At 48.5% G+C, this 109,154-nt stretch carries 108 protein-coding genes, 1 other RNA gene and 1 pseudogene; 62 read left to right on the forward strand and 48 right to left on the reverse strand.

Annotated features, from left to right (window positions below):
- Positions 1-261 precede the first annotated feature (261 nt).
- Positions 262-789 carry a peptidylprolyl isomerase gene (locus O3C58_02520; GenBank protein ID MDA0690740.1) on the forward strand — a complete coding sequence of 176 codons (528 nt, stop codon included), beginning with the start codon at positions 262-264 and terminating at the stop codon, positions 787-789.
- 118 nt (positions 790-907) lie between these two features.
- Here the strand turns inward: O3C58_02520 and O3C58_02525 are convergent, their stop codons facing one another.
- The 3 genes from O3C58_02525 to recG form a co-directional block, all read right to left on the reverse strand.
- A complete protein-coding gene (locus tag O3C58_02525) occupies positions 908-3,133 on the reverse strand; it encodes a M1 family aminopeptidase (protein ID MDA0690741.1) in 2,226 nt (741 codons plus the stop codon).
- Positions 3,117-3,482: a NusG domain II-containing protein gene (locus O3C58_02530; protein MDA0690742.1), complete on the reverse strand. Its 366-nt coding sequence runs from the start codon at positions 3,480-3,482 to the stop codon at positions 3,117-3,119. Before O3C58_02530 ends, O3C58_02525 begins: the two co-directional genes overlap by 17 nt.
- Positions 3,483-3,544: 62 nt before the next feature.
- Complete coding sequence (gene recG, locus O3C58_02535; GenBank protein ID MDA0690743.1) at positions 3,545-5,689, reverse strand: ATP-dependent DNA helicase RecG; 2,145 nt, start codon at positions 5,687-5,689, stop codon at positions 3,545-3,547.
- A gap of 246 nt (positions 5,690-5,935) precedes the next feature.
- Here recG and O3C58_02540 point away from each other — a divergent pair, with 246 nt between their 5' ends.
- Entirely contained in the window at positions 5,936-8,167 is a 2,232-nt protein-coding gene (locus tag O3C58_02540; GenBank protein ID MDA0690744.1) for a bifunctional (p)ppGpp synthetase/guanosine-3',5'-bis(diphosphate) 3'-pyrophosphohydrolase, read from the forward strand.
- Positions 8,168-8,184: 17 nt separating this feature from the next.
- Here the strand turns inward: O3C58_02540 and rpmB are convergent, their stop codons facing one another.
- The gene (rpmB, locus tag O3C58_02545) at positions 8,185-8,376 is read right to left on the reverse strand and encodes a 50S ribosomal protein L28 (protein ID MDA0690745.1); all 192 of its coding nucleotides are present in this window, start codon (positions 8,374-8,376) and stop codon (positions 8,185-8,187) included.
- 86 nt (positions 8,377-8,462) lie between these two features.
- On the opposite strand from rpmB, the gene O3C58_02550 reads away from it, so the two are divergent.
- A complete protein-coding gene (locus O3C58_02550; protein ID MDA0690746.1) occupies positions 8,463-8,693 on the forward strand; it encodes a DUF1858 domain-containing protein in 231 nt (76 codons plus the stop codon).
- 195 nt (positions 8,694-8,888) lie between these two features.
- Here O3C58_02550 and flgM read toward each other — a convergent pair whose 3' ends face one another.
- Positions 8,889-9,212 carry a flagellar biosynthesis anti-sigma factor FlgM gene (gene flgM / locus O3C58_02555; protein MDA0690747.1) on the reverse strand — a complete coding sequence of 108 codons (324 nt, stop codon included), beginning with the start codon at positions 9,210-9,212 and terminating at the stop codon, positions 8,889-8,891.
- 354 nt (positions 9,213-9,566) lie between these two features.
- Between flgM and O3C58_02560 the strand changes: the two genes are divergently transcribed.
- Positions 9,567-10,010, forward strand: coding sequence for an NUDIX hydrolase (locus O3C58_02560; GenBank protein ID MDA0690748.1), 444 nt, complete (start codon positions 9,567-9,569; stop codon positions 10,008-10,010).
- A gap of 28 nt (positions 10,011-10,038) precedes the next feature.
- Entirely contained in the window at positions 10,039-10,962 is a 924-nt protein-coding gene (locus tag O3C58_02565) for a M28 family peptidase (protein ID MDA0690749.1), read from the forward strand.
- 11 nt (positions 10,963-10,973) lie between these two features.
- Here the strand turns inward: O3C58_02565 and O3C58_02570 are convergent, their stop codons facing one another.
- Both O3C58_02570 and O3C58_02575 read right to left on the reverse strand, forming a co-directional pair.
- Positions 10,974-12,338, reverse strand: coding sequence for a tetratricopeptide repeat protein (locus O3C58_02570; GenBank protein ID MDA0690750.1), 1,365 nt, complete (start codon positions 12,336-12,338; stop codon positions 10,974-10,976).
- Between the two features lie 284 nt (positions 12,339-12,622).
- Entirely contained in the window at positions 12,623-13,036 is a 414-nt protein-coding gene (locus O3C58_02575; protein ID MDA0690751.1) for a DUF4399 domain-containing protein, read from the reverse strand.
- A 596-nt stretch (positions 13,037-13,632) separates the two neighbouring features.
- On the opposite strand from O3C58_02575, the gene O3C58_02580 reads away from it, so the two are divergent.
- The 7 genes from O3C58_02580 (at position 13,633) to O3C58_02610 (ending at position 22,338) form a co-directional block, all read left to right on the forward strand.
- The gene (locus O3C58_02580; protein MDA0690752.1) at positions 13,633-14,538 is read left to right on the forward strand and encodes an Mrp/NBP35 family ATP-binding protein; all 906 of its coding nucleotides are present in this window, start codon (positions 13,633-13,635) and stop codon (positions 14,536-14,538) included.
- A gap of 763 nt (positions 14,539-15,301) precedes the next feature.
- Complete coding sequence (locus tag O3C58_02585; protein MDA0690753.1) at positions 15,302-16,234, forward strand: thioredoxin domain-containing protein; 933 nt, start codon at positions 15,302-15,304, stop codon at positions 16,232-16,234.
- A gap of 63 nt (positions 16,235-16,297) precedes the next feature.
- On the forward strand, positions 16,298-16,861 hold the full coding sequence (locus tag O3C58_02590; GenBank protein MDA0690754.1) for a protein-disulfide reductase DsbD family protein: 564 nt from the start codon (positions 16,298-16,300) through the stop codon (positions 16,859-16,861).
- 28 nt (positions 16,862-16,889) lie between these two features.
- Positions 16,890-19,520 carry a CBS domain-containing protein gene (locus tag O3C58_02595; GenBank protein MDA0690755.1) on the forward strand — a complete coding sequence of 877 codons (2,631 nt, stop codon included), beginning with the start codon at positions 16,890-16,892 and terminating at the stop codon, positions 19,518-19,520.
- A gap of 225 nt (positions 19,521-19,745) precedes the next feature.
- On the forward strand, positions 19,746-21,083 hold the full coding sequence (locus O3C58_02600; GenBank protein MDA0690756.1) for an NCS2 family permease: 1,338 nt from the start codon (positions 19,746-19,748) through the stop codon (positions 21,081-21,083).
- Between the two features lie 98 nt (positions 21,084-21,181).
- The gene (locus tag O3C58_02605) at positions 21,182-21,763 is read left to right on the forward strand and encodes a hypothetical protein (protein MDA0690757.1); all 582 of its coding nucleotides are present in this window, start codon (positions 21,182-21,184) and stop codon (positions 21,761-21,763) included.
- A 20-nt stretch (positions 21,764-21,783) separates the two neighbouring features.
- Positions 21,784-22,338, forward strand: coding sequence for a hypothetical protein (locus tag O3C58_02610; protein ID MDA0690758.1), 555 nt, complete (start codon positions 21,784-21,786; stop codon positions 22,336-22,338).
- Positions 22,339-22,465: 127 nt separating this feature from the next.
- Here O3C58_02610 and O3C58_02615 read toward each other — a convergent pair whose 3' ends face one another.
- From O3C58_02615 to O3C58_02630, 4 genes are all read right to left on the reverse strand, one after another.
- Positions 22,466-22,708 carry a hypothetical protein gene (locus O3C58_02615; protein MDA0690759.1) on the reverse strand — a complete coding sequence of 81 codons (243 nt, stop codon included), beginning with the start codon at positions 22,706-22,708 and terminating at the stop codon, positions 22,466-22,468.
- Between the two features lie 44 nt (positions 22,709-22,752).
- Positions 22,753-24,321: a S41 family peptidase gene (locus O3C58_02620; GenBank protein ID MDA0690760.1), complete on the reverse strand. Its 1,569-nt coding sequence runs from the start codon at positions 24,319-24,321 to the stop codon at positions 22,753-22,755.
- A gap of 84 nt (positions 24,322-24,405) precedes the next feature.
- Complete coding sequence (locus O3C58_02625; GenBank protein MDA0690761.1) at positions 24,406-25,032, reverse strand: thioredoxin domain-containing protein; 627 nt, start codon at positions 25,030-25,032, stop codon at positions 24,406-24,408.
- A 162-nt stretch (positions 25,033-25,194) separates the two neighbouring features.
- The gene (locus O3C58_02630) at positions 25,195-26,586 is read right to left on the reverse strand and encodes a multiheme c-type cytochrome (protein MDA0690762.1); all 1,392 of its coding nucleotides are present in this window, start codon (positions 26,584-26,586) and stop codon (positions 25,195-25,197) included.
- Between the two features lie 435 nt (positions 26,587-27,021).
- Here O3C58_02630 and O3C58_02635 point away from each other — a divergent pair, with 435 nt between their 5' ends.
- The 5 genes from O3C58_02635 (at position 27,022) to O3C58_02655 (ending at position 31,169) form a co-directional block, all read left to right on the forward strand.
- Positions 27,022-27,897, forward strand: a complete 876-nt coding sequence (locus tag O3C58_02635) for a PHP domain-containing protein (GenBank protein MDA0690763.1) — start codon at positions 27,022-27,024, stop codon at positions 27,895-27,897.
- A gap of 108 nt (positions 27,898-28,005) precedes the next feature.
- On the forward strand, positions 28,006-28,284 hold the full coding sequence (locus tag O3C58_02640) for a DUF2282 domain-containing protein (protein ID MDA0690764.1): 279 nt from the start codon (positions 28,006-28,008) through the stop codon (positions 28,282-28,284).
- On the forward strand, positions 28,281-29,135 hold the full coding sequence (locus O3C58_02645) for a DUF692 domain-containing protein (protein ID MDA0690765.1): 855 nt from the start codon (positions 28,281-28,283) through the stop codon (positions 29,133-29,135). Before O3C58_02640 ends, O3C58_02645 begins: the two co-directional genes overlap by 4 nt.
- Positions 29,119-29,889, forward strand: coding sequence for a DNA-binding domain-containing protein (locus tag O3C58_02650; GenBank protein ID MDA0690766.1), 771 nt, complete (start codon positions 29,119-29,121; stop codon positions 29,887-29,889). The genes O3C58_02645 and O3C58_02650 overlap by 17 nt, the downstream gene beginning before the upstream one ends.
- 461 nt (positions 29,890-30,350) lie before the next feature.
- The gene (locus O3C58_02655) at positions 30,351-31,169 is read left to right on the forward strand and encodes a mechanosensitive ion channel (GenBank protein MDA0690767.1); all 819 of its coding nucleotides are present in this window, start codon (positions 30,351-30,353) and stop codon (positions 31,167-31,169) included.
- A gap of 57 nt (positions 31,170-31,226) precedes the next feature.
- Here O3C58_02655 and O3C58_02660 read toward each other — a convergent pair whose 3' ends face one another.
- From O3C58_02660 to O3C58_02670, 3 genes are all read right to left on the reverse strand, one after another.
- Entirely contained in the window at positions 31,227-31,805 is a 579-nt protein-coding gene (locus O3C58_02660; protein MDA0690768.1) for a nuclease-related domain-containing protein, read from the reverse strand.
- A gap of 267 nt (positions 31,806-32,072) precedes the next feature.
- Positions 32,073-33,764: an FAD-binding protein gene (locus O3C58_02665; GenBank protein MDA0690769.1), complete on the reverse strand. Its 1,692-nt coding sequence runs from the start codon at positions 33,762-33,764 to the stop codon at positions 32,073-32,075.
- Positions 33,761-34,606 carry a 2Fe-2S iron-sulfur cluster-binding protein gene (locus O3C58_02670; GenBank protein MDA0690770.1) on the reverse strand — a complete coding sequence of 282 codons (846 nt, stop codon included), beginning with the start codon at positions 34,604-34,606 and terminating at the stop codon, positions 33,761-33,763. Before O3C58_02670 ends, O3C58_02665 begins: the two co-directional genes overlap by 4 nt.
- 153 nt (positions 34,607-34,759) lie before the next feature.
- Here O3C58_02670 and O3C58_02675 point away from each other — a divergent pair, with 153 nt between their 5' ends.
- The 5 genes from O3C58_02675 to O3C58_02695 all read left to right on the forward strand — a co-directional run bounded on the left by O3C58_02675 (position 34,760) and on the right by O3C58_02695 (position 38,502).
- Entirely contained in the window at positions 34,760-35,515 is a 756-nt protein-coding gene (locus tag O3C58_02675) for a YebC/PmpR family DNA-binding transcriptional regulator (GenBank protein ID MDA0690771.1), read from the forward strand.
- A 141-nt stretch (positions 35,516-35,656) separates the two neighbouring features.
- The gene (gene ruvC / locus O3C58_02680) at positions 35,657-36,160 is read left to right on the forward strand and encodes a crossover junction endodeoxyribonuclease RuvC (GenBank protein MDA0690772.1); all 504 of its coding nucleotides are present in this window, start codon (positions 35,657-35,659) and stop codon (positions 36,158-36,160) included.
- Positions 36,157-36,756 carry a Holliday junction branch migration protein RuvA gene (gene ruvA / locus O3C58_02685; protein ID MDA0690773.1) on the forward strand — a complete coding sequence of 200 codons (600 nt, stop codon included), beginning with the start codon at positions 36,157-36,159 and terminating at the stop codon, positions 36,754-36,756. The genes ruvC and ruvA overlap by 4 nt, the downstream gene beginning before the upstream one ends.
- Positions 36,757-36,772: 16 nt before the next feature.
- Positions 36,773-37,798, forward strand: coding sequence for a Holliday junction branch migration DNA helicase RuvB (ruvB, locus tag O3C58_02690; GenBank protein MDA0690774.1), 1,026 nt, complete (start codon positions 36,773-36,775; stop codon positions 37,796-37,798).
- A gap of 422 nt (positions 37,799-38,220) precedes the next feature.
- Positions 38,221-38,502 (forward strand): peptidylprolyl isomerase, encoded by a 282-nt coding sequence (locus O3C58_02695; GenBank protein MDA0690775.1) that lies wholly within the window; start codon positions 38,221-38,223, stop codon positions 38,500-38,502.
- 150 nt (positions 38,503-38,652) lie between these two features.
- Here O3C58_02695 and O3C58_02700 read toward each other — a convergent pair whose 3' ends face one another.
- A complete protein-coding gene (locus O3C58_02700) occupies positions 38,653-38,901 on the reverse strand; it encodes a hypothetical protein (protein ID MDA0690776.1) in 249 nt (82 codons plus the stop codon).
- Complete coding sequence (locus tag O3C58_02705; GenBank protein MDA0690777.1) at positions 38,889-41,570, reverse strand: spermine synthase; 2,682 nt, start codon at positions 41,568-41,570, stop codon at positions 38,889-38,891. The genes O3C58_02700 and O3C58_02705 overlap by 13 nt, the downstream gene beginning before the upstream one ends.
- A gap of 282 nt (positions 41,571-41,852) precedes the next feature.
- Here O3C58_02705 and O3C58_02710 point away from each other — a divergent pair, with 282 nt between their 5' ends.
- On the forward strand, positions 41,853-42,890 hold the full coding sequence (locus O3C58_02710; protein MDA0690778.1) for a peptidylprolyl isomerase: 1,038 nt from the start codon (positions 41,853-41,855) through the stop codon (positions 42,888-42,890).
- Between the two features lie 52 nt (positions 42,891-42,942).
- Positions 42,943-43,617 (forward strand): DUF3386 family protein, encoded by a 675-nt coding sequence (locus tag O3C58_02715; GenBank protein ID MDA0690779.1) that lies wholly within the window; start codon positions 42,943-42,945, stop codon positions 43,615-43,617.
- Positions 43,618-43,703: 86 nt separating this feature from the next.
- Here O3C58_02715 and O3C58_02720 read toward each other — a convergent pair whose 3' ends face one another.
- From O3C58_02720 to O3C58_02740, 5 genes are read right to left on the reverse strand one after another with little or no spacing between them, the layout of a single operon-like run.
- Complete coding sequence (locus O3C58_02720) at positions 43,704-44,726, reverse strand: NDP-sugar synthase (GenBank protein ID MDA0690780.1); 1,023 nt, start codon at positions 44,724-44,726, stop codon at positions 43,704-43,706.
- A gap of 42 nt (positions 44,727-44,768) precedes the next feature.
- Positions 44,769-45,809 (reverse strand): S-methyl-5-thioribose-1-phosphate isomerase, encoded by a 1,041-nt coding sequence (gene mtnA / locus O3C58_02725; protein MDA0690781.1) that lies wholly within the window; start codon positions 45,807-45,809, stop codon positions 44,769-44,771.
- A 24-nt stretch (positions 45,810-45,833) separates the two neighbouring features.
- Positions 45,834-46,133: a DUF167 domain-containing protein gene (locus O3C58_02730; protein ID MDA0690782.1), complete on the reverse strand. Its 300-nt coding sequence runs from the start codon at positions 46,131-46,133 to the stop codon at positions 45,834-45,836.
- A gap of 21 nt (positions 46,134-46,154) precedes the next feature.
- On the reverse strand, positions 46,155-46,559 hold the full coding sequence (locus tag O3C58_02735) for a DivIVA domain-containing protein (GenBank protein MDA0690783.1): 405 nt from the start codon (positions 46,557-46,559) through the stop codon (positions 46,155-46,157).
- A gap of 7 nt (positions 46,560-46,566) precedes the next feature.
- Positions 46,567-46,866 carry a YggT family protein gene (locus O3C58_02740; GenBank protein MDA0690784.1) on the reverse strand — a complete coding sequence of 100 codons (300 nt, stop codon included), beginning with the start codon at positions 46,864-46,866 and terminating at the stop codon, positions 46,567-46,569.
- Between the two features lie 204 nt (positions 46,867-47,070).
- Between O3C58_02740 and asnS the strand changes: the two genes are divergently transcribed.
- Positions 47,071-48,471 (forward strand): asparagine--tRNA ligase, encoded by a 1,401-nt coding sequence (gene asnS, locus O3C58_02745; GenBank protein MDA0690785.1) that lies wholly within the window; start codon positions 47,071-47,073, stop codon positions 48,469-48,471.
- 692 nt (positions 48,472-49,163) lie between these two features.
- On the opposite strand, the gene rlmD is transcribed toward asnS, so the two are convergent.
- Complete coding sequence (gene rlmD, locus O3C58_02750; GenBank protein MDA0690786.1) at positions 49,164-50,534, reverse strand: 23S rRNA (uracil(1939)-C(5))-methyltransferase RlmD; 1,371 nt, start codon at positions 50,532-50,534, stop codon at positions 49,164-49,166.
- A 207-nt stretch (positions 50,535-50,741) separates the two neighbouring features.
- On the opposite strand from rlmD, the gene O3C58_02755 reads away from it, so the two are divergent.
- The gene (locus O3C58_02755; GenBank protein ID MDA0690787.1) at positions 50,742-51,497 is read left to right on the forward strand and encodes a hypothetical protein; all 756 of its coding nucleotides are present in this window, start codon (positions 50,742-50,744) and stop codon (positions 51,495-51,497) included.
- A 14-nt stretch (positions 51,498-51,511) separates the two neighbouring features.
- Here the strand turns inward: O3C58_02755 and O3C58_02760 are convergent, their stop codons facing one another.
- Both O3C58_02760 and O3C58_02765 read right to left on the reverse strand, forming a co-directional pair.
- The gene (locus O3C58_02760; GenBank protein ID MDA0690788.1) at positions 51,512-52,021 is read right to left on the reverse strand and encodes a helix-turn-helix transcriptional regulator; all 510 of its coding nucleotides are present in this window, start codon (positions 52,019-52,021) and stop codon (positions 51,512-51,514) included.
- 26 nt (positions 52,022-52,047) lie between these two features.
- Positions 52,048-52,470, reverse strand: coding sequence for a hypothetical protein (locus tag O3C58_02765; protein ID MDA0690789.1), 423 nt, complete (start codon positions 52,468-52,470; stop codon positions 52,048-52,050).
- A 289-nt stretch (positions 52,471-52,759) separates the two neighbouring features.
- Here O3C58_02765 and O3C58_02770 point away from each other — a divergent pair, with 289 nt between their 5' ends.
- Entirely contained in the window at positions 52,760-53,617 is an 858-nt protein-coding gene (locus tag O3C58_02770; protein MDA0690790.1) for a DUF932 domain-containing protein, read from the forward strand.
- Between the two features lie 19 nt (positions 53,618-53,636).
- On the forward strand, positions 53,637-54,497 hold the full coding sequence (locus O3C58_02775) for a DUF932 domain-containing protein (protein ID MDA0690791.1): 861 nt from the start codon (positions 53,637-53,639) through the stop codon (positions 54,495-54,497).
- 517 nt (positions 54,498-55,014) lie between these two features.
- On the opposite strand, the gene kdsA is transcribed toward O3C58_02775, so the two are convergent.
- Both kdsA and O3C58_02785 read right to left on the reverse strand, forming a co-directional pair.
- A complete protein-coding gene (gene kdsA / locus O3C58_02780) occupies positions 55,015-55,872 on the reverse strand; it encodes a 3-deoxy-8-phosphooctulonate synthase (GenBank protein MDA0690792.1) in 858 nt (285 codons plus the stop codon).
- Entirely contained in the window at positions 55,872-56,312 is a 441-nt protein-coding gene (locus O3C58_02785; protein MDA0690793.1) for a hypothetical protein, read from the reverse strand. Before O3C58_02785 ends, kdsA begins: the two co-directional genes overlap by 1 nt.
- Before the next feature lie 166 nt (positions 56,313-56,478).
- Between O3C58_02785 and O3C58_02790 the strand changes: the two genes are divergently transcribed.
- The 11 genes from O3C58_02790 to O3C58_02840 all read left to right on the forward strand — a co-directional run bounded on the left by O3C58_02790 (position 56,479) and on the right by O3C58_02840 (position 67,281).
- The gene (locus O3C58_02790; GenBank protein ID MDA0690794.1) at positions 56,479-57,786 is read left to right on the forward strand and encodes a nodulation protein NfeD; all 1,308 of its coding nucleotides are present in this window, start codon (positions 56,479-56,481) and stop codon (positions 57,784-57,786) included.
- Between the two features lie 67 nt (positions 57,787-57,853).
- Positions 57,854-58,027, forward strand: coding sequence for a hypothetical protein (locus O3C58_02795; protein ID MDA0690795.1), 174 nt, complete (start codon positions 57,854-57,856; stop codon positions 58,025-58,027).
- 16 nt (positions 58,028-58,043) lie between these two features.
- Positions 58,044-58,259 (forward strand): alpha/beta hydrolase, encoded by a 216-nt coding sequence (locus O3C58_02800; GenBank protein MDA0690796.1) that lies wholly within the window; start codon positions 58,044-58,046, stop codon positions 58,257-58,259.
- Positions 58,260-58,495: 236 nt separating this feature from the next.
- On the forward strand, positions 58,496-59,668 hold the full coding sequence (gene proB, locus O3C58_02805) for a glutamate 5-kinase (protein ID MDA0690797.1): 1,173 nt from the start codon (positions 58,496-58,498) through the stop codon (positions 59,666-59,668).
- A 2-nt stretch (positions 59,669-59,670) separates the two neighbouring features.
- The gene (locus O3C58_02810) at positions 59,671-60,078 is read left to right on the forward strand and encodes a YkgJ family cysteine cluster protein (protein ID MDA0690798.1); all 408 of its coding nucleotides are present in this window, start codon (positions 59,671-59,673) and stop codon (positions 60,076-60,078) included.
- Between the two features lie 235 nt (positions 60,079-60,313).
- Positions 60,314-61,600, forward strand: coding sequence for an adenylosuccinate synthase (locus O3C58_02815; GenBank protein MDA0690799.1), 1,287 nt, complete (start codon positions 60,314-60,316; stop codon positions 61,598-61,600).
- Positions 61,601-62,003: 403 nt separating this feature from the next.
- Positions 62,004-62,753 carry a hypothetical protein gene (locus O3C58_02820; protein MDA0690800.1) on the forward strand — a complete coding sequence of 250 codons (750 nt, stop codon included), beginning with the start codon at positions 62,004-62,006 and terminating at the stop codon, positions 62,751-62,753.
- Complete coding sequence (locus O3C58_02825) at positions 62,750-63,910, forward strand: M48 family metalloprotease (GenBank protein MDA0690801.1); 1,161 nt, start codon at positions 62,750-62,752, stop codon at positions 63,908-63,910. Before O3C58_02820 ends, O3C58_02825 begins: the two co-directional genes overlap by 4 nt.
- Positions 63,911-63,918: 8 nt before the next feature.
- Positions 63,919-64,521 (forward strand): hypothetical protein, encoded by a 603-nt coding sequence (locus tag O3C58_02830; protein ID MDA0690802.1) that lies wholly within the window; start codon positions 63,919-63,921, stop codon positions 64,519-64,521.
- Positions 64,522-64,796: 275 nt separating this feature from the next.
- Positions 64,797-66,506, forward strand: a complete 1,710-nt coding sequence (locus tag O3C58_02835; GenBank protein MDA0690803.1) for a carbon starvation protein A — start codon at positions 64,797-64,799, stop codon at positions 66,504-66,506.
- A gap of 103 nt (positions 66,507-66,609) precedes the next feature.
- A complete protein-coding gene (locus O3C58_02840) occupies positions 66,610-67,281 on the forward strand; it encodes a NifU family protein (GenBank protein ID MDA0690804.1) in 672 nt (223 codons plus the stop codon).
- A 19-nt stretch (positions 67,282-67,300) separates the two neighbouring features.
- Here O3C58_02840 and O3C58_02845 read toward each other — a convergent pair whose 3' ends face one another.
- Positions 67,301-69,550: an AsmA-like C-terminal region-containing protein gene (locus O3C58_02845; GenBank protein ID MDA0690805.1), complete on the reverse strand. Its 2,250-nt coding sequence runs from the start codon at positions 69,548-69,550 to the stop codon at positions 67,301-67,303.
- Positions 69,551-69,709: 159 nt separating this feature from the next.
- On the opposite strand from O3C58_02845, the gene O3C58_02850 reads away from it, so the two are divergent.
- Genes O3C58_02850 through O3C58_02865 form a run of 4 tightly spaced genes read left to right on the forward strand, consistent with a single transcriptional unit; the run spans position 69,710 to position 74,126 of the window.
- Positions 69,710-70,999: an efflux RND transporter periplasmic adaptor subunit gene (locus O3C58_02850; GenBank protein MDA0690806.1), complete on the forward strand. Its 1,290-nt coding sequence runs from the start codon at positions 69,710-69,712 to the stop codon at positions 70,997-70,999.
- Entirely contained in the window at positions 70,996-71,727 is a 732-nt protein-coding gene (locus O3C58_02855) for an ABC transporter ATP-binding protein (protein MDA0690807.1), read from the forward strand. The genes O3C58_02850 and O3C58_02855 overlap by 4 nt, the downstream gene beginning before the upstream one ends.
- Complete coding sequence (locus O3C58_02860; GenBank protein ID MDA0690808.1) at positions 71,675-72,880, forward strand: ABC transporter permease; 1,206 nt, start codon at positions 71,675-71,677, stop codon at positions 72,878-72,880. The genes O3C58_02855 and O3C58_02860 overlap by 53 nt, the downstream gene beginning before the upstream one ends.
- 25 nt (positions 72,881-72,905) lie before the next feature.
- Positions 72,906-74,126 (forward strand): ABC transporter permease, encoded by a 1,221-nt coding sequence (locus O3C58_02865; GenBank protein MDA0690809.1) that lies wholly within the window; start codon positions 72,906-72,908, stop codon positions 74,124-74,126.
- A gap of 74 nt (positions 74,127-74,200) precedes the next feature.
- Here O3C58_02865 and O3C58_02870 read toward each other — a convergent pair whose 3' ends face one another.
- The 12 genes from O3C58_02870 to O3C58_02925 form a co-directional block, all read right to left on the reverse strand.
- A complete protein-coding gene (locus O3C58_02870; GenBank protein ID MDA0690810.1) occupies positions 74,201-74,665 on the reverse strand; it encodes a urate hydroxylase PuuD in 465 nt (154 codons plus the stop codon).
- A 241-nt stretch (positions 74,666-74,906) separates the two neighbouring features.
- Positions 74,907-75,224, reverse strand: coding sequence for a hypothetical protein (locus O3C58_02875; GenBank protein MDA0690811.1), 318 nt, complete (start codon positions 75,222-75,224; stop codon positions 74,907-74,909).
- Positions 75,221-76,147: an aldo/keto reductase gene (locus O3C58_02880; GenBank protein MDA0690812.1), complete on the reverse strand. Its 927-nt coding sequence runs from the start codon at positions 76,145-76,147 to the stop codon at positions 75,221-75,223. Before O3C58_02880 ends, O3C58_02875 begins: the two co-directional genes overlap by 4 nt.
- Position 76,148: 1 nt before the next feature.
- Entirely contained in the window at positions 76,149-76,463 is a 315-nt protein-coding gene (locus O3C58_02885) for a hypothetical protein (protein MDA0690813.1), read from the reverse strand.
- Positions 76,464-76,690: 227 nt separating this feature from the next.
- Positions 76,691-76,948 carry a hypothetical protein gene (locus tag O3C58_02890; GenBank protein MDA0690814.1) on the reverse strand — a complete coding sequence of 86 codons (258 nt, stop codon included), beginning with the start codon at positions 76,946-76,948 and terminating at the stop codon, positions 76,691-76,693.
- A gap of 87 nt (positions 76,949-77,035) precedes the next feature.
- On the reverse strand, positions 77,036-77,176 hold the full coding sequence (locus O3C58_02895) for a hypothetical protein (GenBank protein ID MDA0690815.1): 141 nt from the start codon (positions 77,174-77,176) through the stop codon (positions 77,036-77,038).
- 53 nt (positions 77,177-77,229) lie between these two features.
- Complete coding sequence (locus O3C58_02900; GenBank protein ID MDA0690816.1) at positions 77,230-77,637, reverse strand: hypothetical protein; 408 nt, start codon at positions 77,635-77,637, stop codon at positions 77,230-77,232.
- 101 nt (positions 77,638-77,738) lie between these two features.
- A complete protein-coding gene (locus O3C58_02905; GenBank protein MDA0690817.1) occupies positions 77,739-78,104 on the reverse strand; it encodes a hypothetical protein in 366 nt (121 codons plus the stop codon).
- 398 nt (positions 78,105-78,502) lie between these two features.
- A complete protein-coding gene (locus tag O3C58_02910) occupies positions 78,503-78,937 on the reverse strand; it encodes a DUF1566 domain-containing protein (GenBank protein MDA0690818.1) in 435 nt (144 codons plus the stop codon).
- Positions 78,938-78,947: 10 nt separating this feature from the next.
- Positions 78,948-80,060 (reverse strand): squalene/phytoene synthase family protein, encoded by a 1,113-nt coding sequence (locus O3C58_02915; protein ID MDA0690819.1) that lies wholly within the window; start codon positions 80,058-80,060, stop codon positions 78,948-78,950.
- A gap of 201 nt (positions 80,061-80,261) precedes the next feature.
- The gene (ispH, locus tag O3C58_02920; protein MDA0690820.1) at positions 80,262-81,152 is read right to left on the reverse strand and encodes a 4-hydroxy-3-methylbut-2-enyl diphosphate reductase; all 891 of its coding nucleotides are present in this window, start codon (positions 81,150-81,152) and stop codon (positions 80,262-80,264) included.
- A 229-nt stretch (positions 81,153-81,381) separates the two neighbouring features.
- Positions 81,382-81,765: an HU family DNA-binding protein gene (locus O3C58_02925; GenBank protein ID MDA0690821.1), complete on the reverse strand. Its 384-nt coding sequence runs from the start codon at positions 81,763-81,765 to the stop codon at positions 81,382-81,384.
- A 541-nt stretch (positions 81,766-82,306) separates the two neighbouring features.
- On the opposite strand from O3C58_02925, the gene O3C58_02930 reads away from it, so the two are divergent.
- The 4 genes from O3C58_02930 (at position 82,307) to O3C58_02945 (ending at position 84,559) form a co-directional block, all read left to right on the forward strand.
- Positions 82,307-83,251: a D-2-hydroxyacid dehydrogenase gene (locus O3C58_02930; GenBank protein ID MDA0690822.1), complete on the forward strand. Its 945-nt coding sequence runs from the start codon at positions 82,307-82,309 to the stop codon at positions 83,249-83,251.
- Between the two features lie 74 nt (positions 83,252-83,325).
- Positions 83,326-83,574 carry an AbrB/MazE/SpoVT family DNA-binding domain-containing protein gene (locus tag O3C58_02935; protein ID MDA0690823.1) on the forward strand — a complete coding sequence of 83 codons (249 nt, stop codon included), beginning with the start codon at positions 83,326-83,328 and terminating at the stop codon, positions 83,572-83,574.
- Positions 83,568-83,900, forward strand: a complete 333-nt coding sequence (locus tag O3C58_02940; protein ID MDA0690824.1) for a type II toxin-antitoxin system PemK/MazF family toxin — start codon at positions 83,568-83,570, stop codon at positions 83,898-83,900. The genes O3C58_02935 and O3C58_02940 overlap by 7 nt, the downstream gene beginning before the upstream one ends.
- A 68-nt stretch (positions 83,901-83,968) precedes the next feature.
- Entirely contained in the window at positions 83,969-84,559 is a 591-nt protein-coding gene (locus O3C58_02945) for a uracil-DNA glycosylase family protein (protein MDA0690825.1), read from the forward strand.
- 23 nt (positions 84,560-84,582) lie between these two features.
- Here the strand turns inward: O3C58_02945 and gatA are convergent, their stop codons facing one another.
- The 7 genes and pseudogenes from gatA to O3C58_02980 form a co-directional block, all read right to left on the reverse strand.
- A complete protein-coding gene (gatA, locus tag O3C58_02950; protein ID MDA0690826.1) occupies positions 84,583-86,034 on the reverse strand; it encodes an Asp-tRNA(Asn)/Glu-tRNA(Gln) amidotransferase subunit GatA in 1,452 nt (483 codons plus the stop codon).
- Positions 86,035-86,042: 8 nt separating this feature from the next.
- Positions 86,043-86,324, reverse strand: coding sequence for an Asp-tRNA(Asn)/Glu-tRNA(Gln) amidotransferase subunit GatC (gene gatC, locus O3C58_02955; protein ID MDA0690827.1), 282 nt, complete (start codon positions 86,322-86,324; stop codon positions 86,043-86,045).
- A 31-nt stretch (positions 86,325-86,355) separates the two neighbouring features.
- Entirely contained in the window at positions 86,356-86,577 is a 222-nt protein-coding gene (locus O3C58_02960) for a hypothetical protein (protein ID MDA0690828.1), read from the reverse strand.
- A gap of 163 nt (positions 86,578-86,740) precedes the next feature.
- Positions 86,741-87,913: a SpoIIE family protein phosphatase gene (locus O3C58_02965; protein MDA0690829.1), complete on the reverse strand. Its 1,173-nt coding sequence runs from the start codon at positions 87,911-87,913 to the stop codon at positions 86,741-86,743.
- Positions 87,914-88,038: 125 nt separating this feature from the next.
- Positions 88,039-90,624 carry a DNA internalization-related competence protein ComEC/Rec2 gene (locus O3C58_02970; GenBank protein MDA0690830.1) on the reverse strand — a complete coding sequence of 862 codons (2,586 nt, stop codon included), beginning with the start codon at positions 90,622-90,624 and terminating at the stop codon, positions 88,039-88,041.
- A 58-nt stretch (positions 90,625-90,682) separates the two neighbouring features.
- A complete protein-coding gene (gene rnr, locus O3C58_02975; protein MDA0690831.1) occupies positions 90,683-92,803 on the reverse strand; it encodes a ribonuclease R in 2,121 nt (706 codons plus the stop codon).
- A 97-nt stretch (positions 92,804-92,900) separates the two neighbouring features.
- Positions 92,901-93,542, reverse strand: a pseudogene (locus O3C58_02980) (nuclease-related domain-containing protein).
- A 307-nt stretch (positions 93,543-93,849) separates the two neighbouring features.
- Between O3C58_02980 and pheT the strand changes: the two are divergent.
- The 14 genes from pheT (at position 93,850) to O3C58_03050 (ending at position 107,517) form a co-directional block, all read left to right on the forward strand.
- Positions 93,850-95,943 carry a phenylalanine--tRNA ligase subunit beta gene (pheT, locus tag O3C58_02985; GenBank protein MDA0690832.1) on the forward strand — a complete coding sequence of 698 codons (2,094 nt, stop codon included), beginning with the start codon at positions 93,850-93,852 and terminating at the stop codon, positions 95,941-95,943.
- A gap of 57 nt (positions 95,944-96,000) precedes the next feature.
- On the forward strand, positions 96,001-96,279 hold the full coding sequence (locus O3C58_02990) for a hypothetical protein (GenBank protein MDA0690833.1): 279 nt from the start codon (positions 96,001-96,003) through the stop codon (positions 96,277-96,279).
- 6 nt (positions 96,280-96,285) lie between these two features.
- Positions 96,286-96,579 (forward strand): cell division protein ZapA, encoded by a 294-nt coding sequence (locus O3C58_02995; protein ID MDA0690834.1) that lies wholly within the window; start codon positions 96,286-96,288, stop codon positions 96,577-96,579.
- Between the two features lie 77 nt (positions 96,580-96,656).
- Positions 96,657-96,839: non-coding RNA, 6S RNA (ssrS, locus tag O3C58_03000), on the forward strand.
- A 32-nt stretch (positions 96,840-96,871) separates the two neighbouring features.
- Entirely contained in the window at positions 96,872-97,162 is a 291-nt protein-coding gene (locus tag O3C58_03005; GenBank protein ID MDA0690835.1) for a hypothetical protein, read from the forward strand.
- A gap of 222 nt (positions 97,163-97,384) precedes the next feature.
- Complete coding sequence (locus tag O3C58_03010) at positions 97,385-97,969, forward strand: 5-formyltetrahydrofolate cyclo-ligase (GenBank protein ID MDA0690836.1); 585 nt, start codon at positions 97,385-97,387, stop codon at positions 97,967-97,969.
- 49 nt (positions 97,970-98,018) lie between these two features.
- Positions 98,019-99,605, forward strand: a complete 1,587-nt coding sequence (gene rny, locus O3C58_03015) for a ribonuclease Y (protein MDA0690837.1) — start codon at positions 98,019-98,021, stop codon at positions 99,603-99,605.
- 157 nt (positions 99,606-99,762) lie between these two features.
- A complete protein-coding gene (lysS, locus tag O3C58_03020; GenBank protein MDA0690838.1) occupies positions 99,763-101,268 on the forward strand; it encodes a lysine--tRNA ligase in 1,506 nt (501 codons plus the stop codon).
- A 107-nt stretch (positions 101,269-101,375) separates the two neighbouring features.
- Entirely contained in the window at positions 101,376-102,656 is a 1,281-nt protein-coding gene (locus O3C58_03025; GenBank protein MDA0690839.1) for a lipoprotein-releasing ABC transporter permease subunit, read from the forward strand.
- Positions 102,649-103,368, forward strand: a complete 720-nt coding sequence (locus O3C58_03030; GenBank protein ID MDA0690840.1) for an ABC transporter ATP-binding protein — start codon at positions 102,649-102,651, stop codon at positions 103,366-103,368. Before O3C58_03025 ends, O3C58_03030 begins: the two co-directional genes overlap by 8 nt.
- Before the next feature lie 168 nt (positions 103,369-103,536).
- Complete coding sequence (gene lpxD / locus O3C58_03035; protein MDA0690841.1) at positions 103,537-104,553, forward strand: UDP-3-O-(3-hydroxymyristoyl)glucosamine N-acyltransferase; 1,017 nt, start codon at positions 103,537-103,539, stop codon at positions 104,551-104,553.
- A 69-nt stretch (positions 104,554-104,622) separates the two neighbouring features.
- Positions 104,623-105,693: a hypothetical protein gene (locus tag O3C58_03040; GenBank protein MDA0690842.1), complete on the forward strand. Its 1,071-nt coding sequence runs from the start codon at positions 104,623-104,625 to the stop codon at positions 105,691-105,693.
- 162 nt (positions 105,694-105,855) lie between these two features.
- The gene (locus O3C58_03045) at positions 105,856-106,821 is read left to right on the forward strand and encodes an acetyl-CoA carboxylase carboxyltransferase subunit alpha (protein ID MDA0690843.1); all 966 of its coding nucleotides are present in this window, start codon (positions 105,856-105,858) and stop codon (positions 106,819-106,821) included.
- Positions 106,822-106,911: 90 nt separating this feature from the next.
- Positions 106,912-107,517, forward strand: coding sequence for a DUF2238 domain-containing protein (locus O3C58_03050; GenBank protein ID MDA0690844.1), 606 nt, complete (start codon positions 106,912-106,914; stop codon positions 107,515-107,517).
- 145 nt (positions 107,518-107,662) lie between these two features.
- Here O3C58_03050 and O3C58_03055 read toward each other — a convergent pair whose 3' ends face one another.
- Together O3C58_03055 and O3C58_03060 are read right to left on the reverse strand one after the other, a co-directional pair.
- Entirely contained in the window at positions 107,663-107,962 is a 300-nt protein-coding gene (locus tag O3C58_03055) for a hypothetical protein (protein MDA0690845.1), read from the reverse strand.
- A gap of 235 nt (positions 107,963-108,197) precedes the next feature.
- A complete protein-coding gene (locus O3C58_03060) occupies positions 108,198-108,689 on the reverse strand; it encodes a hypothetical protein (protein ID MDA0690846.1) in 492 nt (163 codons plus the stop codon).
- On the opposite strand from O3C58_03060, the gene O3C58_03065 reads away from it, so the two are divergent.
- Complete coding sequence (locus O3C58_03065; protein ID MDA0690847.1) at positions 108,681-109,037, forward strand: CBS domain-containing protein; 357 nt, start codon at positions 108,681-108,683, stop codon at positions 109,035-109,037. The genes O3C58_03060 and O3C58_03065 overlap by 9 nt on opposite strands.
- Positions 109,038-109,154 lie beyond the last annotated feature (117 nt).

Below are 109,154 nucleotides of genomic sequence, written 5' to 3' on the forward strand. Positions count from 1 at the left end.
TGGCACGGGCTTTCCAGCCCGTGCGGACAGGCTGGAAAGGCGGAATTAAATTCCGCACTTCCGTATAACCTTTAAGGGCAGGTCGCCTGTCCCACTGAAACAAAGCCATCTCCTTAAGTTGACGACTAGGAGCGTTTAGTCAATTTAGAGATATCCTAAATTAATTTTAATCTCTACATAAAACGGATTGCGGTTTACGTCAAATAATGGTGTGATAGAGTAGACTGTATTCTATTAAAAATTCTTAAGAAAAGGCAAGTTATGCGAATTTACACAAAGTGGTTGTGCTTGGTCCAGGTGGCAGTATTTTTGTTCGCGGGTTTTGGTGGAAATTCCCAGGTGCTAGCAGACGGTGGTTCCGCCGCCAAAAAAGGGGACAAAGTCACTTTGGAATATACCGGTACACTTGATGATGGAACGGTATTCGATAGTTCGGAAAAACATGAAACCCCTTTGGAGTTTGAAGTAGGCTCTGGACAAGTGATTCCCGGATTCGACCAGGCCGTGACGGGCATGAAAAAAGGCGAGGAAAAGAAGTTCACTCTTCAGCCTTCCGAAGCCTATGGCGGCCGCAACCCTGAACTGACGCATGTCGTGCCACGAGACCAGCTTCCCAAGGATCATGAGCCGAAAACAGGAATGATGCTTGCTGTGGGTACACCGGATGGAAGACAGATTCCCGCCACCATCACTGAAGTGAAGGACGGAAATGTCACGCTTGACATGAACCACCCCTTAGCCGGCAAAGCTCTCACCTTCAAAATCAAAGTGGTTGGTATTGCAAATTAAATCCCACCAGTGGGTTTTATTCCCCCTGGCTGGCCGCGTCTTTAAAATAAAAATGCTTGTCGGAATCCCCTTCCGCTTGCGGCGCGGTCGTTCACTTTAGTCCCTGTTCATTCCGCGTTTAAAAATTGGGGTGAACAGGGGCATCGGTCTGGATGGGGGTGTAATTCACCAACGGCGGCTGAGGTGGCAGAGTGTAGTCCCCCGGATGAAAAACTTTCATCAAACCTGAAGGTTGAAACGGCCAGATGTTCTTGAGTTGGTTTTCAGGTTGCTTGCCTTTAAAAACCAGAGCCCCGTATTTTCCATAATGAGGCAGCTTACGGATCAATCCCGGAATGCTTTCGCCTGAACTGACGATCACCCAGGTGATGGAGCCCGCAATCTTACCGGGACTGCGAACGGTAAATACAAAACTGTGGTCCTCCCACGGAAACGATTCACCGGCAATGACTATCTTATCCTCAAAAAACTCCACACCATAATCTTCCAATTGCGGTTGCAGGTGTTTCGCGTATGCATTTTTCCGGCCAAAAATCCAGAGACCCCCTTTAGGGAGGGGAGTGGATTTTGCATCGTCCAGCAAATATCCCGATGATTTGTTGTCCTCAACAAGGGACAATGAAAACTGATGATAGCCCAAAAGGACATCTGGAAAATCTTCCTGGATCGGCAAAATCCGTGAGGGGAGGGGGTAGCCGTAGGTTTGCCCGATGGAGGGAGGAACTTCCTCGTGATCCAGTTTTCGAAAAATTTCCGTGTAAGGGTCGATCAGTACCTTGCCAGGTTCATCAGGCAAATGAAAGGAGTGCGTGAGAGTTTTCTGCGTCATGTCCAATTGTTTGATTTGTGGCGCCAGGGACCCTTTTGTCCAAACAGCTACCGGCAGGGTGAGAGGAAACGCCGGGCCGGACTGCTTTTGTTGAACTTCGATTTGCAGGCGATGTTGTCCGTCCTCGAAAGTATGTGTCGCGGATATCAGTTCCAACTCAGGCGCTTCTCTACGGTACGTCCAATGATCGAAAAAAAGTGACAGGTCTTTTCCCGAAGCGGATTCAAACGATTGTCTCAGATTCGACAATCCTGCATGTCGAAACTGGTTGTCGCGGTAGAATTCGCGCAGGGCTTGTAGAAAAGCCGCATCGCCCACCTGCAATCGCACCATGTGGAGCATCATCAACATCTTGCCATAACCTATCGCCTGAGAGGCCATGCTGGTGCGCGATTTAAAGCTGATCAAGGGAAAATCATTGGCCTTGTTTACGTAACTCAAAAAATTCATCAATTGTTGCAATCGGTACTGGTTGCCTTGTCCCTGCAATTCTGTCAGTAAATGGTCGGACAGGTATGCGGTCAACCCCTCCGCCCAGTTGCCGCTATCGGGGTCTATGTAGACACTGTTTCCCCACCAGTTGTGCAAGATTTCATGGGGGTAGGAGGTGTTCAGTATAAACGGAAAACGAATGACCTGGGAGCCGAGCAAAGTGAAAGAAGCCATTCCGTAACCGGTTTGCATTGCATTTTCAATCAAGGCAAATTTGGGATAGGGATAGGGGCCTATCAGCTTTGCATAGAAATCCAGATACTTTTTGGCGGCGGAAAAATAGGTTTCGGCCAGGTCGGGGTCCTCTTTTAAAAGATAAGCATAGAAGAGAATGCCGCCGTGTTGTCTCTCGTATTCTTTAAACCGATTGGCGATTAAAAAAATTTCTTCCATCGGGTCGGTGGTTTCCCAAACGACCTGATTGCCGTTTTTGGATTCCGATATTTTTCGTCCCTGGCTCACCACCTTCCACCCGTCGGGGTGGAGCACGGTGAGTTGAAAGGTCATGAGGTCCGGGGCCTCTTTTTGCCGCAGAGTTTGCGGATAAAAATAGCTGGCTCCGTTCAGGAATATTCCCTCCCCGGAGCTTTCAGTGTTTTCCGGGTTTTGTGGATCAAATATTCTGCCACCATACTGAAACTCAATTTTTAAATACTCGGGCCAGGGGTGATCGGTAATTTTTCGAATGGATATTTTTGTGAGCGGTGGGTCTTCCTCGGCATTCCGGGCCGGTGTGGTTTCAATTATAAAATCCTTGTTATCGGGAATTTTGATTTCAGCCAGCCCGAAATTGGCGTGCAGAAAAAGTTCCAGGACGAAATCATTTTCCTGCTTCAGATGGAGGATCAGGGTGTCCTTGATCTGAGCGGATTTTTGGACGGGGTCCAGATTCACCATGACATTGTGATGGTGAGGAATGGGATTGGCGAAGGAACTCCCGGACAATGTGATGACCAGCCAAAAAGCGCCTAAAGCAAGTCGGCAAATGGGTTTCAAAAATTTTATTTTATCCAACGATTGCATCAACCCCCCGTTGGCTTTTTCCGATCACGCGAACAACGACGCGGTTGGGAATGCAGGCGATCAACCGGTCGGCATATTGAATATCGCCCGACTTGATGCAGATTTTATTGGTGCAGGGGGAATGTCGAATGCGGGCTTTTCCCTTTTCAATCGCAACTTCCGTGATCCCCAGCCTGCCCTTGACCGGGATCACCCGGTCCTCTGAAAGGGGGTAGCGGGATATTTCCTTCTGATCGACTTCGATGGTCACCCAATCCCCTGTCGTACCGATCCCCATTTTAAGAAAAAGGACAGCATTCAGGAAAATAAATGCCACGATCAAAATTTTATCGCCCAGGGTCGTTCGCATCACGCGCTCCGATGACTCAATTTACGAGGGCATAAGATTATCATAACGAGAAAGCCAGCATATCAGATGATGTTTAAAAGATTCAGCTTGTCGCCAAGATACTGATGCATTGTTTGCTTGAGGTTTTGATGCTCGGGGTTTTCCAGATGCGGGTCCCGGTCGATCAGGGCAAAAGCTTCTTTTCTCGCCGCTTCGAGAATTTTAATATCGCGGATCAGATTTGCCACCCGCAGGATCGGTATGCCGGACTGGCGGGTTCCCATGAAATCTCCGGGGCCACGGATTTTGAGATCCTCCTCGGCGATCACGAACCCGTCATTGGATTTTTGGATGGCGTCCAGACGCGCCCTGCCATTTTCGGAACTGGAAGGGTAGGCGATCAGCAGGCATTGCGAGGCGTGTTCGCCCCGGCCCACCCGTCCCCGGAGCTGGTGCAACTGAGAAAGGCCGAAGCGTTCCGCATGCTCGATGATCATCAACGTGGCGTTTGGAACATCGATTCCCACTTCAATGACCGTGGTGGCGACCAGAACGTGGATCTCGCCTTTTAGAAATTCGACCATGATCTGTTGACGTTCCTCCTTTTTCATTTTTCCGTGGATCAGGCGAATCGTCAGATCGGGGAACTGTTCATTTTGCAGGGACTCCTGCACTTCCATCGCGGTTTTAAGGTCCAGGGTTTCAGATTCTTCAATGAGCGGGCAAACGACAAACGCCTGTCTGCCTTTATCGGCTTCCTGCCGTAAAACGGCATAAGCCTGACTCCGTTTGGACGCAAAAAAGAGCCGGGTGACGATGGGCTGTCTTCCGGGCGGGAATTCATCCAGAAAAGAAACATCCATCTCGCCATACAGGGTGAGGGCCAGTGACCGGGGGATGGGGGTGGCGGTCATGACCAGGATATGCGGGTGTCCGCCTTTCTTGCCGATGGCCTCCCTTTGCAAAACCCCAAACCGGTGTTGTTCGTCGATGACTGCCAGGCCCAGTTTGTGGAATTCGATGGTTTTCTGGATCAGGGCGTGGGTGCCAATGACGATCTGTATTTTCCCTTCCTGGATCTGTTGCTGGATGATTTTTTTTTCCTTGGCGGGCAGGGCGCTGGTCACCAATTCGATGGATATCCCCAATTGCTGGCAAAAGGGCTGGATATTCAGGAAATGTTGTTCGGCCAAAATTTCTGTCGGAACCATGAGCGCGGCCTGCGTATTGTTTTCTACCGCTGTGAGAAGGCAGATCAGAGCCACCACGGTTTTTCCGCTACCGACATCGCCCTGGATGAGGCGGTTCATGGGAGTGTCCTGTTCCAGATCATCCATGATCTCCCCCAAAATTCTTTTCTGCGCCTGGGTGAGTTCGAATTTCAAAAGTTTCATGAATTTTCGGATCAGCGGCCCGCGTGTGGCGAACGCCTTTGATATGCGAGCCGGTTTCCGCGCGACCTGTCTTTTATAGGCGAGTCCTATCTGGATGAGAAAAAATTCTTCAAAGATGAGCCGTTTTTGCGCCGGGGTGCGGAAATTGTCGAGATCCTTGACCGAAAAATCATTGGCAGGCAAATGGACCTGTTGAATCGCCTGGGCTCTGGTGGGGAATTTGTGTCGACTGAGGATTTCCTCGGGGAGGATTTCTTTTAGTAGTCCGGCATAGTTCTCAGTTACCCGGTTCAGGATAGCCCGCAGGGGTTTTACCGGCAGCCCATCCGTTGAATGGTAGATGGGGTTAATTTTCCCAAGTTCCAGCGATTCTTTGTTTTCTATATCGGCGGGTTCCTTGCCAGCATTTTCCATATCCGGGTGAATGAGTTCCAGCCCCCCCTGATAACGGCTCAACTCGGGTTTGCCGGACAGGATGACATGCGAGCCGACGGGGTATTTCCCCATCATGTAAGACTCGTTGCATCGAAACCATTTTACGGGGATGGTTCCGGTTTCGTCTTTTATGAGCGCCTCAAAAATCTTTTTCCGGTGACCGATGCGCTGAACGCCCGCAGTCACGATTTCCCCGAGGAAAGTGACTCTCTCGCCGGGAATCAGTTCCGAAATTTTTTTGACCAGAGTCCTGTCCTCGTAGCGGAAGGGAAGAAAAAACAGGCAGTCCTCAATCGTTTTCAGGCCCAGTTTTTCCAGCAGTAGGGCTCGTTTTGGGCCGACCCCCTTAATGTACTGGAGCGGATCGTCGAGTGAATGTTTTTTTTGTGGAGGTGCCATTGTTTGACAGAACCGAAGTTTATATGGGATTTTGGCTGCAAATAAGCGAGAGAAAATGATTAAAAGCACCATCATAATCAGGTTAACCATGGAAGCCAAGGAAAGATTATTGACAAGGGGATAGGGGGGGAAGTATTCTTGATAATGAGATAAACCGTCTATTTGCTAATATAGATTTCGGAAACATTTAATTTATAATCAGTTACGAAAATTCAGACCTAAACCATAAATGTTGATGGCTCAGTTATGTTAACTATTCAGGATCTTACAGATGCCGTATTGGAGTACCACGCCGATGCGGATGTGGATGTGATTCTGGATGCCTACCTGTATTCAGTGAAAGCTCATAGGGGGCAAAGCCGAAAATCCGGCGAAGCGTATATCTCGCATCCCATGCGAGTTGCTTTCAACCTGACGCTTCTGAAAATGGATGAGCAGACTGTTGCTGCCGGTTTACTGCACGACACGATTGAAGACACCCTCGCCACTCCTGAAGAAATTCAAGTTTTGTTCGGTGATGAAATCTATCAGCTGGTTGATGGCGTGACCAAGATCAGCAAGATGGAATTTTCCAGCCGCGAGGAAAGTCAGGCGGAGAATTATCGCAAGATGATCCTTGCTATGGCCCGGGACATCCGGGTTGTATTGATAAAACTGGCAGACCGGGCTCATAATCTTAAAACCTTAGGCTCTCTCTCTGAAGAGCGACAACGCCGAATCGCCCGTGAAACACTGGATATTTATGCTCCGCTGGCCAATCGACTGGGAATCGGCTGGTTGAGAGCTGAACTTGAGAATGGCGCTTTTCGTTATCTGCACCCGGAGGAATATAAGGCGATTCAAGAAAAGGTGGCCAAGGGACAGGAACAGCAAGACAATTATGTCGAAAATGTGTGCGACATCATTACGCGAGAGCTCAAAGAGGCAGAAGTTGCCGGAACGGTTGCCGGGCGGTCCAAGCATTACTACAGTATTTATAAAAAAATGGTGAGTCAGAATATCGCCTTTGAGGATGTTTATGATCTCATCGGAGTGCGTATTTTAACGGAGTCAGTTAAAGATTGTTATGCTGTTTTAGGCTTGATCCATTCCTTGTGGAAACCGATTCCAGGTCGGTTCAAGGATTATATCGCGATGCCCAAGCCGAATATGTACAAGTCTCTTCACACCACCGTCATCGGCCCCAAAGGCGAACGCGTGGAAGTCCAGATCCGCACTCGTGAAATGCACAAAGTTTGTGAAGAAGGCATTGCCGCTCACTGGCAATATAAGGAGGAAGGGAAAGCCAGAAGTAAAGAAACTAACAACCAACTGGTGTGGGTGCGTCACTTGCTCGAATATCAGAAAGAGCTTAAAAACCCCAAAGAATTTCTCAACGCTTTTAAAGTTAATCTGTTTCCAGATGAAGTGTATGTTTTCACTCCCGAGGGGGATGTGATCGCCCTTCCCTATGGCGCGACCCCTGTCGATTTCGCCTATTCCGTTCATACGGATATCGGCACGCATTGCACGACGGCGAAGGTGGACGGAAAAATTGTTCCCTTGAAATTCAAACTGCGAAACGGCAATCGGGTCGAAATATTAACTTCCAAACAGAAATACCCCAACCGCGACTGGTTGGCTTTTGTAAAGACATCCAAGGCCAGAAGCCGAATCTCAAATTATATTAACAGTCAGGAACGCGAGAAAAGCCTGCGCCTGGGTCAGGGGTTATTGGAAAAGGAAATCCGGGAATATGATCTGGCCCCTGATTTGGTCCTGAAGGGAAAGGCACTTGAGGAAGCGATTCATTCCTGTGGGTATAATAATTTAAATACGCTTTATATGGGGATTGGAGTCGGCAAGGTTTCTGTCCACTCCGTTATCGAGAAACTTTTACCGAAAGCGAAGCTGGAAGAAAAGCACCGGAAAGATGAATCAACCCATATTAAACTGAAGGAGAATAAGCCGCAAAGGACCCGTGAAAGCGCGATCAAAGTTAAATGCTTTAACGATGATATCCTTCTACGCGTAGGCAAATGCTGTAATCCTCTTCCTGGAGACCCCATTTGTGGATATATCACTCGCGGCCGGGGGGTAACGGTTCACCATATGGATTGCCCCGGTATCGGTCAATTGAGCGATGCCTCGGAGCGGTTGGTAGAGGTGGAATGGGATACCGGCCAGAAAACCATTTATTCTACAAAAATCCATATTGTCACCGAGGACAGGCCGGGACTTCTAGCCAGTATCAGCAGTGTGTTTGCCAAATGCGATATCAATATCATTCAGGCGAATGTTCAGCAGGGCGCCCATAAGAGGGCGTACTTCGATCTCTCAATTGAGATCGAAGACCTTGCACAACTAAACCAGACTTTGGAGAAAGTTCGGAAAGTGGATGGTATCATTCACCTGGAAAGGGTCAAGGAGTACAAAAAGAAGACAAAACCACTTCAAAGCCACGCTAAAAATACGGAAGGAGCCGGGAGCGCGGCGTAACCTGCACGCCAGTTAAATTAACTGGCTTTTGCGACTTTTCCTGCCTTCAAACAGCGAGTGCAAACCTTCATTGTTCGAATGGCGCCCAAATAAATAACACGCAGTTTTTTCAGATTAGGCTCCCAACGTCGCCGCGTCTTATTGTTGGCATGACTGACATTATTGCCAAACATCGGCCCTTTGTCGCAAACACCACATATCTTCGACATCAAATACTCCTCACAAAAAGCATTGTTTCAAGAAAATTTAGATGCTAACATACTCAATTATCCTGAGCAAGTAAATTAGGTGTCTTATGGTTATAAAAAAAGATACTAAAATCAATGAAATAATCAGTGCCTACCCTGAAGTGGTCAAGTTTTTTACGGACCTGAACATGAGTTGTGGTCAATGTTTTGCAGTGAATTTCGATACCATTGAAAACGGGGCTCTCATGCACGGTATGGATGTGAGTAAATTTATCGATCAGCTCAATCAATACCTTGCCACTCTCCCAACTCCCACCGTTTCGCCCCTCCAGAAATGATATATTGTAATTTCCTGGCAGTAACGCATCTAATGAGATTAGATTTGAAAACGTTTTGATTTTTCTGTGTAAATTTAAGGGAAAGTACGCGGGGACGAGTTCTAAGAGGCTCCAACAAGCAGTTTTTCGAAGGAAGTGCAACCAACTCATTGAGAGGAGGGTGCAGAGGGGCTGGAAATCAGGGGTGCTCTATCCTTACGACCCCAGGGAGATGGATTCGGTGATGATGTCTGTCAGTAGTTTTTCCGCCACTTTGTGGCTGTCTACCTGGAACCGACCTTCTTCGATTTCTTGTTTGATACGGGCGACTTTCTCCGATTGAGTTATGCTGGGCCCTTCTTTAACAGAAGAGATGGCATTTTGAATGGCAACCGCTTCTGCAGAAAAGGCGGTTTTGTCCGCTCTCTGAGCCGAGCTGGAAGTTGAAGAGGTGCCACTACCCCCTTTAGTTACCGGGGCTTTGTTGGCCACTTTGATATTATTTTGAATGGCTTTGTTCTTTATTTCAGGAATTTCCATCGCTTAGATCCTCACCCCATCGTATCAAAAAGATTAAACTTTTCAATAGGTTGCGCTATTTTACGCCCATTGTCACCCCAGGGAGGCAAAACTTCTTAATAATCAAGGCCTCCTTGCATTCCTATTTATCGGACAAATAAAGGGAAACTTAAGAGCCTCAATCACAATTTATGTGATTTTAAATTTTTGATTGTTATCTAAAATAACTATTAATTAAGGGTTTGTCAAGCCTTCAGCCCTCTTTTTAGGAGCAATATGAGGGGGATTAAAATAAGGTTTTTCTTGATAAAATTCTTTCCAGGCCTGCGATTGGGGTAGAATAAATGATTTTTTGGGCAAGGTTTGGAGTATCAAATGATGAAATTTCGCAATCCGGTTCCTACCGTCGATATCATTATACAATTGGCAGACGGTTCTATTGTATTGATTGAAAGGGCCAATCCTCCTTATGGATGGGCCTTGCCGGGGGGCTATGTGGACTATGGGGAATCTTTGGAAGATGCCGCGATTCGTGAAGCCAGGGAAGAAACTTCACTGGATATTGAATTGCTGGGCCAATTTCACACCTATTCGGACCCTAAGCGAGATTCGCGGCAACATAATATTTCCACGGTTTTCATCGCTCGGTCTTTCGGGGCCCCAAAAGGTGCCTCGGACGCTCGGCGGGCGGATGTGTTTTTTGAAAATTCCCTGCCCACGCCTTTAGTTTTTGACCACAGTCAGATCCTGAAAGACTATTTTCAAGCTATCCGCGACAATGCAGACGTAAAACTGCCCACGAAACAGGTCAAACCCTGATTCTCACCACTTGGATAGGACAAAATATATGCGAAAAATTTGGCAATTGGCTTTATTGACGGGGATACTGATTTGTCAGGGGGGCATCGACTCCAGGCCGGTTGGAGCGCAGGAATTGCAGGTCCATTCTGAGAGTGCCTGGAGCTATTTAAAGACGCTGACCGGGTTTGGACCTAGAAATCCTGGCAGTCCGGGTTATCTCAAAACGATGGAGTTGATCAAGCGGGTGGGCAGAAAATATGCGGATGAGATTGACGAACAGGTTTTCTTTTTCCCGGTAGGCAACGGAAAAAAGTTGAAGATGTCCAATTTTCGTTTGCAATTCAAGGGCAACCGCAAAGGTGCTCCCATTTTGATCGGAGCTCATTTTGACACCCGGCCCTATGCCGACGAAGAGTCCAGTCCCTCCCTGCAATCACGGCCGATTTTAGGGGCCAACGATGGCGGGTCCGGGACTGCGGTGTTGCTGGCTTTGGCAGAGTACCTGAAGCAAAACCGGGACCGCAGGTCGGTGGAGATGGTTTTTTTCGATGGTGAAGATTATGGCAGGAAGGGTTCCGGGGAAAATTTACTGGGGTCCACCCATTACGCCAGTCAATTGAGAGAATCCAGTCCCGATACCTGGCCCTATTGCGTGATCGTTATCGATATGATCGGCGACCGGGATCTGCAAATTTTTAGAGAAACGCATTCGGTGAAAAGCGCATCCTGGCTGGTGGATCTTATTCATGATAGCGCTGACGCAAAGAAAGTTTCGCAGTTCATCAATAAAAGTAAATACACCATCTTTGACGATCATTACCCGTTCATAGGTCTTGGAATTCCGTCCGTGGTGTTGATCGACTTTGATTACCCGCATTGGCACAAAATGACGGATACCCTGGACAAATGTTCTCCAGAGAGCCTGTTTTCGGTATTTTCGGTGGTGGTGGAAGCGTTGGGGAAAATTTAAGCGCGGCCCGGCTATCTGACGGCGGCGGGAGAGAGTTTCGCCAGCGCTTGCTGGGCTTCCTGATTTTCGGGGTCCATTTGTAAAATGATTTCGAGTTGTTTTTTGGCTTCCTGATTTTTTCCCAAACGGTGGGTGGTCTGGTACAGCTTCCAATGCAGGGAAAGAAAATCCAACCCCAGTTCCTCCGACTTGCCATAAGTTTTTTGCGCCTCTTCCAGCTGGTTCAGAGAGAAATAAGAATTCCCTAGATTATAATAGGCGATGGCAAATTCCGGATCGAGCCGGATGGTTTTTTGCAGGTGAGGAACCGCCTCGGCGGCCCGGTCGAGTTTATTGAGAGCGGCTCCCAGATTGGACAGGGCCTGGGTAAAATTGGGATAATTTTGAACGGCTTGCTCAAACATGGAAACGGCTTTTTCCAGTTTTCCGGCGCGGAAATAATAGCCTCCCAGGTTTGACAGAGCTTCCGGGAAATTGGGATTGATCTTGATAATTTTTTCATAGTCAGCAATGGTTTCATCGATCAAACCTTGATCCCGCTTTGCCGCCGCCAGGTCATAAAGAGCCAGCACAAAATTGGGATCTACTTTTAATACCTTTTGAAAGTTCAGGATGGCCTCGTCCAGGTCGCCCTTGCCATAAAGCGAAAAATTTCCCCGGTAATACATGGCTTCCTTGGAATCGCGATCTTCCTGCAAAAGCTGGTCAAGGGTCATACCTTTTTTTTGATCCAGGAAGGGCTCGACCTCATGAATGGGCAAGGCTAGGTTGATCCCCCGGCCTTCCAGGGTCGCAATGCCGATCACTTTATTTTCCTTATCCACAACCGGTCCGCCGCTGAAGCCGGGTCCAAAGGTGGTGGAGTTGTATATGTAAGAGAAATTCGGGTCCGCCTGCGGGTGGACGCCCAGAACAAAACCGAAGGTTTGCAGAAGGTCGCCTTTTAAACTGCCTTCATCCTCCCTTACGCTTTGAGACAAATACCCCAAGGCGCTGGAATAATCGTAGGCCTGGACTTGACGCGAATCCCCAATTTCCAGAGTGGAATAAAACCCTTCTCTAAGTTTCAATACCGCAAAGTCTTTGATGCGGTCTACTTTTAAAACCTGCCGAACGGGAACCTGGGACCCATTTGAGAAAACAGCGTTTACAGAAACCGCATCGACAAGAACATGGTAATTGGTGATGAGGGTTCCATCCGGTTTGACGATGAAACCGGTTCCCGTGCCAATCATCTCTCCTTTTTTATCCTTACAGGTCAACAGAACAATGGCGCTTTTGTTGACCTCGTGACCCAATGCCTGGGAATACAGACCCGCAACCAGCAGGGCGGCGATCAGAAATAGAACGATTTTCTTCAACAGTATCTTTTGCATAAATGGGCTGTCTCTGACGCAACCTGTTTGCTGGATTGGGCTCCAACACCCGCCCCAGACACCTTATTGAAAAAACTTTGGATAGAAATTATTTTATAAGTTAAAAATGGATATTACAACTCATTTCGGTTGAGAAATGGGATGCGATCTGCATGCAAAACAGAGGCTTAAAAGGGGGGGGCGTGCTTCCGGGCTTTGCTTGGATGAGGGTGGAGAAGTTGGTATGCAGGATAAAAAAATGCCGCCCCATATTGGAGCGGCATTTAATACGAAACTGTCAGACCTTATTTTACTGTGATTTCGATTTTAGTCGTGATCGCAGGGTCATAAGGAACATGGTTTCCCTTGGCGAACAAAGCGCTGATGCTGTGCTTGCCAGCGTCTAACGTAAGCTCTTTGCAGGTGGAACCATCGCCCATGTGAACATGCTGAGCATCTTTTCCAATGGGTTTGCTGAGGTCACTGGGAAGCTCAGTGTCAATCAGTAAATGATGGTGGCCTTTACCGTCATTGACGCCGTTTTTAGCCGGTTCAACCTCAACGCCATGAGTTTCCATGCAAACTTTAACAGGGCTTGAAACGACAGCGCCGTTAGGGGGTTCAGTGATTTTTACCGAATTGCCCGCAGAGGCCGCTGTAATGCCAAAAACGAAAAGAATTACCAGGATTGTGAAAAATTTAACTGAAAAATTACGCATAATGCCAAGACTCCTTAAAATCAATATTATTAGGACCTCCCAACGATACTAAGTCAAATGCAACTTCGTATTCAAAAAAGTACTTTAACTCATATTATAAAAAAAATTCAGAAAGTGAACCCATAAAACCCATCCTTTATCACGTTCATAAAAACAAAGAATTTCTTGCCGGGGAGCTTTGCGGACGAAGACAATTTTCTCTAAGATTAAAAAAACATACAAAAGATTCGAGAAAGTAAAAATATTTTGTGCATGTTAAAAATGACTTATTTCTATTGCAGAGGTTATTTCTGGAAAAAATATCGTTTTAACGATATGGGCGATCTGCAAGCATTGCCTTTTGAAGAGTTCGGGGTTATGTTTGAAATATCTAAGATAAGCAGGTGTGTCAGTTTGTTTGGCAAAGTACTCGGCGGTGGAAGGCAATAAACGGCAACCTGAAATTAAAAATTCTTCTATTTCCCTTGACATAAAAATAATTGTTAAATAACCTCGTTAATTAACCTATTAGTTTCGCTACATACAAAGAATAATCAAAAGGTTGGAAAACAAGATTGTTTGTTCCGGCTTGCGTATTGAACCCTTAGGAGGTCGTGATGGTAGTAACAGGAGAATGCAGGCTCCTTCACACATGCGAGATGTGTGAGTTTAATAATGATACCGATTGCAAAGCCGACAAAAATGAACACAACCGCTGGCTTGTTAATAAGCGGATGGGTGATATTAAGTTCAAATTGATTGTCGGCAGTAATAAAGGCGGCGTTGGGAAAAGCACGGTGACAACCAACCTCGCCATTGCCCTTCAGGAAAAAGGCTTCAAGGTGGGTCTTGCCGATGCCGATTTACACGGTCCCAACGTTCCCAAGTTATTAAACGCCGAAAATATCCGCCTGAAGTCTACCGAGGAAGGCATTGATCCTTACGAAACACGCAACGGCCTCAAAGTCGCCTCATTAGGTTTTCTGATTGAAGATCCCAATATGCACATCGCCTGGCGCGATGCTGTCAAATACGATTTTATTATAGAATTGCTGGGCAATATCAATTGGGGGACACTGGACTATTTGCTCTTCGACCTTCCGCCTGGAACCGGGAACGAACAGATCACCATCATCGATTTTATCGGAGACGTCGATGGGGCGGTCATCGTGACCACTCCACAGGATATGGCTCTGCTGGACGCCAGAAAGATGATCTCTTTCGCCAGAGACAGTAATGTCCCGATCGTGGGTGTGGTCGAAAATATGAGCACACTCATCTGTCCTCATTGTGAAAAAGATATTGACGTGTTTAAAAAGGGCGGGGGAGAAAGACTTGCGCAGGAGCTGGTGCTTCCCTATCTGGGGAAAATTCCGCTGGATTTGGAAATCACCAAATGCTCGGACAGCGGGGAACCGATTGTTCTATCGAAACCCGACTCTGTCGCCGCCAAAGCCTTCTTGCAACTGGCGGACAACTGCCATAAATTTCTTAACCCAGAGGCTTCAGTAACCGCAGGTTAATTTTCGCGACGAATGCAAATTAGCAGGTTGCTGAAAAAGTCCCAAACACGAGGGTTTCCACTGTTGTCATGCTGAGCTTGTCGAAGTATGACCTTGATGTAAGGGCTGTTTTCACATTTCGACATACCCCTCTGGGGCATGAAGGCAATTGTCGAATATCACAAGCTCAGTGTGACAGTTGTGGCTAGCAAGAATAGTTTTTCAGCGACCTGTTAGGGAGTTTCAATTTGTATGATGAACCAATCTTAAAGGCATCTCTAAAAATTGACTAAATGCTCCTAATCGTCAATTTAAGGAGATGGCTTTGTTTTAGTGGGACAGGCTTTCCAGCCTGTCCGCACGGGCTGGAAAGGCGGAATTAAATTCCGCACTTCCGCATAAACTTTAAGGATAGGTCGCCCGTGCCACTGATATATGAAATCCTTGTACAATGTTCAATTTCCTGTAATAAAATAATTTTTAGAGCCAACCTTAATTAAATTGGCGGTTGCAAAGGTTTAAACGTATCCTACATAGGAGGTCTCACTAAGTTATACAGGTGACCCCGGTAGGGAATTCATATTTAAAACTGACTCTAAGGTGATTTCTGATTGTGATCTTCAAAAATTATATTTTTTCTAAAAAAAGCAACAGACTTTTGACCCTTAGTTTACTCCTTGTTCTATTTGGAGTCTTCCCTGCAACAACACTGTATGCCGATCCTTCTCCGGTTCAGATCTATTCCAATAATCCCGTCGTGGCCACAGTCGACGGGGAGCCCCTTATGATGGATGATCTGAAAAATGCCCAGATCCATGACGCCATGTCCCAGCTTCACAGCATGCAATCCGTGGTATTGAAAGAGAAAATACTCGATCAGCTCGTTAAAAAGCACCCTGATTTTTTGGATGACGGCGCTGTAAAAGTTACGGATAAGCAGATCGCTGAATTTTATGAAAATACCCCTGGCGTCAAGCAACTGGGCAATCCTGAAAAAATGAAAGATGAGATTCGCGAGTATCTCGAAAGAGTTACCAGGGATTCTTATATTGAAAAAAAATATCAGTATGCTCTTAATAAGAAATGGGTCCAAATTTACTTAAAACCTCCCAGTGAGTTCAGGGTGGTCGCAGAGTTGGGAACCGCGTCTTTGTGGAACCGCTCGGATGTGAAAAAAGACAGAAAAGTTTTAATCCTGGAATATTCAGATTTTCAATGTCCTTTTTGCAAACGGGTGCAGAAGACTCTCGACGAGTTGCGTAAAAAATATTCCGAACAGGTTGAGTTTGGTTACCGTCATTTCCCACTGCCGTTTCATAAAGAAGCAACAACCCTTGCGGAAGCTGTAGAGTGCGCGAGGGATCAGGGACGATTTTGGGAGCTTCAGTCCATCTTGTATGAAAAAACCGATGATGCTCAAGCGCTGACCGAGACCGACATCATTCAATTAGCCCGGCAAGCAGGGGTCAAGGAATTAAAGGATTTTCAAACCTGTTGGAAGGAAAGAAAATATAAAACCCGGGTAACGGACGATATCCGCGATGGGGCTCAGCTGGGCATTCAGGGAACGCCAACGTTTGTTGTTGGGCTTTACGATTCGGAAAGCGGGACGGTTTCAGGGGAGATGTTTTCTGGAGCGGTTTCCCAGGATAAGTTTGTTCAAACCATCGAGAAATATCTCGCCTTATCTCGTGCCGAGGCAAAACTGGTTCGGTAACGATCTCAACCGATTCCACCCGCTTGCCTTCCCAGGGAAGCCGTGTTGAAGTGAGCGATCCACATGTTCTTGATCCGTCCTTTTCAGAGATCCGTTTTATATTTATTGACCGGGTTGAGTGTGCTGATCGTTGCCGCATTGATTTTCCCAGCCTCTTCAACTTTTGCTTTCCAGTCTTTTGAAGAGTTTTCCCGATCCAAGAACAATATTTCCAGCATCAATGTTACCCCTTCCACTGACCCTGTCGAGGCGAAACCGGGCGAGAATTTTGACCTGCATCTATGGGTGCAGTTGTCCGAGGGATGGCATATTTATTCCCTGGAATCCCAAGGCAAGGACGAAACCCTGGCCACGCAAATTCATTTCCGCGAAAATATTTTTCAGCCGAAAGATCATTGGATAGAACCTGAGCCCATCATTACCTTGGATGGGGCTTTAGACAAAGTGGTTAAAGTTCATCAAAACGCAGTCCGGTTCAGCCGCAGACTGAGGGTTCCGAGTCATCTCAAACCCGGAACGCATGCCATTTCCGGGACCATCGAGTTTCGAGCCTGCGATAATAAAATATGTTCCCTGCCCAGAGAAGTTGGTTTTCAAACAAAACTCCGGGTGCTGGGAGACGAATAAGTTTTTAAGCTAAAAAGATGAGTTGTCAATGCAAGTGATCACAACACATTTAAATGCCGATTTTGACTGCCTGGCTTCCATGGTGGCGGCGAAAAAACTATATCCTCAGGCGAAAATGGTTTTTTCCGGTTCCGCCGAGAAAATGGTGCATCGCTATTTGCAGGAGATGAATTCGGCGTTGGAGATTACGAAGATCAAAGAAATCGATCTTGATAAGGTCTCTTTATTGATTCTGGTGGATACTCAGAACCCCGCCCGCATTGGTGTATTTCAATCCCTGATCAATAAACCGGACGTGGAAGTTCACATCTACGATCATCATCCTGAAGTGGGGAAGGAAATTCAAGCCGCCAAGGCCGTCGTGAAAAAAAGGGGCGCCGCGACCACGATCCTGATGGAAATCCTGGCAGAAAATAAGATCACTTTAACCAGTCAAGAAAGCACGCTCATGGCTTTGGGGATTTACGAAGATACGCATTCCCTGATCTCCATTTCCACAACCCCGGAAGATTTTCATGCTGTGGCAAACCTAGTCCAAACGGGCGCTGATTTGAATGTGGTGGACGAGTATGTCCAGACGCGGTTGAACCGCGAACAGCTGGATGTGCTCAACGAGCTTATCCGCAATATTGAATCGTTGCATATTAATGGGGTGGAAATAACGCTGGCCACGGCAACGGTGGATTATTTTGTCGAGGATCTTGCTTACGTGGTAAGCCGAATGATGGACTTGGAAAATCTCTCCGCATTATTGATTCTTGTGCAAATGGATCGGCGCGTTTATTTTATCGGGCGTAGCCGCACCAAGGCCATTGATCTCGCTCAGGTTGCCCGAGAGTTTGATGGGGGAGGGCACGCCAATGCGGCGGCTGCGAGTATTCGCGAGATGACTCTGGTTCAGGCCAAGGAAGAGTTGTTTCGCGTTCTGGAGGAAAAAGTAGAACCGCTTTGTCGGGTCAGGGATATCATGCATTTTCCCGTTGTCTGTGTCCAAAAGGAAGATTCGATTCAAGCGGTTGAAAAAAAATTGACCTTATTCAATCTGAATACGCTTCCGGTTATGGTTAAAAATGTGCCTGTGGGGTTGATCACCCGGCAAATTGTGGAAAAAGCCCTGCACCATAAACTGGGAAAAACCAGTGCCGAGGATCTGATGATTCAGGAGTTTTCCGTAACATCCCCTGACTCCTATTTTAGAACCATCGTTCCCATGATTATTGAAGAGAAGCAAAAACTCATTCCCGTGGTCGATGTAAAAAGCGGCGAGTTGGAGGGTATCGTCAGCCGTGGAGACCTGCTCCGCGTTTTGCAAGGCGATTTGATTTCCGAAGAAGAATCAAGGAAAACAGGAGGTCTCGGGGGGAGGGGCGGGCATAAAAATGTCAAGAGTGTGATGAAAGAACGGCTCGATAAAAAAGTGATGGGTCTTTTTGAATGCATCACCAAAATGGCCGACGGGGATCATTGTTCCGTTTATGTCGTCGGCGGATTTGTCCGCGATTTACTGCTGGGTATTCCCAACCTCGACGTTGATATTGTGGTCGAAGGCGACGGGATTGACTTTGCCAGGAAGTTGGCGGCAGAGCTGAAGGGGAGGGTGAAAACTCATGCCAAATTTGGCACGTCTGTCATCATTCTGGAGGATGGGTTTCGTGTCGACGTGGCCACGGCGCGGATGGAATTTTACAAACATCCCGCCGCGCTGCCAACAGTTGAGAGAAGTTCTGTCAAGGCGGATCTGTTTCGCCGCGACTTTACAGTCAACAGCCTGGCCATTCAGTTGACTGGCAAAGACGCCTTCAAGCTCATGGACTATTTTAATGGAGAAAAGGACCTTAAGGACAAGATGATCCGGGTGCTCCATAATTTAAGTTTTATCGAAGATCCCTGCCGGATCTTCCGCGCCATTCGGTTTGAGCAACGGCACGGTTTTCAAATTGGCAAGCAAACGGAAGCGTTCATGAAGACCGCCGTTAAAAAGAGGCTGGTGGATAAATTGAGCGGTTCCCGGTTTTTGAACGAACTCTTCCTCATTTTGAAAGAGGACCAGCCGGTGCCCTGCATTCGGCGTATGATGGAGTTTTCCCTGTTGCAGTTCATTTCCCCTGGGATGCTTGCGGATGTTTCCGGCATGAAAACTCTGGAACGGGTGAGGGAAGTCTTATCCTGGGCAAAAATGGTTCCCTTTGTTAAAACGCCGGAGGCCTGGTTTATTTATTTTATGGGTTTGTTTTATGATCTGGATGACCAGGCGGTCCCGCAAGCGGTGGAACGATTACGTCTGCCGATGCGATTGCAAAAACGGCTGGAAACAGATCTGGAAAATTGCAAAGAAGCCATAGAGCATTTGGCCAGGAAAAAGGAGTTGGGGCCTGCTGAAATTTATGAAATTTTTTCTCCGCTATCCCCGGAAGCAATTGTTTTTATGCTGACGCTGTTGGACGACGATAGGGTCAATCACTATGCCACCCTTTACCTCACTCAGTATCACGATCTTGGTAAATTATTTCTTACGGGAGACGATCTGATACGCATGGGGGTGAAACCCGGTCCCATATTCCAAACCGTTTTCAAGACCTTGCGAGATGCCAGGGTCGATGGCAAGGTGAAAACCAGGCAGGATGAAATGGCGCTGGTGCAAAAACAGTTTCTGCAATAATTCTATTCGTCCCGCACCAGCTTTCGGGCTGGAGCGAGTTTGCGGCAAACGCTCGCTTCGCTCACGAACCGCTTTTGGCTGGCGATAAGCTAAAAATTAAGGGCATCTCTACAAATGATTCCGGGCCATGAGCGGGCCTTATGAAATAAGGGTCCGCGAGTTGCTTGACATAAAAATACCGGATTAGTAGAGATCCACTTAAATCACTTGCTGAAAGATAAGCACATGGCCCGTCTCATTGCCCTCCTCGATCGCTATTTCCAGCTGAGTGAAAATCAAACAGACATCGTGACGGAACTCAGGGCAGGGGTTGTCACTTTTTTCACCGCCTCCTACATCATTTTTGTGCAACCGGCGGTGTTGTCGCAAGCGGGCATGGATTTTGGGGCCGTCATGACAGCTACCTGCATTTCATCCGCCATTGGCTGTTTGATCATGGGGCTATGGGCCAATTACCCCATCGCTCTGGCGCCGGGGATGGGGCTCAATTTTTATTTCACCTTTACAGTGGTGGTGGGTCTTGGCATTTCCTGGCAGGTGGCGTTAGGGGCTATTTTCATTTCCGGCGTGGTTCTTGTCCTGCTCACCGTCACCAGGGTTCGCGAATCTCTCATCAATATCATCCCCGGCAATCTCAAAAGCGGGATTGCCGCGGGGATCGGTCTTTTCATCACCTTTATCGGCTTTGTCCAGGGAGGCCTTGTGACCGCCAATCCGGCTACTCTGGTGCAGTTGGGAGACCTTAAGAGCCTGCCAGCATTATTTTCGATTCTGGGTTTGATCCTCATCGGCGCCCTCCTGCAAAAAAAAGTCAATGGCGCCATACTGATCGGGATGCTGACTCTCAGTGTTCTTGCGATTCCCTTCGGCATGGCCGAGTTTCAGGGCGTTTTTTCCACCCCGCCCAGCTTGGCCCCTGTCTGGATGAAGCTGGATATTCCGGGGGCGCTGGACTTGGGAATATTGACCGTCGCAGCGGTTTTTGTGTTCGTCGATCTGTTCGATACTGCGGGAACCCTGGTGGGTGTGGGACAGCAAGGTGGGTTTTTAAGAGAGGGAAAATTGCCCAGGGCCACCCGGGCGTTGTTGCCCGATGCGGTGGCCACCACAGCCGGCTCCTTGCTCGGAACCTCCACGGTGACCTGTTATATTGAAAGCGCCGCAGGGGTGGCGGAAGGGGGGCGGACAGGGCTTACCAGCGTGGTCACGGCGATGCTTTTTCTGCTGGCGCTTTTGTTTTCTCCCATCGCGCAAATGATCGGAGGCGGGGTGGTTGTGGATGAAAAGACCACCCTCTATCCTATCACCGCACCTGTTTTGATTATTGTCGGATGCCTGATGGCCGGGAATCTGACCCAAATCAATTGGCGGCAATGGGATGAGTGCCTGCCCGCTTTTCTTATCCTTGTGGGAATGCCTCTGACCTACAGCATTGCCGATGGCATGGCGCTGGGGTTTATCGCTTATCCAATAATAAAAGTCTTGAGTGGCAAAGCTAAAGAGGTCCACTGGGGCATGTATATGATAGCCGTGCTTTTTATCGGGCGCTATTGGGGCTTATAAAGGATACGGGAAGGTTTTTTGATGAACCGCTCGTGTGATATACTTTTGAGTGATAGAGAGCGACCATTCTTTTTGGGATTTTTTTTAAAGGGGTTCTAGTGGCCAGTGTAGATTATTTGATCAAACAATTTTTGACTCCAGACCGAAAGCATCTCGATCTGAGCAATCAGAATATCGGGGACAAGGGAGCCGTTACCCTGTCCAAGTCTAAAATTCTCAGACGGCTCACCCGGCTCAGTCTGCCGAACAACAATATCAGTGACGAGGGAGCGATCGCGATTGCTGAGTCAGAGAATCTCAAGAACCTTACCGATCTTGATTTTTATGGCAACGTGATCGGGGATGAAGGAGTCAAGGTGATTGCTTCTTCCGAATATATGGCTAAATTAAAGAAGCTGAGCCTTTATGGAAATCTGGTGGAAGACGAAGGAGCCATTGCCCTTGCGGAGTCCAAGACCTTATCTAAGCTGAGGCATCTTTTTCTGACCTCGAACCGGATTCGCCGAATAGGTTTGGAGGCGTTGCAACAACATAAATCCCGGACCCGCTTGTGTCACCTGTACATTGATGATGTCGAAGACTTTATGTACCCGGAAGATTTTGAAGATGACGAGCCTTCTGGATGGGATGAACTGGAAGCGCAGAGCAATAAAGCCGGAAAGGACGACTCTGAAAATTGAGACTCAGAATTGGGGAGAGATTGAATTTTATATTCCTTCTATTTCTGTATTTTGTTCTGTCCTTGGCTTTGTCCCCGGCCAACGCCCAGCATCTGGATCAAAAAGAACCTCTCGATCTCGAAAAGGTTTTTAAGGAAGGCCTGAAAAGAGGAGGGAAATACCTCGATTTAAAAGGCAAAAAAATCGGGGATGTGGGGCTCAAAAAGTTGGGTCAGCAGGAGTGGTTAAAAAAAGTAACAAAGATCGAATTGAGGTACAACGACCTCACTGAAGAAGGCGCAAAAATTCTCTCCCAATTTCCTCTTCTGCCCAACCTGAAGGTTCTGATCTTAAGGCACAACTTCCTGAGCGACCCCGGAGCCGTCACTCTTTCGAAAAATAGTAATTTCCCCAACCTTACGGAAATGCAACTGGGATGGAACGAAATAAGGGATGCGGGGGCAGTCGCTTTCGCGGAGTCGAAAGCGTTTCCGAAATTGCAAAATCTGGATCTGAGGGGTAATTTTTTATCGGATCAAACTAAAGAAGAGTTGAAGAAAACTCTGGCTCATCTGAAATCTCTTCAACTATACTGACCAGCGTGCCGCTGGACCCAACCAGCCGAGGGCTGGACCCAATATCTACGTGCGATGGGTTTATGGCAGGCCGAACCTTCTTCTGCGCGGAATTTTTCTCTCCGTGGAGCGGATTTTCGAGCCATCCCTAAAAACCCATGACCCCGGATTCTTCATCGTAGAAAAACTTTTCTCCATTGGGTCCGTGATAAGAAATCTCTTTGACTTCCCAAAGGTGTTTCTTTTTGACGTCCGCCTCGGCGGCGCGAAACCTGCCATTATCCTCACGTTGCACCAATAGGAACTTATTCTGGTTGTTGGAAACGATGTTCCATACATAGAAATCGCTCTCGACGGTTCCTTTATCATAATCAATGTTAATTATATTCATAGATTGAACTCCAAAATAGCGACAAAAACTGTAACCGTATTTATTTAATAATGAATATTTGCCGCAATTTGCCTGGCTTTGTCAAGTGTTTGCTTTTTGTTAGCAATCGTCAAGTTTTTAAGAACTCTATGAGCGAATTGCAGGTTGACGTCATTATCAGCATTTTTCACTCCATTTTCCTTGAAATATTTTTTCAAATCCGATTCCTTGAGCTGGATGGAAGGGGTTTGAATGCCTTGCTTGTCGGGGATCAAGTTTTCCGGTCCCACTGCTTCCCTGGGGTCAATTTCCTTGACGATCTTGATTTCGGGGACGATGCCATGTTCGGTAATATCGATTCCCGAAGGCGTGAAGTATTTTGAAGTGGTGAGCCTGAGGCCGGACCCATCGCTGATCCGGAAAATAGTTTGCACCGACCCCTTGCCGTAAGAATTTTCCCCGATGATCAACGCCTTTCCGGAATCTCGCAAGGCTCCGGCAACGATCTCCGAAGCGCTGGCGCTGTGTCGGTTGACGAGGATAACGACCGGCATATGCAACAGACTGTCTTTGTATTCCGCCCGGTATTCTTTGTAGTCGCCCTTTCGTCGTCCCTGAGTATAGACGATCATGCGACCGCGATAAAGGAAATGGCTGGCTACCTTGACAGACTGATTCAGCAGACCGCCGGGATTGTCTCGCAAATCCAGGATGAAAGCTTTCACGCCGTCACTTTTTGCCTGGGCCAGGGCCTCTTTTAATTGGTCATCCGTTTGTTTGGAAAAACTTGATATTTTAATGTAACCGATCCCTTCATCAAGGGTTTCGTAATTTACGGTTTCAATGGAAATGATTTCCCGGGTCAGGGTATAAGTTTTTTCTTTATTTTCGCTGGGGCGAGTCAAAGAGAGGGTCACCTTGGTATTGGGATATCCCCGCAGCATTTCAGCCAGCTCATGGATTTGTATCCCGTTCACATCCTGACCATTGACCTTTATGAAAGTATCCTGGGGAAGAATTCCCGCCCGATGCGCCGGTCCATTTTTCATGGTTTTGATGACCCGGAGTTGCTCGTCCTTTTGAGTGACGATCATTCCCAGCCCACCATATTTACCTTCCGTATCGCGCATGGATTTGTCAAAAGCGCTTTCGTCCAGATACTGTGAGTAGGGATCGAGGGAATTCATAATTCCGACGACTGCGGCAGTTTCCAATGCCTGTTTGGAAAATTTTCCTTGCACCTCATCCTGGAGGAAGTAATAGACCTTTCTAAAAGAGGCCATGTCGTGTGACGGGTCATAATTCAGATCGTATTGGACTTGCAATTTACGACCCTGGATTTTTTGGCCATCGGAGGTTTTTTGCAAAACGAGGCTTCCCTGATCTGCAGTGGCCAGCATTTCATCAATGGCTACGGAGAATAATTTTTTGAAATTGGGCGGGTAGACATATTTGTCGGCTATCAAATCAATGACTTCATCAAATAACTCGAGATCGTCGTTGAAAAAGCCCGCATGCGCGTCCGGTACCATGAGTTTCCCCACCCTGGGGAGCCCCGACGGGAAAACGAACAGGACGGTCAAAAGAACGACAGCCAACCCACCTAAAAACCTCTTATTGATTGCTTTGGACATAAAAATGGATTCCCAATTCAGGCCTCAGGAGAGGACCCTGCGTGAGTGAATGAAACCACCAGCCAACCGGCTATTTTTGAAAGATTATTTATTATAACCCAAAACGTCTTGAAAAATAAGGTCTAAATTTTTAGTCATTACATCCACATCCCCTTTCGAGATACTGGGAGTCACTTTTAGAACATCGTTGATAATGAGAGTAGGGGTTTCATTGGCGTTGTACTTTTTGGCTAATTCCAGGCATTCCTGGGCTTTAGCCTTGATTTTTGGAGACAGCATGCCGGCTTCCATTTCCTTTTCGATGCCGTGGTCCTTGGCCAGAAACTTTATCACTTTTGACTGAAAAACATTGATATTCAGCTTGAAATTGGTATCGAAAAGGTCCTGAGTGAACTTTTCCTCCATGCCCAGTCCGTCAGCGATATAGAAGGCCATCGATGGGTAAGGGGTTTGACTGCCCCAGTAGATGGGGAATTTGATGTGATGCAATTTATCCTTATATTTTTCCTTGAGTCCTTTGGAGGTTTCCAGAAACTTATAGCAATGGCCGCAGGAATAGTTAAAAAATTCTTTTAGCTCAATGCTTGTAGCGCCTTTCAATTTTTCCAGGTCGCCGATCACTTCATAGTTGCCACGGATTTTATTGTCCGCAAACGAAGGCGCTGGGATCAGGAAAGCGAGTGCAAGCAGAATGGCGAAAATGTGTTTCATGAGTATCTCCTCAAGATCTTCAAAATTAATATATAGAATTATAACTTAAAATTTTACATTAAGGGCGCCAGGATAAGCTCAATTGGGACAAAGGGCCAGGCGCTTACTTTAAGCTGTTGATACGCTAAATCCAAAAAAACAATTGATAAGGCCCCCGTGCTGTTAATGTTTAATTTTTTCCCAGTATGTATCGAAGTTGAACCGGGGACTATGGTTTTTGACGTGGCAGTTTTTGCAGGCTTGCCGAGCATTCTGGCCGAATCCCGCCGCCGGGGCTTCGGAGTGGTTCAACGCCGGCCCATGACAAACCTCGCATTGAACGTTTTCAAGCTCGGGCGTGTCGATTTCACTGATAAACCCTCCCGCTTGATTCCACCCGGTGACGTGACACGCGAGGCATTCAGGGTCAAAAGCCTTGTTGACCTTTCTCAGCGTATTATAAGCCTTTCCGTGGCGGGAATGTTGCCAGGTTTTATGGGCTTTGGGATGACAGGTTTTGCATACCGTTTCCGTCGCAAACAATTTTTTCTTATTATTCTTGCGTTGGGATAAGGAGGTGAAGAACAGTTCCTCGACCTCTTGGTTGTAGACTTCGTATAATGCGGTCATTTTCGGGCTGATGGCAACCCTGGAACCCAGGGGGATCATTTTTTGTGCAAACGATTTTTGTCCCTGCGAGTCCACTCCTTCGCGGAGGGCGGGTTTACTCACGCCAGACAACGTTTTCTGGTTGTCATGCGAACCTTTTCGCTGAACCTCAAAGGTGACCAGCAGTTCGCCCATTTTTTGTCCTCTGGGACCCGGCTGGACAAAAATTTTACCGTTTTTAAGCACTGGGTTCATGTCAATGGCATCTGTATCTTTTTCTATATGGCCGTTGATCACCACATCGACACCTTCAATATCCAGATAGCGCAGGGCCTTGTCCCGGTCCATATGGGTGAGAAGCACGATAAGATCAGGGGTTTTTGTTTTTGCAAGCGCACGGATTTGTGATTCCACCGCTTCTTTGGGATTTGTCACCTGCATCTCTGAATGATGGCTTCCGTAAAGCAGATCCGGGTCGGCGACAGCGATCACTGCCGCGTTTAAATTTTCACCGAAAGCTTTGACCCGTACCTTGGCGATGGGCAGGGAGGACTCCATATTACTCAAAACCCAGGGAATTCCTTCCTGCTCGCTGATAAAAGCATTCCCGTAAACGAAATCGTGATCGCCAAAAGTCACTGCGTCATATTTCATCTCACTCATGGCTTGCATCAGGTACTTGGCTTTAATTTTTCCCTGGCGGGTGGGTTCCTTGAAGTTGTCACCGGTATCAACGATCAGTGTGTTTTTTGCGCGGGTTCGGACCGCTTCCATATAACCCATCCGGCGCTCGATGCCCCCCTGATCTTCCTCCTTGGAACAACCGCAGGGTTTCAATTCACCGAGGGTATTGCCTGAATAAACGATGAGGATCTGTCGGGGCTCATTTTCAGGATCAGTTGCCTTTGAAGCGGCCATGCCCGATCCAGAAACGGTCACAACGGCCCAAAAAAGCAGGACGTTCATTTTTCTTGTCAGAGGGTTCAAAGGGAGGAGAGTCTTAAAAATATTCACAAATGATCCTTTAATCAAAAGAATTCCTCGTAGCTCTGCTACGGGGTTTCCTTTCACATTCCCCTCCTTTGCAAGGAGGGGTTAGGGGAGGTTATAAAAAAACTACCTTTAAATACCCCGCCCCTTGGGGCGGGGATCATTTATTTTTTCCATGAGCTTATCATTTACAAGATTATCTAAAATCATCAGGCAAAGCAATGTATCTTAACCCGCCATTTCTTTGGATTTTTATTGACCTAATGCCTCTATGAGGATGTTCAAAAAATCATATTTAAGAGATTTTGCAATTAAAAACACTCAATAATGACAGGGGGGGACCCGAGCCAATAATGAAAATCCCGAAAAGCTTTGGATACTTCAATCATCCCTGATAAAATCTAAGGACTCATGAGAAAATCTGAAATCCACATGCATTCGACATTTTCGGACGGGGAGTTTACTCCCACCGAACTGGTCCGCATCGCCCGGACAAATGGCGTTTCCATTCTTTCCCTGACCGACCACGACACTTTTTCGGGGATTGAGGAATTTATCCAGGCGGCGGAGGGCACCGGTATTTCCGCTTTTCCGGGGATAGAGATCACCACCCGGTACCGTGACTTCAACATTCATCTCCTGGCCTATTTTAAATCTCTGGAATCCATTGATGCAGAGCTGTTGAAAATAGTTGCCGCGATGTCGGAAAAACGTGAACGACGGATGCTGGAAATGGTGGATCGCATCAACGAAGTGGTGCCGGAGCGGTTCAAGGGAAAAATCCTGTTTGAGAATGTCAGAAAAGCGGCGGAGGGTGTGCTGGCAAGACCGCATCTGGCAAGGGAAATGGTGCGTCTGGGGATCGTTTCCTCGACCGGGCAGGCGTTTGAGAAATATCTGGTTGAATATAACGTGGAACGCCAGAACCTCGATGCTAAAACCGCCATCGCTTTGATCCGAAAAAGTGAGGGTATTCCCGTTGTGGCGCACCCAGGGGAGAGGACCTATTCCCTGTACAATCCAGGCAAGGGAAGGGATTATGAGGATGTCCCCGGTCAAGTGGAAGAATTGAAATCGTTTGGCCTGCTGGGATTGGAATGCCTTTACCCCTACCATGAAAAAACCCACCAGGTCGAGTTTTACACGGATCTTGCCAACCAGTTTGGTTTGATCGTGACTGGTAGCCGTGATTTTCATGGTTTTAGCACCTACCAAAAACCCTCCCTCCTCGGCACAACTCCCCTCAATGACGAATTTTTTGACCGCTTCCAGGAAGTCTGGGGCTGAGCATAAATAATCGCAAACAAAACTGTAAGGATGGCGAAACCCTCCCGACTTGACTCCAGTTCGATAGTTCACGGTTTTTTTATAAATCTGTAAATTGATGGAGGTCTCATGAAAAAAAATATTGCTCTGCGCTCGGCAGTTGCAGGGGTGGTCGCTCTTGGATTCCTGGTCGCTGGAACCCCTTCCATGGCTGGTGACAAGCATGAAAAAATGAAGATGGAAGGCGAGCATTGCTATGGTATTGCCAAGGCAGGAATGAATGATTGCAAAAGCGGAATACATGGATGCAAGGGAAAAGCCAAAGCCGATGGCGAGAAGGATTCCTTCCTCGTGGTTCCTCACGGGACCTTCGCCAAAATCGTGGGCGGTTCCACCAAGGCGGGATGAACGATTTCGACACAAAATTCCCAGGCCCGATTCCGGCGAAAGCCGGAATCGGGTTGCGGGCCCGGCATTACCGGGAAATTCTTGAAACCCTGCCCCCGATAGGATGGCTGGAGGTTCACAGCGAAAATTTTTTCAGCGACGGCGGTCAACCGCTTTTCTACCTGGAAAAAATTCGCCCTCACTATCCCCTGAGCCTGCACGGTGTGGGTCTGTTTCTTGGGTCTACAGACCCACTGAATCGGGTTCATCTGGGCCATCTCAAATCTCTCATCGAACGATTTGAACCGGATCTGGTTTCCGAGCATTTATGCTGGGGGTCGGTGAACGGTCGCTTTTTAAACGACCTGTTGCCGTTGCCTTATACGGAGGAGGCCCTGGATCATTTCTGTACGCGCGTTGATCAGGCGCAGGAATTTCTAGGCCGCGCCCTTTTGATCGAAAATGTTTGCAACTACCTGCAATACAAGCATTCCACCATTGCCGAGTGGGATTTCATCGCCGAAGTCTCCCGCCGTACAGGTTGCGGAATTTTGCTGGATGTGAATAACATTTATGTGAATGCGATGAACCAAAAATTTGACTCGGCAAGTTATTTCCTGTCTATTCCGATAGACGCAGTCCGGGAAATTCACCTGGCCGGGTTTGACTCTAATGGCGATTGTTTGATCGACACCCACGGCCAACCGGTCTGGGAAGAGGTGTGGGATCTGTATCGGCAAACGCTGAAATGGTTTGGCAATGTTCCCACCCTGATCGAGTGGGATACGGATGTCCCGGAGCTGTCCGTATTGTTTGCCGAAGCGGGTAAGGCCGATGCCATCCTGAGGGAGAATCATGCCTGCTCTCAGTGAACTGCAATTGGGGTTTGCTGAAGCCATATTCAGCGGCGATGGGGCGAAATTTTTGCTGAACCTTGTGCCGGGGGAGTTGAGCCCCGAGCGCCGGGTGGATATCTACCGCAATAATGTTTTCGGATGCCTGACCGATGCCCTTAAAATGGCTTATCCGGTGATTGTCAAACTTGTCGGCGCCGATTTTTTTGAGTACCTGGCGGCAGAATTTATTCGTCAAACTCCATCCAAAAGCGGAAACCTGCATAATTTTGGCCGGGAAATGGCCGAATTTTTGCCGAATCTGCCTGAGGCCGCGAAATTGACCTATCTGCCCGATGTGGCTCGACTGGAGTGGGCCTGCAATGAGGTGTTTTTTTCTGCGGATCATCCACCCCTGAAACTTAATCGTCTGGCCGAGGTTCCCGAAGACCAGATCGGACATTTGAAATTTCATCTGCATCCCGCCACCCGCTTGATTTTCTCAGATTACCCCGTCCATTTAATTTGGCAAACCAACCAGGAGGATTATTCCGGTGATCCTGTCATCGACCTGGATCAGGGTGGGGTGGCCATTCTGGTGAGGAGAGAAGCGTATCAAGCGGTTCTTCAGCCGGTGACAGCGGCGGAATGGGCTTTTTTGACCTCCCTGCGGGTCGGGAGAGATTTGTCATCCGCGAGCGATGCCGCGCTTTCAGCGGACCCGAAATTTGATGTTGCGGCGGCATTGAGACAGTTTGCGGCCGATGCCATTCTCGTGGATTTTTCCCTGTAGTTGGCGGGAAGGAAGGTTTTTCCCAGGGACGGGGGGCCTGCAAAATTAAAAACTTTATCCCCTCAATTGCATCCAATACCATAATAAAAGCTCCTGATCTGGCTTCAGGAGCGGGGGTTGTTGTTTTATCAAGGCAGGTGAAAGAGTGTGAGCAGGACCGATTTTGCTGTTTCAGTAACATTATTTTATTGTTGCATGGTTTCTCCCGTTAAATAGCAATCCCCAGGGCCGCCCATTCGGGTGGCCTTTTTTTTATCCCGCAAATATACGAAAATTCTCTTTTAACTTTTACTTTTCCCAGCCTGATGCCCTTAATAATCGTGGCAAGAAAAAACTGTTTTTTTGAAAGGAGAAATGAGTAATCTGCTAATGTCTTACGATGATGAGCTAGAGAGTTGGCTTTAAATTCCAAAATGGGCGTTCGCCCAACATAATTAGTCATTTTTAACTTGAGGGAGAAAATGAATCTACTTGAATCATTCGATTTGGAAAAACTCACAAACACCTACATCGTTCCCTGGGGCATAAACATTTCTTTGGCACTGGCGGTATTTATTATCGGACGAATGGTAGCCGGTATCATCGTGTCCTTGGTGGAAAAACTGCTGGCCAAAGCTAAAATGGAAGAAATTTTAATCAATTTCATCAGTTCGATTGTCAGTGCCGTTTTAACTCTATTCATAATCGTTGCGGCTCTGGATAGACTGGGAGTTGACACCACTTCATTGATTGCCTTAATGGGGGCGGCAGGTTTGGCGGTCGGTCTGGCTCTGCAAGGTTCTTTGCAGAATTTTGCCGCCGGCGTCATGCTGATTATTTTTCGTCCGTTTAAGGCTGGTGATTATGTGGATGCGGGCGGAACGTCGGGAACGGTTGAGACCATAAAAATATTTAATACCGTATTGAAGACTCCAGATAACCGGGAAGTGATCGTTCCCAACGGAGCTATTTACGGCGGAACGATCACTAACTTCTCGGCGCGGGCGACGCGACGCATCGATATGGTATTTGGTATTGGCTATGGCGATGACATCCGCAAGGCAAAGGAAGTTATCAAGGCTATCCTGGAATCCGATGAGAGGATTTTGAAAGATCCCGAACCTCTGATAGCCGTGGGTGAACTGGGAGACAACAGCGTCAACTTCAACGTGCGTCCCTGGGTCAATAGCGGTGACTACTGGCCCGTCAAGTTTGATTTGAACGAAAGGATCAAGCTGGCCTTTGACGAGAATGGGATTTCCATTCCTTATCCGCAGATGGATGTCCATATGGCCAAATGATGAAATGATTTGCCATTCACTTGTGCGAGGTAGGCCGTAAGTTAAAGGATGGCCATTTCAATTGTCAGACTCACTGGTTTTTAATTTTTCCAGGATGACTTCCACCTTGTCTGAGAAAAGACGGGCTTTGTCGTATTTTTTGATAAAGCCCGGTAAACGCGAAAGAGGAATCACGTTTGCGCCGAAATTACTTTTCAGCTTCGCCTGCGTGAACACCACCACGGGGATGAAGGGGTTTTTTCCGAGATGTTTTTCCAGAGCGTTCACCCATTTTCTGTTTTCCCAGAGAGGGTTGTATAGTGCGCCCTGTTGTCTCCCGGACTTAATTTCCCACATTTCGTCGTTGACTCTGCCCCGGACCCGGCCCGGTTCATTCTGGACGGTCAGGACAAAAATTCCGTAACAGGAAACGATGACGTGATCGATGCGACTCATTCCTCTAAGCGCCGGAACCACAACGCCGCTCAATAGAGTGTAGTCCTCTCCCAGCTTTTCGACTTTGGATCGTATGGAAGCTCCACCGTTCCCCTCAGCCTGCTTCCGGCTTTGCCGGAAAAACAGACCCATCAAGCCAATGAATATCAGGAGAGAAGCGCCGATTTTTATCCAGTACAAATTAAGAATAGTGAGGTCCATGATTCAAGCTGTCCTTTAAGAGAACGGACGGGGCGCAGTAAATTTGGATAGTTAGAATTTTCCTTGAGAGAGTTCCTTAAGGGCATCTCTAAAAATTAGTTTATTACAGGAAATCGAACACTGTACAAGGATTTCTTATATTGGTGGCACGGGCTTTCTAGCCCGTGCGAACAGGCTGGAAAGCCTGTTCCACTAAAACAAAGCCATCTCCTTAAGTTGACGATTAGGAGCATTTAGTCAATTTTTAGAGATACCCTTAAGAAAATTTTATCCCCATTTCCCGGCAAAAGGATCGGGCGGTTCGAATTTTTTTTTCTCCGATGTGGCATCCGCTAGATACGACTCTTTTTTTTCTTTCGAGGTTTCTTCCGTCAGTTGAAACTTCATATTGGATGCCAGCGGGAAAAATTGCGGTGCGGTTGTTTCGGGGGCGTGGGGAATTTTTTTCAGTTCTTGCCGATACTTGTTCAGCGCTGAAAGAGTTACAGCCCGCCGTTCAGGAATCTCCTGTAATACGGATTGCGCGGCGCGGCGGCCAAATACAGTGATGTCCAGCAGTGAATTTCCCATCAGGCGATTGCTTCCGTGCAGACCTCCCGTCACTTCGCCTGCGGCCCACAACCCTTTTGCCTCCGTTTGGCAGCAGGGGTCTATTTTGATGCCGCCGTTCTGATAATGCAGGGTGGGGTAGACTAAAATCGGGTCGATGGCCGGGTCGATGCCATAACGCTCAAAACGGTGGATGAGGCCCGGAAATTGACGGCGCAAGGTTCCTTGCCCTTTATTCAACTCGATGAGCGGTGTGTCCAGCCAGACCCCGGCCCGTTTGGTCGGGGTTTGCACGCCCCTGTTTTCCGCCACTTCCCGGATGATGGCTCCCGCCACGACATCCCGGTAGGTCATCTCGTCGATGAACCTTTGCCCATGAACGTTGAGCAGTTGAGCGCCGATGGAGCGGATGGATTCAGTGACCAACTGCCCGGCCAAGGCTTCCGGGTAACAGGAACCGGAAGGATGGTACTGGAAACTGTCGGTGTGGATCAATTGACAGCCCTGGCGGTAGGCTAAGATTAACCCGTCGCCGGTGGCTCCGAGGTGGTTGCTGGTGGGGAATCCTTGCAGGCGCAACTGGCCACTGCCGCCAGTGGCCAAAATGACCGCGCGGGCGGAGACCGTTACCAGTTTTCCTGAAGCCCGGTCCCAGAGCACCGCGCCTGTGACCTGGCCCTTGCCGTCGTCTAAAAGTTCCACCGCCGCATGGTCTTCGAGAAATTGGGTCGGGGTTAGCCGCACCGCGTCTTTTAAGACGCGCATGATTTCAAGCCCGGTGTAGTCCCGGCAGGCCAGCACTCGGGGGATGGAGGTGCCGCCTCCAGACCGGAACCGAAAGGTTCCGTTTTCATTTTGATCGAACAGGCACCCGAGGCGACTCAGCCAGCGGATACTTGCCGGCCCCTCTCCGCAAAGAAAGCGCAGCAATTCCGGGTCGTTGTTGCCGTGTCCGCCCACATAGGAATCCGCAAAATGCCGACGCGGGGAATCCTTTGGTCCTATAGCCGCCTGAATGCCGCCTTCGGCCATGACTGTGTTGGCGTCGCCCAGACGCAATTTGGTGGCCAGATGAACGGAAAGACCGGATTCCGCCAAGGTAAGCGCCGCCGAGACACCGGCTCCGCCGCCACCCAGAATCAATACATCGGTGGTGATGTCGATGACGGGTTCAAAATTCGCGGGCAGGGGGCTGTCCGACTCCAGAAGCTCCGCCAGTTCCAGGGGAAATTTCTGTGTTCCCGCGTTGGGACCCACACCCACCGTTCGTTCCATGCCAAGATAATCAGGATGAAATTCATTGAGCAGAGCTTCCGCTTCCTGTTCCGAGAGTTTTGGGGCAGGTTGTTGGGAACGTTCTTGCCGGGTCGCCGTAATTTTTTCCAGAGAATCTTTGGCCCACTCCATCATTGCGCGATACTCCCGTGTTCTCTGAAATGTTTTGCCCGCTCCAGCCGTTCCTGATGATCTCCCGTGAAAAGGTAACTCCACTCCCGTTCGGCTTTGTCATCGTTTGGAGAGGAGACAATTGCAGATGCGGGAGAGCCCCTCATTCCAGCCTTCTCCCCTCCTTCGACAGGCTCAGGATGACAAGGGAGAAAGGGGTTTTTCCTCTCCCCCAATGGGGGAGAGGATTCAGGTGAGGGGGAATTTTGATCTTCTTCTATGTTATGAAGAGACATTTTTTGTGAAAGAAAATTTTGATCCAAAGACGGGTTGTCGCGGCTCATTCCCAGCGATCGTCGTACCCACAGGCCCATATTGTGCGGCTGGACCTTGTCTTCACAGACGAAACGGCACAACCCGCAATGGATGCAGGTGGTGAAATCCTCTGATACGTCGTCAAATTTGCCGTCCTGCATTCTCAGTACCGAGTCCATCACCGGGATGCTCATCGGGCAGGCGGAGGTACAGCTTCCGCATTTGGTGCAACGGTTGAGAGTTGGAAACGCCGCCTGTAAATTCTCCACTGTGGGGTCCAGAGACGGGGCGATGGGGGCAATGGATTCCACCGGGCAGGGGAATATCTCCATGCCTTCTTCCACAGGCCGAAGACAGGCGAGGTCGGTTCCACCGGGTCGCCCGTCTTGAAATCGTATGGTGACGGTGCAAGCGCCGCAGACGCCACCGACACAGCCGGTCTTGACGGCATCTCCCATTTTGGCCGCCCAAAGCGCATGCACGATGGTTTCCCCGGCACGGGCTTTGATTGTTTTTCCTGAAACGGATATTTCTACGGGTTCTGGTTCCAATTTTTACTCCTTAAGGAGGCCGTTTGAAGGAAAGTCACTTTATCATAGCCATTTTTTCATGGTATGTCATCAGGGCCGGTCCTGCGCTTGTCCATAAAATGATTCTATGCTAAATTATCCCCAGAATCATTAACTTCAAGGGTTTTAAGAGCTATGTCCGGACATTCCAAGTGGGCCAGTATCAAGCACAAAAAAGGCGCGACTGACGCCAAGCGCGGCAAGATATTCACCAAGATCATCAAGGAAATCACCGTTGCGGCACGCATGGGCGGCGGCGACCCTGAAGGCAACCCGCGTCTTCGCACTGCGATCCTGACAGCCAAAGGCGCCAACATGCCGGCAGACAACATCACCCGCGCCATCAAAAAAGGCACCGGCGAGCTGGAAGGCGTCCACTATGAGGAATTGACCTATGAAGGTTACGCCCCTGGCGGGACGGCGATTTTTATGGAAGTGATGACCGACAATAAAAACCGCACCGTCAGTGAACTCCGGGCTATACTTGGCAAGCGTGGCGGCAATATGGGCGAAAATGGATGCGTCGCCTGGATGTTCGAGCGCAAGGGATTTATCTCCGTTGCTAAAAGTGAAAAAAATGAGGATGAATTATTTGAACTGGCTCTTGACGCCGGCGCGGAGGATATGAAAACCACCGATGCGCATTATGAAATCATCACCTCGGTGGAGAGTTTGGAAGAGGTTCGCAAAGCTCTCGAGGATAAAGGCGTCGCAATGGAAGTTTGCGAGTTGACTCGCATTCCGCAAAACACCATTTCTGTGGACGAAAAAAACTGCAAGCAGGTGTTGCGTTTGATCGATGCCCTGGAAGACAACGACGACGTGCAAAAGGTTTACTCCAATTTCGATATCTCGGATGAGGTCATGGCGGCCATCGAAAACGATCTGTAACGGCTCAAGGACGAGAGGGTAGGCCAGGAACTTTTCCACTCTGAAATTCGATTTAAAAATTGCATCCACCTTCTTCACCGGCGGAATCATCCCGCACTTTTTTTACATTCACTTCGATACATCACACTCAGGTTAAATAGTATGCGCGTCATGGGAATCGACCCCGGAAGCAACTGCACCGGCTACGGCCTGGTCGAAGAGATCAAGGGGCAACCGCGTGTCGTTCACTGGGGGGCCGTGCGCACTAAAGCCAAACAGGCGTTCCCGGAACGGCTGAAATTGATTTACAATGAACTGGTCACTGTGATCCTGGAGTTTTCGCCGGACGTGGTGGCGGTTGAGGATTTATTCTTCGCCAACAACGTAAAGTCGGCTCTCAAACTGGGGCAGACGCGCGGCGTCACCCTGCTTGCCGCCGCCAACCAGAATATCGCCATTGCCGAATACAGCCCACTGGAGGTCAAGCAGTCCGTGGTCGGTTACGGTCGCGCCGACAAAATCCAGGTGCAGGACATGGTGACGGCCCTGCTCGGACTCAAAGAGAAACCCGAGCCTTTCGATGCCTCGGACGCTCTGGCCGTGGCCATCTGCCATTTGCACACCGGGCAAAGCCAAAATCGCCTGCAAATGCACCGCTCCCGATGATTGCACACCTGAAAGGAACGCTCAGCTACAAATCTCCGGTTTACGTGGTGGTGGATGTGAACGGCGTCGGCTATCAGGTGTTCGTGTCGCTTTCCACGTTTTACGCCCTGCCCGAATCAGGGGGAGCGGTTTTTCTGAAAATCCACACCCATGTGCGTGAGGATGCCTTCAAACTGTTTGGCTTTCTCACCAGTGAAGAGCAGTTGATTTTTGAAAAACTGATCTCCATCAGTAAAGTCGGGCCCAAGCTGGCCCTGTCCATACTTTCGGGAATGCAGCCTGTGGATTTTATGACCGCCATCCTGGAAAACGATGTCGCCAGAATATCCACCATCCCTGGAGTGGGGAAGAAGACCGCCGAACGGCTGACCCTGGAATTGAAAGACAAGTTGAAAGATATTACGATTGAATTTTTTCCCGATGGGGAGCAAGCTATACCCACAGGAGGGGTTGTGGACGATGCGGTGTCGGCCCTCGTCAACCTGGGATACAAGAAACCGCAAGCCGAAAAAACCGTTAAATCCATTTGGGAAAAGAACGGGAAATCCTGCGAGTTGGAAAATTTGATCAAAGAAAGCCTAAACGTCCTGTCCTGAAAACCGAGAAGAAGTTATGAACGAAGACCGCGTCCTCGATTCCAGCATCGAAATAGAAGAAACTCAATACGACAACAAACTGCGTCCGTCCAGTTTCGACGACTACGTCGGGCAGGAGAAGGTCAAGGAGAACCTGAAAATTTTCATCTCCGCCGCCCGCATGCGCGGCGATGCGCTCGACCACGCCCTGTTTTACGGGCCACCGGGGCTTGGCAAAACGACGATCGCCAACATCATCGCCGTCGAGATGGGGGCGAATCTAAAAAGCACGTCGGGTCCGGTGATCGAAAAATCCGGCGACCTCGCCGCTCTGCTCACCAACCTCAAGGAAGGTGACATTTTATTCATCGACGAAATTCATCGCCTGTCCAACGTCATCGAAGAGGTGTTGTACTCGGCGATGGAAGATTTCAAGCTGGATATCATGATAGGGCAGGGGCCGAGTGCGCGGTCCATCAAGCTGGACTTGCCGCCATTCACCCTGGTTGGCGCCACCACACGGGCGGGCCTCTTGACATCCCCACTGCGCGACCGCTTTGGTGTCGTGCATCGGCTGGACTATTACACTGAGCAGGAGCTGGAAATCATCGTCACACGCTCTGCCGCCATCCTAGACATCCCCATTCAACCGGATGGAGCCAGGGAAATCGCCCGCCGGTCACGCGGCACACCGCGCATCGCCAACCGCCTGCTACGCCGGGTACGGGACTACGCTCAGGTCAGGGCCGATGGCGTGATCGTCCGCGACGTGGCGCAAAAATCACTGGCAATGCTGGAAGTTGATGCCAAGGGGTTAGACAAAATGGACCACAAACTGCTTCTCACCCTGATCGAGAAATTCAACGGCGGTCCCGTGGGCATCGAAAGCCTGGCGGCCTCCATCAGCGAAGAAAAAGACACCATAGAAGACGTGCTGGAACCCTATCTCATGCAATCCGGCTTCATCCACCGCACCCCAAGAGGACGCGTCGCCACCCAAATGGCCTACGAACATTTTGGCATCCTGCCACCGCAACAAGGCTCGCAAGAGAAGTTGTTTTAAATAACCTCCCTTGACCCCTCCTTCGTTAGGAGGGGAATTTTATAACTCCTCCCCGTATGAAGGGGAGGTCGGGAGGGGTAAAATGAATCCACAGATGAACATTATGCACACAAATTAAAAACTCCCCCTTCTATGAAGGGGGCCGGGGGGATTTTCTTTGTCACACTGAGCCTGTCGAAGTGTGGTGGGGTAAAAAAAATTGACAGGATGAACAGGATAAAATCCTTTTTCACCGCAACACCTAAGGGATGACGGCGCAAAGGGCGCAGAGAAAAAGAATCTCCCACAACACAGGGTTGACACTCCCTATTATGATGGGTAAAATTATGGAATAATTCAAACTAGTTTGTTAATCAGTGACGTTGGGCAATTCTATCAAATGTTGCGCTTGCTCAACGTTTCGTAATTGAAAGGAAACAATCATGGCTTCCGCCAGTGCCCGTCACATCCTTGTTAAATCCGAAGATGAATGCAATAAATTGAAACAGGAAATTGAAGGCGGTTTGGATTTCGCCGATGCCGCCAAGCAGCATTCTAAATGTCCGTCCGGTAATGACGGCGGCGGGTTGGGCGAGTTCCGCCCCGGTCAGATGGTTCCTGAATTTGACGCAGTGGTTTTCAAAGACGAAGTGGGCAAAGTGCATGGTCCGGTGAAAACCCAGTTCGGCTACCACCTGATTGAAATCACAGAGCGCAACGACTGATTCTGCTGACGTGAGACTCTTATAAACCCTCTCCCTTCTAAGGGGAGAGGGTTTTATTTTGCCCTGGGTTTCTTTGTGCCGTTACCCTGCGGGTGTTGCGCCTTTGCGGTAGAAACGGATATTTTTTTCTACCATGTTTTAACAGGCTATTCACGACCCCTCACCTAGCCTCTCCCCTGCCAGGGGAGAGGGATTAAATTTATCTCTTGGTTTTTCTGTGTTCTTTACGGCGTCACCCTTAGGGTGTTGCTGTGGAAAGGTTTTCATAAGTATTTCCTCTCCTCTGAGAGGAGAGGATTGAGGTGAGGAGGGATTCAAATTTTCTTTCCTTTGCGGTTTCCTAATTTTCCCAGATTTTATCCTGTCAATCCTGTCAAGTTCTTCTTTTAATCCTTCCATGTTGCGTCTTTCAAACTGATGGGCGCATCTTTTTTTCCATCCAGATAAATACGTAGGGCCTCCATGCCTGCCGGATAATTTCTCGTGGCGAACGCTTCTTCGCCGGGGCCGTGGTAGCGGCGGGAAAACACCGAGAACCGTTGCGCCGTCCGGGTTGCAAAATCTCTCTGTAATGCCTCCTTCTCTATCGAGGACAAGCCGGTGACAGGCGGGGGTTGGTCGGCCCGGTAGCGCAGGAGGTTGAGAAAACTTTCATCGGTCTCCCACTTGAGCGGCGGAAGCAAAGTGACTGGAGAAAATTCCAGAAGAGGGTGGTTGTCGGTTATCACAGGCGATCCTTCAAGCAAAGGTTTCAGCCGCTCGCCATCGGTGATGAAAAAATCCGTCAGGTCGATCAAGGAACGGACGCCCATTTGAGCGGCGGATTCTTTCAATGCGGGCACTTGCATCAGGTCATCAAAACGGTGTTTGTCCAACCGAATGGGTTGCCGGGACCCCACCAGCAGAACGATGCGCGTTAAAAAACTGTTCCACACCGATGTATGAGGATACACTTCTTGAAAAGTTTTGATGATCGCCTGCGCGTCTTCCGGCCCGACCAGATGCAGAGGGAGCCATTGCATCATGAGCCCATCCGGGTTCAACCGGTCCAGCGCCTGCTCGTAAAATTCTTTTGAATACAGATTAACCACACCCGCCTGAACGGGCGACATCGGTTCCAGAGTGATCACGTCGTATTTAGATTCCGTCCAACGGGTAAAAGTGCGTCCGTCCTGCACAATGATGCGGGTATTTGGTTTCTCCAGCACGTTGTGGTTCCAGCGGGAAAACCATTTAGCGAACGACAGAACGTTGCGGTCGATCTCGACGCCATCGACTTTCACGCCGGGGAATAAAGACACTGTGCCCAACGTGTTGCCGGTCCCGAAACAAACCACCAGCGCGCGTTTAGGATTAGGGTGCAACGCCATCGGCACGAATCCCATCGCCTGCATATATGCGCTGCCGCCGATGGATTCGGACACCGTTGCCGTACTGAAGCCGTTCACATAAAGCGTGCGCGCGCCCGACTTCACATCCTCAACGACACTGAGTGTGGTGAAATCGCCTTCCTTGTAATCCAGAAGACGCATCTGATCCTTGGGAACGTTAATCTCCGTCCGCGCCAGATTGTGTTCGCCCAAACGCCCAGTCGATACGGTCGGTTGCGACCAGGAGTAACCGCCGGTAACCAGGAGCACGGACACGGACAGCGCGACGGCGTATTGTGCCGGGCGTCCGCCCCTGTGGAGCGCCAGCGCCACCGCAGACAAAAGGATGAGCAGGGCAAAAATAAGGAACAATGAGTATCGGATGCCGAACAGGGGAATGAACACGAAAGGGGTCAAAACCGTTCCCAGAACCGCGCCCATGGTGTTGAAAGCATAGCTGTTGCCCAAGGTGCCTGTGACCGTGCCGAACAGTGATAAATGAATGCGGTTGGCGAGCGGAAACAGCATGCCGAACCCGAGAGTGGGCGGCAGCATCAGCGCGAAGGCAAACAGTGAACGGACAAACAGCGTTCGTCCCGCTGTGTTTTCCAGGTCGTAAAATAAAGTGTCGGCTTGTGCCGTCCATTCGGGAATCTGCTCAAGCAAAGGAAGAATGCCAATCGCCAGAATGCCGATGGCCATCTCGATCAGCAGGAATTTTAAAACCCAACGGGAGTTGCCCAGTAGTTTTTCAGCGATCAAACTGCCGAGAGCGATGCTGAAAAGAAACGTCGCCAGGATCAAGGCGAAGGAATAAAGCGTGCTTCCCATGGGGAAGACCAATACCCGCGTCCACAGAATTTCGCTGGAGAGAGAGACCATTCCCGAATAGATGAAGATTCCGAGAAGCAGTAGGCTGAGGGCTCGCGTCGGAGCCGGTTCGTCATCTTGAACTTTCCGTTGATCCACCTTTTTAACGGGTTGAGATGATTTTTTGCTTTCTATCGTTTCTCCCCGGTAGGCATAGCAGAGGAAAAATACCAGGGCATTCATGGCGACTGCCGACCAGTTCGTGGCCCGGATTCCAAAATGCTCGATGGCGAACAGTTGCGTGTACAGACAGCCGACGACCGCGCCGAAGGTGTTCAGGCTGTAGAGCAGGGACATGCGTGAAAAAATCCTATGTGCTTTATCGCCAATCGACCAACTGCCGATGAGAGGGAGCGTTGCGCCCATCAGCAGAGTGGGCGGCAACATGAGCAGGGTGCTGAGGAAAAATTCGATGAGGTGCAGAAACGTACCGGACTCAACAGCACCTGCCAGAGCCAGGGGATATATTTTTTCCAGAAGTCCCAGTCCGAGAGGAAAGCCCAGGCCGTAGAGCCCGATCAAGCCTTCCAGAATTCCGTACAGAAGTATCGGGTTGATGTTTTTTCCACGCTGTTTTTGCCAATTGAGAAAACGAACGATTCCCCAGGCTCCCAGGGCAAGGCCCAGCATGAAGGCACACAATACGGCGCTGATAGCAAACAACGTGCCGCCAAAGATCAAGGTCAACTGTCGTATCCAGACCAGTTCGTAGATCAGGCTCGCCATCCCGGAGATGAACAGGCAAAGGTACGGAATTTTTATGAAAATGGGATTACGAGTGAAATTCATGTAGGAAACATTACGCTGGATTTGCAGGGATTGTCCCATATTCCCTCGTCTGCGTCAACGAGGAGAGATTGGCCAAAGCTAATGAAAAAATGGTCTTTATTGTTGAACTGTTAAAAGGTGTATTCAGTTTTAAAGGGTTTGCCGATGAAAGCTTCGCTGGTCTGAATTACCAGATTGAGAACGGGTTCAAATATTAACGCATCCTGTTTCTCTTGGCATTGCAAGGTTTCGCCAACAATGGTAATCTTTCCTTATAATCATACGTTTTACTTGGCTTAAGGCCGGATTGTTTCATTTACCATATTATGTTGGAGGTTGTGGATGCCCGTAACAATGCAAAGAGGGCTGGTAGTGGCTCTTACCCTGTTCGTTCTTGGTTTGACGCCGGTGATTGTTTTCGCAGAAGCGGATTCTAAAAAAGCAGATGGCGAAGTTTCTCTTCCAAAGGTAGTCGCAACTGTCAATGGAGTGGAAATCGAATCTAAAATCATTGCTTTTCAATTGAATCGCGCCATGCGGGAAAACCAGAAAAATTTCTCCCCGGACGAACAACGTACGATCATCATGGCCATCATCGACAAGGAAATCGTCCGCGAGCTGGTTAACCAGGAAGGAAAATCCCAACAGGTAAAAGTGGACCCGGAATTGGTGGATAAAGAATTAATGGGCATTAGGGAACCTTATAAGGATAAAGAAGAGTTCGATAAGGCTCTCAAGGCCAGGGGATTGACCGAGGACGAATTGAAGGAATCCATTAAAGTGGACCTCACGGCGAAAAAATTGATCGACGATCAGGTCCGTGGGAAAGTTAAAATTACGGACGAGGACGTTAAAAAATATTATGAGGGTAATAAGGAAAAGTTTTTCCGGCCCGACGCCTTTCGCGCCAGTCATATTTTCATTGCTGTTTATCCGCCGGAACTGGTTAAGAAATCCACCGAAAAAGAATTGCATGCACGCCAGGAAGAATTGGATAAGGTAGCGGAAAAGAAGATCAATGACATCCTTAAGGAATTGAAAGCGGGCGGCGATTTTTCGGAGCTGGCGAAAAAATACTCGCACGATGCCGGTAGCGCCCCAAATGGCGGCGACCTCGATTTTATCTATAAGGGAGTGTTCGACCCGGAATTTGATGCCGCCATTTCAAAGATGAAGGCAGGGGATACCAGCGATGTTGTGAAAACGTCTTATGGTTATCACTTGATCAAACTCGTCGAAATCAAACCTGCGGAACAGGCGCCTTATGCTGAAATGGAAGTGGCCATTCAGAAACATTTGTTCATGGAAAAAGCACAGGAAAAGGTAGGGCGCTATTTACAGGGGTTGAGGAAAAAAGCTAAAATTGAAATCCTCTTATGAAGCCATAAGAATTTCAATTCCAAAAAAATAACTCATCAGGAGAGAAGAATTAATGGCAACCTATACCAAAGAAAAAGATGTAGAAACAACTCAGGATGACAATGCCGATGCTCGCGCGGCGCTGAAGGAAGTTTTCGGAAACACCGCCCGCTGGCCGGCTGGGTTTCCCGGCTTCACGGCGGATGTCACGGTGAACATCAACGGCAAGGAAGAAAAAGGAACCGTCACCGCAAAAAATGTCAAGGAAATCGAAACCACGATTCAGGATGAAAAAGCCAAGGGGTTTCTTGTTGAAAACATGACCTCCATTGTCAGCCATCGCGGGCCCAGAACGTTTGAAGAGTCCGATGGTAAATACCAGTTGTCTTTTGGCGATGAGGGAACTCATCCCCTGGGCCGTATTGTCAGCATGGGCGGAGATGGAATGAAATCATTTTACCGTATTAAGGATGGGCGGATTCAGCAGATCAACCGCACCACGCCGCGCATGGCTTTTACCATCAATATAGAAGAAAGCGTGAAAAACCCGGATGATAAATATCTCACGCATAAATACACGGTGTATTATTTTAATCAAGAAAAAGGCATCAAGGATGTGGAAAGCTACACCGATGATTATGTCCGTGTGGGCGATGCCGACTTGCCTCAGTACCGCAGAATCATCAACAGCGAAAGCGGGGCCATCGAAGTCAACAGCATGACCTTGAGCAACCATAAAACGCTGTAGCAGAACTGAAAAGCAAAAACCCGCGCAAGGTTATCATGACCCTGTGCGGGTTTTTTTTATTGGAGAATGGTTGCTGAAAGAATCTGTCAGGCGTTTAAGGACTGATTAATGATTTCTGCCTTGTCGGAAACGGTCACTCCCTTGCCAAGGATCGATTGTTTCACCACGCAGCCTGAGCCCACCGTTACCCCATCCCATAAAACAGAATTTTCAATCACAGCATTGGCTTTCACCCTGCATCCATTTCCAAGAACTGCGTAAGGCCCGATTCTGGCATCCGGCTCGATGAGACAATCATCCCCAATAATTACCGGGGGGATAATGGATGATCCTTCGGGTGTTTTTAGGTGCTCATTTTTAAAAAGGATTTTTCCATCCAGCGCGTCTTTGTGGACTTTAAGATATTGCTCGCGGTTTCCCATGTCGATCCAGTAATCGTCATGCAGATAGCCAAAGACGGGAAGTCCTTCCTGGATCATTTCAGGAAAGATGTGTTCGGTGGTTCCGCAGAATTGCCCGGTTGGTATGCGGGGAAAAATTTCCGGTTCCATGATCTGGATGCCGGTGAACATGACCCGCCGGGTATTATCAGGAAGCTCCATCGAAGACGCTCCGACAAAATGGACGATGCGCCCGTCATCCTGAATCTCGATAGGGTCATATTTTTCAGGGGAAGCGTCCTCCCGCACCACCAGTGTCAAGCAGGACTGCTGTCTACGATGAAATTCGAAGACCCGGTTCAGATCGATATTGACGATGATATCGCTGTTGATGACCAAAAAAGGCCCACTTTCAAGAAATCCCTGAGCCGCTTTAATCCCTCCTGCCGTTCCCAGGATTTTTTCTTCCCTAAAAAAATGCAGGTTGACGCCCAGTTGTGACCCGTCCCCAAAGGGTTCTATCACTTGGTCCGGCAGGTGATGCACGTTGACCGCGATGTCTGTAATGTTAAAGGAACGCAACAACTCGATGGTGTGTTCAAGCAGGGGCCGGTTCAATACGGGAACCATGGGCTTGGGAACGGTTTTCGTCAAGGGCAATAGCCGGGTACCAAACCCTGCGGCCAGTATCATGGCCTTGAGAGGTTTTTGGGAGTTTAAAATATTCATTAATAAGAGGATGACATTCGGTTTAAATATTTCTTGTAGTAGCTAATCTTTGCCCGCCAGTTTTTTCAACGATTCAGTGAAGGGCGGCAGGGCGATGCCTTTATCGGTGATGATGGCCGTGACCAGATGGTTTGGGGTCACGTCGAAAGCCGGATGAGCCACCACAGCGCCTTCAGGAGCCATGCGTTTGTTGTTGATGACGGTCACTTCATCGGCGGAGCGCTGTTCGATGGGAATTTCCTCGCCTGTGGCCAGAGACAGATCGAGCGTGGATATCGGCGCCGCCACGTAAAAAGGTATATTATGATTTTTCGCCAGATTGGCCACCATATACGTGCCGATTTTATTGGCCACATCTCCATTGGCCGCAATGCGGTCGGCTCCCACCACGACCACGTCCACTTGGCTTTGCTGCATGAAATATCCCGCCATGCTGTCGGTGATCAATTTGACAGGGATATTATCTTCCATCAATTCCCAGACCGTGAGCCGGGCACCTTGCAGGAAGGGGCGGGTTTCATTGGCCAGGACGTTTATTTTCTTGCCTGCGTTCACAGCGGCGCGGATGACCCCGAGAGCCGTCCCGAACCCCGCAGTCGCCAGGGCCCCTGCGTTGCAATGAGTTAGAATATTGTTGCCATCGGCAATCAGTGTTTGGCCGAAATCGCCCATCGCCTGATTGGCGGCGATATCTTCATCGCAGATTGTCTGCGCTTCGGCCCGTAAACGTTTTTTCACATCGGCAAGACTTTGGTCTTTGCAATCCCGCGCTACCCGTTTCATCCGTTCAATGCCCCAGGCCAGGTTGACGGCAGTCGGGCGGGATTGAGCCAGCACATCGCATTTAGCTTCCAGTTGCGAATAGAAGTTATCGAAATCCTCAGCTTCGATGGCATCCGCGCCCAGGCTCACGCCCATTGCGGCGGCCACGCCGATGGCGGGGGCACCCCTTATGATCATGGTTTTAATGGCATGGCCGACTTCTTCAATCGTTCTGCAATCGACAAAAACTTTTTCCGTGGGCAACCGGGTTTGATCGATCATGCGTGCGGCGCCATCGATGAGTTCGACTGTTTTGATCATGGAAAATTTTTCACTTTCAATGTTTTAGGATTCGTTGGGGAGGAGTATTTTCAAAAACTCAGCTTCGTTCATACCCCCGATGCGGATGATTTTATTTTTGCTGGTCAGCCCGCCGACGATATCCACGCGGGATGGGCTGATACCCAACGATTTAGCGAGGAACTTGATGCAGGTGCGGTTGGCAGCACCTTCCACCGGCGGCGAGGTCAGGCGGATTTTCAAGGCTCCATTCATCACGCCGGATATTTCATTTTTGGAGGCTCTGGGCTGAATAGCGGCGGAAAATTGAATTCCCTCGTTATGCCTGGTAATTTTCAAAGCCATGCCGGTCAAGGAGTCCGCGCGTTATTTTTTAAACTGTTCGAGATGGTCCAAGGCGGATTTTTTAATGTTTTGGATCAGACTGGATTTATCCTGCGTGAGTTTATGAATGTCTTTTTTCAATGCGTTCAGTTCCTGTTCCGCCTTTTTTTTATGACTCTCTGCCTGTTCCCGCGCCACGCGAATAATCTGCTTGGCTTTTTCCTTTAACATTTCCGGGGTGATCTGCGGGTTGCTATTGGCTTCAGAACCGGCGGGATTGTGATTTTTTAATTTTTCGATTTCATTTTTTAGCTGCTTGATTTCCTCGGACATTTCCTTGAAGTCATCCGCGACAAGGTGTAAAAATGTATCCACCTCCTGTTTGTTGTAGCCTCTGAATTTCTCGCGAAAACATTGTTCCAGGATGTCGAGATGATTTAATCTCATAGCCGGCTCATTGCAATTGAATGGCAAACATTCCCAAAGATTTGACCACGAATTCCTGGAGAAAAATGATGCCAAGAATCACTATAATGGGAGAAAAGTCGATGCCGATACCAGACATGGGCAACAATTGCCGCACCTTGTTCATGACCGGTTCCGTGATGCTGTAAAGAAACTGTACAATTGGATTATTCGGATCGGGATTGACCCAGGACAACAACGCCCGGATAATGATGATCCACATATAAATACCGAGTGCGATGTCTAAAATTTTGGCGGTTGCCCCTAGAAGGTTTCCTATAATATACATAAGTGTCCGTTTGAATTGTCTGGGATGAGCAAAACGCTTTCCGACCAAAAATTGGAAATCAATAAAATCCTTGATTTTAACCCGCTTAAAGTAACGAACTTCCATTATATTGTCAATTGGAAGTCCCTGCTTGGATATTTTCAGGAATAGGACTGAATACACTGGCGATGAACTGTTTTTTTAACCGAAACTCAAGGACCCAACATGGCAAAAAAAATGCGCGACAAAGTAAAAGATCTTCTAAAGAGTGATGAGGAGCTGGAAAACGCCATCGTCAAGGGATGGGTGCGTACCCGGCGGGATTCCAAGGGAGGCTTTTCTTTTATCGAAATCAACGACGGCTCCTGCCTGTCCGGCATCCAGGTGGTGGCGGATCATAATATAGAGGGTTTTCAAGAAGCCGCGCCAAACTTGCACACCGGAAGCTGTGTCGCCGTTCAGGGCAAGCTGGTGGCATCCCCGGCGAAGGGGCAGAAGTGGGAATTGCACGCCACGGAGATCACAGTTTACGGAGGGGCGGATGCGGAAAAATATCCGTTACAGAAGAAACAACATTCCTTTGAGTTTTTGCGCGAGATCGCGCATTTGCGTCCGCGCACCAACACCTTTGGCGCGGTCATGCGTGTTCGCAACCGATTGGCCTATTCCATACACAAATTTTTCAACGACCGGGGCTTCGTATACCTGCACACCCCCATCATCACCACCAGCGATTGCGAAGGCGCGGGAGAAATGTTTCAGGTGACGACGCTGGATATGGATCAACCACCCCGGAAAGATGGGAAAGTCGATTACAATCAGGATTTTTTTGGTAAGAAGACGGGGCTCACCGTCAGCGGTCAACTGGAAGGTGAAATCTATGCGATGGCGCTCTCCGACATCTACACATTTGGCCCTACGTTCCGAGCGGAAAATTCCAACACCAGCCGCCATCTGGCGGAGTTCTGGATGGTCGAACCGGAAATGGCATTTTACGATCAGGATGACAATATGGACCTGGCGGAGGAGTTCATCACCTATTTAATAAAAGACGTGCTGGAAAACTGCCAGGAGGACATGGAGTTTTTCAACCAGCGCATCGACAAGACCATTCTCGAAACGTTAACCAATATTGTCGAGCACCAATTCGAACGCATCCATTACAGCGAGGCGATCCATTTGCTGGAAAAATGCGAGAAAAAATTCGTGTACTCCGTGGAATGGGGCTGCAACCTGCAATCCGAACACGAACGCTATCTGAGCGAAAAGGTCTTCAAAAAACCCGTCATCATTTACAACTATCCCGAAGCCATCAAACCGTTTTACATGAAACTGAACGAGGACAGAGAAACCGTTCGGGCGATGGATGTTCTATTGCCGAAGCTGGGTGAGATCATCGGCGGCAGTCAGCGCGAGGACGATCTCGCTGTACTGGAAGCCCGGATGAAGGAGAAAGAACTGGACCCCGCCGAGTACTGGTGGTACCTCGATCTCAGGCGTTACGGCTCTGCTCCGCATTCCGGCTTTGGGCTGGGCTTTGAGCGGCTGGTGCAGTTTGTGACCGGCATGGAAAACATTAGAGATGTGATCCCCTTCCCGCGCACGCCCAAGCATGCGGGGTTTTAACTGTCACCCTGAGCCTATCCGATACGTCATCGCGAGCCACGAAGTGGCGTGGCCATGATAATATTCCCAAGCATTTGTGCCCCGGAGGGGTAGATCCAGGCTTTCTGGAGTGCTTCGTCGCCGTTGGCTCCTCGCAATGACGACTAATGCAAAACTCCCTTCATCGAGAGATGATAGGTGAAACGTTGTCATCCTGAGCCTGTGATATTTTACCTTTGCCTTCATGCCCCTGTTATATCCCTTCCATAAATTTCATGCCCCGGAGGGGTAGAAGGGGTATGTCGAAGGGTGGCAAAAACAACAAAATCATTTTTCACCGCAGAGGGCGCCGAGGGCGCTGAGGACGCAGAGAAAACCTTAAATAATAAGGGAAGAGAATATTAACGGACCCTCTCCTCTTCAAGGGGAGAGGGCTGGGTGAGGGAATGGTTGGAACCACAGATTAAGAAAGTTAAAAAGGAAAAGGTTTAAATCCCTCCTCACCTTAATCCTCTCCTCCTTTGAGGAGAGGAAATACTTATGAAAACCTTATGTGTAAGGTTTTCTTCGCGACCTTTGCGTCTTTGCGGTGAAATTAAATCCCCCCAACCCCCTTCATGGAAGGGGGAGCAGGTTTTCCCCCCTTTTTTAAAGGGGGGGGGTAGGGGGAGTTTTAAAAATCCTGTCAATCCTGTCCAAACTATCTTGCTGTCTCACTTCCTGAGCAGTACCGCCGTCTCCACATGGTGCGTCTGCGGGAACATATCGACGACCACCATGTCCTCGATATGATAAGGCTCCATATTTTTGAGATCGCGCGCCAGGGTCGCAGGGTTGCAGGAAACATAGATGATCTGTTCGGGCGCAATTTTCAGGATGGATTGCAGCACCTCATCCGAACAGCCTTTGCGCGGTGGATCGACGATCACCGTGTCGATGTTTTCCGCTTCAACGATTTTCGGCAGATGCTTTTCCACCGTTCCCTGTAAAAACTCGCAGGAGTCGATGCCGTTCAGTTGGGCGCTTTCCTTGGCGTTTTCGATCGCGTCCGGGAATTCTTCGATGCCGATCACCGACAATCCCGCGCGCGCCAGCCACAGGCTGATGCCGCCCGACCCACAGTAGGCGTCCAGCACTTTGCCTTTGCCCGGCGTCACCCATTGGCGGATGGTTTCATACAGAGTGACCGCTTGTTGCGAATTGACCTGCATGAACGAACCCAATGACAGGTTAAATTTCAAGCCGTCCAGTTCATCGGAAAAACGGTCCTTGCCCCACAGGGTCCGGGTGTTTTTACCGAAGATGGCGTTGGTGTCCCGGTCGTTGAGGTTTTGCACGATGCCGGTGACGTGGAAGCGTTCCACAAATTCAGGGTGGGTCAATTCCTTCATGAACGGGTTGGGAAGCCGGCCCTTGGTGGTGACGAAGCCGATGAGCGTTTCAGAAGTCGCTTCCGAATGGCGGACGATGATACCGCGCAGAAATCCCTTTTTCCATTTTTCGCTGTAAATGAGGACCTTGTGTTTTTCCACCAGCCCGCGAATGTGTTCCTTCACTTCGTTGATGGGGGATAGCAGGATGTCGCAGGTGGAAGAATTGGCCACCTCATGCGTGCCTTGCTGGTAGAAACCGACTTGCAGTTTTTTCTCCTTGAGCGCCACCGCAAAGCTTCCCTTGTTGCGGTAGTTGTAGGGGCGCTCGGCAGGCAGAGTTTTGATGGGGGCCTGGGGCGTGATCTTGCCGATGTGCTCAAGAGCCTCGGTCACCACTTGTACCTTGAACGCCATCTGCTGATCGTAATGCAAGTCTTGCAATTTACAGCCGCCGCATTCTAAGAACACGGGGCAGGGGGGGGCAACGCGGTGCGGGGAAGCCTCCAACCGCTCCACCACCTGTGCAACCCCAAAACGTGGAGTGACTTTGCTGATCTCGCCCATCACCCGGTCGCCGGGCAGGCCATCGGGAACGAACAGGGTGTATCCCTCATGACGGCAGATGCCATCGCCGCTCGAACCCTGGGTTTCAACCGTCAGCTCCAACTGGTCGCCGACTTTAACTGGAATGGTGTGACTGGGCTTTGCCATAGTGCCTCAAAAGATAAAATTTCCCCCTGTAACAAGGGGATCATGGAGATTTAACAGGCTATCGGGGGGACGAACTCAAAGGTCGCAGAAAATATATTTTGCCGGTCCTGTGTCAAACCTTTTACTAAGATGTAATATGGTATCGCAATTTTCAGCGAAAATTACAAATTTAAAATATTCACGACCCAACAATTCCTAAAAAATAGCATGAAACCCAGCATCTGCATACTCGGGGCAGTCAAAGAAGAGATCGCCGGCATCAAAGGCCGGATGACGATCGAGAGCACGCGCCGGTTCGGTAAAACCGATGTCTGGCGCGGTATCTGGGAGGGGAGACGCATCACCCTGGTGCGCACCGGAATCGGCAAAAAACGGGCGGCAGAGGCCCTGCTCCAGGTGCTGAACAATTTCCCCATCTCGACGGTGATCTCCATAGGGTACGCAGGCGGAACCCATGCCGACCTCAAAACCGGGGACCTGTTAATCGCCGATAAGATTCTAGCCGCCTCCAAAGACGGCAACCCCCCGGAGGAAATCCCGATAACGTCCACATTGGCGGAAAAACTGGCGAACCTGCAAAAATCGGATAAATTCGCCATATTCACAGGCTGTCTGCTGACGGTGGGGGAGGTCGTCCATCGACCCGAGGACAAAAAAGCCCTGGGCGAGAAATATGGTGCGCTGGCCCTCGACATGGAAACATCCGTTTTGGCCCAAATAGCGGCGGTGAAGGATGTCCCGTTTTTATCCGTTCGCGCCATCAGCGATACCGTCGAGGAGGAACTGGTGGACGTTTCGTCATTCGTGGAGCCGAATGGGGAAATCTCCAAACTGAAAGCCGGGTGGTACGTCCTCACCCATCCCGCGTCGCTCAGGAAGTTCATCAATCTGAAAGACATCGCCCAGCAGGCCACAAAAAACCTGACGGAGTTTTTGATGGTTTTCTTGAAAGCAAAAAGCTGATTCAGGCAAATACTTTATGCTTCCAAAGCGGGCTTCAATTTTTTCGTCGAAATTTTCCTTTTGGTTTTCTTAGCAGGCTTGGCCTCATCCGAATGACCGTAAAGTATCCTGGCTTTTGAGCCTTTGTCTAAATCAAAATTCAAAGTCTTGGAGATATCCAATAGGGTTCCAAAACTGACTCGCCGATAATTCTCGGATTCATAGCGTTGAATCTGTTGAGCGGGCATTCCTAACTTGTCCGCCAATTGCTTTTGGGTCAACCCTTGAGAAATTCGAGAACGCACCAGCACGTCTGGAAGATCTGCCAAAGAACCAATTTTTAAAGTGGGAGCTTTTTTATTTTTAAGGTTCTCATATTCCCGGATTTCATTTTCAAGGTCACCCATTAAAGACTTGAGAGAATCCGCCATTGCTTTATGAATGGTCTTATCTGGAAAAGTCCCTTCCTTGCAGACTTTTAAAGACCGTTCCAAATCTTTAAACTTTGATTTTGTAATCTTGTATTGTTTTTCGTTTTTGATCATTTTCTTGACCCTCCTACGAGGGATAATTAATCGAATTTTATTTTAATAATTCCTTGACGGTTACCATCGCGGTCGGTCTGGAAAAATTCCAAAAACGGTTCACCGCTGGAACCTTCAATGACATTTGCCAGAAAGAAATCGACTCCATATTTTTCTTTCATTTTTTTCCGACCATTGGAGAAATCCAGTAAAACGGGATCAAGCTTTTTCGTGTTCATGGATGCAGTGGGCATCCAGCAACCGTCTATGTCATTGGGCAGTTCTTTATCGCTCACAAAACTGCCATCAATGTAAATATCTTTAATGCCAGCCGACTTTAAATTTTTAACAACCTCTTTCAAGCCCTTAAAAAGGGTCTGCCGTTGAGGGTTGAAACCAAATTTCTTTTTAATTTCTAGCAATGAAAACTCATGAATCCCCTGACGGAGCTTCAAATTTTTCTGGTTCATAAAGGATTGACTCCAGTAAACAGGCCATTTGGCCTTTTATTTTTATAATTCCCAACATTTTTTACCTCCTGCTTTTAAGTAGAATTTATCCTTTCTGGCGCATCGGAATCCTGTTTAAATACAATAATAATGATGTTTTGCGTGAAAAGCAATATATTTATTATGTTGTGAGTTTTTTTTGATTAAAGCGCCTATGGAGTTTTAATTCATTGAATTAAAACCCCATTCCGAAATGATGTATAATCCCCTCCTTATTTCAAAATAATCAAAACTCTTAGAGTCAAAACTAATGCAATGGACCAACGAAAGCCCCTGGCACGGAACGGGTGTGGACATCGAGACCAACCTGTCCCCGCGTGAGATCATGATCCGGGCGGATCTTGATCAACCGCTCTCCAAAAACAAAAAGCTCAAATCCCGCGCCAATGACAAGGCGGTGCGTTTCTTTAAAGCCTTCGCCGATTTCGGCAAGGCGCGACTCGTGGCCTTTGGCAACCTGGAAGAAGAATCCATTCTCTGGGCGCTGACCGATCTGGACGCGGATTTCACCTTGCCGGGTGGGGATACGTTAAAAGGTTGTCTCCTGCTGTATTCCAAGAATGATAAACGGGAAAAGGTGCAAGTCCAGTTCATGACCCTGAGAGTGGCCTGCAACAGCACCCTGCCTGTCCCTTTTAAAGGCAGAGCCATTTTTTCAAATATCCTTCTGGACGCGTTAAAATTTGACGAGGTCATGACCCAAAAAGCGGTCGACACCTGCGCCCTTGGCCGGGAAGCGATTGCCGCGTTTGCGGTCTCAGCCGGGCGGCTGGCGGAATACAAAGTGGACGATGAAACGGCTATCCGTTTTATGTTTGATGTCTTCCAGCCGGAGGATTCCCTGCAACTGTCCTCCATTAGCGAAACGGAGATTGTGGAAAAAGCCGAGGATAAAACCAAAAAGGCCATTGCGGCCATTAAGAATGCTCCGGGACAGGAGTTGGAATCCGCACAAATGACGGCGTGGGGATTGGTGAACGCTGTGGCTTATATTGTGGATCATCATATGGGTAAAAATCCGGATTTCCGTTTGCGGCAGGCCTGGTTTGCGTTCAACGCCACGGTCAAGAAACGGGCGCTCGACTTGGCGCTGGGGCTGTTGAAATGAAATAACGGGGGCGACACGAATGGAATGGACCCATGAAAAACCCTGGCAGAGATTGGGCGTGGAAATCGAGTCCACCCTGTCGGCCCGCGAGATGTCGGTCAAGCTGCAACTCGACTGGGAGGTGGTCAAAACCCCGTCGCAACGACCGAAATCCCCCGCCAATCAGGAGACGTTCCGTTTCTTTAAAGCCTTTGTCGAAGCCGGGGACACGCGCATCGAATCCTACGGCAGTCTGGACGCGGGACGCATCCTCTGGGCTCTTGCCCCGGTGAACGCGGAATTCACCCTGCAAGCGACGGACACGATGAAAGCTTACCTGTTGATGGCATCCCGCCATGAGGACCGGCAGTCCATTGAATTTCAGTTCCTGACTGTTCGGGAGGCTTGTCACAATATGTTTCAAGTTCCTGTCAAGGTGAGGAGCACCTTCACCAACAGCTTCCGCAAGCCCTTCACTACCCGGTTTCCATTTCTGAATCAGAACCCGCAGAAGTTTGACGAGTCCATGACTCAAAAAGCACAAAAATACTTCGCCGCAGGCCGGGAAGCAATATCCGCGTTTGCCATCGATGCCGAACGCCTGGCAAGCCACAAAGTGGGTTCAGATACGGTCAACCGTTTCATGTCCGATGTTTTTCAGCAGGAGGGTGATGATAAAGCCGAGGAGAGCATTAAAATTGCCATTGAAGCGATGGGCAAGGCTCCGGGTCACGACATGGAAACCGCACAAATGACGGCCTGGGGATTGCTTAACGCCGTGACTTACACGGTCGACCATCATCTCGGCAAAAATCCGGATATCCGTTTGCGGCAGGCCTGGTTTGGAGCCAACGCGAAAGTCAAGAAACGGGCGTTCGATCTGGCGCTGGCGTTGTTGTGAGGAGAGGGGCACAACCTTTACAGTTAGGGCGGCAATTTTTGACGAACCCGGCAAATTTTGCTTTGCATCCGTGTGGTTTTTGACGATACATAAAGTAGAGATGAACCTTTAAATTATTGGATTTAAAACGATTTTTCAGTAAGTTTGAAGGCTCGTCACTTTTGGCATAGAGTTTGCTTTTTAAAGAAGTGAAGATTCGAAATGGCATCGCCTCCTCCAACGAATTGGGTCCTCCAAGACCCAATTCGTGGCGTGCCTAACCCTCCAAAGAATCGTCTCCCCTAAAATTTTTTCAAAATAATCCGGTTGGCTACTATTCTCTAAATATTTTTTGAGTGGCGCTGGGAGGGGTTTATTCTTCCTGAATATCAGCAGATTGCTGAAAAACTATTTTTGCTAGCTGTCACACTGAGCTTGTCGAAGTGTGAAAAAAGCTATTGTTATCAAAGTCATACTTCGACAAGCTCAGCATGACAACAGTGGAAACCCTCGTGGTTGGGATTCTATCAGCAACCTGTCAGGAGGACACGGGTTTCTGGCCCCGCACCACCTGGCTGATGGGTTGAATCTGCCTGAGCAGTTCCGGCAGGGTTTCGATTTTCAGCATATTGGGTCCATCGGACAGGGCATTGTCCGGGTCGGTATGGATTTCCATGAACAACGCATCGCATCCCACCGCCACCGCCCCACGAGTGATATCGGGGATGAGTTCCCGCTGGCCATCGCTCTTGGTGCCTTTGCCGCCCGGCAATTGCAGGCTGTGCGTGGCGTCATAAATAATGGGATAGCCGTATTCCCGCATCAAGGTCAAGGAACGCATGTCCACCACCATGTTGTTGTAGCCGAACATGAACCCGCGCTCGGTCAGCAAAATTTCCTGACAGCCGCCTTGTTCCACTTTGTGGACCACATTTTTCATGTCCCAGGGGGCCATGAACTGTCCTTTTTTGATGTTGACAGGCTTGCCCGATTGGGCGGCCTTGACCAGAAGGTCCGTCTGCCGGCACAGGAAAGCCGGAATCTGTAAGACGTCCAGCACCTCGGCGGCAGGGCCGATTTCTTCTTCCTTATGAATGTCGGACAGCACGGGGACTTGCAGCTCATCCCGGATTTTCTTGAGCACAGCCAGACCGGCTCGAAGCCCCGGTCCGCGAAATGAGTCGATGGAGGAGCGGTTCGCCTTGTCGTAAGAGGCCTTGAAGATGAAGGGCACGCCTTGATCGCTGGTGATGCGTTTGAGTTTTTCCGCAATCTCCATCGCGTTCTTTTCCGATTCAATCACGCAGGGACCGCCGATCAAGGCCAGGGGATTGTCGCCGCCGATGGTAACGGAGCCAATTTTTACACCTTTGGTGCGTTTGAGTGAAAGGCTCATTATCGCAGGGGCTGGGGCGGCCCCAGTTCGATGCCAATGGGAACGGGGTGCGGTACTTCGGTGCGCGGCGGCAACCCTTCCGGAGCCAGCAGGTTCAGTGCCAGCTCCCGCAATTTTTCATTGCTGGTGGCTTTTTGAATGGCAGTGAATCCGCTTTCTACTAACTGCGCCATGTCCGGCTCCGGTGAATTATCCGTGACCATGAGGATGAAGTTGAGTCCCTTATACTTCTTTTTAATGTTTAACAGATGCTTGGTCTCGTTCTTATCTTTTTTCAGGACATAAATCACCAGGTCGCAATGAACCAATTGCGACTGTTTGAAACAATCCGCAATGGAAACAAAGCTCATGAGGGTGAAAAATTCCTGTTTGATGAATTTCGAGAGTTGGATTCGATCACTGCGGATCGGGTCAACGAGAAAAATGGTCTTATATTGCATCGGGATTCCTTCGCTAAAGATTACTCTGCTTGAGTCTACCACCAAAAATGCAACGGTTGAACCCAAAAATGGCGTTTGCTTCTTATTGGGTTTTGGTTTGACTTTGTCCGAAGCTCTATGAAAAGATGAAAGTTGAATCGATTCCTCCGCAGTGAGGCCGTGTGCTATGACCTGGATACAAAAGACTCTATTAACCGTTCTTGTTCTCTTTCTGATGCCCTTTCAGGCATTTGCCGAGGGGAGAATTGTCGTCGTCGAAATATCCGGGGCGATCAATCCTGTTGTCGCCGAATTCGTCACCGATGAAATCATAGAGGCCAACCTGGCCGGGGAAGAATTAATCGTGATTCGGATGGACACCCCCGGCGGACTCGACACCTCCATGCGGCAGATCATCAAGGGAATACAGAATTCCCGCATCCCAGTTGCCAGCTTTGTCGGTCCCAGCGGTTCCAGGGCCGCATCGGCGGGAACGTTTATCACCATCGCCTCACATATAGCGGCCATGGCCCCAGGGACAAACATCGGCGCCGCCCACCCGGTCAACCTGATGGGGGGAGGTGGCGGGGAACAAGCCAAAACCATGGAAGGCAAGGTCGTTCAGGATGCTTCGGCCTACATCCGCTCTCTGGCGGAAAAGCGCGGGCGTAATGCGCATTGGGCGGAACTGGCTGTGACCAAAAGCCTTTCCATTTCTGCCGAAGAGGCGAAGAAATTGGCCGTCATCGATCTGGTCGCCTTCAATGTGGAAGCCCTGGTCCTGGCTTTGGATGGGCGCGAGGTAAACGTCGATTCCAAAACCGTTACCCTGAAGACCGCTGGTAAAGAGATCGTTTATCATGCAATGGATAAACGGCAGCAGATTCTGGACACCATTTCCAATCCCAATGTGGCCTATATCCTGATGATGCTGGGTCTTGTCGGGTTGTATTTTGAATTGTCCAATCCGGGACTGATTTTACCGGGTGTGGTCGGCGGCATCAGCATGATCCTCGCCTTGTACGCCATGCAGACCCTGCCGATCAATTATGCCGGTCTGCTGTTGATCGTTCTGGGGCTGGTGTTGTTTATTGTGGAAATCAACGTGATGAGTTTTGGTCTCTTGTCGGCGGGCGGGGTGATCTCCATTTTATTGGGGTCCTTGATGCTCATCGACAGCGAAGATCCGGCGATGCAGATTTCCAAAACCGTTCTCCTGCCAACACTGGGAGTATTCACCCTGATTTCCCTGGGGATATTGTATCTTGCGGCGAAGTCTCAAAGACACCGCGCAGTTTCCGGAGTGGAAGGGTTGATCGGGGCTCAGGGTATTGTGAAAGCGGATCTGGATCTTTCCGGCAGTGTCCTCATTCATGGGGAGATATGGAATGCGGAAAGCGATGTTAAAGTTCAGGCCGGGGAAAAAGTGATCGTGAATTCAGTACAGGGCCTCAAGCTCAAGGTGAAACCGGCGCCAGAGCTTCCTCCAGAGTGAGTTTGCAGGCGCAATTCCAAATTTTCCGGAAAACTCCCTTGTCCCTAAAATTAAGTGACCCTCACCGATGAAATGGATGTCCGTATTGCAAACGGCGGGCTGTGTCCTGGTTCTTGTGGTGCTCTGTGCCGTGCTTCTGGTGGCTTGCGAGAGCAAAATTATCTACCATCCTTACAAGTATCCCCAGGGCATTTTGGACCCGTCTTCATATGATATACAGGTAGAAGATGTTTTTTTTTAGGCCAGGGATGGCACCAATGAAACTGCCCAAACTGTTTCTGCACGGGACGGAGGATGAGGTGGTTCCTTATGAGTTGGGAAGAAAACTGTATTCTGCGGCGGCGGACCCCAAGGAGTTTTATGATATCGAAGGCGCTGGTCACAACGATACCTATATCATGGGAGGCCGGGAATATTACACCGAGTTGAATCGGTTTATCACAAAGACGTTGAAGGAAATGAAAAACCAATAAAGTATGTTAAAGGTTATTAACCGAAGGGCACCTCTAAAAATTAGTTTTTAAAAGAGAATCGAACATTGTAAAGAGTTTCTTAAATCAGTGGCACGGGCTTTCCAGCCCGTGCGAACAGGCTGGAAAGCCTGTTCCACTATAACAAAGACACCTCTTTGAATTGACGACATAAGAACATTTAGTCAATTTTTGGAGATGCCCCGAATTAAATATTCTGAATATTGTTGTAAGAGGCTATGGAGCATACAGTCAGGGAACAAATAATCAAACGCCTCAAGCGGGTGGTGATCAAGATCGGCAGTAGCGTCATTTCTCACCGCGAACCCGGTAAAGCTCCCTTGGTGCAAGGGCTCAGTCAGGAGATGGTCCGGCATTACGCCCAGCAGATCAAGCGCATCGTTGATAGCGGGTGCGAGGTGGTTCTGGTGTCGTCCGGCGCCATCATGGCGGGCCGGAACCGGCTGGGGCTGACCCGAAGCAATCTGAGCATCCCGGAAAAACAGGCCTGTGCCGCCATCGGTCAAAGTTTTCTCATGCACGCTTACGAAAAAAAATTCGAGAAGCAGGGGTTGAAAGTCGCCCAGATCCTGTTGAGTAGCGACGATTTGGACAACCGCCGCCGCTATCTGAACGCCAAGCACACCATCGAAGCGCTTCTCAGTTACGGCGTCATTCCCATCATCAACGAAAACGATTCGGTCACAGTGGACGAAATCAAGATCGGCGACAACGACACGCTTTCGGCGACCGTGGCCTGTCTTGCGGACGCGCAACTGCTGATCATCCTGTCCGATGTGGAGGGGCTTTATTCCAGAGACCCGACGCTGAAAGCCAGGAAGGGCGAGGAACCGCCTGAATTGATCCATCATATTAACAAGGTGACTCCGGACGTGGAGAAACTTGCCGGGAAAAGCAACAACCTGGTGACCGTGGGCGGAATGATTACCAAAGTCCTCGCCGCCAAAAAGACCATGAGTTTTGGCATTCCCACACTTCTGCTCAACGGGCTGGATAAAAAGGTGATGGAAAAGGCGCTGCAAGGTGAAATGGTGGGAACCTTGTTCTGGTCGGACGATGAGAAAATCCGCAACCGCAAACACTGGATCGCGCATACGTTGAAACCCAAGGGGACGATCACCATCGATGCCGGGGCGAAAAAAGCCCTTGTTGAGGGCCGGAAAAGTCTGCTTCCCGCTGGAGTGGTAAAGGTAGAGGGAAGCTTCGAGTTTGGTAATTCTGTCTGCGTGGTGGATGAAAACTCCGGCGAGATCGCCCGCGGATTGGTCAACTACAACACCCGGGATCTGGAAAAAATCAAGGGACTGAAAACTTCAGATGTGAGGGACCTCCTTGGCAGTAATTATTATGAAGAAGTGATCCACCGCGACGACATGGTGGTGTTTTATTGACTATGACTAAATGGTGGGAAAAAGAACCTCTGCGTTTCGAATGCCAAACCGATTGCTTCAAGTGTTGTTGCAAGCCGGGTCTGGTTTATTTCGACTCCGAAGATATCCGCAAAATATCGACTCATTTCGATACCACCCCAAAAGATTTCAAAACTTCCTACCTCAAACGGGACGATGCGTATTGGGTGCTGGAAGTCGAGGACGATGCGCCCTGTCCATTTTTATCCACTGAGGGTTGCGGCATTCATGAAGCCAAACCCAAACAATGCCAGACCTACCCGTTCTGGGAGGAAAACCTGGATTCTAAAAATATGTGGCGCATGGTGGGCGGGTTCTGCCCCGGCATCGATAAAGGCCCGATGGTCATGATCGAAACCATTAAGGAATTTTTGAAGAAGTTCAGGCTGTAAATGTGTAAAAAGATTTGGTTTATAATGTTTCATTGAAAATGTCGGGAAAGTAAAAAGCATATTGGGAAATATCCAGAATTTGAATTGTTGACATCAGCTTATTCCGCAAGGATAATGCCCAGTTGGCCCCGCCGCCTGTCAATAATTCCAATCGCCGAGTGATCGATTTTTAATATTTAGTCAACGCTCCACGTGTGCACTAATTTTACGTGGGTCTGTTTTTTTGAGGAGTGTTATGCCTGTAGCTATTGTTTTGGGAATGCAATGGGGGGATGAAGGAAAGGGGAAGATCATTGATCTTCTTTCCGAGGAAGTGGATATCGTGGCTCGTTACCAAGGGGGCCATAACGCGGGCCATACCATCTGTTTCGACGATCATGAGTTTGTCCTGCATCTGATTCCTTCCGGAATTTTCCATCAGGGAAAGTTATGTGTGATTGGCAACGGCGTGGTCATCGACCCTGCCGCACTCATTCAGGAAATGGAGGAACTGAAAAAAACGGGAATTGACTTGAAAGACCGGTTGGTGTTGAGCGATCGAGCGAACATCATCCTGCCGTATCACACCACATCTGACAAAGGCCGTGAAAGTGATGGCAAGTTTCAGAAGATTGGCACGACCGGTCGGGGGATTGGCCCGTCTTACGCAGACAAGATCGCCCGTACAGGCATTCGTACCTGCGACTTTCTCGATGAGGACCGTTTGCGTGAACAATTCCACGCCAACTATCAGGAGAAGAAACAGATTCTAAAAAATCTATACGACCACGACCTGCCCGAATTCGAAACCATGTTTAAGGATCTGCTGAGTTTTCGGGATACCATCCTCGAGTTTATAGATGACACGCACTCCCTGTTGCGGGACGCTATCGGCGAAAATAAAAAAATATTGTGTGAAGGGGCGCAAGGCACGATGCTCGATGTGGATCATGGCACCTATCCTTTTGTGACCTCTTCCAGCTCGACGGCTGGAGGTGCTTGCACGGGACTTGGAATTCCACCGACGAAAATCGACCGGGTGGTGGGTGTTGTCAAAGCCTACACCACGCGAGTGGGAGAGGGACCGTTCCCCACGGAGTTGAACAACGATTGCGGCAACCTTCTGCGTGAAGAGGGCCATGAATTCGGTGCGACTACGGGCCGTCCTAGGCGGTGTGGCTGGTTCGACGCTGTTATCGCCAGGTATGCCATCGCTGTCAACGGCATCGAATCGATGGTGCTGACCAAGATCGACGTTCTTGACAAGTTTAAAACCATCAAGGTGTGCACCGGCTATGAGCATAAAGGAGTTGTTTATGATGAGATGCCTGCGGATCTTGAACGGTTGGAAAATTGCGAACCCGTGTATACCGAATACGAAGGATGGATGGAAAATACGGTGGGCATCACCGATTATGATAAATTACCCGAAAAGGCAAAATTATACATCGAAAGCCTGAGCCAATTATTGAAAACGCCGTTTCTGATGATTTCCACCGGACCCGAAAGAAAACACACCATCTGTTTGGGAAAATTATTCTGAAAGACAGATAAAAATCTCCTTTAAAATAGGGTTTGGGGAGGTTTTACCTCCTCGGGTTCCCCCTTGACCGGGAGGAGAATCTCTAAACTCCTGCCCATTCCATTAAAAGAATAAACGCCTCGTATCTAAACAGTTGCAACCCGAAGACACTCCCACCTTCACTTTTTTCCGACTTTCAAACTTGATTCAATTAGAAACTCAACCCCACCCATATTTACTGGTGGGGATCAACAATGGTTAGATTTGTTGCCTTAAAAGTGCTATAAGAATGCCGTATTTATGGTTTTTTTCGAATAAAAGAGCCAATTTAAAAGATCTCTTTGAAGAAAGTAGGTTGGAAAGCCGCCTATTCTCTTTTTAAACAATATGTTCAATTAGTTCAAAAAAATGAGAAGGCTGAGATATGAAATTAGTATTATCAAAAAATATATCTGAGAAAAATACTTCATTCACATCTGGGATTAAAATTCTTTCCTTTTTGGTCCTATTGATATTGTTTTCTGCTTGTGCGGGCAGTTCTGCAAAGTATTCAATTGATACGCTAGAAAGAAATCGCGGGCAAACCAAAATAGTCTTTATGCCTTTAGATTTGCAACTTTATGAAATTTCTGTCGGTGGAGTTCCTGAATTAAAAGCTGAGTGGACTGAAAAAGGCAAAAAGAATGTTAGTGGCGCGGTTCAGGAATTTCTTGGGGATAAGCAGAATATTTCCCTTGCTCAATACAATTCAAGCGACAATGAAACGGAGGCTCAATCTCAACTTTTTAGACTGTTTGGCGTGGTGGGAGAAGCTATCTTTTTGCATTACCACAGTCCAGTAAACACCTTGCCCAGTAAAAAAGAATTTCAATGGTCCTTGGGCGATACTACAGATGTAGTTCGCAATGAATATGATGCAGATTATGCCTTTTTTATTCGCATGAGCGATCAATTTTCAAGTGGGGGGCGTGTCGCTCTTGGAATCGTTACGGCGGTATTGTTTAATTATGTTCCCCCTACGGGGCTACAAACAGGATATGCATATGTAGTTGATCTAAACACAGGCGAAGTGGTTTGGTTTAATTTTCTGCAAAGCGGAAATTTTGGAGATGTACGGGAGCCGGAATCTGCCAAGAAAGCTATTAGCACTCTCTTGGCTGAATTTCCCAAATGATGTTCTTTAAGAGAAGATTATTCGTTTTATTTTTATTTATTGTTGCCGGTTGTGCCTCTATTCAAGAAACCTCCTCTCTTGCACCGGGTGAGCAGCCAGAAAAGGCTTCCATTGAAGCGGGTCTTTGGATGCAGGTAGAAAAAATTGAAAGGGAAACTCAGCGCTCTGGCCGGTTGGTTAAAGATCCAAAATTGAATGATTATGTTAAAAAAATTGTTTGTGATCTGGCAGGCGAATACTGTTCGGACATTCGAGTTTATATCCTCGATCTAAACTTTTTTAATGCCGGTATGTACCCCAATGGAATGATGCATGTCAATACAGGATTATTGCTCCGTACCCAAAGTGAAGCTCAACTGGCGGCGGTATTGGGTCATGAAATAACCCATTATGTCAAACAGCACAGTTTAAAACGTTTTGTGGATTCACAAACGAAAGCCGATGCACTGGCTGTTTTAAGCGTTCCGTTGGGTGGCGTAGGACTTGGCGGTGTAACGCCTCTTATAGGTTTGGCAACCATGGGAACTATAGCTGCTTACAGCCGGGATCATGAACGGGAGGCGGATATGGGAGGATTAGAGTTTCTTGTGAAATCGGGCTATTCTCCTGGTGGTGCTCCTGAGATTTGGGAAAATATCATTAAAGAAAATGAAGTTGAGAGTGAAGGGGCCACGAGCTTTTTTTTTGCATCGCATCCTCAGCCTGAAGAACGGATCGAAAATTTGCGCAAACAGGCTAAGGAAATGTCTCTAAAGGGGACACCCAAAATTGGAGAAAAGGAACATTTAGAAGTCATTTCCGAATTGCGCGGCGAATGGTTCAATCAGGAATTATTGAGACGCAAGTTTAAGCAAAGTGAATTGGTTTTGCAAAACCTGTCCTCTTCCAAAATTTATCCCGGCGAGCTTCATTTTTTCAAGGGCGAATTAATACGGATGCAGGCAGAGGAAGACTATGTCTCTCGATCCATTGAATATTATCAAAAAGCGATTGAAATGGACGGTTCCGATCCTCGGCCCCGGCAAGCAATTGGCTTGATGCTGATGAAAACGGATCAAAAAGTTCGAGCGGCGGAAAATTTGGAGATGTACTTAAAGCTCAAGCCTAACGCTGATGATGCTTCTATTATTAAAAGTTATCTAACACGCCTGAGGTGAAGTAAAGGATGTCTAAAACAAAAATATGTTGCGTCTTAATTTTTTTACTTTCCCTCACCGGTTGTATGGTGAAATATAATTTTGTGGAAAATAAAAGAATAACCATCGCCGAAACCTATAGTGTTGAACCCCAAATCACCTGGAGTGGCAAAACAATTGACAATAACCATATGTGGACCCTCAATGGACCTAATTTGGAACGGATTGTGTTTTTAAATAATATAAAGGATGGAGAGACATTATTTAAGAATGAGAAATCCCAACCTTTTAAAAAAGGATTGAACATTATCGAGCTCGCCGAGCTGTTTTCCAATTCCATGCAAAAAGATGGAAAGTGGCTGAAAGTAAAAACCCTGAATCTGCAACCTAAAAATTTTGGACCCTTTGATGGGTTTAACTTTGAAACGACTATGGTTAGTGAAAAAGGATTGGCCTATAGGGGCCTGGTTTCTGGGGCAGTGATTGAGGAGGAACTTTTTTTGGTTTTTTATTTAGCAGTCGAAATGCATTATTATCCAAAACATATTGAACATTTTAAAAATATGCTTTCATCCATTCAAAAGGTAAAAGGAAGTAAGCAGGTTAAGACAGGAAAGAATGACGAAATATGATTGGAACGAAGATTATTTTACTTAAACAAAAATCAAAATATTAAACCCCCCTTCTTTTTCAAACTCTCTTTAATTCTCTAAATTGTCTATTGAGGTTCCACGCTAATGGGTTCCTGTTTTAAATTGCTTTAAGAGCTTAAATACAGCGGGAACAATGATTTCTGTTAAAGAGGTTCTGTTAATATTTAATCTTATACTATAATATTATTGTAATCTCAGAACCCTATTTTTAATGTAAGGGTTGGGTCGATTAATTCTTTTCTGTCTTATTCGAAATGTTGACTATCGTCATACTCATCGGTTCCATCCTGTTTTTTTATTTCGTCGGCTATAAGTTTTACGCGGGCCGACTCGACCGGGAAGTGATCCAACCGGACGATACCCAAACGACTCCCGCTGTTTCCCAAAAAGATGGCGTCGATTTTGTCCCCAGCAAGCCGTTGGTGCTGTTCGGGCATAACTTTGCGTCCATCGCTGGAGCCGGTCCCGTCATCGGCCCCATCATCGCCATGCACTATTTCGGCTGGGGGCTGACACTGGTCTGGATTCTGATTGGCAATGTTTTTATCGGCGCGGTGCACGACTACATCACTTTGATGATCTCCGTCCGCAACCGGGGAAGTTCCATCGCCGAGATCGCTGAAAGTTCGATGGGAATTCGCGCCAAGTCCGTGTTCGCCATTTTCCTGGTACTTGCCATGTTGCTGGTGGTGGCGGTGTTTGGCGTGGTCGCCGCGAAAACTCTCATCGCTCAGCCGGAGATGGTGTTTCCCACATTTGCCATTATTCCTGTGTCCATGATTCTGGGGTGGGTGATTTACCAAAAAAACGGCAACCTGGCAGTCGCCTCGGCGATTGCAGTGGCGGTGTTGATTTTGAACATTTATATCGGATTCAAATTTCCCATCCCTTTGCCTGATGAAGGCGTGTTGGGGCTTTCACCTTTGATGTTCTGGTTCGTGGCCTTGATGCTCTATGCCGGGGTGGCGTCTGTGCTTCCGGTGCAGATCCTGCTCCAGCCCAGGGATTACTTATCCACGTATATTTTATTTGGCTCGATGACCCTCGCGATTCTGGGTTTGCTGTGGGTGCATCCAGAGATCAACACTCCGGTTTTCAGAGGCGCTGTTTCCGATGTTCAAGGGCCGGTGTGGCCGATGCTGTTTGTTCTGGTGGCCTGCGGCGCGGTTTCCGGGTTCCATTCGCTGGTGGCAGGGGGAACGACGTCCAAACAGTTGGCGACGGAATTGCACGGCAAGCCGATCAGTTACGGCGGCATGCTGACGGAGGGCGTGGTCGCGGTGGTCACGGTTCTATTGGTCGGCGGCGGGTTGTACTGGGTGGCTCCAGCCGGGGGCGGGATCGATATGGCGACGCTCGGGTTTCGTGAAACCCTCAATTCGGGCGGATGGATTCTGGCGTTTGGCAATGGCTTCGGCAACGTGGTGCATCAGATGCTGCCGATACTGAGTTTCACCTTTGCCTCGATGATCGCGGTTCTGGCCCTCAACACCTTTGTGTTGACGACGCTGGATACGGCGGTTCGCGTCACCCGCTTCATCGTGCAGGAGTCTCTGGGGCCAAAGGTTCCGGTGTTTCAGAATAAATATGTGACGACGGTTGCGGTTATTTTTCTGGCTTATCTGATCGGCGCGACCGAAAGCTGGCAACAGATCTGGCCTATTTTTGGGGCGACCAACCAGCTCATCGCCGCAGTGGCCTTGATGGTCTGCTCTACCTATCTGATGGCGGCCAAGAAACCGACGAAATACACTCTTTACCCGGCAGTATTCATGATCATCACTACCATCGGGGCGCTGGCCTGGCAGGGCTATAAATTTCTGAGCGCGCCTGAGCCCAACTATTTCCTTGGAATTGCGGCAATGGTGCTTATTGCTCTGGCGATATTTGTGGGCAGTGAAGGCATGCGGGGGCTTAAGGGCGGTTCGGTGCAAGAACTCAAACCCGCCCCCTTCGAAGCCTGAGTTTATTGGTTTTTCCCACGGAATATATTATGATGAGGCATCGATTCAGTGATACATTTATCCCGGCCCACGAGCCGGATTTTGAATTAAAGGATTTTGTTCCATGAAACTCAGTGAAATTTTAGCGGCGCGGGAAAAGGCCAAGGAAAAAACAGTTGCCCAGAATTTAGGCACTCCACTTCCAACGCGGCCCGCTTCCACAAAATCAGCGCTCAAGGTGGTTCGTACCAGGGAAACCCCCAACGCCGATGCGCTTCAATATGTCATCAACGCGCAGATCCTCGATCACGGCAACAAATCCTATGCGAAAAAATCCGATTGTGATGGCGACAAGCTCGGGCAATCTTTGTTTGAAATGCGCGGTGTTAAAAATATTTATATCATGGATAATTTTATCACCGTGACCAAGGACCCTGAGATCGGCTGGAACCCGCTGAAAGATCAGATTTGGAAAACCATCGACAAGCAGGTGACCATTTACCAGACCGCAGACAAAGCCGCACTGGCCAAGATCGACGTCACAAACTTCCCGGCGTTACCCAAAGAAGATAAATTGAAAGCCATCGAAATGGTGCTGGACCGATCCATTCGTGCGAACCTGGCGCGGGACGGTGGGGGCGTGGAAGTCAAAGGCCTCGAAGACAATGTGGTCAGTATTGAGTACCACGGCGCCTGCGGAAGTTGCGCCACCTCCAGCACAGGAACCCTGCAATACATCCAGACTCAATTCAAACAGCAACTCCATTCCGATTTGACCGTCAAGCCGGTTAAATAACGTTTTCCCGATTCCAGTCCTAGTTGGTAGAATTTTTCTGAGGTAGAGGGATTTGAAAGAGGTTTTTGAGAATATCGGCGGGTTTTTTGATCATCGATTTCTGTGCCAGTAACTCGAATTCCGGCTTGTCCAGTGTTCCGGTCACTTTGAAATAGGTTTCCAGAACGCCACCTTTTTTGCCCCCCGTTAGGATTTGTCCCAGCAAAGGCACCGCTTTCACCAGACCATCGATCATTTGCAGAGGCATGGCTTTGATTTCCGCCCTTAACTTGCCAGTCGGCAGGTCCGCTTTTCCAACAATGAACATTTTCAATTGCGGCCCATCCATTTTGAAGTATTTTGTAAGCAGCAGTCCGTTGCTGATTTGAAAATCTCCACCGATGAATTTGTACTCCAGCCCATGTTTTCTGGCATCCAAAGCGGTGGACGGGTTCAGCAAAACCAGCAGGGCTTTCAGGCCCTCGATTTTTTGAAACCTGCCGTCGGCAATATCCAGATTCAAATTTCCTGAAAGTCCACGCGTGAAAGGAGAGAATTTTTTCATTTTCTTTTCCTGACTGTTTTCAGGTCGCAACCGTCCATTGAATTTTCCTGAAAAACGCACCGACCCGGAAGCAGACTGCTGGGATAGATCCTCGGCTTGCAGTTGATCTCCCTTGATATTGAGGGCGTAAGTTTCCTGGACCGAGTTAAAGTTGCCAGTGAGTCGAATCTCACCATTTTTCGGCCAGATTTTTCCATCGACCAACCGGAGATTTTCAGGGGTGATGCGGAACAATCCCCAGGCTTTTTTTAAAGGGATGTTCCGGATCGTCAGCCGTGCCGCTTTTACTTCAGCCATTGTCAAGGCAGGCGTGCCGTCCTTCATATGCAGGGTGGCGCGGGCTATCTGTTGCGGAAAATCCGGGTGGGCCCAGGCCATATTTTCCGCCTCGGCGGACCCGCTCCATTGGAGGCCGGAGTAGTCGGCGGTATTTTTAGAAAAAGCAACCGGACCCTTGAGTTTAAAAGAGCCGAAACCCTTGCCCTGGGACGGCAGTCCATTATTTTTGTCAGCCAAATGCATTAAAGAAAAATCCATTTCTTTAAAGGTAATATCCGATTCCATCGCCAGTGAAAGCCTGTCCCTGGTGGACCGGGAAAACCGGAAATTGCCATCTTCCTGAAACTCGCCGCCAAAAATTTCTCCGTGAAACTTTTGCTTTAGAAAATCATCTTTCCAACTCCCTTCTCCTTCCAGTCGGGCGAGCGTCAATTTCCCTTCCCTGGCCTGATAAACGGCTTCGCTGATTTGGACTTTGAAATCCATCCGCGCATTTTTCTGCAGGGAGTCGAAGTTTTCAACGTCATTAATGGGGAGGTCAAAGTGCAGTGAAATTTTTTCGAGTTTGCCTTCTTTCAATTGATCCGGAAACTGGAAACCGGGAAGGTATTTTTCAATTGTTTTCAACTCGGTAACACTCAAAGGCAAGGAAGTTAAATCGGCGACCACAAGCAGGGGATTTTGGGAGTCAGTTGTTAACCGGCCATTGCCCTGGAATTTCAGCGGGGCGATTGCCAGTTGCAAAGAGTCGATGCGGGCTTCCATTTGACCGGGAGCCGGGCGGTTGAGGTTCATGAGAAAAGAAACGCTTATCGGAACTGTGCGGGCAGGGGAAGATTCAGTGGATTTTTGCAGCAATAAAATTTGCCCGTTGCTTATTTCAATATTTTGAATAGTAAGGTTCATTTCCTTAAGAATCTTTTCGAAGTTTTCAGCTTTAGTCTTCGGTTTAAAAATAGGTTGCGGAACTTGACTCTGACGAGGAATCTGACCCGAACCGTGATCCGGCTTTTGACCCAGACCTTGATCTTTCTCATCGTCTTTTGTGGATTCCCTTGGTGCTGGAAGTGGAAATTTTTGCTGGCTGGAGGATGTCAGGTCGATCGTTATGACGGGATTGACGATGGTGGCTTTTTTAATTTTGACCTGTTTTTGCAATAGCGGTTTCAACTCCGCCAGCAGATAAATTTTTTCTGCGTAAAAAATATCTTTGCCTCCGTCTTTGGAAAGAAAACGCAGGCCATTGCATCGGAAACCCAGGCCGTGGGTGAATTCCAGATTCAGGGATTTCAATTCCACCGTCATCCCTGTGGCTTTCGACAGTCGGGCGGTGATGGGTTCGCGGAATCGATCCAGATCGATGAAGGTGATCAACACCAAGCAGAGACCCAATAGCAGGAGGAGGACTGCAATCGCTCCTAGAAAAATTTTCAGAAAGGATTTCACTCTTATCGGACCACCGGATCAACAGGGTTGGAGGGGAAGGCCAAAGCCTCGCGGCTGGAAGACTTGTCTTTAAAATATCACGAACGCCAGATTTTAGTAAATAATCATATTTTCAGTATGTTATGATTTAATTAATCTCAATAAAGGAAGCAATGTTTGATGGGAATTTATGGGAAAATTCGCGGCGTTTTACTGCTGTTCGTTGTTTCGGCACTCCTGATATGGTTTGTCAGTGGAGAGAACTTTGCCCGGTTCTCCAGCTTGATGAAAGGCAAAAACGATCAGCGGTTAAAAGCCGAAGATTTCAAATTTACGGAAGTGGTCCGCAAGGATATTCATCAGAAGGTTTTGGCTACCGGAACGGTGAGCCTCAAAACCGGGGCGGAAGTAAAAATCGGAGCGAGGATATCCGGCCAGTTGGACAAGTTAATGGTCAAGATCGGAGACATGGTCAAGGCAGGCGACCTGATCGCGGTGATAGAACATGAAGATCTTCTCGCCCGTGTGGCGAGGTTTAATGCGGATTTAAAATCGGAACAAGCCAAACTGGAAAAGACACGCATTGAAGGACCGCTGGAGATCCAAAAGGACAAGGCCTCGTTGGAAGAAATCACCGTCCAGTTGCGCCTCGCGGAAAAAACCCTGAAACGGAATCTTGACCTCCGTGAAAAAGGGTTTGTCTCCACCTCGGCGGTGGATGAGGCGGAAGAAAAAGTGGAGGTGCTGGGGGCCAAGATCAGGCTGGCGCAGGACGAGTTGAGCCTTCAGGAGGCGAAGCTTAAAAATGACATTCTCTTGGCCGAGGCGGGGGTCGAAAAAGCCCAGGCCAACCTGATGGAAGAGGAAATCCAACTGTCCTACGCTGAAATCACCGCACCCATCGATGGAGTTGTGGCGTTTATTTCCACTCAGGAAGGGGAAACCGTCATCGCCAGCCTGAACGCTCCGACCTTTGTGACCCTCATTGATCTGATAAAACTGGAAGTGACGGTTTTTGTGGATGAGACGGATATTGGTCGCATCAAAACCGGACAGAAGGCCATTTTTACGGTGGACGCTTATTCCGATAAATTTTTTGGCGGCAAGGTCCGGGAAATTCACCCGAAAGCCGTCATCAAGGACAACGTGGTTAATTATGAAGTGATCCTTGAAATCGATCCCGAGAATGTTTCTCTTCTGCGCCCGGAGATGACCGCCAATGTGGTGGTCACGACTGGAACCCGGCCGCAGGCGCTTTCCATCCCTGTAGAAGCGGTGAGAAAGAAGGATAAAAAATCATTTGCCATGGTGAATTTAAACGGTGAGTTGATTGAAGAACCGATTGAAACCGGATGGCGGGATGAAGGCTTCATTGAAATCATTTCCGGTCTCAATGAAAATGACAAGGTGGGCATTCCCATCAAGCCCAAGAAAGACGAGAGCGATGGAAAGAGGCCGAGAAGAGGATGAGCCTGATCGAAATGCACTCCATTGGCAAGACCTACAAAAGCGGAGGTCTGGACGTCGAGGTTTTGAAAGACGTTTCCCTGCGCATCGAGGAAGGCGAGTATATCAGCATCATCGGTCCTTCGGGAGCCGGTAAAAGCACGTTGATGACCATCATGGGCTGTCTGGGGTTGCCGAGCCGGGGGCTCTATATATTGGATGGCGAGGAAGTGGAAAAAGTCAGCGACCGGGAACTATCGCGGATTCGCAACGAGAAAATCGGGTTTGTGTTTCAGGCCTTCCATCTCTTGCCGGGGGTCAAGGCGATAGATAACGTCATGATGCCCCTGCTTTATTCACGCAAAGTGCCAAAGGACGCGAAACAGCGGGCGCAGGAAGTTCTTGAAAAAGTGGGGTTGGGTCACAGGCTGGACCACACTCCAGGGCAACTTTCCGGAGGCGAGCAACAACGAGTGACCATCGCCCGGTCTTTGATCAACCGCCCAAAAATATTGCTCGCGGATGAGCCCACGGGAAATCTGGACTCTAAAAACGGCGTGGAAATCATGAAAACTTTTGACCGCTTGAACCGGGAAGAAGGCACCACCCTCATATTGATCACCCACGATCAGGAAGTCGCCCGCCATGCGCATCGAATTATTACCATAAAAGACGGCCAAATCGAATCGGACCAATGGAATGAGAATTTTCCGAAACCTCAAACAGGCCCTGCGCGGCCTGGCCTTGAATAAGGGCAATACGTTCTTAATGACCCTTGGGGTGATTGTAGGCATTGGTTCCCTGACAGTCATCGTGGCCATTGGTGAAGGAGTCAAGGCGAAAGTCCTCGACCGCATCGCTAACCTGGGGTTCGGCCCGGACTCTTTTTCCGTGCTTGCCGGTCCCGGCCAGTTGTTTTTTGCCCGCTCCAAAACCACCAGCCTGACCTTGCAGGATGCCGATGATATCAGGGCTTTGCCCACCGTGCGTCTGGTGATCCCCCGCCAACAGAGAAGCATGCGGATGATTTATAAAAAGGAATTCACCACCACCCGTGTCTACGGCGTGACTCCTGAATGGCAGGCCGCCAGGTCCTGGGAACTTTCTAATGGAGAATTTTTTACCGATCAGGACATGCAACGGAAACGCCGGGTGATCGTCCTTGGGGCTACCCCGGCAAAAAAATTGTTTGGCGACAAGGACCCCATCGGAAAAATGGTTCGCGTGGGAGATGCTTCCTACCAGGTTCTGGGTCTGCTGGTGGAAAAAGGTCTCACCGAAAGCGGTTACGATCCCGACGACCGGACCCTGATCCCGTTGACTACATCCATGTCCCGGCTGACCCATCAGACGCACATACACAGTGCCAAGGTAATGGCTCTTGACCCCTCGATGGTGGAAAAGACAATGGAAGACGTTCGCCAGCTTCTTCGGGAAAGCCACAATCTTTCTTCGTTGGCTGAAGACGATTTTCGCTTTATCACTCCTGAGGGCATCATGCAATGGGTCACGGAGGCCTCCCAGGCGCTCAACCGCATGCTGGTCCTCATATCAATGGTGTCCCTGTTGGTTGGGGGCATCGTCATCATGAATATCCTGCTGGTTTCCATTCGCGAACGGGTCCGTGAAATCGGCATCCGCCGTTGTTTTGGAGCCCGGCGCTCGGACATCACCCAGCAGTTTTTGTTTGAATCCATATTTGTCGCCATTTTAGGCGGTATCATGGGTACAGTCATTGGACTGGCATTGTGTATGGTTTTGCAACGCTTCGATATTATTCCTACGAAGATAACCTGGGAGCCATTTGTTTTGGCTTTTGTGTTCTCTACGCTCGTTGGCCTGGTGTTCGGAATTCAGCCCGCGAGAAAAGCGGCCCGGTTGAGTCCGGGAGAAATGTTGCGATGATCCGTCCTGTGGAGGCTGTCGAAATATGAAAATCAGGCCTTCCCTGGCAATCGTCCTGGTTGCTCTCAAGACGCAGATGACTCGAACCTTCCTGGCATCCCTGGGGATCATGATAGGAGTTGCCGCCGTTATCATCATGGTGGCGATCGGCAGGGGATCGGAGCAGGAAGTGATGGCCGTGGTCGCGGGAATGGGAGAAAACCTGATCACCATCAATGCGGGGGAAATGAAGCGCCGGGGAGGCAAGCTCAAGTTGACGGGCAATGTGACCACGTTGACCCCGCGCGATGCCAACCAGTTACTGGATGAAATTGATGAACTGGAAAAGGTCGCTCCTTTTGAGTCCCGGTCCATGAAAGTGAAGTTCGGAAATTTTGCTTATGAAACTCAGGTTTCCGGCTCCACTCAGGATTATCAGGAGATCCGTAAATACCAGGTCGCCAGGGGGGGATTTTTCACGGAAAAGGATTTGAAGCAAAGCCGCCGGGTGGCGGTGGTCGGTAAAACCGCGGTCGAGAATATTTTTGGGGAAGAGGACCCTCTCGGAAAGACATTGAGAATCAATTCTGTTCCTTTTGAAGTTATTGGCGTGTTCACTCCCAAGGGATTGGATACGGATGGCAGGGACCAGGATGATATTATCCTTATCCCTTTGACGACGATGCTACGTCGGTTGATCAATCAAACCTTTATCTCAACCATTTACGCCAAAGCGGTTTCAAAGAAAAAAATTGATCCGGCCATTGAGAAGATTCAAACCGCTTTAAGGAAACACCACAAATTGAGGGGTGAGTCCCAGGACGATTTCACCATCATCAGCCAGTTGGACATAGAGAAATTGAAGCGGGAAACCACGGAGTTATTTACCAAGCTGATCGTGAGCATAGCGGCCATTTCGCTGGTGGTGGGCGGCATCGGCATACTAGCGGTGATGTTGATTTCCGTCAAGGAGCGGACCCGCGAAATAGGCATCCGCCGTGCGGTGGGAGCCACCAAGGTGGACATCACGCAACAGTTTTTACTGGAGTCGTTGGTGATCGGGGTTTTGGGAGGCGGAGTTGGGGTTGCTTTTGGCGTGGGCATCACCCTGGGGGTGAATCGGTGGGGACCCTGGGTGTTGGTTTTGGATACGCACGCTATTTTAATGGCTTCAGGAGTCTGTATGGGGATCGCCATTTTGTTTGGCATTTATCCGGCAATCAAAGCTTCCCGCTTGGACCCGATGGTTGCGCTGACAGTGGAATAATGCGGGAGCATAAAAAAAGGGCCTGCCCCGGTACACCGGAGGCAAGCCCTTTTAAAACAATTCTATGTGAGTTCCTAGAAACCAAAACCCCCGTGGTTGGCCGCCACCATACAAGCCAGCATGGGAAGAGACAGCCAGGCATTGGTGCGGCTGGCCAGAAACGCGTTGCGTTTGGCTTTGCCCAGAGCATCTCCCTCCAAAGCTCCGGCGATGATCTTTTTCTGGTTGGGCCAGATGATGAACCAGACGTTACCCGCCATGATGATGCCGAGGAGCATGCCGATCATGATCTCAGGACTGGGGATGCCTTCTACCGTTCCTCGTCCAGCCATGTAATAAGCGATCCCGGTGAGGACCGTCCACAAGGCGGCGTGCCTGAATAAAAATAGTGCCTTGGGAAGGATGATCTGCGTGTAGGGTTTGGCCGCTCCGGCTTCGGTCATTTTGGGCATGGACTGCACCTGAACCAGATTGAAAAAGTAAAGCAGGCCGATCCATAAAATTCCAACTAAAACGTGAAGAAATTCATATACCCACATGTTCAATGTACCTGTTCCTTTCTATATTATTAATAATCACTGATCAGGACCATGATGTAAAGACGAGGGAAACTTGCGAAATCCGCGATAATAACCAGTAAGATGAAATAATGCCGGATGTAGATTCAACTTTTATTCAGTTTCGGGCATTTTAGTTTATTTTTTTCCGCAGACCAATTTAAAACTTTTTTTTTTCAGCAAACTAACAAATAAGAATCAAGTCACTTTTCAGACAATGACATTATTTCTGCAACAGAAAAAATAAAAGAATTCCGAGAGCGCACAGATTAAATATTAAAAGAAATAAAGATAACCTGGGAGGAGAAGAGGGCGCTTGGGGGGCAGGGATGGGTTGCTGTTTTTGAGTTGCCTCTTTTAGCGTTTCTATATTTTCGGTCAGGTGAGCGTTTTCTGCCCGCAATTTTTCGATCTCATCTTTAAGTTTGAGCCGTTCTACCTTAAGACTTTTGGATTTTTCGATCTCCCGGCGCAAGGCTTCTTCGGGACCCAGGGTGATGCCACTTTCCTCGTAGGGATCTTTCCAATCCTCGTCACTCATAATGAATTGCTCACAGCGGTCAGGCGTTGCAACTGATTTTGGCTGAGTTGAAGGTTGGCCGCCCCCGAAAAATCACGGATTTGTTCTACTTTGCGTGATCCGACGATGGCCGTTAAAATGTTGTCCTGTGCCAGTACCCAGGCCAGCGCGACTTCCACGGGTTTCCTTTGGATTTCACCAGCGATTTCCGTGACCGTTTCCAGAACCTTCAAAGACCTGGAATACAGGGGTTCCTGGTAAAACTGATTGTGCCTGCGGGCGGGAAAACTTCTGGCTTCCTGATTGATGCGGCCCGCCAAAAGTCCCTGAGCGGTGGGGGAGAACGCCATGTAACCCATAGCGGCGTTTTTGCAAATTTCCAGAGTCTGTCCTTCGTACCGCCTGTCCAATAAGCTGTAGGGCACTTCGTTGACAGAGAAAGTGGAAACTCCTTCTCTCAAAAGGAGCAGATCTTCCGCCTGAAAATTGGAAAGGCCGACGATTCTGGCTTTACCGCTTGCCTTTAAAACGTTCATGCAGTCGCAAAGACGGGCGCTTTTCTCCTGAGAATCAAAATAACCGCCCGGCCAATGGATGAGGTAAACATCCACGTATCCCCGGTTCAAAGCGGCCAGGCTGTCGTCGAGATGCTTCTGATAATTGGCAAGAGTCAACTCAGCATCGGGCCATATTTTGGAAATGATGATGACATCATCTTTTTTAGAACCGAGGGCTTTGCCGAGACGGCGTTCCGATTCTCCATCGCCATACCCCTCGGCAGTGTCGAAGGCGGTGATTCCCTGATCCAGAGCCGCCTTTACCGCGGCATCCGCCTCTTTAGGGGAGCAGACATCTCCCCACCCCTCGCTCGGCGCGATTTGCCAGCAACCGAAGGTGATGACGCTCCAGTCCTTTGCCAGCCCTTCACAGTTTATGGTACGCATCTTACCTCATGATAAAGGTGATCGTTCGGCGGTAACTTTCCGGGCTTTCCACCTCGATATGAGTTTTTAAAGGCTCTTCCTCCCATTCAAAGGGGCGAGCACGATTCTGCAGTTTCCAGATCCGATACCCAAACATGAGAGCTGAGATCCCGGTAAAAAGGATGAAAAACGCGAACATAAAAGCGATCAGTTTGGGAAACATGAAAATCAGGATTCCCAGAACTGTAAGAAATGCCCCAAAGAGCAAGATCCCTTTTCTCAAAGCTTTATAGCCCTGGTCAAAAATATCGTTGGAATGACCCCAAGTGTGGCTCATGACGGCTCCTTTCCTTGAAAATTTCCTTCTTATTACTTAGATAAGACTGTATGAGGGTTTTGTCAAGGAAGGCACGATCGGCGTGTCCCAGGGTCTTCAAGTGTCCAGAGCGTTCAAGGTGGAAACGATTTTTTTGAAATCCCGTTTTTGCTGAGTCAGGGATCGCCGGGTGTGGACGACTCTCGGACTGGGGTGATAAAGCGGGAGCAGAGTGAATGTTTCAGTTTTTATCGGGAGGGCGATGGTTTTGGCAAGCTGATACTTGGTTCCCAGGAGAGGCGGTTGATGGCTTCAAGGCCGACGGCTCCCAGGGTGACGACAATTTCAGGTTGGATGATCTCAAGAACCGATTCCAGGTAGGAAGAACAATTTCGAATTTCACCAGCGGTGGGGCGGCGGTTATTGCCGTTTTGCAGAGGATTGCATAAAGCGGCGTTGGTGAAGAAAACTGCGTCACGGCTCCAGCCGATGTGATCGAGAAGGATCTCGAAATTTTTTCCGGATTGGTCCCCGGAAAATGGAATCCCTGTCCGTCCGGCGCCGAACCGGCCTGTTTGACCAGTTTCTTAAACCTACTTATCCGGCTCGGCATGGCCGGGGGTATTTTCCTCGGTGACCATTTCTTCCTCGTCATCATCATCGCTTGTTTTGCATATAACAAAAAAACCGATGACGAGAAGGATGCTGGCAATGATTGTGAGAACAATATCCATGATAAATCTTAAAACAGATTAGAAAATGAGCCGAGCGATGGTCGTTCCATTACTTAAAACGGTTTTATGGTTGCCAGGTAGATCATTCCCGCGCCAACGATGAAAATTGGTATATGAACCATCATCGCATATTTTTTAGGCAATACGTCCTGAGAAATTTGTTTGCCATTCATGACGCCCAGGCCTATCAACAGGATCAGGAGAACCATTTTCACCTTGATCCAGTTGGCTTCCGCGAAGGCCCCTGTACTTATGGCCAGGTAGATTCCAGAAAGGAGAGTCACACCTAAAATCGGGTAGTATATGAATTTATGGACCCGGGCCTGGGTTTTTTGCAATCCCAGGACTTCGGTTTCGTTTTTTAATTTAAGACGAAATACGACAGTGAGTGATTGCAGGAACAGGGTTCCGATTACCAGACACATGGATATCATGTGCAATGTGAGAAAAAAATTTTTCATGATATATGAGTTTTCAAAAGTTAAAAATTATGGGAAAGATTTTATCTTACGAATGAAGAGTGCAACTCTATGGCAATCGCCCGTTAGCTTATTTTTTTTGATTATCGGGTCTCTTCTACCGGCACTTCCACTTCGCTTTTCCAGTAGACCCGGCTACCGACGAGCAGGGCGATGCCAATTCCACAATAGATAGCCGCAACGACGATGTAGCCGCCCAGATAGCCGTTCATATTTCGAAGTAGCACCCCAAGGAGCATCATGCCAACGATCAGTCCGTAAAACGGTTTTGCAAAAAGATGGTGAATTTTTACAGGAGCCTCCAGGTTTTGAATTCTGGATTTATTTTTTTGCGCCGACTTGCTCAATACAAAGAGGCCCTTAAAAAATCCAATGACGATTCCAATGGTGACAGAATACAGGACGGCCATTTGCGTGGAGCTCTGTTCATCTACTGCGATTTGGTACATTCCGATTCCCCGATAGATCAGAAAAACTCCGATGATTCCCCATAATCCCCCGGCGATAGAAATTAGGCTGTTTTTACTCAAGGACACCTCTAAAAATTAGTTTATTACAGGAAATCGAACATTGTACAAGGATTTCTTGTGTCAGTGGCATGGGCTTTCTAGCCCGTGCGAACAGGCTGGAAAGGCGGAATTAAATTCCGCACTTCCGTATAACCTTTAAGGGCAGGTCGCCTGTCCCACTAAAACAAAGCCATCTCCTTAAATTAACGATTAGGAACATTTAGTCTATTTTTAGAGATGCCCTCAAGGTATTTTCTCATTGATGATAAGGGTTTCCCACTTTTAGATGGTTCTCAGGAAAAAAGGATTTTTCAAAACGCGCAGGTTGATGGGAAGGTTTAGATTTGCTCTTTCTTCTCGTGTACCGGGCGCACGGCCATCCTGCCGCTTTTACTTTTATGCAAGAGCCTGATTTCTCCGTTCCGAAAATCGAGGATATTACCGTCATTTCCCATAAAATAACCATCAGTCCAAATGGTAGGCAGGCAACCGGAAGGAAAAATCGGATCTAAATAAATTGAGTTTCCATATTTGTCGGTATTGACAGCGTCAGGGTCATACAGGCCGAGAACTTCTTCGGTGGTCGGAAAGCGCCAATCACTATTGCCCTGGAACCTGGTTTGGCACAAATGCAATATATAGTCCTTGGCTTCGTCCCACGACACCCATTTCGCATCACTTTGCCAAGTGTCTTTTTTTGTCCAGGTCAATCCTGTTTTTTGGTCGGTGATGGTGTCGTTGTTATTGTCAATAAAACGCGAGGAGGAGTTCATTAAATTTTTCTTACACCGTTTGAGTTTTTGAAATAACAGGATCTAATGGAATTTTTTCCAGCCTTGTCTGGAGACTTTCCAGATTGAAACAAGGTGGGTTTTGTAATTCCTTGGTTTTGAGAATTTTTTCAAAGGAAAGTTTCAGCAAAAAATCCGAAAAAGCGAAAAGCGGCGTGTACCATAATATTCTTCTCACGGTGCTGCGGGAAATTTTTACCGGGGCGGGGGAGGCCAGCAATGATGGATTATTATGGAGCTTGGCGACCGTTTCCATAGCCATCCAAAGCGGCCAGATGCAAAACAGGCGAAGAGATAGTTTATGATTGGGAATTGCCAGGGAAAATTTCAAGGCATCCCACAAATGTCCCGTTGTTTTTCGGAGTAATTTTTCCAGGATGGCCATATTTTTCTCGATGGAAACTCCTGAGTGAAACTCTTCGACGGTCAATCCTTGTTCCCTTATAAGACCTTTGGGGATATACGACCAACCTCGCTCGCGGTCGGCGACAACGTCCTTGGAGATGTTGGTCATCTGCAGGCCCAGGCCGAAGGACACGGCATTATTTTTCATGATTTCTCGTGCATCGTCAGACAAATAGGGCAGTTCCAGAAGGAAGAGGTTGCACAACATTTCTCCCACGACGCCAGCGACAAAATAGCAATACTCTTCCAGCTCATCTTCATTTTCGAGAGGGGTCAGTTGGTCGCCCTGAAACTGCTTTTGAAAATGAGCCATCCCGCGGGCCATTTTAGATATGGAAGGAATGATCTGCTGTTGGTGGTTTTCACCCAGGTCATCAAAAATGTTAAAGACCCGTGCGCTTTGGGAAAGAAGATCCAGATCGTTGGGGGTACCATCCACCACATCACAGTCCTTGACCCAACGGTTCAAGCCTTCCTTACGGTAGGCGGGGTTTTCTATTAAACGGGCAAACTCCAATAGCAGTTTTATCTTGGTTCCGGCATCCAGTTTACTGGCATCTTCCACGGTGTCGATAGTTCGGCAGAAGAGGTAGGCGACCAAAATACTGCGATGAATTTCACCTCTGAGGACGGCGATATTCAAGGCAAACGTGCGGCTGACCTTGGGAAGCGTGGTTACACAGTATTGCCAATCATCCATGGTTTTAAAAGGTAATTTTTGTTGAGTAAAAACCGCGTACTGTTGATTCGAAGTAACACAGCATGCCCGCTCTTCTATAGGAAGAGCGGATAAAAACGATTTTTTAATAATAATTTCCAGTCTATCATGAAAACAGTCGCTAGTTACAGGCTATTTCCGAGGATGGGGGAGGGAGGTCTTATTCCAAGGTAAGATTGGCTTTCAGCAGGCGATGGACCCTTGAGTCGTTGTCTTTTTCATTTCCTCAGCGATGGTTAATATTTCTTTATGAACCTCGTTGATCACGTTCTCCGGGGTGCTGGTTCCTGCGGTGATGCCGACATGTTCTTTATTCTTAAACCAGGATTTTTGTAGTTGCGAGGAGGATTCTATATGGTGGGCTTCGATTTTCTTTTCATCGCAGACCTGAACCAGTTTTTTGGTGTTGGATGAATTGAACCCGCCGATCACGATCATGAGGTCTACCTGGTCCGCAAGTTCCCAGACAGCGACCTGGCGGTCGCGGGTTGGCTGGCAAATGGTGTTAACAAACGATACCGCATCCACACAATCCATAGCACTGATCTTTTTGACCAGAGCTTCCACCTTATCGACCTGCTGGGTGGTCTGGCTCACGATTCCCAATTTCCGTTTGCCTCGTACACGAATTTTTTCAAGATCATCTTCCCCGTTTATGACAAGAAAATCGTCCAGATCCCCGACGATGCCCTTGACCTCCACATGGTCCTCCTGGCCGATTACCACCGGGAAAAAATTCTTTTCTACCATACCCTTGATGGTTTTATGGACGCGCATCACCAGCGGACAACTGGCATCGTATACAATGAAACCCGCATCCTCGAGTTTTTGTTTTGTCATTTCCGCAGCGCCGTGCGCGGTGATCATCACCTTTTTGGTTTTGATTTTATCCATATCCTCGATTCCCTTTACCAGGGCAACCCCATTATTTTTGAGGGATTCGTTGATTTGAGGATTGTGAACCAATTGGCCGATGATGGTCAGGTCAGAATGAAATTCAGGCCCCATCGCCAGGTTGATGGCGTCTTGCACACCGAAACAGGTGCCGAGGGCACTTGCGAGCGATACTTTCATTTAATTTTCCTTAATTAATCAGCTAAATGGTGGTTGAGAAAAATGGAAATCATCTGTAATGATAACAAAACCGGGATGGATATAAAATAAAAACCCAAAGTCAGGCGGATTTTCACTTCATCAGCAGGTTTTTCAACAATTGTAATGAGGGAAAGGAAAACGCCCTTCCTAATTTACGCTATAAGTATAGCATAAGTTAAGAAAGGCGCTGTTGGTGGTCGGTTGGAAGCTATTTGCTTAATGGAATCGTCTGTGAAACTCCGTGAACTGAAGCGTAAGGGCTTCTGTTTTCTTTAGTGCGTGGAGAAGCAGGTGCTTGCAAGCCCATATTTTCTGAATCCTGGTTGATCAATTCCCGCAATTCCTTGCCCGCATGAAAAACCGGTTTTTTCCGGAGCGGCAGATAAAGTGGCTCTCCGGTGATCGGCTTTTTGGCGACTCTGGCCTTATGTTCGTTGATGCGGAAGGAACCGAATCCCTGAACCACAACCCGACCCTCTTTTTCTAGATTGTTCATGATGGTGTCTAAAATAGCGGTCAAATACTTGTCAGCCTCTTTTTTTGAAACATTCATTCTTAAAGATAGTTTTGTGGTCAAATCGGATCGAGTCATTTGTTTCGTTCCCCCAGTTTGTATTTTGTTGGTCAATGACAAAAGAAGGGAGCAAAAATCGGGCCAAAATGAAATTATCTATGTAAATGTATATATTTCAAAATTTTACTTGATTTTCGCTAAGGCGCGAAGCATCAATGCTTTTTGTTATTTTATTTACAAGTGTATATAAAAGTGACCAATTTATGGTGAATTTGAAGGTGAGTGTGATATTTTGGATTTTCAAGCGTTTTAGAGAAGGGCGGACTTGTTTTTTTTAAAGAAGGTTTTTTTAAGTAAATGTTTTTAATCGTATTAACTGATATTATTTAGAATTGATTTTCTCAAATTGATGCAGGTTTTACCTGTTCTGGTGAGATTATTGCCTGGCATCTGGAGGGAAAATTTTTTAATGCCAGCGTGACGCTGGACCCAATATTTACGTGCGATGGGTTTATGGCTGACTGAACCCCTTCAGCGCGGAATTTTTCCTCCCGCGTAGCGGGTTCGCTGTGAAAACGGTACGATTTAACCACAAGCGCTAATAGAAGACTGTGAAAAAATGCTAAAAAAATTGTTGGTTTATCTCACCCATCCTTATGTGGATGCTTGGAATTTCAAGCCCGAACATAAGGACATTCTGCAAGCGCAGGTTGCTGATCTGGAAGTAACCGTTTGCTATCATTCCAGGGATTTTTTGCAACGGCTTCCGGATGCCGAGGCAGTAGCGGTGTGGTACTTCAAAAAGGAGTGGCTCGCCAATGCTCCCCGCTTGAAGCTGATCGCCACCCCGGCGGCGGGAAAGGACTGGATCGATGTGGAGCCTTCTAAGAATCTAAAAATTTCCCATGGCGGCTTTCACGGCATGATGATCGCTGAATCGGTGGTGGGGGCAATCTTTTATTTTTGCAAGGCGTTTTCCTTTTCTGCGACGATGCAAAAGCAGAAAAAATGGGCGACCAAAAAAGTCTCCGACCGCATCCAATCCCTGTACGGGGCCAACGTCACCATTTTAGGGTTCGGCAAAATCGGCACGACCATCGGCAACGTACTGAAACCGTTCGGCTGTACACTCACCGGAGTGAAACGGACTTCCATCCCGCCGCCGGAATATTTTTCTGAAGAGGATAGGGTGGTGACGATGGATCAAATGCCGGAGGTATTAAAAACCACCGATCATCTTATTTTCGTATTGCCCGGTGGGGCTGACACTCAGGGGGTTTTTACGTGGGAGCATTTCAAGGCACTGCCGAAATCCTGCACTCTCTATAACGTGGGAAGGGGGAAGGTCTATAAGGATGAAGATCTGGTGGAGGCCCTGAACGCCGGGGAACTCGCTGGAGCCTATCTCGACGTGTTTGAAAAAGAACCTTTGCCGCCCGAATCGCCCCTTTGGGAGATGGATAACGTCCTCATTCAGCCGCATATCTCCGCCGCATCCCCGCAGTATCTGGAATTGTTTGTCAGGGAGCTAGCAGGGAGGATTAAGTCTGGAGTGGTGGGATAGATTTTTATCAAAATGGGTTTTTCCATGACAACACCTTATGTTATAATAATATTATAACGTATGGAGGATGAATTATGGATGTTGTTATTCGTGATATAGGAAATTCAAAAGGCATCATCATTCCAGCCTCTGTGTTGAAAGAAGCCGGTATTGGCAAGGTCGCGGACATGCGCGTGGAAGAGGATTGTATTATCGTGAAAGCTGGCAAGGACCCGAGAGCCGGTTGGTTGGAAGCGATTCAGAAAGATCCACCCGATGAAGACGAAACCGTGTTCCTGGATGGCGTCGAGGATGACGACCTTATAGAAGACTGGACATGGTAAAACCCACCTACCCAAAACGCTTTGACGTGTATTGGGTCAACCTGGACCCGACCATTGGCGCGGAAGTTAAGAAAACGCGACCCTGCGTGATCCTATCGCCGGACAGTATGAATCAGGGATTGAAAACCGTCCTCATTGCCCCGATGACGACCACGATGAAAAATTGGCCGTTTCGCGTCCCCGTGACTCACAAGAAAAATAAAGGCCAGGTGATGCTGGATCAGATTCGGGCCGTATCCAAAAAACGGTTGCACAAACCCGATGGAACCGTCAGTGCGAAAGTCAAAACGGGCATTCTCGAATGCCTGAAAGATATGTTTGCCTAGAAGTGCCGTAGCTAACCGATTTCCTAAAATCTTTTCTCTGTGTTCTCCGCAACCTCTGTTTTGAATCAATGAATCGTCAATTTAAAAACCTGCTCGTTGAAATCAAGGAGTGCCGTTTATGTGAGGAGCATTTGCCTTTAGGGCCGAGGCCTGTGGTTCAGGCTGATCCGAAAGCTAAAATTCTCGTGGTCGGCCAGGCACCGGGGCGCAAGGTTCACGAAACCGGAATTCCGTTCAATGATCCCAGTGGCGACCGCTTGCGGGACTGGATGGGAATCGATCGGGATATTTTCTATGATGCGACGCAAATTGCTCTTCTGCCCATGGGGTTTTGTTATCCGGGAACGGGAAAATCTGGGGATCTGCCGCCAAGGCCGGAATGTGCCGAAGCCTGGCGCGAAAAACTTTTACAGGGTCTACCGGGAATTCAACTGACGCTGGTGATCGGGCAGTATGCCCATCAGTATCATCTTGCTAAAAGACAGTCTAAAACTCTGACTGAGACAGTCAAAGCCTGGAAGGAGTTCTGGGCGGATGGATTCTTGCCCATGCCGCACCCCAGCACGCGCAACAATATCTGGCTGAAGAGAAACGAATGGTTTGAGAAAGACGTTTTGCCAATCTTGCGCGGCAAAATACAAGCTCTGATCCTAAAATGACGGGTTTACGTTGCTATTGAGTTTTACAGAGCAGGAAACTTCAGATGAAAATCGGTGGCTTGCTGAAAATGGTGGCCGACTTGAAGCAGGGTTTCCTCATCGAAATGTTTGCCCATGAGTTGTAGTCCGATGGGGAGATTCTCAGCGCTAAAACCGCAGGGAATCGACAAGGCAGGAATTCCTGCCAGGTTCGCGGAGATGGTGTAAATGTCGGCGAGATACATTTGTAAAGGGTCGTCCATTTTTTCCCCCAGTTTGAATGCCGGGGCCGGGCAGGTGGGGGCGACGATCAGATCACATTTTTTGTAGGCTTCCTCAAAATCCCGCTTGATCAGAGTGCGGGCTTTTTGCCCTTTGAGATAGTACGCGTCGTAATAGCCGGAACTGAGCACAAAGGTTCCCAATATGATGCGGCGTTTCACCTCTTCCCCGAAACCTTCACTGCGCGTGTTCAGGTACATATCCTGAAGATTGTCCGATTGCTCCGAGCGATGCCCGTATCTCACCCCATCGTAGCGGGAAAGGTTGGTGCTGGCTTCGGCGCAGGCCAGGATGTAATAGGTGGCGACGGCATACTGAGTATGAGGTAGTGACACTTCCACCTTTTCCATACCCAGCGATTCGAGAGTTTTGATGGCGTCCTGCACCGCTCGTTCCACTTCTGGAGCCATTCCCGAGGTGAAGTATTCCTTGGGGATGCCTATCTTGAGTCCTTTGACACCCTTGCTCAGCGCCTGGGTGAAATCGGGACGAGAAATTTCGGCGGAAGTGGAATCCAGAGGATCTTTGCCGCTGATGACGTTCATCAAGAGAGCCGCGTCCTCCACCGTTTTGGTCAGGGGACCGATTTGATCCAGAGACGATGCGAACGCTACCAGTCCGAACCGGGACACTCGCCCGTAGGTAGGTTTTAATCCCGTGACTCCGCAAAAACTGGCGGGTTGACGGATAGAGCCTCCTGTATCGCTTCCCAATGAAGCCATGCACTGGTGCGCGGCGACGGCGGCGGCAGACCCGCCACTGGAACCTCCGGGAACACGGTCTTGAGCCCAGGGGTTGAAAGTCGGGTGATGCCAGGAATTCTCATTTGAGGACCCCATGGCGAATTCATCCATATTGGTTTTACCGATGATCACAGCACCTGCGGCTTTCAACTGTTTTACCACCGTGGCATCGTAGGGGGAGACGAACTGGTCGAGCATTCGGGAAGAGCAGGTGGTCCGCAACCCTTGGGTGCAAATCAGATCCTTCAAGGCAAGAGGGATTCCCAAAAGCGGGGCGTCTTCTCCTGCGGCGATTTTTTGGTCGGCTTCCCGTGCCTGGTTCAAGGCGGTTTCACGGGTCAGATGCACGAAGGCCTTGACCTTGCCTTCCACCCTGTCGATGTGCTTGAACACCGCCTCCGTCAATTCCACGGATGAAAACTGTTTTTTTTGCAGGCCTTCTTTGGCCTTGCGGAGGGTGGCTCGATGCATCGTCAGGATTAAATTATTTGCGGGACTTCATAATGGCGCTTTTTCTGCGCGGGAGCCAGGTCGAGAGTGTCGCTTTCCGGGAAGTTTTTCCTTTTTTCATCCTCGCGAAAAACGTTTTGCAGGGGAATCGCGTGCGAAGTCGGTTCCACCTCTGAGGTGTCCAGTTGGTTGAGTTGATCGATATATTCGATGATGGTTGCCATTTGCACACCCAAACGATCTTTTTCAGAATCGCTCAGACGCAGACGGGCAAGCGTGGCCAATCGATCGATGTCAAATTTTACAGACATAAGAGACGGTACGTGTCAGGTTAAGAAATACTCAGGAATCCTCTGATTTGCGGTCTTTTTTCTTTGTTTTCCTTAATACGGACATTTTTTCATCAAATACTATCTTGCCGGCTTTTCTGGATAGGCGTTTGACCTTTTTCTTCAGTTTGCGGACTTCCAGGCTCTTGGAGGCGTCTTCGGATTTTTTGACTTCGTCCGCCAGAGTGGTTTGGGACTTTTTGACATGTTCTCTCAGCTTTTCAAGTGTGGCCATGTTTCCTTATTTCCTTTTCCTTAAAAGAGGGGTTGAATCGAATTGTCCTGTATATCAAACTTTTAGTTGTTTAACAATAAGAAAGGAGATTTTTAGGGAATGAATGGTAAACCATCGGGGTTCCAACAGGGGGTGGCTCAGGTCAGAGGTTGTGTCTCGGGAGTTATTCTTGAACTGTTTCGGGAGGGATGACCTCTAGAATGACCAGAGTGTAGTCGTCGGAAAAGCCCTGTTTCCCCGTGAATTCCTGAATTTCCTCCTTGACCCTGATTCCGAGCTCGTTGGCATTCCGGGTTTTTCCTAATTGCTGGAGTGTATGAACCAGTCTTTGGGCTCCAAACATTTCTCCCACCTCGTTTTTAGCCTCGGTCAGCCCGTCCGTGTACAGGGTCAGTTTGCAATTGGGTTCCAGCTGGATTTTCCCTTCCTCCATGTCATTATTGGGCAGGATCATGAGCGGAATCCCCTTTTTGGTCCATAATTCTAAAACCGATTCGGTATCGTAATTGATAAAAACAGGCGGTGGATGCCCCGCTGAGGCGTAGGTCATCACTTTTGAGGGCAGGTGAATCACCCCGTAAAAAGTGGTGATGAAGAATCCCGTCTCCAGGTTTTGCCGCAGGATCTTGTTGAGTTTCTGGAGTGTTGCCTTGGGCGAATGGGTCTGTGAGGCAAAGGAACTCAGCAAAACGCGCATCATCGCCATGATGACTGCCGCAGGAGTTCCATGCCCGGAAACATCCGATATCAGGACGCCAAGGTGATCCTGATCGATGGGAATAAAATCATAATAATCCCCGCCGGCTTTTGAAGAAGGCTGGTAATCGGTGAAAAAGCGCATTCCTTCAATATCCGGAGGCTCGTCACACAGAAGCCCTTTCTGGATATTGGCAATCATATCCCGCTCCTTTTCGACCGTGGCGTGGGCTGTTTCCAGTTTGCTGTATTGTTTTTTGGTGCGCAGGGCCGCTTGCACCCTGGCTTTCAATTCCTCCGGGACAAACGGCTTGGTGAGGAAGTCCTCGCCGCCGATGTGCAATCCCATCGTCAGGCTGTCGAGATCGGTATTGCTGGTCAGAAAAATTACAGGAACGAACGTGTCTTCCGTCATGGCCTTGAGACGGCGGCAGACCTCATAGCCGTTCATGTGGGGCATTTCAATGTCCAGGATAATCAGGTCGGGATTGATCTCCTTGTATTTTTCCAGTCCCTCCAGCCCGCTGGCCGCCAGAACCGTTTCGTAATCACCCTCCAGAACATTCCTTATGAAAGATGCCTGGGCCTTGGAATCGTCCACCACAAGGATGGTTGAAGAGTCGGTTTTTAAAAGCGTCATCCGTTATTGCCTGAATTTTTTTTAAAAAAGTTATAGCTGGTTACTCTTATTGTAAATCAAATTTAACTTATTGAATAATATAATTTTAAAAAATTACAAATGAAATGCCGATTTTGAAAGAAATATCAGCCACTTTCAGGATAATTGCGAATCCGGTGCTGATAACCATCCGTTGTAATGTGGATGGAGCCATTCAGGTCCGTTCTCCAGATTTTGGTTCCTGCGGCCTGATAGCGCTCAACCACTTCGGGGTGGGGGTGGTGCATCCAGTTCAAGTAACCGCTGGAGAAAATAACCGCTTGCGGTTGGACCGCCTGAATAAATGCAGGTGAATTTGAAAAGCGACTGCCGTGATGCGGGCTTTTTAAATAGGTTGCTTTGAGGGGAAGGGAGCGTTGAATGAGATATTCTTCCGTAGATTCCCCGATGTCTCCGGTGAACAGCATACTGAAATCCCGATAATCCAGCCTGAGGACCAGAGATAACTCGTTCCCCACCTTGTTTTTTGTTTTTTTAGCGGTTTGCCGGATGAATTGTGGGCTGGGGTGGAGGGAGACGATTCGGACCTCACCAAGGGTCAATGGGACCCCAGGTTGTAACTCAACCCGGACCGCATTTCTTGCCAGTGTCTTTTGCCCCAGGTTTTCGATGCGGGAGTCACCGAGGCCGGGAAACCCATCCAAAAAATGGCCGATGGAAAAAAGATCGACCAGAGATTCCAGTCCGCTGATGTGGTCCTGGTCGGAATGAGTGGCGGCCAGGTAATCGATATGGCCGATTCCCTGGTTCCATAAGAAAGGCGCGACCACCATTTTTCCAACGTCCAGAGAGCTTTTAAAGAATCCGCCACCGTCCAGGATCATGGTTTCCCGATTTGGAAATTCAATGAAGATCGACTCTCCTTGTCCGACATCGAGAATAGATATCTGCAAATTTTCTGAAGCCCAGTTGGGAAAACGCGGCCAGATCAGCCACACGATCGCTGCCAGAGATGCAACACACAGGCTGGCCTTTCCGAGAACCTCCCGCCTGAATTTTTGCGGAGGCGAGGATTGTTTGGCAGGGTCGGGTTTTTTTATCAGGAGCCAGATGCCTCCCGCTAAAACTAAAAAATATAAAAGAATCCAAAATCGCGGCGGGGTGGGAACATACACCGATGCGTAGGGAAAAGAAGCAAAAAACTGCGGAATAACCAGAAAACATTTGAGCAATAAATGCAGGGGAAAGGATAAAACCCACCCCAGCGCCGGGAGGATGCTCCCCAGACTGATCGCGAACAACGCCAGGGGAATGAGAACAGAGGCCAGCGGAATCATGATGAGGTTGAGAAAAATTCCAATCAGGCTCACCTGGTTAAAATGAAAAATAAGGAAGGGTAAAGTACAAAGATAAACGGCAAAGGAGATGAGTGCGCTGGCGGCAAAATATTGCTTGAGGAACTGAAAGGATTTTTGCGAACGACTGAGATCATTCTGTTCTTCAAATGAGATACTCCAGAGAAACCTTCGAAACCAGGGCTGTTCGCCCATTCGGTCTATGGAGTCACCCGAAGGTTGGGTTAAATGATGCACCACAAAAAGGATGCCGATCATAGCCGCAAACGATAGCTGAAAGCTGACATCGAGGACGGCTCCGGGGTTCCAGATGAGGATCAAAAATGCGGCGATGACCAGCGCGTTGAATAAATTCCGCTCCCGGTCGGTGAGGATGGCTAATAAAAATACCAATACCAGAAACCCGGCACGCAGGGCGGTGATTTTTGGCCCCACCAACAGCAGATAAAACAGAACCGGAAAGAGACACATAAAGGCGGCGATTTTCCGGGCCGCTCCCGATTGCGCCCATTCGGGATGATATTTTAGCAGGCTATAAAACGCCAGCGGCCAGAAAACTATAAAAGCCGCCCAGGCGACGAAACCCACATGCAGTCCCGAAACCGCCATCAGGTGACTCAATCCGGTGGCGATGTACGCTTCCTTGACGGCATCCGAAAGAGAATTTTTTTGCCCCAGAAGCATGGCCTTTAAGAGGGCGGCTTCTTCTCCTGAAAAATAGGTTTCCAGTGTCTTCAGCAAATGCCCGCGAAGATTCACTTGCAGGGCTTTAAGAAAGGGCAAAGGCGAGGCGCCCAATTTTTTCAGAGAGCTTTTTTTTGAAAGCGAACCGATCACCGAGATTCCTTTAACCTTTAAATAACCGCGGTAGTCGAACGCGCCGGGGTTCCTGAAATTTATCGGATGTTTCAGGCGGACCTGATTGAACTGAACGATGTCCCCCGCTTGAAACGATTGCCGGATGAGATCTGGATGATAGTGGGTCAATCGCACCTGTCCCGTGACATCTATTTGATTTCCACCCGACTGGATATGCTTCCCCTCCACATGAAAAAATACCTTTCCGTCCACAGGTTCGGGAGCGTCGATCAAAGTTCCGATCAGCGTTGTGCGCCGGGATTCGTCGATGTGCTTGAGAATATGATTAGAGGGTTGAGAACCATCCGATAAAGCCGGGGAAAAATAGCCGAATGGGATAAACAATATCAGGAGCGTCCATCGCCAAAGAAATTGTTTTTTTAATCTTGCGAAAACGACAAAACCCGAACCTGCCACCAATGCAGGAAAAAGATAGGGAAAGAAAAAATGCACTGCTGGCGGGAGGGCGGCTAACAGTCCACCGAGATAAGAAAGGAAATAGGGGAGTAGGGGACCCATTGGATTCAATTTATCCCGCTTTCAAGATGGTCGGCAGAGCGTTAGATGAACTCCAATTTCACTTCGGATGCAGGGTCAGATCGATCTGACGTTTTGGAATGTCAACGCTGGCGACCCGGATCTTTACCGTGTCACCTATTTTAAAGGTGCGGTGGCGGCGTTGGCCCTGCCATTTGTGTTCCGTTTCTATGAAGATGTAATAGTCATCCGCGATGCTGGAAATTTTTACCAGACCCTCAACGAAAACTTCCTGCAATTCCACGAAGAAACCAAATGCTGTGACGCTGGTGATGAGCCCTGAATAAATTTTTCCGATTTTGTCGGCCATGAATTGCGCCCGCCTGAGATCGTTGACCTCGCGTTCGATGGACATGGCATTTTGTTCCCGCGCGGACGATTGTTCGGTGCATTCGACGATTCTGGGATGCAGGCGTTTGTGTTCCCTTTGTGAGCATTTTCTTTTATCTAAAAAGCTTTTGACCAGACGATGCGTGATCAGGTCCGGGTAGCGCCTGATGGGAGATGTGAAATGCGTGTAATGTTTGAACCCCAAACAGTAATGTCCAGGGTCTTTTTCGGAGTACACCGCTTTTTTCATGGTTCTGATCAGGAGGGTGTTGATCGTTCGTTCTTCCCGGTGACCCTTGACCTGTTTCAGCAAATTCTGCAGATCCATCGATGGTACATTGTGGGTGGTTTTCAACTTGATGCCAAAGGAAAGTAAGAACTCGTTGAACTTAGCGATTTTATCGTCATCGGGTCGTTCATGAATGCGGTGGATGGAAGGGACGTTTTTATCGGATAAAAATTTGGCCACCACCTGGTTGGCGGACAGCATGAACTCCTCGATGAGTTCGTGAGCGATGTTGTGCTCGGCCATCACGATCTTTTCAATTTTGCCCTTGTCGTTCATTTGCACTTCCGGTTCGGGAAGGTTGAAATCCACGCTTCCTTGCAGGAACCGCTTTTTTCTTAGAATCTGGCTGAGCTCGTGCATGATTTTAAGAGTGGGCAAAGCCTTTGCATAGCGGTTCTCAGGGTCGCCTTTTTCCAGCAGACCGGCCACCTCGGTGTAAGTGAAGCGGACTTTACTTTCAATGATCGAATTAAAGATCTTGCTTCCGACCACATTGCCCCCGGCGTCGAAATCGATGAGCGCACTCAAGGTCAGACGTTTTTCATTGGGCTTCAAACTGCAAATTTCATTGGACAGTTGAAACGGCAGCATGGGAACGACGCTGTCCGGGTAATAGATGCTGGTTCCTCTAAGAAACGCTTCTTTATCCAGGGGGGAACCCTCCTGCACGAAATGACTCACATCGGCGATGTGCACTCCCAGGCGATAGCCGGTTCCCATCTTTTCAATGGACACGGCATCGTCAAAGTCTTTGGCCTTTTCCCCGTCGATTGTGAAAATCAGGCAATCAGAAAGATCGGTCCGTTCTTCCGTTTGTTCTTCGATCCTGGCCGGGTTTGCGATCCTTTCCGCCGCCGCCAGCACTTTTGGCGGGAACTCCGGGGTGATTCCAAATTTCCTTAAAATGGCTTTGACTTCGACTTCCGGGTCGTCTGAAAACCCCAGCACTTCGGTGATGCGGCCCACCGGCGGCTGATGCTTCAAAGGATAGGTTTCAAGAGTCACCGAAACCATGTGTCCGGTTTTGGAGCCCTTGGAGTTTTTCGCAGAAATAAAAACATCGTGAAGATATTTTGCGTCCATGGGAATGACCCAGCCATCGCGGCCAAACTGTTCGTAGGTTCCAACCAGCTCCGTGGTGTTGCGCTTTAAAATGCGGATCACCCGGCCCTCCGGGCGGTCGCTGTCCCGGCCCGGCTCCATGCGCACCGTCACCAGATCGCCGTGCATGGCGTCGCCCATATGGCCACGGCTGATGTAGATATCCTTCTCACCACTGCCTTTCTCCTGAGCGACGAAACCGAAGCCCCTGGCATTGGTGGTGAGAACTCCCGATATGAGATTCATTTCGTCCGGCAGGCCATAGCGACCGCCGCGAACTATTATCAACCGTCCGTCCGCCGCCATCTCCTTGAGCCGACTGCGAAGCTCCCGGCGTTGACCATCGGGGATTGAAAATTGTTTCATCAGCTCCGAGACCTTCATGGGCCGGTTGGCTTTGTTGCGGAGCAGCTTGAGGATGGTTTCTTCGGTGAGTTTCATAATGAGAGAGTTGTGAGTAGAACTCGGTTGTATATTACCTGCGCAAGTCGAGAAAAGCGTTTGCAGATATAGACTCATTGAAGTGGAAGAGTCATAGTTTCTTGCTTACAATATTTTTTACGTGCGTTACGTGTTCTCTGTGGGTTTTAAATGATGGAGTTAGCCTGCCTATCTTGATCTTACTAATAATTTCTTCAACCTCTACCTGAGACAGAACACACGTTTTTTTTGATTTGATATATCTTATGTAGCCTCTAGTGTGCCTGACATTTTCCGGCATTTCAGTTTTAAACGTACTATCACCAACAAATACAATCAAGGAATGCACTTGCCCCTCTTTCAACCCAAGCAGGGATTCTAAGGTTTTTACATGCTTATAATTTTGATGTAGTGGGTTTTGAAACTTATTTGAATGTTTGTATATTTTTTGAGTCCATGTCCTTTGATTTGGATTGCCAAAAATCCATCCTTTCATATTCTTTGTTTCAATTACAAAGATGCCATAGACTGAAACTATGATGTGATCTATTTGAGTGGTCCCATCTTTTGTTAGCAAAGTGACATTCTTTATAAGATGGTATGCCTTTTTATCAAGCAGCAACTTTGCTAAAAAATTTACAATAAACTCACCAAACACTCCCTTAAACCAGGAGGATTTCAGTATAGCTAACAAAATAGCGATAGGTATCAAATACCAAAACACGCTTGCGAACTGGTTTATGATAGGTGAATAGTCCATTTTATGGTCCAACATTTTTCATCATAATGATTTGCTCAACGAGTGCGGAAATAGGCAGGCTCTGATTGACGCCCGTGTTGGGTTTTTTATAGGTAAGAATGTTTTCTTCGGTGAGTTTCATAATGATGCGCGGCGTGAATAGAGTCCGGTTATATCTGAAAAGCCCCATCGGTTCAATAGATAACCTTTTGACACATTGGGCGGATGGTTCCTGCCCTTTGATTTTTACGATCCTCTGCTTTGCTTTTTAACCCGCCTTCTCTTATAATCCCGATTTTGTGAATATTGTAATGATTAAGGAAACAATATGCTGATCCAGTTGGACTGGTTGAAAGAATATGTGGAATTCGATGTCCCCACCGAAGAGCTGGCGGAGATTTTATCCATGGGCGGCCTGGAGATAGAGGCCCTGGACTGGGTCGCGTTGCCCGATGGAACCAAGACGCAAGTCATGGAAGTCAACGTGACGCCCAATCGCGGCTACTGCCTGAGCTATCGAGGGATGGCAAGGGAAGTGGCGGCCTTGTTGGGGAAAACCTGCCAATGGGATGACCCTGAGCAGGAACTGGAGCAGTCCTGGGGGCCAAACCCGGTAGAACAAAAGCTTTCTGTAGAGAACCGGGAAGAAACCCTGTGCCCACGCTATATGGCTATGGTGATCGAAAATGTGACTCCCGGACCTTCCCCGAAATGGCTCGTCGATCGTCTGTTGTCCATGGGGCTCCGTTCCATCAACAACATCGTCGATGTCACCAATTACGTCATGTTTGAAACCGGTCAACCCCTGCATGCATTTGACCGTGATTTGTTGGCGGGGTTTCAGGTCGTCATCCGCCGCGCTCACAAAAATGAAGCCTTTATCAGTCTGGATAAAAGTAATCTGGTTCTGGGGGAGGATGCGCTGGTGATCGCCGATGCGGAAAAACCGGTGGCCCTGGCCGGAATTATGGGGGGAGCCAACAGTGAAGTTTCAGGTTCGACCCGTACCGTGGTTCTCGAGAGTGCCTATTTCGATCCGGTCATCGTCCGCAAAGGGTCGAAAGAGTATGGAATCCGTACCGATTCGTCTTTCCGTTTTGAACGAACCGTGGATATCGCGGCGGTAAGGGCTGCTCAGAGCCGGGCGGCTTTACTGATTCGTCAGCTGGCTGGAGGGGAAATTTGCCGTGGGCGCATCGATCTTTATCCCCATCCGAAACCGTTGCCGTCCATTGACCTCAGAGTTTCCAGAGTCAACCAGATTCTGGGATTGAATTTGAGCGGTCAAGTCATCGGCGAGTATCTGGAGAGGCTTGGGATATCATCCGAACCTGCTCAAACTGGAGAGACGCTGATCCTGAAAATTCCTGAATCTCGTCCCACGCTGGAACGTGAGATCGATGTCATTGAAGAGATCGCCCGGTTGCACGGTTTCGAAAACGTTGAAGTGGCGCACCCTCAGGCTGAGATCATCCCGGTCAAAGTTTCCAGAAGGAGGCAGGCCGTCCAAACCGTTAAAACAACTCTTTGTCATCTCGGTTATGCGGAGGCCATCAATTACAGTTTCATTGATTCCAAAAATGCGGATTCATTCCGGTCGGCATTTGGAACGCCTCAAGCGGAATCCATCAACCTGCGCAATCCATTGAGCAATGAATGGGCCACCATGCGCACCAGTCTGATTCCCGGTCTTCTGAGCACGGCCGCCAGAAATCTGAGCAAGGGGCAGAAACCGGTCAAGATTTTTGAGCTGGGCGATATTTATTTTAAGGGAGCCAGCGAGAAGCCGGCAGTTGAAAAAACCTGTTTTTCCGCATTGGTCGTTGGGGCCTACGAGCCCGATGTGTGGAAGGCGCAGACGAAAAGCTATGATTTTTTCGACTTGAAAGGATCGCTGGAAACGGTGTTGAGTCAGTTGAAGTTGTCAGTGGAGTTTTATTCCTCTCCAAGTCTTTTTCTCACCCCAGGTAAAAGCGTGGATTGCTTTATCGCGGGCAGGAAAATAGGATATTTCGGAGAAGTGTCTTCCAATCTGATCCGCCAATGGGATATTGGACGGCCAGCCTATGTTTTTGAAATCGATTTTGGGCAGGTGGTCGAAGCCCTTCCCGACCGGCCCCGGTTTGTACCGATTCCCAAGTTTCCTGAGACGTATCGGGATATTTCCCTGATTGTGGACGAAGGGCTTCCATCCAAAGAAATTCATGACCTTATTGTAAAAACCAGTGCACCCTTGATTCGCCGGGTGGATCTTTATGATTATTTTGAAGGTAAAAAAATCGAACAGGGCAAAAAAAGCCTGACGTTTTCCCTGGCGTTCCAGTCGACGGAAAAAACCTTGACCGATGAAGAGGTCAACCCCGTTTTTGAAAAGATCGTCCAGACCCTTTCCGAAAAGCTGGGCGCCAAACTGCGCGAGTAGTTCGTTTGCCCGAAGGTGACGATTGACACTCCAAATTGCCAGTGATAGGATTCGCTTATGAACCCCGAAAAGCTTGAAAAACTGTCCCGCCTGGTGACATCTTTAATTGAGGAGTCGAGCAATTTAAAGGATGAAGTCCGATGTCTGGGAGAAATGATCCAGGAGTTGGAGCAGGAAAAGAAGGTGGTTCAGGAGCAGAATCAAAGTGTTATTTCCGATTTGGGGAAATTGAATGCATTGGAAAGTAGCAACCGGAAAATGGAAGAGGACCATTCGATGATCCGATCCAAAGTGCAAACTATTTTGCAAAACCTTGAGAAAATGGATTTTGTCTGATACGTCATGTCTGAAAGCATAAAATTAAATATTTATGGAAGAAAGTATAATGTTAAAAGCGGCTCGTTTTCTGTAGATCCGCATGAAGTCGCTTCTATGGTGGATTCCAAAATGCTGGAATTGTCGAGAACGGGGGCGATCAAGTCGACAACCGATCTGGCCATTCTCTCGGCCTTGAATATTGCTCAGGAATTATTGGAGATGAAAACGAAGGCGGGAGAAAACAACCAGAACTCTGAAAAACAGATCGATGAGCTGATTGAAACACTGGAAAAAGGGGTTGAAAACCTGAAGCCCTGACGGACTCACTTGCATTACATAACTCTTGAGGGGTGAGGTTGTTTGTGCTACGATTAAAACTGATTAATAGGAATATTGCTTCCCTGTTGTGCGCGTGTAAAAATTTATTTTTTTGAGCCAACATTTTGTAAACGGGGTCGATGAATCGGTTGCGGTGTGCATGCCTTTAAGGTTAAGGAAGCCTAAAGCAATATACGGAAACCCCACCTGTCCTTGATAGGTTCAAAAAATGGTTTTTGTACGGCATCAACGGGGAAGCTTCTTTGATAGTTTTTTACGAGTGAAGGTTGAGTTGGGACAGTATCAATCGGGGCAGAGACAATTGGTTTTAGGAAACTCAGGAAAAAAAATGGCGCTGGTTGCGAAATTAATCGGGATTTTAATTCCACATTTGGAGTTTTCGAGAGTTCCCTTTGGGATTGATAATTCTGAACAAAACCGTGATCATGGTTTTGTTTTCATAGATAAAAGTTCAATCGGTCTGGGCCTTGCCAGATCTTTACAATTGAATCTTCAATCGGGCGACCGCCTTTGCTTCCCCTTGCCATTTTTCCCTCATCCCCAGGTTCTAGCTCAGTTCTGATATTGAGGAATCTTTTCGGCCTCCTTGTTTACCTTGCTTGTATTTGCCCTGTTTAAAATATGTTATATGCTTGAAGTTCATGTATAACTTTATGATGTATGTGGTGCGCGACTGATTATCGGCGAAGTTCCCATCGCTAAAATTAAAAAGTTGATCGACGGGCGGCGGGACGCACCATTTTGAAGTTTGATAAATTTATCAATAAACACTCTCAGGAATAAATTGCGATCCGCAGAGGAATTCAAGGCTTCGATCCGGAAAAAAATGATCCGGATGCGGGAGAAACTCAGTGAGGAAACATTAAAGCGATACAGCCGGGAGATAACAAGAAAGCTGGTAGAGCTTGAAGCGTTCCAGTCTTGCCAGAATATTTTAATTTTTCTTTCATTGCCGGGAGAAGTTCAGACTGAGGAAATGATTGAAAGGGCATTGAGCTTCGGAAAAAGGGTTTACGTACCTCTGGTCGATGCAGAGCGAAAATGCTTGAAAATATCAGAGCTACCCGGTTTGGACATTGAATTTGAAGTCAAGCGCTTTGGAGTCCGTGAGCCCGGTTCGGTCCATTTAAATATCCAGTCGCCTGCCGTTCTGGATTTTGTGCTGGTTCCGGGGCTGGCATTTGACCGCAAGGGTGGGAGAATTGGTTTCGGGGCAGGGTATTATGACCGGTTTTTAAAGGAAGTGGCGGACCGTGTGGTTCGAGTGGGCGTGGCATTCGACTTTCAGATTCTGGAATCCGTTCCGCAAACGGAGCTTGATGTCCCCGTCCAAAAGATCCTGACGGAGAACGAAACAATAGTCTGCTGAAGCCCGGTTCGGGACAGGCAGGTTTTTACATATAAAGAGGGGAGCTAGAATGCATATATTCTTTACCATTAAAGTTAATTTCATCACATTGCTGCTAGGGATGTTGGTTGCCCTTTTGGTGGGATACGCCATTGGCTATTTCCTGCGTAAAATATTTACCGAATATCAGATCAAGGAAGCGGAAGAACTTAAGAAGAAAATTCTCAGCGATGCCGAGGGTGAAGCCAGAAACCGGTTAAAAACTGCTGAAATAGAAGCTAAGGAAAAGCATATTATTGCCAAAGCCGAACTCGATAAGGATATCAAAGGGAAGCGGGACGAATTGCGGGAGCAGGAATTAAAAATTCAAAAAAAGGAAGATGCTTTCCGCAGGGAGGCTGAAGATTTCCGAATTCAGGAAAGAGCGTTGGATGAGAAAAAGAAAGCATTGGTAGCCAGGGAAGAAATTGTCGGCACCGAGAAAGCAAAATACCAGAACCTCGTCAAAGAGGAAGTCGAAAAGCTGGAAATCATCAGTTCATTCACCGCCGAGCAGGCAAAAGAGGAGATCAAAAAGAAAATCCTCGATGAAGCCAGAATGGATGCCGCACGGGAAGTGAAGAAAATAGAAGAAAAGGCCAAGGCGCAGGCAGAAGATGAAGCCAGAAGGCTGGTCACGATGGCCGTCCAGAGAGTTTGTTCGGACCATATTGCCGAAACCACCGTATCCGTGGTGGAGCTTCCCAACGATGATATCAAGGGTCGGATCATTGGCCGGGAAGGTCGCAATATCAGGGCCCTGGAGCAGTGCACGGGAATCGATTTGATCATCGACGACACTCCGGGCGCCGTTGTCCTTTCAGGATTTGACTCCATTCGCCGGGAAGTGGCCCGCCGTGCCCTGGAAAAATTGACTCAAGATGGTAGAATCCACCCGGGCCGCATTGAAGACGTCGTCAATAAATGCAAGAAGGAAGTCACCCAGCAAATCAAGGAAGCCGGAGAGCAGGCCATTCTGGCTGTAGGGATTGACAATGTGCCGCCGGATATGGTGCGGTTGTTGGGCCGTCTCAAATATCGCACCAGTTATACTCAGAACGTTCTGGAGCATGTGCAGGAAGTGGCGTGGATCTGCGGGCACATTGCCGCCGAAATCGGGCTGGATGTGCAGATGGCAAAACGGGCCGGATTATTTCATGACATCGGCAAGGCCATCGACCACCAGACCGACGGAACACACACGCAACTGGGAGTGGAAGTGGCCAACCGCTACAACGAGCACAAATATGTGGTCAATGCCATTGCCGCCCATCATGAAGATGTCGAGTGCGAATCACTCTACGCGGTTCTGGTGACTGCAGGGGATACAATATCCGCATCCCGTCCCGGAGCCCGCCGTGAAATGTTGGAAACCTACGTCAAACGGATGACCAAGCTGGAAGAAATTGGCGATTCCTATAAAGGTGTGGAAAAAACCTATGCGATTCAGGCCGGTCGCGAAGTGCGTATCATCGTTGTGCCAGATGGCATCACCGATGAAGAGTCACATTTGCTGGCGCGTGATATTGCCAAGCGAATTGAAAAAGAGGTCACCTATCCTGGTGAAATAAAAATTACTGTGGTCCGGGAAAAGCGGTTCACTGAATTTGCCCGATAAATCAAGTCGCGCAGAGAAGGAATTTTCATAACACAAGTTGTGTCGTATTATTAATAATGGTGGAATAAAGGATTTTTTTACCCTCGTCCCTTGAAAGTGTAGGGTCCCCTGCAGTTCCTCATCCAGTCACTTTAACGAATCCGGTCATTACAATTCAATGGAAGAAACAGGTCTTTTAATCAAATTAAGACGCGAAAAAGCGGAAGAATTACGCGCCCAGGGAATTTCTCTCTTCAATAACAAATTCAAAGTTAACGCCGGAATCGGCAATTTGATCAGGGATTTTTCCGAGTTCTCCAAAGAAGAGCTCGCTGAAAAGGACCCGCAATGCATTGTCGCAGGACGCATAATGACGCGTCGGGATCACGGCAAGACCACGTTTGTTAACTTGAAAGATCATTCCGGGACAATCCAGGTTTACATCAACGAAAAATCAATTGGTGCGGAAAGCTATGAAATTTTCGGCAAGTTTGATATCGGCGATATTATCGGCATCCAGGGAAAAGTTTCTAAAACCCGCACGGGGGAACTCACCCTGTTTGCGGACCAGGTGACTCTGCTCACCAAATCCCTGCATCCGCTTCCTGAAAAATGGCATGGTCTCAAAGACATTGAATTGCGTTATCGGCAACGCTACGTCGACCTCATCGTGAATCCGGAAGTGAAAGAGTTGTTCGTTTCCCGGAGCAAAATCGTCCAGGCCATTCGCAACTTTTTAAATGAGCGGGATTATCTGGAAGTGGAAACGCCCATGATGCATTCCATTCCCGGCGGCGCCACGGCAAAACCGTTCGAAACGCATCACAATGCCCTGAATATGGATCTCTATTTGCGAGTCGCGCCGGAACTCTACCTCAAACGGCTGGTGGTGGGTGGTCTCGAACGCGTTTACGAGATCAACCGCAATTTTCGCAACGAAGGCATCTCGACCGAGCATAATCCCGAATTCACCATGCTGGAGTTTTATACCGCCTACGCCGACTACAATGATTTAATGGATCTGACTGAAGAGCTGTTCCGTTACATTGGCGAAGAGGTGTTCAATACGTTGCAATTTCCTTACACCCATGTGGTGGATGGAGAGGAAAAAGAAGGGACATTCGACTTCAGCCAATCCTTCAAGCGGATTCCGTTCAAGCAGTCTTTGACTGAAATTGGCGGTGTGTCAGAAGAAGCGGTGGCGGACCCGGAAAAGGCGGTGGCTTTTGCGTTGGAACATAAAGTCCATCTGGAGAAAAAAGACACCCCGGCGAAGGTGCTGGCCAAACTGTTCGATACTTTTGTGGAACCAAAACTGATCCAGCCGACCTTTATCACAGACTATCCTTTGGAGCTGTCTCCGCTTTCGCAGAAGAAAGCCGACGACCCCAGCCTTGTGGAACGATTTGAGTTGTTTGTGAGTGGTAAAGAAATTGCGAATGCCTATACCGAGTTGAATGATCCCATCGATCAAAAACAGCGGTTCGAGGAACAGGTTGCGGAGCGTCAGGCAGGCGATGATGAGGCGCATTGGATGGACCTTGATTTTATCCGGGCATTGGAAATTGGTATGCCGCCGACGGCCGGGGAGGGAATAGGAATCGATCGATTGACCATGCTGCTCACCAATTCGCAGTCGATCCGGGATGTGATCCTGTTTCCGCAGTTGAAAAAAGAATCCTGAGCAACGGTTATCAATTGGAAGGCAATCTTATTATTGGTTGTAATTGCAAAAAGTCTCCCCTCATATTGTTTATCTTGAACCTTTCCTTCACAGGTTGATTCTTTAATATGGCTTACGAACTATTTGTCAGTTTGCGTCATTTGAAGGCCAAGAGAACCCAGAAGTTTATTTCCCTGAATACCTGGATATCCATCGGTGGAGTGGCGCTCGGGGTCATGGCATTGATTGTCGTTATTGCCGTGATGTCCGGTTTCGGCAAAGATCTGCGCGACAAAATCCTGGGAACCACCAGCCATGCGGTGATCACCAACATCAATCGCTCGGGAATAAATGATGTCGAAAACATCATCCGGCAAGTGAAGGAAGTGCCAGGAGTCACCGCCGCCGCGCCCTTTATAATGAATCACGTCATGTTGACCCACGGGCAAGCGGCATCGGGAGTCGTGGTCCGTGGCGTAGACGTGGTGCGCGAGAAGGGCGTTTCGGATCTAGAAAAAAACCTGATTGAAGGCAGTCTGGATTTTCTGGAAACTGAAAAAATCTCCGGCAAATCCTCCAACGGTAAACTTTCCCGTTCCAAAGTGGTTCTGGGCAAGGAACTGGCTCGCCGTAACGGTTTGCGGGTGGGTGATGTGGTGTCCATGGTATCTCCGTCTTCCCGCATCACGCCGATGGGTTTGATCCCGAAAATGAAAATCTTCCAGGTGGCGGGAGTTTTTGAATCGGGGATGTTTGAATACGACGCCAACCTGGCTTTTATTTCCATTCCGGCGGCGCAAAACTTTTTTTCCATGCAGGGGATGGTGAGCGGTGTCGAGGTTTGGGTGGATGATATCGATCAGGCCGCCGTGATCGCCCAGGAAATTCAGGAAAAACTGAAGTTTCCTTATTTTGTCCGGGACTGGATGCGCATGAATAAAAACCTGTTTTCCGCTCTGCAGCTGGAAAAGGTAGTGATGTTCGTGATCCTCATTCTGATCATCCTGGTGGCGGCCTTTAATATCGTCAGCACCTTGTTCATGGTGGTCATGGAGAAAACCAAGGAAATCGCGATTTTGATGTCTATGGGAGCAACGCGGAAAAGCATCATAAAAATTTTCAGTTATCAAGGCTTGATCATTGGCCTGGTGGGAACCTTTGTGGGCTGTGTTGGCGGGTTCACCGCTGTCCCCTACCTGAATGAGATTGTAGGATTCATCGAAAGCATATTCGGCATCACCGCGTTCCCGAGTGATATTTATTATCTCGATAAACTTCCCTCAGAGATTCAATATTGGGATTCCTTTTTGATCGTCATTTTTTCAATCCTTATTTGTTTTGTAGCTTCCCTTTATCCTGCCTGGCGGGCCTCCCGGTTGAACCCGGTGGAGGGCTTACGCTATGAATAATGATGCAAGCCCTCCCGATACGCCCCTATTGGAAGGAATCGACGTTCATAAGAGCTATAAAACCAGGCGGGAAACCCTTCACATTTTGACGGATGCCAACTTGAAAGTGATGAAGGGAGAAGTGTTGGGAATCGTCGGGGCATCGGGAGTTGGGAAAAGCACCCTCCTGCATGTCCTGGGCGGGCTGGATCGGCCCGATGCTGGCCGCATCCTTTTTCAGGGAGTGGATATTTATGCGAAGAATAATAGTTATTTAGAAAAATTTCGCAATCGTCGTGTGGGATTCGTTTTCCAGTTTTTTAATCTTCTCCCGGATTTTACCGCATTGGAAAACGCCATGTTTCCCGCGATTATCCGCGATGAGAGCCGAGCCATTGCCCAGGAAAAAGCGGAACATTTATTATGCCAGGTGGGGCTCAAGGAACGCATGCAACATAAGCCCGGCGAATTGTCCGGCGGGGAAAGTCAGCGCGTGGCTTTGGCGCGAGCCTTGATAAACCAGCCAGATCTTCTTCTTGCCGATGAGCCGACAGGAAATCTGGACACCCACGCCAGCGATTCCCTGATTGAATTGATTCGCAAATTAAATGAAGAGTTCAAGCAAACCTTTGTGCTTGTGACCCACAGTCAACGAATTGCCCAGCGAATGGACCGGGTCATGCAATTGAGTGAAGGAAAAGTAGCAACCATTGACAAAGATGTGATCATTTAACCCCCTCAGTGGGGTTTCTCCATTGCGAAAGACGAGTTTGGTCACGAGCTTCGAAGAAAATTGCAGGATGAAATATTCTGTATGCAAGGGGATGCAGTCAGCCATAAATCCATCGCACGTAAATATAGGGTCCCGCGTCACGCTGGATGAAGAGGGAAGGGGAGAATCATGAAACTTAATAATATTGCGGCTCTGGTCGGTGGGTCTCTTAAGGGAGACGGGGAAATAGAGATCAGTGATGTGCGGGGCATCGAGGATGCCGGTGAAGGACATGTGACATTTGTTGTTAAAAAGAAATTCATAAAGCAGCTGGCTGAATCCAAAGCTTCTGCGGTTATTGTCGATCAGGAACTCGATCTGGATGTGGCGCAGATCATTACCGCCAACCCGATGCAGGCTTTTGCCAAACTTCTCAGTGCTTTTCACCCCGAGACCCAACCGGAGCCGCATGTCGATTCCAGAGCCGCCATTGGCCAGAATGTGAAGCTGGGAGATAATGTCACGATTTTCCCATTTGTCTTTATCGGAGACAACGTTTCCATCGGGGATGGAACCGTTCTGCATCCGGGAGTGGTCGTGGGGCCGGATTGCCAACTCGGGGAAAACGCTGTTCTGCATCCCAATGTCACCCTTTACCGAAAAACGATCCTGGGAAACCGGGTCATTCTGCATGCGGGAGTGGTGATCGGGGCCGATGGTTTCGGCTACACAGTCGATGAGAAGGGCGAACACTATAAAATTCCGCAAATTGGTCAGGTGGTGATCGAGGACGATGTAGAAATCGGCGCCAATACCTGTATTGACCGGGCGACATTAGGTGCGACAATCGTCAAACGGGGAACTAAAATCGATAACCTGGTGCAGATTGCGCACAACTGTACGATTGGCGAGCACTCCATTCTTGTCTCCCAGGTGGGAATGGCGGGGAGTTGCACCCTGGGGCATCATGTGGTTCTTGCCGGTCAGGTGGGGCTGGCGGATCATGTCACCATTGGCGACCAGGCGATTTTAACCGCCCAATCGGGAACCTTCAGGGATGTTGAAAGTAAAGGCGTTTACGGCGGTTCCCCCAGCGTTCCCATAAACACCTGGAGAAAATACGTCACCCTTCTTCCCAAACTGCCGGATTTGTCGCGTAAAATCAAGGATTTGGAAGCCAGGCTGAACGCGATTGAAAAAAAATAAGCGGCCAGTTAGAATATTTATATAAACCAATTGTAGGCATTATTCGCTATTAAACTTGGCAGGCCGTTTATGAATCGATTTCGTTGGACAGTCCTTGGACTGCCTTTTTTTTATTTGTTCTGCATTGGAGCATCGTCCTCTTCGCAAATGAGCGAAGAAGAACTCCTCAAGTACATTGCCAAAAAGCTTCAACGAAATAGCGCCACCCTCAGGATAGATGAAAAAAATCTGGGCGAGGAAGGCGTACAAGTTCTTGCGAAATCCCCGCTTCTTAAAACTGTGAAGACCCTTATTCTCTACAAGAGTAATTTCGGAGATGCAGGGGTTCGGGCTCTGGCCAACTCCACTCACTTGGAAAATCTGACATCGCTTTCCCTGGAAAATAATTTAATCACGGACCAGGGGGCAAAAATCATAGCCACATCAGAAACCTTCTCCAACCTGACAACCCTCAATTTGTATCGAAACCAAGTACAGGATGCCGGTGCCGTTGCCATTTCCGAATCCAATGTTTTAGTCAATCTCATCGAATTGAATTTAAACTATAACCAGATTCGGGATGAAGGAGCCGTTCGTTTGACGACCTCGCGGGAACTGAAGCATATTGAGCAAATCGGTCTGGCGTATAATCCTCTAGGAAAAGACGGGCAGGAGGCGTGGCACCGATTTAAAGTCGTCCGTAAACTGGATGAATTGCAAAAGCAGAACCAGTTGCATGAGATGGGAAAATTTATTCTCGGGGATATGGGGGTGTTTGCTCTGCTGGATTTGCCCTATGCCTCGGATCTCAAGGAGCTGGATTTGCACGGTAACGATTTGAGCGATCGTGCAATTGTGGCGATGGCACGTTCTCCGAAACTTAGCGGTCTTGTTGCCTTGAATCTGGCGAGCAATAATATCACCGATGTGGGAGCCAGGGCATTGGCTGAATCGAAGACCCTCACAAATTTGAAAGCTCTCAATCTAAATTTCAACCACATCGGGGACCCCGGAGCCAAGGCGATTGCGCAATCCCAGGTACTTTCCAAACTGGAATCTCTGAAACTGGGGCAAAACAGGATAGGCAGTGAAGGCGCTGTGGCTTTGGAGGAGTCCACCGTGCTGACCAAACTCATACATCCTATTTTTGGGTTTTACTGACTTTCCCTATTTACTTCAGACGTACTCCAAGAATAGAAGCAGAACGAAATCAAGGCTTACGCTACTCTTTTTTGAAGGGAGCGTGGAAGGGATTGTAATGTTGTGGTAACATTAGAGGGAAGAATGTTTGTGTACTAACCTATTGAAAAATGAGGTTTAAATTTGCAAATTCTGGATTTTGAAAGAGACATATTTGCCCTGGAAAAGCAGATCCAGGATCTGGTTTCCTTGTCACACATGTACGACAGCGTGGGCGACATCACTCACGAAATCGCTAAGCTCAAGAAAAAGCTAAGGCATATGAAGCACGATGTCTTTGCCAACCTGAAAGGCTGGCAAAAGACTCAGGTTGCCCGACACTCGGACCGGCCTTATACGCTGGATTATCTTGACCGGATTTTTACAGATTTTCAAGAACTGCATGGAGACCGTCATGGCGGCTATGGTCCTTCCATCGTGGCAGGCCTGGCCAAATTTGATGACCAATCCGTGATGGTGATCGGCCACCAAAAAGGCAGGGAACCTGCAGAAAAAATCCGCCGGAATTTCGGCATGTCTCAGCCTGCGGGGTACCGCAAGGCCCTGCGATTGATGAAACTGGCGGAGAAATTTGATGTGCCTGTCATCACTCTCATAGATACCCCTGGCGCTTATCCGGGAATCGACGCTGAAGAAAAAGGCCAGTCGGAAGCCATCGCGACCAACATGTACAATATGATCAATCTAAAAGTTCCCATCATCGTGGTTGTGATCGGCGAAGGAGGGTCGGGAGGGGCGCTGGCCATCGGTGTGGGGGACCGGATATTAATGCTGGAGCATTCCGTTTACTCAGTGATTTCACCGGAAGGGTGCGCTTCTATCTTGTGGGGCGATAAAAAGAAAGTGGAACAGGCAGCGGAAGCCTTGTGCATGACGGCTAGCAGTCTTTTGAAGATGAATGTCATCGATGAAATTGTCCGCGAGCCTCTGGGGGGCGCTCATCGAAATCATAAGCAGGCGGCTATTAGTTTAAGAAAAGCGCTTCGCACCAATTTGAAGACGCTGATTAACTCTTCTCCCGAAGAACTCGTTCAGCAGAGGTACGAAAAGTTTCGCGCCATGGGCGCTTTTGCTAAAGATGAAGGATAAGAATCTTCCTTTTTAAAGTTAATATCTAATGCACGGTTTGATCAACGTCCTAAAGTCACGCTTTGCGTTAAAACACTTTAGACCCGCCAAATGACAAACCAAAAATTTTTTTCCGTTCTCCTGTTGGTTTATGCATTGGTGTTTATTTGGTCTGCTATCAGCTTTCATGACGCATTCACTTGGTTTCTGGAAGTCCTTCCTGCTGTTATTGGTCTCGTAATTCTATTTGGGACGTATTCAAAGTTTTTTTTTACCCGGATCGCTTATATTTTGATACTGATTCACGCGATTATATTAATGGTTGGTGGCCATTACACTTATGCTGAAGTTCCTTTGTTTGATTGGATTAAAGAGATTTTTGATTTAGAACGCAACCATTATGACCGAGTGGGCTACTTTGCGCAGGGGTTCATACCCGCTATAGTCGGACGGGAAATTTTGTTGCGCTCCTCTCCATTACAGCCAGGAAAATGGCTGTTTTTCATTGTCGTTTGTATCTGTATGACTCTAAGTGTGTCCTACGAATTCATTGAATGGTGGGTTGCCCTGGCAACAGGAACCGATGCAGATGCATTTCTGGGGACACAGGGCGACATTTGGGACACGCAATGGGATATGGCATTCGCAACGGTCGGAGCCATTTTATCGCAAACGCTGTTGGGGAATGCCCATGATCGTGCCTTGAAAAGTATTTAAGGATGTAAATAACAGCCTTGATAAGTGCTTTGAGGAATAGACTATCTAAACTCCGGGGTTTATTAAGGGCGATATTCAATTTATTGGGAAAGCAGGGGAGGGATGAAAATGGGCTGCCTTTTCAGGCAGCCCAAAAATTTTCAGTTTATTTTTTCTCACCGGCACTTGTGTTCTTACCTATTTTTTCTGCTTCTTCAAGCATCTTCTGAGTGGAATCAGTTTTTTCTTCAATGGCGCTAACCTTCCCAGATGCTTTGGTTGTCAGATCCGAAACCTTTGCGGCCGGCGGCGTAGATTTTGATGGAGACGCCATAGTAGACTTCATGGCTGAAAGTGGTTTCTCAACGGCTTTTTTTGCCGCGTCCTGTTTCGCGGGCCCTGCGTACAGACTCATGGGTAATGCAAAAAGGGAAATTGCGAGAGTGCTGATGATGGCTTTTTTCATTTTGATTCTCCTTAGCGTTTTGAGGGTAAAATTTTTGATTAAGGGTTTGGATCATGAAACCAATAAGTAAACTTGCAAGTTGTATCCAGCTTAAATTGGATTTTCAAAACGCGTAAGAGAGAAAATCACAAATTACTGTGATTTACACGACATTGATAATTTTACTTTTACGTCCACTTTATTTAAAGCCTGCCAATAACTTTTCATTTTGTTTTGTTCGTATTGAAATCAGATTCTATCTTACCGCGTAATCCCGCGCCTCCAGGCAAGCCGTGATGGCCCGCTTGAAATCAGAACGTTCTTTGTCCGTCGACGATTGTTCACTGCTGGGATCAAAGTCGGTTTCACCCGCCGCCCAAAGATGGCATTCATACCGATCGTTGGCTCGTTCATTTTCACTTTGGTTAGCCTTGGGATAAACAAACAGATCCAGAGAATCTTCAATGGATTGTGGGGATTCTTCGCTCGATTCATAAACTTCCTGAGGAGGGGGAACGACCCGGTAGCCCCTCTGAACATCATCCCAAATGTAATAAACCCCAGCGGCAAGGTAGTAGGGCTGGGAGTCAATGTAAATGACTCTGTACCCCGGTGGAGGAACTGGGATCAACGCTCCAATCGGCGGGGTGACAACCGTGTAATAACCACTGTAGTCTCTATAAAAATTGCCGTAGGCATAGTAGTAAATCAGTCCGGACAGGGTTAATGAAATAAAACCGTGCGGCAAAACGACGACCCTGTGACCATGCGGGTGGGGTCTGTATTTTTGTCCACCACGGGGTTGGTGGACATTGGGGCCTTTCTGGTGGAGGCGCATGGAGAATATATCGGGGTGTTTACCAAAACGGATTGGATACACAAGATTTTAAAGGGAGCCGCCGACCCCAACGTGGTGAAAGTCGCAACGATGATGACCGCCCCCATCATCGCCATTGAAAAGGATGAGCCGATAGCGAGAGCCAGCGGGATCATGCAGGGGAAGAAAATCCGTCATATCGCCGTCACCGATAAAGGCAAAATCATCGGCATCCTGTCGGTCACAGATCTGGAGAAATGCTGGACGGGCTTGAAGTGATCGCCGTAGGGAAGGAATCGGTGTCTTCGGAGTTGTTTTTTTTATTGCAAGGCATCTCTAAAAATTAGTTTATTACAGGAAATCGAACATTGTACAAGGATTTCTTGTATCAGTGGC

The sequence above is a fragment of the Nitrospinota bacterium genome (assembly GCA_027619975.1).
Taxonomy (GTDB): domain Bacteria; phylum Nitrospinota; class Nitrospinia; order Nitrospinales; family VA-1; genus JADFGI01.

Coding starts and splice junctions, on each gene's coding strand:
- O3C58_02520 (MDA0690740.1), top strand. CDS start 262: ATGCGAATTTACACAAAGTGGTTGTGCTTGGTCCAGGTGGCAGTATTT.
- O3C58_02525 (MDA0690741.1), bottom strand. CDS start 3,133: ATGCAATCGTTGGATAAAATAAAATTTTTGAAACCCATTTGCCGACTT.
- O3C58_02530 (MDA0690742.1), bottom strand. CDS start 3,482: ATGCGAACGACCCTGGGCGATAAAATTTTGATCGTGGCATTTATTTTC.
- recG (MDA0690743.1), bottom strand. CDS start 5,689: ATGGCACCTCCACAAAAAAAACATTCACTCGACGATCCGCTCCAGTAC.
- O3C58_02540 (MDA0690744.1), top strand. CDS start 5,936: ATGTTAACTATTCAGGATCTTACAGATGCCGTATTGGAGTACCACGCC.
- rpmB (MDA0690745.1), bottom strand. CDS start 8,376: ATGTCGAAGATATGTGGTGTTTGCGACAAAGGGCCGATGTTTGGCAAT.
- O3C58_02550 (MDA0690746.1), top strand. CDS start 8,463: ATGGTTATAAAAAAAGATACTAAAATCAATGAAATAATCAGTGCCTAC.
- flgM (MDA0690747.1), bottom strand. CDS start 9,212: ATGGAAATTCCTGAAATAAAGAACAAAGCCATTCAAAATAATATCAAA.
- O3C58_02560 (MDA0690748.1), top strand. CDS start 9,567: ATGATGAAATTTCGCAATCCGGTTCCTACCGTCGATATCATTATACAA.
- O3C58_02565 (MDA0690749.1), top strand. CDS start 10,039: ATGCGAAAAATTTGGCAATTGGCTTTATTGACGGGGATACTGATTTGT.
- O3C58_02570 (MDA0690750.1), bottom strand. CDS start 12,338: ATGCAAAAGATACTGTTGAAGAAAATCGTTCTATTTCTGATCGCCGCC.
- O3C58_02575 (MDA0690751.1), bottom strand. CDS start 13,036: ATGCGTAATTTTTCAGTTAAATTTTTCACAATCCTGGTAATTCTTTTC.
- O3C58_02580 (MDA0690752.1), top strand. CDS start 13,633: ATGGTAGTAACAGGAGAATGCAGGCTCCTTCACACATGCGAGATGTGT.
- O3C58_02585 (MDA0690753.1), top strand. CDS start 15,302: ATGATGGATGATCTGAAAAATGCCCAGATCCATGACGCCATGTCCCAG.
- O3C58_02590 (MDA0690754.1), top strand. CDS start 16,298: ATGTTCTTGATCCGTCCTTTTCAGAGATCCGTTTTATATTTATTGACC.
- O3C58_02595 (MDA0690755.1), top strand. CDS start 16,890: ATGCAAGTGATCACAACACATTTAAATGCCGATTTTGACTGCCTGGCT.
- O3C58_02600 (MDA0690756.1), top strand. CDS start 19,746: ATGGCCCGTCTCATTGCCCTCCTCGATCGCTATTTCCAGCTGAGTGAA.
- O3C58_02615 (MDA0690759.1), bottom strand. CDS start 22,708: ATGAATATAATTAACATTGATTATGATAAAGGAACCGTCGAGAGCGAT.
- O3C58_02620 (MDA0690760.1), bottom strand. CDS start 24,321: ATGTCCAAAGCAATCAATAAGAGGTTTTTAGGTGGGTTGGCTGTCGTT.
- O3C58_02625 (MDA0690761.1), bottom strand. CDS start 25,032: ATGAAACACATTTTCGCCATTCTGCTTGCACTCGCTTTCCTGATCCCA.
- O3C58_02630 (MDA0690762.1), bottom strand. CDS start 26,586: ATGAACGTCCTGCTTTTTTGGGCCGTTGTGACCGTTTCTGGATCGGGC.
- O3C58_02635 (MDA0690763.1), top strand. CDS start 27,022: ATGAGAAAATCTGAAATCCACATGCATTCGACATTTTCGGACGGGGAG.
- O3C58_02640 (MDA0690764.1), top strand. CDS start 28,006: ATGAAAAAAAATATTGCTCTGCGCTCGGCAGTTGCAGGGGTGGTCGCT.
- O3C58_02645 (MDA0690765.1), top strand. CDS start 28,281: ATGAACGATTTCGACACAAAATTCCCAGGCCCGATTCCGGCGAAAGCC.
- O3C58_02650 (MDA0690766.1), top strand. CDS start 29,119: ATGCCTGCTCTCAGTGAACTGCAATTGGGGTTTGCTGAAGCCATATTC.
- O3C58_02655 (MDA0690767.1), top strand. CDS start 30,351: ATGAATCTACTTGAATCATTCGATTTGGAAAAACTCACAAACACCTAC.
- O3C58_02660 (MDA0690768.1), bottom strand. CDS start 31,805: ATGGACCTCACTATTCTTAATTTGTACTGGATAAAAATCGGCGCTTCT.
- O3C58_02665 (MDA0690769.1), bottom strand. CDS start 33,764: ATGATGGAGTGGGCCAAAGATTCTCTGGAAAAAATTACGGCGACCCGG.
- O3C58_02675 (MDA0690771.1), top strand. CDS start 34,760: ATGTCCGGACATTCCAAGTGGGCCAGTATCAAGCACAAAAAAGGCGCG.
- ruvC (MDA0690772.1), top strand. CDS start 35,657: ATGCGCGTCATGGGAATCGACCCCGGAAGCAACTGCACCGGCTACGGC.
- ruvA (MDA0690773.1), top strand. CDS start 36,157: ATGATTGCACACCTGAAAGGAACGCTCAGCTACAAATCTCCGGTTTAC.
- ruvB (MDA0690774.1), top strand. CDS start 36,773: ATGAACGAAGACCGCGTCCTCGATTCCAGCATCGAAATAGAAGAAACT.
- O3C58_02695 (MDA0690775.1), top strand. CDS start 38,221: ATGGCTTCCGCCAGTGCCCGTCACATCCTTGTTAAATCCGAAGATGAA.
- O3C58_02700 (MDA0690776.1), bottom strand. CDS start 38,901: ATGGAAGGATTAAAAGAAGAACTTGACAGGATTGACAGGATAAAATCT.
- O3C58_02705 (MDA0690777.1), bottom strand. CDS start 41,570: ATGGGACAATCCCTGCAAATCCAGCGTAATGTTTCCTACATGAATTTC.
- O3C58_02710 (MDA0690778.1), top strand. CDS start 41,853: ATGCCCGTAACAATGCAAAGAGGGCTGGTAGTGGCTCTTACCCTGTTC.
- O3C58_02715 (MDA0690779.1), top strand. CDS start 42,943: ATGGCAACCTATACCAAAGAAAAAGATGTAGAAACAACTCAGGATGAC.
- O3C58_02720 (MDA0690780.1), bottom strand. CDS start 44,726: ATGAATATTTTAAACTCCCAAAAACCTCTCAAGGCCATGATACTGGCC.
- mtnA (MDA0690781.1), bottom strand. CDS start 45,809: ATGATCAAAACAGTCGAACTCATCGATGGCGCCGCACGCATGATCGAT.
- O3C58_02730 (MDA0690782.1), bottom strand. CDS start 46,133: ATGGCTTTGAAAATTACCAGGCATAACGAGGGAATTCAATTTTCCGCC.
- O3C58_02735 (MDA0690783.1), bottom strand. CDS start 46,559: ATGAGATTAAATCATCTCGACATCCTGGAACAATGTTTTCGCGAGAAA.
- O3C58_02740 (MDA0690784.1), bottom strand. CDS start 46,866: ATGTATATTATAGGAAACCTTCTAGGGGCAACCGCCAAAATTTTAGAC.
- asnS (MDA0690785.1), top strand. CDS start 47,071: ATGGCAAAAAAAATGCGCGACAAAGTAAAAGATCTTCTAAAGAGTGAT.
- rlmD (MDA0690786.1), bottom strand. CDS start 50,534: ATGGCAAAGCCCAGTCACACCATTCCAGTTAAAGTCGGCGACCAGTTG.
- O3C58_02755 (MDA0690787.1), top strand. CDS start 50,742: ATGAAACCCAGCATCTGCATACTCGGGGCAGTCAAAGAAGAGATCGCC.
- O3C58_02760 (MDA0690788.1), bottom strand. CDS start 52,021: ATGATCAAAAACGAAAAACAATACAAGATTACAAAATCAAAGTTTAAA.
- O3C58_02765 (MDA0690789.1), bottom strand. CDS start 52,470: ATGAACCAGAAAAATTTGAAGCTCCGTCAGGGGATTCATGAGTTTTCA.
- O3C58_02770 (MDA0690790.1), top strand. CDS start 52,760: ATGCAATGGACCAACGAAAGCCCCTGGCACGGAACGGGTGTGGACATC.
- O3C58_02775 (MDA0690791.1), top strand. CDS start 53,637: ATGGAATGGACCCATGAAAAACCCTGGCAGAGATTGGGCGTGGAAATC.
- kdsA (MDA0690792.1), bottom strand. CDS start 55,872: ATGAGCCTTTCACTCAAACGCACCAAAGGTGTAAAAATTGGCTCCGTT.
- O3C58_02785 (MDA0690793.1), bottom strand. CDS start 56,312: ATGCAATATAAGACCATTTTTCTCGTTGACCCGATCCGCAGTGATCGA.
- O3C58_02790 (MDA0690794.1), top strand. CDS start 56,479: ATGACCTGGATACAAAAGACTCTATTAACCGTTCTTGTTCTCTTTCTG.
- O3C58_02795 (MDA0690795.1), top strand. CDS start 57,854: ATGAAATGGATGTCCGTATTGCAAACGGCGGGCTGTGTCCTGGTTCTT.
- O3C58_02800 (MDA0690796.1), top strand. CDS start 58,044: ATGAAACTGCCCAAACTGTTTCTGCACGGGACGGAGGATGAGGTGGTT.
- proB (MDA0690797.1), top strand. CDS start 58,496: ATGGAGCATACAGTCAGGGAACAAATAATCAAACGCCTCAAGCGGGTG.
- O3C58_02810 (MDA0690798.1), top strand. CDS start 59,671: ATGACTAAATGGTGGGAAAAAGAACCTCTGCGTTTCGAATGCCAAACC.
- O3C58_02815 (MDA0690799.1), top strand. CDS start 60,314: ATGCCTGTAGCTATTGTTTTGGGAATGCAATGGGGGGATGAAGGAAAG.
- O3C58_02820 (MDA0690800.1), top strand. CDS start 62,004: ATGAAATTAGTATTATCAAAAAATATATCTGAGAAAAATACTTCATTC.
- O3C58_02825 (MDA0690801.1), top strand. CDS start 62,750: ATGATGTTCTTTAAGAGAAGATTATTCGTTTTATTTTTATTTATTGTT.
- O3C58_02830 (MDA0690802.1), top strand. CDS start 63,919: ATGTCTAAAACAAAAATATGTTGCGTCTTAATTTTTTTACTTTCCCTC.
- O3C58_02835 (MDA0690803.1), top strand. CDS start 64,797: ATGTTGACTATCGTCATACTCATCGGTTCCATCCTGTTTTTTTATTTC.
- O3C58_02840 (MDA0690804.1), top strand. CDS start 66,610: ATGAAACTCAGTGAAATTTTAGCGGCGCGGGAAAAGGCCAAGGAAAAA.
- O3C58_02850 (MDA0690806.1), top strand. CDS start 69,710: ATGGGAATTTATGGGAAAATTCGCGGCGTTTTACTGCTGTTCGTTGTT.
- O3C58_02855 (MDA0690807.1), top strand. CDS start 70,996: ATGAGCCTGATCGAAATGCACTCCATTGGCAAGACCTACAAAAGCGGA.
- O3C58_02860 (MDA0690808.1), top strand. CDS start 71,675: ATGAGAATTTTCCGAAACCTCAAACAGGCCCTGCGCGGCCTGGCCTTG.
- O3C58_02865 (MDA0690809.1), top strand. CDS start 72,906: ATGAAAATCAGGCCTTCCCTGGCAATCGTCCTGGTTGCTCTCAAGACG.
- O3C58_02870 (MDA0690810.1), bottom strand. CDS start 74,665: ATGTGGGTATATGAATTTCTTCACGTTTTAGTTGGAATTTTATGGATC.
- O3C58_02875 (MDA0690811.1), bottom strand. CDS start 75,224: ATGAGTGACGAGGATTGGAAAGATCCCTACGAGGAAAGTGGCATCACC.
- O3C58_02880 (MDA0690812.1), bottom strand. CDS start 76,147: ATGCGTACCATAAACTGTGAAGGGCTGGCAAAGGACTGGAGCGTCATC.
- O3C58_02885 (MDA0690813.1), bottom strand. CDS start 76,463: ATGAGCCACACTTGGGGTCATTCCAACGATATTTTTGACCAGGGCTAT.
- O3C58_02895 (MDA0690815.1), bottom strand. CDS start 77,176: ATGGATATTGTTCTCACAATCATTGCCAGCATCCTTCTCGTCATCGGT.
- O3C58_02900 (MDA0690816.1), bottom strand. CDS start 77,637: ATGAAAAATTTTTTTCTCACATTGCACATGATATCCATGTGTCTGGTA.
- O3C58_02905 (MDA0690817.1), bottom strand. CDS start 78,104: ATGTACCAAATCGCAGTAGATGAACAGAGCTCCACGCAAATGGCCGTC.
- O3C58_02910 (MDA0690818.1), bottom strand. CDS start 78,937: ATGAACTCCTCCTCGCGTTTTATTGACAATAACAACGACACCATCACC.
- O3C58_02915 (MDA0690819.1), bottom strand. CDS start 80,060: ATGGATGATTGGCAATACTGTGTAACCACGCTTCCCAAGGTCAGCCGC.
- ispH (MDA0690820.1), bottom strand. CDS start 81,152: ATGAAAGTATCGCTCGCAAGTGCCCTCGGCACCTGTTTCGGTGTGCAA.
- O3C58_02925 (MDA0690821.1), bottom strand. CDS start 81,765: ATGACTCGATCCGATTTGACCACAAAACTATCTTTAAGAATGAATGTT.
- O3C58_02930 (MDA0690822.1), top strand. CDS start 82,307: ATGCTAAAAAAATTGTTGGTTTATCTCACCCATCCTTATGTGGATGCT.
- O3C58_02935 (MDA0690823.1), top strand. CDS start 83,326: ATGGATGTTGTTATTCGTGATATAGGAAATTCAAAAGGCATCATCATT.
- O3C58_02940 (MDA0690824.1), top strand. CDS start 83,568: ATGGTAAAACCCACCTACCCAAAACGCTTTGACGTGTATTGGGTCAAC.
- O3C58_02945 (MDA0690825.1), top strand. CDS start 83,969: ATGAATCGTCAATTTAAAAACCTGCTCGTTGAAATCAAGGAGTGCCGT.
- gatA (MDA0690826.1), bottom strand. CDS start 86,034: ATGCATCGAGCCACCCTCCGCAAGGCCAAAGAAGGCCTGCAAAAAAAA.
- gatC (MDA0690827.1), bottom strand. CDS start 86,324: ATGTCTGTAAAATTTGACATCGATCGATTGGCCACGCTTGCCCGTCTG.
- O3C58_02960 (MDA0690828.1), bottom strand. CDS start 86,577: ATGGCCACACTTGAAAAGCTGAGAGAACATGTCAAAAAGTCCCAAACC.
- O3C58_02965 (MDA0690829.1), bottom strand. CDS start 87,913: ATGACGCTTTTAAAAACCGACTCTTCAACCATCCTTGTGGTGGACGAT.
- O3C58_02970 (MDA0690830.1), bottom strand. CDS start 90,624: ATGGGTCCCCTACTCCCCTATTTCCTTTCTTATCTCGGTGGACTGTTA.
- rnr (MDA0690831.1), bottom strand. CDS start 92,803: ATGAAACTCACCGAAGAAACCATCCTCAAGCTGCTCCGCAACAAAGCC.
- pheT (MDA0690832.1), top strand. CDS start 93,850: ATGCTGATCCAGTTGGACTGGTTGAAAGAATATGTGGAATTCGATGTC.
- O3C58_02990 (MDA0690833.1), top strand. CDS start 96,001: ATGAACCCCGAAAAGCTTGAAAAACTGTCCCGCCTGGTGACATCTTTA.
- O3C58_02995 (MDA0690834.1), top strand. CDS start 96,286: ATGTCTGAAAGCATAAAATTAAATATTTATGGAAGAAAGTATAATGTT.
- rny (MDA0690837.1), top strand. CDS start 98,019: ATGCATATATTCTTTACCATTAAAGTTAATTTCATCACATTGCTGCTA.
- lysS (MDA0690838.1), top strand. CDS start 99,763: ATGGAAGAAACAGGTCTTTTAATCAAATTAAGACGCGAAAAAGCGGAA.
- O3C58_03025 (MDA0690839.1), top strand. CDS start 101,376: ATGGCTTACGAACTATTTGTCAGTTTGCGTCATTTGAAGGCCAAGAGA.
- O3C58_03030 (MDA0690840.1), top strand. CDS start 102,649: ATGAATAATGATGCAAGCCCTCCCGATACGCCCCTATTGGAAGGAATC.
- lpxD (MDA0690841.1), top strand. CDS start 103,537: ATGAAACTTAATAATATTGCGGCTCTGGTCGGTGGGTCTCTTAAGGGA.
- O3C58_03040 (MDA0690842.1), top strand. CDS start 104,623: ATGAATCGATTTCGTTGGACAGTCCTTGGACTGCCTTTTTTTTATTTG.
- O3C58_03050 (MDA0690844.1), top strand. CDS start 106,912: ATGACAAACCAAAAATTTTTTTCCGTTCTCCTGTTGGTTTATGCATTG.
- O3C58_03055 (MDA0690845.1), bottom strand. CDS start 107,962: ATGAAAAAAGCCATCATCAGCACTCTCGCAATTTCCCTTTTTGCATTA.